Annotated in this window: 92 protein-coding genes and 2 tRNA genes (2 of these 94 only partly in view); 23 read left to right on the top strand and 71 right to left on the bottom strand. The window is 59.4% G+C overall.

The window, feature by feature from the left end; genetic code table 11:
- Positions 1-283: the 3' portion of a Fe-S cluster assembly sulfur transfer protein SufU gene (gene sufU / locus E5334_RS02805; protein ID WP_136012068.1), read on the top strand. It extends 233 nt beyond the left edge of the window; only the last 283 of its 516 coding nucleotides appear in the window; its start codon lies beyond the left edge, outside the window; it ends in the stop codon at positions 281-283.
- 1 nt (position 284) lies between these two features.
- The gene (locus E5334_RS02800) at positions 285-734 is read left to right on the top strand and encodes an RrF2 family transcriptional regulator (protein WP_136012067.1); all 450 of its coding nucleotides are present in this window, start codon (positions 285-287) and stop codon (positions 732-734) included.
- A gap of 322 nt (positions 735-1,056) precedes the next feature.
- Here E5334_RS02800 and E5334_RS02795 read toward each other — a convergent pair whose 3' ends face one another.
- The 18 genes from E5334_RS02795 to E5334_RS02710 form a co-directional block, all read right to left on the bottom strand.
- Positions 1,057-2,319, bottom strand: coding sequence for a C40 family peptidase (locus E5334_RS02795; RefSeq protein ID WP_136012066.1), 1,263 nt, complete (start codon positions 2,317-2,319; stop codon positions 1,057-1,059).
- A gap of 437 nt (positions 2,320-2,756) precedes the next feature.
- Positions 2,757-3,629 (bottom strand): class II fructose-1,6-bisphosphate aldolase, encoded by an 873-nt coding sequence (gene fba, locus E5334_RS02790; RefSeq protein ID WP_136012065.1) that lies wholly within the window; start codon positions 3,627-3,629, stop codon positions 2,757-2,759.
- Positions 3,630-3,961: 332 nt separating this feature from the next.
- Positions 3,962-10,453, bottom strand: coding sequence for an isopeptide-forming domain-containing fimbrial protein (locus E5334_RS02785; protein ID WP_136012064.1), 6,492 nt, complete (start codon positions 10,451-10,453; stop codon positions 3,962-3,964).
- A gap of 412 nt (positions 10,454-10,865) precedes the next feature.
- On the bottom strand, positions 10,866-13,121 hold the full coding sequence (locus E5334_RS02780) for an isopeptide-forming domain-containing fimbrial protein (protein ID WP_136012063.1): 2,256 nt from the start codon (positions 13,119-13,121) through the stop codon (positions 10,866-10,868).
- Positions 13,122-13,187: 66 nt separating this feature from the next.
- Positions 13,188-16,772, bottom strand: coding sequence for a hypothetical protein (locus E5334_RS02775; RefSeq protein ID WP_136012062.1), 3,585 nt, complete (start codon positions 16,770-16,772; stop codon positions 13,188-13,190).
- An 886-nt stretch (positions 16,773-17,658) separates the two neighbouring features.
- Positions 17,659-19,188, bottom strand: coding sequence for a glutamate synthase subunit beta (locus tag E5334_RS02770; protein WP_136012061.1), 1,530 nt, complete (start codon positions 19,186-19,188; stop codon positions 17,659-17,661).
- A gap of 3 nt (positions 19,189-19,191) precedes the next feature.
- The gene (gene gltB, locus E5334_RS02765; RefSeq protein WP_136012060.1) at positions 19,192-23,838 is read right to left on the bottom strand and encodes a glutamate synthase large subunit; all 4,647 of its coding nucleotides are present in this window, start codon (positions 23,836-23,838) and stop codon (positions 19,192-19,194) included.
- A 573-nt stretch (positions 23,839-24,411) separates the two neighbouring features.
- On the bottom strand, positions 24,412-24,825 hold the full coding sequence (locus tag E5334_RS02760; protein ID WP_265591480.1) for a SemiSWEET family transporter: 414 nt from the start codon (positions 24,823-24,825) through the stop codon (positions 24,412-24,414).
- A 54-nt stretch (positions 24,826-24,879) separates the two neighbouring features.
- On the bottom strand, positions 24,880-25,170 hold the full coding sequence (locus E5334_RS02755) for a SemiSWEET family transporter (protein ID WP_136012059.1): 291 nt from the start codon (positions 25,168-25,170) through the stop codon (positions 24,880-24,882).
- 2 nt (positions 25,171-25,172) lie between these two features.
- Positions 25,173-27,299, bottom strand: a complete 2,127-nt coding sequence (gene ligA, locus E5334_RS02750; RefSeq protein ID WP_136012058.1) for an NAD-dependent DNA ligase LigA — start codon at positions 27,297-27,299, stop codon at positions 25,173-25,175.
- A gap of 75 nt (positions 27,300-27,374) precedes the next feature.
- Positions 27,375-29,729 (bottom strand): heavy metal translocating P-type ATPase, encoded by a 2,355-nt coding sequence (locus E5334_RS02745; RefSeq protein ID WP_136012057.1) that lies wholly within the window; start codon positions 29,727-29,729, stop codon positions 27,375-27,377.
- Between the two features lie 308 nt (positions 29,730-30,037).
- On the bottom strand, positions 30,038-31,714 hold the full coding sequence (locus E5334_RS02740) for a S1C family serine protease (protein WP_275438888.1): 1,677 nt from the start codon (positions 31,712-31,714) through the stop codon (positions 30,038-30,040).
- Positions 31,715-31,961: 247 nt separating this feature from the next.
- Positions 31,962-32,582, bottom strand: coding sequence for a winged helix-turn-helix domain-containing protein (locus E5334_RS02735; RefSeq protein ID WP_136012153.1), 621 nt, complete (start codon positions 32,580-32,582; stop codon positions 31,962-31,964).
- A 297-nt stretch (positions 32,583-32,879) separates the two neighbouring features.
- Positions 32,880-33,740, bottom strand: coding sequence for an amino acid ABC transporter ATP-binding protein (locus E5334_RS02730; protein ID WP_275438887.1), 861 nt, complete (start codon positions 33,738-33,740; stop codon positions 32,880-32,882).
- Positions 33,730-35,259: an amino acid ABC transporter permease gene (locus tag E5334_RS02725; RefSeq protein WP_265591485.1), complete on the bottom strand. Its 1,530-nt coding sequence runs from the start codon at positions 35,257-35,259 to the stop codon at positions 33,730-33,732. The genes E5334_RS02730 and E5334_RS02725 overlap by 11 nt, the downstream gene beginning before the upstream one ends.
- Before the next feature lie 382 nt (positions 35,260-35,641).
- The gene (locus E5334_RS02720) at positions 35,642-36,430 is read right to left on the bottom strand and encodes an ABC transporter substrate-binding protein (protein WP_136012055.1); all 789 of its coding nucleotides are present in this window, start codon (positions 36,428-36,430) and stop codon (positions 35,642-35,644) included.
- A 576-nt stretch (positions 36,431-37,006) separates the two neighbouring features.
- Positions 37,007-38,344 (bottom strand): glutamine synthetase family protein, encoded by a 1,338-nt coding sequence (locus E5334_RS02715; RefSeq protein ID WP_136012054.1) that lies wholly within the window; start codon positions 38,342-38,344, stop codon positions 37,007-37,009.
- Between the two features lie 151 nt (positions 38,345-38,495).
- A complete protein-coding gene (locus E5334_RS02710) occupies positions 38,496-38,765 on the bottom strand; it encodes a hypothetical protein (protein ID WP_136012053.1) in 270 nt (89 codons plus the stop codon).
- A 165-nt stretch (positions 38,766-38,930) separates the two neighbouring features.
- Here E5334_RS02710 and gpmA point away from each other — a divergent pair, with 165 nt between their 5' ends.
- Positions 38,931-39,689 carry a 2,3-diphosphoglycerate-dependent phosphoglycerate mutase gene (gpmA, locus tag E5334_RS02705; protein ID WP_136012052.1) on the top strand — a complete coding sequence of 253 codons (759 nt, stop codon included), beginning with the start codon at positions 38,931-38,933 and terminating at the stop codon, positions 39,687-39,689.
- A gap of 120 nt (positions 39,690-39,809) precedes the next feature.
- Here gpmA and E5334_RS02700 read toward each other — a convergent pair whose 3' ends face one another.
- The 3 genes from E5334_RS02700 to E5334_RS02690 all read right to left on the bottom strand — a co-directional run bounded on the left by E5334_RS02700 (position 39,810) and on the right by E5334_RS02690 (position 42,453).
- The gene (locus E5334_RS02700) at positions 39,810-41,261 is read right to left on the bottom strand and encodes an alpha-amylase (RefSeq protein WP_136012051.1); all 1,452 of its coding nucleotides are present in this window, start codon (positions 41,259-41,261) and stop codon (positions 39,810-39,812) included.
- Between the two features lie 109 nt (positions 41,262-41,370).
- The gene (locus E5334_RS02695; RefSeq protein ID WP_136012050.1) at positions 41,371-42,111 is read right to left on the bottom strand and encodes a GNAT family N-acetyltransferase; all 741 of its coding nucleotides are present in this window, start codon (positions 42,109-42,111) and stop codon (positions 41,371-41,373) included.
- Between the two features lie 81 nt (positions 42,112-42,192).
- A complete protein-coding gene (locus E5334_RS02690; RefSeq protein WP_136012049.1) occupies positions 42,193-42,453 on the bottom strand; it encodes a hypothetical protein in 261 nt (86 codons plus the stop codon).
- A 194-nt stretch (positions 42,454-42,647) separates the two neighbouring features.
- Here E5334_RS02690 and E5334_RS02685 point away from each other — a divergent pair, with 194 nt between their 5' ends.
- Positions 42,648-42,977, top strand: a complete 330-nt coding sequence (locus tag E5334_RS02685; RefSeq protein ID WP_136012048.1) for a cupin domain-containing protein — start codon at positions 42,648-42,650, stop codon at positions 42,975-42,977.
- Between the two features lie 149 nt (positions 42,978-43,126).
- On the opposite strand, the gene E5334_RS02680 is transcribed toward E5334_RS02685, so the two are convergent.
- Together E5334_RS02680 and E5334_RS02675 are read right to left on the bottom strand one after the other, a co-directional pair.
- Positions 43,127-44,269 (bottom strand): aminotransferase, encoded by a 1,143-nt coding sequence (locus tag E5334_RS02680; RefSeq protein ID WP_136012047.1) that lies wholly within the window; start codon positions 44,267-44,269, stop codon positions 43,127-43,129.
- A 93-nt stretch (positions 44,270-44,362) separates the two neighbouring features.
- Positions 44,363-45,382, bottom strand: coding sequence for an ornithine cyclodeaminase family protein (locus E5334_RS02675; protein WP_136012046.1), 1,020 nt, complete (start codon positions 45,380-45,382; stop codon positions 44,363-44,365).
- A 191-nt stretch (positions 45,383-45,573) separates the two neighbouring features.
- On the opposite strand from E5334_RS02675, the gene E5334_RS02670 reads away from it, so the two are divergent.
- Positions 45,574-46,770 (top strand): PucR family transcriptional regulator, encoded by a 1,197-nt coding sequence (locus tag E5334_RS02670; RefSeq protein WP_136012045.1) that lies wholly within the window; start codon positions 45,574-45,576, stop codon positions 46,768-46,770.
- A gap of 131 nt (positions 46,771-46,901) precedes the next feature.
- Here the strand turns inward: E5334_RS02670 and feoB are convergent, their stop codons facing one another.
- From feoB to E5334_RS02655, 3 genes are all read right to left on the bottom strand, one after another.
- Positions 46,902-49,535, bottom strand: coding sequence for a ferrous iron transporter B (gene feoB / locus E5334_RS02665; RefSeq protein ID WP_136012044.1), 2,634 nt, complete (start codon positions 49,533-49,535; stop codon positions 46,902-46,904).
- A 107-nt stretch (positions 49,536-49,642) separates the two neighbouring features.
- Positions 49,643-49,885: a FeoA family protein gene (locus E5334_RS02660; protein ID WP_136012043.1), complete on the bottom strand. Its 243-nt coding sequence runs from the start codon at positions 49,883-49,885 to the stop codon at positions 49,643-49,645.
- 104 nt (positions 49,886-49,989) lie between these two features.
- Positions 49,990-50,292 carry a FeoA family protein gene (locus E5334_RS02655; protein WP_275438886.1) on the bottom strand — a complete coding sequence of 101 codons (303 nt, stop codon included), beginning with the start codon at positions 50,290-50,292 and terminating at the stop codon, positions 49,990-49,992.
- A 315-nt stretch (positions 50,293-50,607) separates the two neighbouring features.
- Between E5334_RS02655 and E5334_RS02650 the strand changes: the two genes are divergently transcribed.
- On the top strand, positions 50,608-51,378 hold the full coding sequence (locus tag E5334_RS02650) for a GntR family transcriptional regulator (protein ID WP_136012042.1): 771 nt from the start codon (positions 50,608-50,610) through the stop codon (positions 51,376-51,378).
- Between the two features lie 272 nt (positions 51,379-51,650).
- Positions 51,651-51,986 carry a CDP-alcohol phosphatidyltransferase gene (locus tag E5334_RS02645; RefSeq protein ID WP_136012041.1) on the top strand — a complete coding sequence of 112 codons (336 nt, stop codon included), beginning with the start codon at positions 51,651-51,653 and terminating at the stop codon, positions 51,984-51,986.
- Positions 51,987-52,789: 803 nt separating this feature from the next.
- On the opposite strand, the gene E5334_RS02640 is transcribed toward E5334_RS02645, so the two are convergent.
- Positions 52,790-53,440 (bottom strand): HAD family hydrolase, encoded by a 651-nt coding sequence (locus tag E5334_RS02640; protein ID WP_136012040.1) that lies wholly within the window; start codon positions 53,438-53,440, stop codon positions 52,790-52,792.
- Between the two features lie 188 nt (positions 53,441-53,628).
- Between E5334_RS02640 and aspS the strand changes: the two genes are divergently transcribed.
- Complete coding sequence (gene aspS / locus E5334_RS02635; RefSeq protein ID WP_136012150.1) at positions 53,629-55,383, top strand: aspartate--tRNA ligase; 1,755 nt, start codon at positions 53,629-53,631, stop codon at positions 55,381-55,383.
- 391 nt (positions 55,384-55,774) lie between these two features.
- Positions 55,775-56,461, top strand: coding sequence for a type IV toxin-antitoxin system AbiEi family antitoxin domain-containing protein (locus E5334_RS02630; RefSeq protein WP_136012039.1), 687 nt, complete (start codon positions 55,775-55,777; stop codon positions 56,459-56,461).
- A 303-nt stretch (positions 56,462-56,764) separates the two neighbouring features.
- Here E5334_RS02630 and E5334_RS02625 read toward each other — a convergent pair whose 3' ends face one another.
- Positions 56,765-57,433 (bottom strand): XRE family transcriptional regulator, encoded by a 669-nt coding sequence (locus E5334_RS02625; protein WP_136012038.1) that lies wholly within the window; start codon positions 57,431-57,433, stop codon positions 56,765-56,767.
- Between the two features lie 5 nt (positions 57,434-57,438).
- Positions 57,439-58,731 carry an arginine deiminase family protein gene (locus E5334_RS02620; RefSeq protein ID WP_136012037.1) on the bottom strand — a complete coding sequence of 431 codons (1,293 nt, stop codon included), beginning with the start codon at positions 58,729-58,731 and terminating at the stop codon, positions 57,439-57,441.
- A 263-nt stretch (positions 58,732-58,994) separates the two neighbouring features.
- Here E5334_RS02620 and E5334_RS02615 point away from each other — a divergent pair, with 263 nt between their 5' ends.
- The 3 genes from E5334_RS02615 to argF all read left to right on the top strand — a co-directional run bounded on the left by E5334_RS02615 (position 58,995) and on the right by argF (position 62,993).
- The gene (locus E5334_RS02615) at positions 58,995-60,428 is read left to right on the top strand and encodes a YfcC family protein (protein ID WP_136012036.1); all 1,434 of its coding nucleotides are present in this window, start codon (positions 58,995-58,997) and stop codon (positions 60,426-60,428) included.
- 127 nt (positions 60,429-60,555) lie between these two features.
- A complete protein-coding gene (locus tag E5334_RS02610) occupies positions 60,556-61,803 on the top strand; it encodes an arginine deiminase (RefSeq protein WP_136012035.1) in 1,248 nt (415 codons plus the stop codon).
- Positions 61,804-61,985: 182 nt separating this feature from the next.
- Positions 61,986-62,993, top strand: a complete 1,008-nt coding sequence (gene argF, locus E5334_RS02605) for an ornithine carbamoyltransferase (RefSeq protein WP_136012034.1) — start codon at positions 61,986-61,988, stop codon at positions 62,991-62,993.
- Positions 62,994-63,388: 395 nt separating this feature from the next.
- Here the strand turns inward: argF and E5334_RS02600 are convergent, their stop codons facing one another.
- The 8 genes from E5334_RS02600 to hisS form a co-directional block, all read right to left on the bottom strand.
- Positions 63,389-63,574: a hypothetical protein gene (locus E5334_RS02600; RefSeq protein WP_136012033.1), complete on the bottom strand. Its 186-nt coding sequence runs from the start codon at positions 63,572-63,574 to the stop codon at positions 63,389-63,391.
- Between the two features lie 605 nt (positions 63,575-64,179).
- Positions 64,180-65,832: a 4Fe-4S dicluster domain-containing protein gene (locus tag E5334_RS02595; protein ID WP_136012032.1), complete on the bottom strand. Its 1,653-nt coding sequence runs from the start codon at positions 65,830-65,832 to the stop codon at positions 64,180-64,182.
- A gap of 452 nt (positions 65,833-66,284) precedes the next feature.
- Positions 66,285-68,060 (bottom strand): ABC transporter ATP-binding protein, encoded by a 1,776-nt coding sequence (locus E5334_RS02590; protein ID WP_136012031.1) that lies wholly within the window; start codon positions 68,058-68,060, stop codon positions 66,285-66,287.
- A gap of 2 nt (positions 68,061-68,062) precedes the next feature.
- Complete coding sequence (locus E5334_RS02585) at positions 68,063-69,793, bottom strand: ABC transporter ATP-binding protein (RefSeq protein ID WP_136012030.1); 1,731 nt, start codon at positions 69,791-69,793, stop codon at positions 68,063-68,065.
- A gap of 5 nt (positions 69,794-69,798) precedes the next feature.
- Positions 69,799-70,275, bottom strand: coding sequence for a MarR family winged helix-turn-helix transcriptional regulator (locus tag E5334_RS02580; RefSeq protein WP_167604270.1), 477 nt, complete (start codon positions 70,273-70,275; stop codon positions 69,799-69,801).
- 178 nt (positions 70,276-70,453) lie between these two features.
- Positions 70,454-71,398, bottom strand: coding sequence for an RluA family pseudouridine synthase (locus E5334_RS02575; RefSeq protein ID WP_136012028.1), 945 nt, complete (start codon positions 71,396-71,398; stop codon positions 70,454-70,456).
- 8 nt (positions 71,399-71,406) lie between these two features.
- Complete coding sequence (locus E5334_RS02570; RefSeq protein ID WP_136012027.1) at positions 71,407-72,273, bottom strand: alpha/beta hydrolase; 867 nt, start codon at positions 72,271-72,273, stop codon at positions 71,407-71,409.
- Positions 72,270-73,607, bottom strand: coding sequence for a histidine--tRNA ligase (hisS, locus tag E5334_RS02565; protein WP_136012026.1), 1,338 nt, complete (start codon positions 73,605-73,607; stop codon positions 72,270-72,272). The genes E5334_RS02570 and hisS overlap by 4 nt, the downstream gene beginning before the upstream one ends.
- Before the next feature lie 137 nt (positions 73,608-73,744).
- On the opposite strand from hisS, the gene E5334_RS02560 reads away from it, so the two are divergent.
- The 4 genes from E5334_RS02560 to E5334_RS02545 all read left to right on the top strand — a co-directional run bounded on the left by E5334_RS02560 (position 73,745) and on the right by E5334_RS02545 (position 76,925).
- Complete coding sequence (locus E5334_RS02560; protein ID WP_136012025.1) at positions 73,745-74,230, top strand: PTS sugar transporter subunit IIA; 486 nt, start codon at positions 73,745-73,747, stop codon at positions 74,228-74,230.
- A gap of 325 nt (positions 74,231-74,555) precedes the next feature.
- The gene (locus E5334_RS02555) at positions 74,556-75,380 is read left to right on the top strand and encodes a transporter substrate-binding domain-containing protein (RefSeq protein WP_136012024.1); all 825 of its coding nucleotides are present in this window, start codon (positions 74,556-74,558) and stop codon (positions 75,378-75,380) included.
- A gap of 77 nt (positions 75,381-75,457) precedes the next feature.
- Entirely contained in the window at positions 75,458-76,111 is a 654-nt protein-coding gene (locus tag E5334_RS02550) for an amino acid ABC transporter permease (RefSeq protein ID WP_136012023.1), read from the top strand.
- Between the two features lie 7 nt (positions 76,112-76,118).
- Complete coding sequence (locus E5334_RS02545) at positions 76,119-76,925, top strand: amino acid ABC transporter ATP-binding protein (protein WP_136012022.1); 807 nt, start codon at positions 76,119-76,121, stop codon at positions 76,923-76,925.
- Positions 76,926-77,260: 335 nt separating this feature from the next.
- Here E5334_RS02545 and E5334_RS02540 read toward each other — a convergent pair whose 3' ends face one another.
- Together E5334_RS02540 and E5334_RS02535 are read right to left on the bottom strand one after the other, a co-directional pair.
- Positions 77,261-78,271 (bottom strand): hypothetical protein, encoded by a 1,011-nt coding sequence (locus E5334_RS02540; RefSeq protein WP_136012021.1) that lies wholly within the window; start codon positions 78,269-78,271, stop codon positions 77,261-77,263.
- Positions 78,272-78,713: 442 nt separating this feature from the next.
- Positions 78,714-79,805, bottom strand: a complete 1,092-nt coding sequence (locus E5334_RS02535; RefSeq protein ID WP_275438884.1) for a branched-chain amino acid aminotransferase — start codon at positions 79,803-79,805, stop codon at positions 78,714-78,716.
- 214 nt (positions 79,806-80,019) lie between these two features.
- Here E5334_RS02535 and E5334_RS02530 point away from each other — a divergent pair, with 214 nt between their 5' ends.
- From E5334_RS02530 to E5334_RS02510, 5 genes are all read left to right on the top strand, one after another.
- Positions 80,020-81,060 carry a threonine aldolase family protein gene (locus E5334_RS02530; RefSeq protein WP_136012019.1) on the top strand — a complete coding sequence of 347 codons (1,041 nt, stop codon included), beginning with the start codon at positions 80,020-80,022 and terminating at the stop codon, positions 81,058-81,060.
- The gene (locus E5334_RS02525; protein ID WP_136012018.1) at positions 81,053-82,063 is read left to right on the top strand and encodes a DMT family transporter; all 1,011 of its coding nucleotides are present in this window, start codon (positions 81,053-81,055) and stop codon (positions 82,061-82,063) included. Before E5334_RS02530 ends, E5334_RS02525 begins: the two co-directional genes overlap by 8 nt.
- 134 nt (positions 82,064-82,197) lie before the next feature.
- The gene (locus tag E5334_RS02520) at positions 82,198-82,449 is read left to right on the top strand and encodes a zinc ribbon domain-containing protein (protein WP_136012017.1); all 252 of its coding nucleotides are present in this window, start codon (positions 82,198-82,200) and stop codon (positions 82,447-82,449) included.
- Between the two features lie 5 nt (positions 82,450-82,454).
- Positions 82,455-83,165 carry a nucleoside/nucleotide kinase family protein gene (locus E5334_RS02515; protein WP_136012016.1) on the top strand — a complete coding sequence of 237 codons (711 nt, stop codon included), beginning with the start codon at positions 82,455-82,457 and terminating at the stop codon, positions 83,163-83,165.
- A gap of 109 nt (positions 83,166-83,274) precedes the next feature.
- Positions 83,275-83,964: an HAD family hydrolase gene (locus E5334_RS02510; RefSeq protein WP_167604269.1), complete on the top strand. Its 690-nt coding sequence runs from the start codon at positions 83,275-83,277 to the stop codon at positions 83,962-83,964.
- 287 nt (positions 83,965-84,251) lie between these two features.
- Here the strand turns inward: E5334_RS02510 and E5334_RS02505 are convergent, their stop codons facing one another.
- A complete protein-coding gene (locus E5334_RS02505) occupies positions 84,252-85,178 on the bottom strand; it encodes a DMT family transporter (RefSeq protein ID WP_136012014.1) in 927 nt (308 codons plus the stop codon).
- Between the two features lie 372 nt (positions 85,179-85,550).
- Between E5334_RS02505 and mihF the strand changes: the two genes are divergently transcribed.
- Positions 85,551-85,868 carry an integration host factor, actinobacterial type gene (gene mihF, locus E5334_RS02500; protein WP_136012013.1) on the top strand — a complete coding sequence of 106 codons (318 nt, stop codon included), beginning with the start codon at positions 85,551-85,553 and terminating at the stop codon, positions 85,866-85,868.
- A 983-nt stretch (positions 85,869-86,851) separates the two neighbouring features.
- On the opposite strand, the gene E5334_RS08895 is transcribed toward mihF, so the two are convergent.
- The 3 genes from E5334_RS08895 to E5334_RS02485 all read right to left on the bottom strand — a co-directional run bounded on the left by E5334_RS08895 (position 86,852) and on the right by E5334_RS02485 (position 89,547).
- Positions 86,852-88,270 carry a CRISPR-associated endonuclease Cas3'' gene (locus E5334_RS08895; protein WP_420812479.1) on the bottom strand — a complete coding sequence of 473 codons (1,419 nt, stop codon included), beginning with the start codon at positions 88,268-88,270 and terminating at the stop codon, positions 86,852-86,854.
- A gap of 81 nt (positions 88,271-88,351) precedes the next feature.
- The gene (locus E5334_RS02490; protein ID WP_136012012.1) at positions 88,352-89,116 is read right to left on the bottom strand and encodes a copper homeostasis protein CutC; all 765 of its coding nucleotides are present in this window, start codon (positions 89,114-89,116) and stop codon (positions 88,352-88,354) included.
- Positions 89,116-89,547: a type II toxin-antitoxin system HicB family antitoxin gene (locus E5334_RS02485; protein ID WP_136012011.1), complete on the bottom strand. Its 432-nt coding sequence runs from the start codon at positions 89,545-89,547 to the stop codon at positions 89,116-89,118. Before E5334_RS02485 ends, E5334_RS02490 begins: the two co-directional genes overlap by 1 nt.
- 75 nt (positions 89,548-89,622) lie before the next feature.
- Here E5334_RS02485 and E5334_RS02480 point away from each other — a divergent pair, with 75 nt between their 5' ends.
- Entirely contained in the window at positions 89,623-90,024 is a 402-nt protein-coding gene (locus tag E5334_RS02480; protein ID WP_136012010.1) for a hypothetical protein, read from the top strand.
- A gap of 204 nt (positions 90,025-90,228) precedes the next feature.
- Here the strand turns inward: E5334_RS02480 and E5334_RS02475 are convergent.
- From E5334_RS02475 to E5334_RS02345, 28 genes are all read right to left on the bottom strand, one after another.
- Positions 90,229-90,304: transfer RNA gene (locus E5334_RS02475), tRNA-Thr, on the bottom strand.
- A gap of 338 nt (positions 90,305-90,642) precedes the next feature.
- Positions 90,643-91,839, bottom strand: coding sequence for a purine-nucleoside phosphorylase (locus E5334_RS02470; protein WP_136012009.1), 1,197 nt, complete (start codon positions 91,837-91,839; stop codon positions 90,643-90,645).
- Positions 91,840-91,845: 6 nt separating this feature from the next.
- The gene (locus tag E5334_RS02465) at positions 91,846-92,784 is read right to left on the bottom strand and encodes a hypothetical protein (protein WP_136012008.1); all 939 of its coding nucleotides are present in this window, start codon (positions 92,782-92,784) and stop codon (positions 91,846-91,848) included.
- A gap of 339 nt (positions 92,785-93,123) precedes the next feature.
- Positions 93,124-94,230: an isocitrate/isopropylmalate dehydrogenase family protein gene (locus E5334_RS02460; protein WP_136012007.1), complete on the bottom strand. Its 1,107-nt coding sequence runs from the start codon at positions 94,228-94,230 to the stop codon at positions 93,124-93,126.
- Between the two features lie 111 nt (positions 94,231-94,341).
- Positions 94,342-95,148, bottom strand: a complete 807-nt coding sequence (locus E5334_RS02455) for a hypothetical protein (RefSeq protein WP_265591528.1) — start codon at positions 95,146-95,148, stop codon at positions 94,342-94,344.
- Positions 95,149-95,244: 96 nt separating this feature from the next.
- Positions 95,245-95,799: a hypothetical protein gene (locus E5334_RS02450; protein WP_136012006.1), complete on the bottom strand. Its 555-nt coding sequence runs from the start codon at positions 95,797-95,799 to the stop codon at positions 95,245-95,247.
- A 9-nt stretch (positions 95,800-95,808) separates the two neighbouring features.
- Entirely contained in the window at positions 95,809-96,855 is a 1,047-nt protein-coding gene (locus tag E5334_RS02445) for an NAD(P)-dependent oxidoreductase (RefSeq protein WP_136012005.1), read from the bottom strand.
- A 95-nt stretch (positions 96,856-96,950) separates the two neighbouring features.
- Positions 96,951-98,186 (bottom strand): DegV family protein, encoded by a 1,236-nt coding sequence (locus tag E5334_RS02440; protein ID WP_323373074.1) that lies wholly within the window; start codon positions 98,184-98,186, stop codon positions 96,951-96,953.
- 172 nt (positions 98,187-98,358) lie between these two features.
- The gene (gene hpf / locus E5334_RS02435; RefSeq protein WP_136012004.1) at positions 98,359-98,937 is read right to left on the bottom strand and encodes a ribosome hibernation-promoting factor, HPF/YfiA family; all 579 of its coding nucleotides are present in this window, start codon (positions 98,935-98,937) and stop codon (positions 98,359-98,361) included.
- Between the two features lie 253 nt (positions 98,938-99,190).
- Positions 99,191-100,285, bottom strand: a complete 1,095-nt coding sequence (locus E5334_RS02430; RefSeq protein WP_136012003.1) for a substrate-binding periplasmic protein — start codon at positions 100,283-100,285, stop codon at positions 99,191-99,193.
- 417 nt (positions 100,286-100,702) lie between these two features.
- Entirely contained in the window at positions 100,703-101,416 is a 714-nt protein-coding gene (locus E5334_RS02425; protein WP_136012002.1) for a ComF family protein, read from the bottom strand.
- A 39-nt stretch (positions 101,417-101,455) separates the two neighbouring features.
- On the bottom strand, positions 101,456-102,454 hold the full coding sequence (locus E5334_RS02420) for a TatD family hydrolase (RefSeq protein ID WP_136012001.1): 999 nt from the start codon (positions 102,452-102,454) through the stop codon (positions 101,456-101,458).
- Positions 102,455-102,470: 16 nt separating this feature from the next.
- Positions 102,471-103,532, bottom strand: coding sequence for a 16S rRNA (adenine(1518)-N(6)/adenine(1519)-N(6))-dimethyltransferase RsmA (gene rsmA / locus E5334_RS02415; protein WP_136012000.1), 1,062 nt, complete (start codon positions 103,530-103,532; stop codon positions 102,471-102,473).
- Positions 103,532-105,166 carry a methionine--tRNA ligase gene (gene metG, locus E5334_RS02410; protein WP_136011999.1) on the bottom strand — a complete coding sequence of 545 codons (1,635 nt, stop codon included), beginning with the start codon at positions 105,164-105,166 and terminating at the stop codon, positions 103,532-103,534. Before metG ends, rsmA begins: the two co-directional genes overlap by 1 nt.
- Positions 105,167-105,308: 142 nt before the next feature.
- Entirely contained in the window at positions 105,309-106,175 is an 867-nt protein-coding gene (gene rsmI, locus E5334_RS02405; protein WP_136011998.1) for a 16S rRNA (cytidine(1402)-2'-O)-methyltransferase, read from the bottom strand.
- Positions 106,175-107,218 (bottom strand): glycoside hydrolase family 5 protein, encoded by a 1,044-nt coding sequence (locus tag E5334_RS02400; protein ID WP_136011997.1) that lies wholly within the window; start codon positions 107,216-107,218, stop codon positions 106,175-106,177. Before E5334_RS02400 ends, rsmI begins: the two co-directional genes overlap by 1 nt.
- A gap of 190 nt (positions 107,219-107,408) precedes the next feature.
- Complete coding sequence (locus tag E5334_RS02395; RefSeq protein ID WP_136011996.1) at positions 107,409-107,663, bottom strand: hypothetical protein; 255 nt, start codon at positions 107,661-107,663, stop codon at positions 107,409-107,411.
- A gap of 539 nt (positions 107,664-108,202) precedes the next feature.
- Positions 108,203-108,278: transfer RNA gene (locus E5334_RS02390), tRNA-Phe, on the bottom strand.
- A 35-nt stretch (positions 108,279-108,313) separates the two neighbouring features.
- Entirely contained in the window at positions 108,314-109,207 is an 894-nt protein-coding gene (locus tag E5334_RS02385) for an FHA domain-containing protein (RefSeq protein WP_136011995.1), read from the bottom strand.
- Positions 109,204-109,680, bottom strand: a complete 477-nt coding sequence (locus E5334_RS02380) for a DUF192 domain-containing protein (RefSeq protein WP_136011994.1) — start codon at positions 109,678-109,680, stop codon at positions 109,204-109,206. The genes E5334_RS02385 and E5334_RS02380 overlap by 4 nt, the downstream gene beginning before the upstream one ends.
- Before the next feature lie 93 nt (positions 109,681-109,773).
- Positions 109,774-110,247, bottom strand: coding sequence for a TadE/TadG family type IV pilus assembly protein (locus E5334_RS02375; protein ID WP_167604268.1), 474 nt, complete (start codon positions 110,245-110,247; stop codon positions 109,774-109,776).
- 62 nt (positions 110,248-110,309) lie between these two features.
- Complete coding sequence (locus E5334_RS02370) at positions 110,310-112,343, bottom strand: hypothetical protein (protein ID WP_136011992.1); 2,034 nt, start codon at positions 112,341-112,343, stop codon at positions 110,310-110,312.
- A gap of 91 nt (positions 112,344-112,434) precedes the next feature.
- The gene (locus tag E5334_RS02365; protein WP_275438894.1) at positions 112,435-112,950 is read right to left on the bottom strand and encodes a TadE/TadG family type IV pilus assembly protein; all 516 of its coding nucleotides are present in this window, start codon (positions 112,948-112,950) and stop codon (positions 112,435-112,437) included.
- Positions 112,895-113,050, bottom strand: a complete 156-nt coding sequence (locus E5334_RS08740; protein WP_275438897.1) for a hypothetical protein — start codon at positions 113,048-113,050, stop codon at positions 112,895-112,897. The genes E5334_RS02365 and E5334_RS08740 overlap by 56 nt, the downstream gene beginning before the upstream one ends.
- A 129-nt stretch (positions 113,051-113,179) precedes the next feature.
- Positions 113,180-113,722 (bottom strand): hypothetical protein, encoded by a 543-nt coding sequence (locus E5334_RS02360; protein ID WP_136011991.1) that lies wholly within the window; start codon positions 113,720-113,722, stop codon positions 113,180-113,182.
- A 38-nt stretch (positions 113,723-113,760) separates the two neighbouring features.
- Positions 113,761-113,910, bottom strand: coding sequence for a Flp family type IVb pilin (locus E5334_RS02355; RefSeq protein WP_265591544.1), 150 nt, complete (start codon positions 113,908-113,910; stop codon positions 113,761-113,763).
- Positions 113,911-114,014: 104 nt separating this feature from the next.
- Positions 114,015-114,650 (bottom strand): type II secretion system F family protein, encoded by a 636-nt coding sequence (locus tag E5334_RS02350; RefSeq protein WP_136011989.1) that lies wholly within the window; start codon positions 114,648-114,650, stop codon positions 114,015-114,017.
- Positions 114,647-115,343, bottom strand: partial view of a type II secretion system F family protein gene (locus tag E5334_RS02345; RefSeq protein ID WP_136011988.1) — the 3' portion only. 224 nt of this gene lie beyond the right edge of the window; only the last 697 of its 921 coding nucleotides appear in the window; the start codon falls outside the window, past its right edge; the stop codon is at positions 114,647-114,649. The genes E5334_RS02350 and E5334_RS02345 overlap by 4 nt, the downstream gene beginning before the upstream one ends.

Here is a 115,343-nt window from a genome sequence, read left to right as displayed (position 1 = left end):
CATTGGCCGCACCCCTGCCGAAGCCAAACAGCTTTGCAACCTCTTTGGCCGCATGGTGCGCGGCGAGACCCTGAGCGACACCGAGCGCGAGGAGCTGGACGAAGCCATCTGCCTGGAATCCATCTCCCATATGCCCGCCCGCGTCAAATGCGCCGAGCTGGCCTGGCGCACCTTGGACGAGATGCTCTCCGGCGCCACCGAGCCCTCCTCCACCGAGGGCGACGATGCGGCTGCCAACTCCCCCGCCCCGGCAACGGCAGCCAGCCCCCAGGACGGTCGTTAGCATGACCGGAGCCATTTCTACCAAGGGCCGCTATGCCCTGCGCGTCATGCTCGACATTGGCCGCCGAGACGGCTGGGTCTCTCTGGGTGACATTGCCCAGCGCCAAAATATCTCCCGCAAGTACCTGGAGCAGGTCATGTCTCTGCTCATCAAAGCGGGCTATGTGAAGAGCCAGCGCGGCAAGGGCGGCGGCTATCGCTTGGCCGAATCCCCGGAGCACTACACCGTTGGAGCCATTTTACGCGTTGCCGAGAATGGCCCCCTCACACCTGTGAGCTGCCTGGATTGCACCACCGATACGCTCTGTCCCCGCGCCGACGAATGCCCCACCCTGCCCCTCTGGCGCGAGCTGGGAGAGGTGACTGCGCGTTTCTTGGACTCCAAGACGTTGGCAGACCTTTTGGTAGACGCTAACGGCAATCCTGTGGAAGAGATTCCCAGCTGCCGCTAAGCTGGCTACAGGTTTGCTGCTGCAAGCTGTTGTCTGCAAGAACAGGCGCAACAGACACTTCAGGTCAGGCACTTCAGGTCAGGCACTTCAGGTCTCAGATCAACTAGTTACGTCCCTCTAAAAATAAGCTACCTTAGCTACATATATGTAGCTAAGGTAGCTTTTCTTTATCGGTTACACTAAATGCAACTAACGCAGATTGTTTTCTGAGGCAATCCTACCCCATACCCGCCAAGCTGAGGTACTCCTATCCCATACCAACCAGGCACGTTAAACGAGTCGCCAGGCATTCCGGTGAAGCGCAATCACGCCACACACAGCCTTAGGCAGGCCAACCTCCGCGCCACTGGCCAAGGCCACCGTAGAGCGGGCGCAAAGAAACGCCTACGCGCTCGTTGCCGGCATCGATGATCATATTGTTGCCGGCATAGATGCCCACATGGCCGCTGTGCCACACCAAGTCGCCGGGAAGCAGCTGGCTCACGGGCTTCTTGGGAGTGCGGTCTGCCTGGCTCTCGGAGTAGTGGGGCAGGCTGATGCCAGCCTGAGCAAAGCAGTACATGGTAAAGCCAGAGCAGTCAAAGCGGCGGCCTACAGGATCGCAGGCACCATAGGCATAACGGCTACCAATCATGGAATAAGCGGCGTCCAGCACGGCTTGGCGGGCAGAGGAACTACCCTGAGGGCGCGAAGTGGTGCCAGAGGAGGAGCCGCCGCCGGAAACGCCGGAGTTTCCACTGCTCGTGCCTCCGCCGTTGCTAGAAGCACCGCCACCGTTGTTGGAGCCTCCAGCATTGTTGGAAGCGCCGCCGTTGCCGCCGTTGCCGCCGTTGTTGGAGGCATTGTTCAGGGCGTTGTTCACCGTGGCGGCCACCTCGTTGCGGGCAGTGACAGCCTCTTGCTCGGCTTGGGTTCTGGCCGCTTCTTGTTCCTCTGCGAGCTTGGCCTTGACGTCTGCATCCAAGCCGTTCACATAGGCCTCGGCGTCAGCGACGGCAGAGTTCAGAGAAGCTTGCTGGCTTTCCTGATCGGCCAATAGCTGGGTTTGCTCGGTCTTCTGGTTCTCCAGCTGGGTCTTGGTGGCTTCCAGCGCCACCTTTTGGTTCTCCAGCGACGTCTGCAAGTCCTTGGTCTGCTGAATGGTGTCTGCCTGCTGTTGCGAGACCTTGTCGGCGTAATAGACGCGAGAAATAAAGTCATCAAAGCTGTTGGCGTTGAGAATGATGGAGAGGAAGTCAAGGCCGCCAGCTTTGTAGTCCAGGGCGACGGTGCGGCCAAGGTTGGAGCGGCGCTCGGCCAGCTCGGCGGTTTTGGCCTCGATGTCTGCCTGGGTATCGCTGATCTTTTGGTTGGACTCGTCGATTTGGGCTTGGGTCTCTGCCAGCTTGACCTTGGTGCCGTTGAGCTGCTCGCTTACCGAGCCGGCTTGATCGTAGAGGTCGTCCAAGCGAGCGTTGGCCGCATCGAGCTTGGCCTGCAAATCAGAAGCGGTGTCTGCATAGACAGGAGCGGGAGCCACAGCTCCCAAAGACAGTGCCAGCAACGTGGCTCCAGCGAGACCACAGAGTTTGGTTTTTAGCGTCATGGCGCCTCTCTTGGTTGCATATATAGTGTTCCGGCTAGACGCGAGGCTCAGAAGTAGAGAATCGCCGCCGGGGAATGGGGCTTGCGTGTTCCCAAGAGATGGGTGTCATCCCATGGGATTCTCTATTCTAGAGGGCCTATCTGCTCATAAGCGTAACTGAGCAGCACCTCCATAGACCCTAAATGCGGCCAGCGGCGCAAAATCAGTTCCAAACTGCATCGCAAATGGGACCTGCCGATAAAAACAACCCCCTTGAGCTGGGTAAACAAAAAGCCCCCTGAAAAAAGAAAAGACCCCACCGGAGCGGGGCCTTTTCTCGGCATTGAAGGAAGGGGATTTGAGATTGCACCTTCCTGATATGTCAGTGAAAGGCGATACGATGCCTTTTGGGCCTCGCCAGCAGCGCAAAAGCAGCAAGCAAAGCCGTGAGCGAGAGGTTAGTTCCAGCCCTTGTTGGCAGAGCCAAACTCCTGGATCTTCTCGGCGGTCTTGGCCTTGATGGCCTCGGCGCCGGGCTTCAGGAGCTTGCGGGGGTCGAAGCCCTTCTCCTTCTTGAGGCCGCCGTCGGCGATGTAGGCCTCGGTGGCGTCGGCAAAGACTACCTGGAGCTCAGTATTGACGTTGATCTTGGCAACGCCCAGGTCGATGGCCTTGGCGATCTGGTCGGCGGGGATGCCGGTGCCACCGTGAAGTACCAGAGGCAGATCGCCCACCTCGGCCTTGATGGCCTTGAGCACGTCGAACTGCAGGCCGGTCCAGTTGGCAGGATAGAGGCCGTGGATATTGCCGATGCCGGCGGCCAGCATATCGACGCCCAGCTCTGCGATGGCCTTGCACTCGGCAGGATCGGCGCACTCGCCAGTGCCGGTGATGCCGTCCTCGGTGCCGCCGATGGAGCCCACCTCAGCCTCGATGGAGATGCCCTTGGAGTGGCAGATCTTCACCAGCTCAGCGGTGTTCTTCATGTTGACGTCGAAGTTCTCCTCGTGGGAGCCGTCATACATGACGGAGGTGAAGCCGGCGTCGATGCACTCCAGGCAGGCGTCGTAAGAGCCGTGATCCAGGTGCAGGGCCACGGGCACAGTGAGGTCGAGAGCGTCATACATGGCGTGGACCAAGGCAGACACGGTCTTGTAGCCGGTCTGGTACTTGCCGGCGCTCATGGAGCACTGAATGATGAGGGGGGACTGGGTCTCCTCGGCAGCCGTCATGATGGCACGGCACCACTCAAGGTCGTTGGTGTTGAAAGCGCCTACGGCATAGTGACCGGCCACGGCATTGTCGAGCATTTGCTTTGCGTTGACGAGCATGTCTAACCTCCATTGGTCAAGGTGTCGTCAAGGGTCCCCTTCCTGTGGCGACCCACACATCTATGGTCATTATGACGGGCCGCAGCCGCGGGCTACCCCCTCGATCCTTGATTTGCTCCAAATTTCCGATGAAATGCCCAAAGTCCCTCTCTTCGCTCGCAAATATGTCCTTTTATCAGCGGTCATTTATCTTTGTACTAATAACAATGCCCCCTCTTCCCTGCCCAAGAGGCGAGAAGAAGGGGCATTGAGAAAGGGTCTTGCGCCCAGGCAGTCAAGAAGGCTTTTAGGGCCTCCCTTGCCGAGAAACCCTTGCCGCCTCAACCTAGAACCTAGGCCTCGTGGCGACGTTTGCGCCACACCGCCGCCGTGGCAGCCGCTGCGGCGGCAGCCAGGGCGCCCAGCCATCCAGCGGCAGAGGCGACATCGCCGGTCTTGGGAAGGATGTGCCTTAGGATCGCCGGCGCTGGTTTCAACGTATTGGCCGCATCCACTGGAGCCTCTGCAGGAAGCACCGGGCCGGTGGCGTCGTTGGGATAGGCAGCCGGCGTGGGATCGGTAGACAGCGAGTTGGCGAAATCGCTGGTCTTGGCAGGCTCTCCAGGCTCAGGGCGAGGCTCGGTGCCAAAGATGGTGGCCGTGGTGGAGTCGGAGGGGTTCACATAGGAAGCCACCGCATGGTTGCCGATGTCTTTGCCCTCGGCCTCCTGAGCGACCTGCACGTCGAAACGAAGCTTGACAGTCTCGCCGCCCTTGAGGTAGCCGCCGTAGACCGATAGCGAGTGGGTGAGCGGGTCGTAAACCGAATCCGGCACTTCCTTCTCGGCGCCGCCCGGCAGGATCATCTTGAGAGAACCGGAGACCACCTCGAGGCCCTCAGGAAGCTCGTCGGAGATGACCAAGTCATAGCAGCAGGTGGAGGGCTCATCCTCATTGGACACAGTGATTACGTAGGACAAAAGGTCGCCCACGTGCACTTGGCCGTCCTCATGGGGCGTGGTGTTGGCAGACTCTTTGGAGACCTGCACCTTGGCAGGATCGGGATCCGAGGGCGCTATCGGGCCAGAGGTGCCGGGGCCGCTCTCGCTCTGGGGGCCGGACTTGAAGAGCCCGTAGGTGAGCGACAGGGGGCCTGCCATAGCGCGCACGCCGTCCGAGGCCTCGCGCTCATAGTTGGCCTCGAACTTGTAAGTGCCCACCTGGGACAGGTCGATGGGCTCGTCGGCGCCCACCTCCACCCACTGGCCGTCGGCGCTCTGGCGCATGAGCTTGAAGTTTTGACGCTTCATGCCCACAGGGATGTTGAGGCCGCCCTTGGACTGGGCCAGATTGAGCGCACGCTCGAAGAGCTGCTCTTGGGTGATGGTGCCCTTGCTGATGTTCTCAGAAACCTGGGTGTCGGCGCTGAAGGCATCCGGCTTGTCCTCAGGCTCGCCGCCCTCCTCGTCCCACACGATGTGGTGGAGCACCGCGGTGACCTTGGCGCCGCTGGGCCGCACGAAGGTAGTGCTCAGCGTGGATTCGCCGGTTGCAGTGAGCGCGGTGGATTCGTCGCCTGTGACCTCGCCTGCCAGGTCGCTCGCGTCGGCGGCAGCCTGCTTGAGCTCAGACTCCTTGGCATGGAAGTGCAGGGTATCGGGCTTAGCGGACAGGTCATGGCCATCAGCCTTGGCCAAATCCCTCAAGGTGCCCAGAAGCTCGTCGCGGGAGACCGCGGTCTTCTCGGCATCGTCGGCCACCTTTTTCACCTTGACGGTGTATTCCAGGTTGATTTGGGCGGGTTTCTCGGGATCGCGGTCCTTGTCTGCCGGGTCCTCGGCAGGCGGGTTCTCGTCGCCAAAGGGACCAGGGGTGCCGTCGGGAATCTTGATCTCTTTGGGAAGTTCGGGGGTATGGTCTGGGTCGTCCGGATCGGGCTCGGGGTCTTTGACAGTGTCGGTGGGCTTGGTGCCAAAGGCGCGCGCCACGTTGGGCAACGTCTGAGGCTCGTTGTAGTTGAGGCGCTCGGAAGTGACTTTCACCTTGAAAGTGGCGATGGCAGACTCGCCGCCATAGATGTGGCCTACGGCGATATAGAGCTTGCGGCTGGCGGCATTGTAGTCTGCGGTGAAGTCATCCTGGGTCAGCTTGGCGCCCAGGTTGGTGGTGACCTCGATGGAGCCGGGGATGTATTCCATGCCGGCGGGCAGCTCGTCTGCCACCTTGGCGCCGTAATAGGCCGAGCCCACCTTGGTGTTGGCGAGCGTGATGGTGTAGAGCAGCTGGTCGCCCACCTGCACGATCTCTTGGTTGGCGCGCTTATCGGCGCCCGGGGTGGCATTGGACCAGGTCTTGGTGATGGAGATATCGCCTTGGTCGGGATCGGGATCGGTGGGAACTACCACGAGATCGTGGTCGTCGCGGTCGTCGGGATCTTTGGCGGGGTCTTCCGAAGGGTCGTCCTTGGGGATGGGCACCGTGACGATGACCGTGATTTGCTCTGGATCGCCATCGGGATTGTCAGGATCGTCGCGCTCGATGACCACGGGGATGTCCACATGGTCTGCCTCAGGGTCCTCTTCGCGCTTCTTCTTGATCTGCTCCTCGACCTCTTTGGCGATGTCCTCTGGGGTCTTGGGATCGTCTGTGTCGCCGATCTTCACGATGCGGTCGCCCGGCTTGATAGGGCTGGGGTTGTCAGGGTCAGGCTTGGGATCCGCATCAGGGTTGGAAGGGTCTGAGGGCAGCGGCTTTCTGGCATCGTCCAGCGGAGAGTCAGGCGTGACCTTGTCCACCGGCACGCCGGGCTTCACTGGGTCTGTGGGCGGGTTGGGTGTGGGATCCACCAGATCGCCGCCGAGAATATCCTCCACCTCTTTGACCGGGTCTTTAGGATCTGCAGGATTGGGATCGGAAGTGGTGGGATCTGCGGCGGCGGTGACCTTATCTACCGGGTTGCCGTCTTTGTCGAGGCGGTTGTCCCAGTCGAACTGGTCCTTGTTCACGCCGTAGATGCCCTTGGCAGAAGACTCGCTGGTAAGCTGCGGCGTGCGGTCGGGGTTGGCAGAGTCGACGACGCTGGTCTTTACCTCCACATCCATCTTGAGCGTGTAAGTTTCCTCACCAAAGATGGTGGTGAGCGAGTCTACGGTGACCACACCGTCTTTGATCTTGTCTTTCACCTGGTCGGTGAGGTCCACTTCGTTGCCCAGAGGATCGACGGCCACCAGGCGCTTGAAGGTGGTGTCAGCAGGCACCGAGATGGTGACCACCGGGTCGATGCAGGCAGAATCCTTTGTGGTGTTGGTAACCTTGACCACCGTGCGCAGCACATCGCCGGGGCGGATGGTGCCGTCTTCTCGGGTGGTGTCATAGGTGGTTTGCGTAATGGAAAGCTCGGGCTTCTTTGCGAGGTCGGGGAATACATAGACATCGAAGGATTTGGTGGCACCCGAGAACGCACCAGTACCCTTGAGCGTGGCAGTGATGGTGGTTTTGCCTGCCGAGAGAACCTTGGCCTTGGCCGCCACACCGTAGTCTGTCTTGTTCTCCACATAGGTGCGGTCGGTGGTGTAGCCGTTGGGCTCAATGGAGATCACCGTGGGATTGGAGCTGGTGAACTCGATGTCGCCGATGGAGTTTGTTTGCACATAGAGCGGGAACCAATTCTCGTGGGTTTTGGTGACATTGCCGTCATCGTCCACCTCGTCGCGGAAGCTCTTGACCTCGATGTCGTCGCGAATGTTGCGCTTTGACTCGTCCTCCCCTTCCTTGAGCGTCAGATCGCGTTCGTGGGTCTCGTCGAGCTTGAGCTTGGCATCATTGGCTGTTTGCTGGCTGTCTTCCAAGCCCTCGCCATTGGGCACGTAGCCGGTGCCAATCTCGTTGAAGAGCTTGAAGTCAGGGACCGCAAGGTCGATTTGGACCACAGACTCGCCGGTGTCGGATTCGTAGTAGTTCACATAGGCTGAATCGTTGTGAGCAGGCGTAAAGGGCTCGCCTGGGCCGTCTTTCTTGAGGTCGCTTGGGCCTGCAGGCTCGTCTTCCTGGGTGTCGCGTGGCGCGGCGCCCTCCTTGGCGCTGGTATACTCCACCAACACGGTATGCTCGTTGCCTTGGCCGCTTTTATCGGCAAGGCCAAAAGCCTCTAGCTGCGAGCGGGTGAGGTTGAAGTACGCCATGGAATGCTCGCGGCCCGCGTCGTCCTTCTCGATCCACTGGTTGGCGGTCTTGGCGTCTTCCATGTCTTGGCGGGTGAGCTCTATGACGCCGCCGTGGGCTTCGCTTACCTTGCGCCCATCGATATAAAGCTGCAGGCGGCCGGTGGGAGCCTTGCACTTGGCAGAGCTCATGGCGCCGGAGCCATCTGGCAGCAGTCCGCTGGTAATATCCACCGGCACTACCAAGTGATTGTTGGTAGCGGCGTTGAAATTGCCCGCATTGTCGTCCTGCGCCCAGGTGGGGGCGGTGTAAGTCTTGCTCTGCTGATTGCCGTCTTGGTCGGTGTAGGTGAGTGTGACGCCTTGCTTTACCTCAGCAGTAGTAGCCGAGCATACGGGGTAGATTACGGCTTGTCCTGTGGCGCTATGCCCCCAATAGGTTTGAGCGAATGTCGTGTTGTTGTGATATTGATCAGAGCGCACCTCGATCTCGTAGAGGCCGGCGTCGGACGGGGTATGGCTGCCGGTTACCGCAGCACTCAAAGCCTCGCCATCCTCGTTCACCTGTTGGAAGTTGTACTTGATGGCCCCGTTGTCGTTGAGGCTTCCGCCGGCAGGATTCTCCACCCTGATAGGATTGGCTTGCACGTCCACAGGGGCCAGCGCTTCGCCGTCGTAGTACTTGCTCCAATTTTGCTTGATGAACGTCTCGTCCAGTGTGAAGTGCTCCCATTCTTTGGCCACAGTGTCGCCGGAGCCTGAAGAACCGGAAGGCAACGTAGTGTTAGAGGAAAGGAGCTTGTCGCCCACGTAATAGTGGAAATTGGCATCGATCTGATGATCTTGGTTTGTGCCGACCGGTAGCCATAGATAGAGCTTGCCCTGAAGGAAAGATGCCGGGGCTCCATAAGGCGGGGTAGTGGGGAACTTGTCAAGCAAGAGCTCCCAAGACTCAAGATGGGCATTGAGATTGGGGGTCACTCCAGCCTCGCTGGCCATCGACTCGATCTTAGGCGCCACGTTAACCGTCATCATGGACACCTTGGTCTTGCGCTCGAGGTCGCCGTAAGCCAAGCCGTCGTTGTCGTTGCCCTGAAAATATCCGGGGGTGCATTTCACCGAACCGCCGGTGATGACCACATAGCCCCGGTCTCCGCCAATTTCCAAAAATGAAGGATTGCCGCCAAAACCAGGCTCCAGAGTACCGCCTGTAATAAGGATGGTATGGCCTGTATTGGTACCGCCGCATCCTTGACCAAAGGCGTTGGAGTGATAGTAGCCTTGAGCCTTGATATAGCCGCCGTTGATGGTGATGTCGCCCGCAATGGTTTTATTTGCAGTGCGAGAGATGAGGGCATCACGCAAAGGATAGGTGGTAGTGCTGCGTGACATGCCACCGGTATAGGTGCAGCCGCCGCCGATGGCAGCGCCGTGGTAGGAGGCGCTGGCATCCACAGTGCCGCCGTTGAACGTCATGGTGGTGCCACCGCCTGCGTGACCACCGCCGATGCCGCACCCAGAGCCGTTGCCGCCGGGATTGCCGCCGATGGCGCCGGGATCTTGGGCATAGGCTCGGATGTTCCCGCCATTGAAGGTCATGTCGCCAGAATTCTCGATGGGACCGCCGCCAATGGCAGCAGAGCGGACGCCGCTGTAGACCGCCAGAGAACCAGGGTTGGCGCTCTCGAGGTTAGAAAGGCTGGAAGCGAGGTCGGAGCCCTTCCCCGTCGAGGTCTTCACTGTGCCTTCTTTGGAGACATAGCTGACTCCCGCAGGAATCATGCCCTGCTCGGGAGTGATGGGGTTTCCAGAGGTGTCCACATTGGTCACTGCGTCGTCGATCACCAGGACCGAGCCCTCGCCGCAGCGAAGACCGGGGAACTGTGCAGCCGAGGTATCGTTGCTTCCCGTGTCTTTCGTGGCGAAGTTGCTGTTGTAAAGAGTGTTGGCAGTACCATCCGCAAGAGTGATATGCACAGTGGTCTTATTGGCCACATCTGCCTCTGACACCTCAGAGGTGCCATTGCCGGAAGCATGGGAGTTGGTCGCGATGTCCATGGGAAACTTGCCGTTGATATTCACGCCAGCGAAGGTGATGTTGGCATGGACGCCGGGAGCCACTCGGATGCCCGTGGCTACCGCAGTGCCGGCGCCGGCGGTGTTACGAATGGTGTAGGTACCGCTCTGCTTGATCACCAGCATCGAGATGTTTTGGGTGTTGGAACCCCCTGCAGGAAAGCTGCGGCCGTCTTGGTATTGCGTGCTCTCGTTGCTGCCGCGGCCGATTCGCGTGTAAGCAACGGTCTCCAACGCATAGTCGGTGCCAGCCGTGCCACCAGAGATGGTGAGCCCACCGTAGTCGGTTTCCACACCCGCAGCTGCAGCGGCCTTCTTGAGCACTACATCGGCAGTGTCGTTCACAGAAGGTGTCACTAGCTCCACGCTCACCGCAGCAACAGGAGCTGCCTCTTGCGAGGAAGGTGCGTCCTTCTCGGTAGGAAGGGCGTCTGGGGCCTCTGGTTGGCTCTCCTCTGGAGCGGCTTCCTCAGAAGGTGCGGGGTCTGCCGATGCCTCTGGGGCCAAGGGAGCTGCCTCAGACTCCGAGGTGGCCAAAGCGACAGGACCCGAAGAGGGCGCCCCTAGCTCATCGGCCAGCACCTGCATTGCGGCACCCGGAGCGAACATCTGAGTAGCCAGCAGGAATGTGAGCGCGAAGGCAAAAAATGCGTTTCTTGATCATTGATGCGTTCATGCTTCTGCCTCTCATAAGAAACGTAGGGCTCAGAGGGCGACGACAGGTCTTGCACCCTGATCGCCTAGGGGGCCCAAAAGTAGAGTTATCTCTGAATATACTCTGATAACTCATATTTTCAAGTCAAAGAATCCACTAATTTATGCCACTGGTTGCCGAGGTTAATTGCTATAGTTTTATATTTTTGTATATCTATATTTTATGTTTATATATAGTGCATGCATAAAGGGTTATTGGGCAACCTCGTTCACGTTTCCAAAAAAGTCCAGCACCCCTGATGAGGGATGCTGGACTTTGCGAGACTATCGGTCGCGTTTGCGGCCTTGGCGCTTTACTTACTGAATGCTAGAAGCGCTTGCGGCGCACAGCTGCGGTAAGGGTGACAGAGACGGCCCCCAAGAGCGACATCAGCGGCGCCAGTGTCGCGACATCGCCGGTCTTGGGCATGATGCGGCTCCCGCGCGCGGGCAGCACCGTCACCTTGGTACGGTTGGCCACTCCCGCCTCAGGCGACGGATAGACAGGCTCGCCGCTGGAGACGGAGAGGAGGCCGTCCTGTTGAGCCAGGAACGAGTCCCAGCCCTGGGGCGGGTCATAGCGCGTGCCAGGCGTCAGAGGGGTATGCCCCTCGTCAGGAAGCTGCGAAGGCTTGGTGCCGAAAGCGAGGGCCACGTTGCCCACGTCGCCGGAGAGCGCCTGCTCGTTGACCGTCGCCTCGAAGGTAAGCACGGCAGAGGCGCCGCCGGCGATGTCGCCGGCTGCCACAGAGAGGCGGCGGCTTGCCGCGTCATAGACATTGCTGCAGCTCACTATGCGTCCGGCGGCAGTCTTCAAGGAGACGGTGGACTCGTCGAGGGTAAGCCCTGCGGGCAGTGTGTCCTCGATGATGGCGTCGAAGACCATGGAGCCGGCAGTGCCATTGGCAAGCGTGAGCGTGTAGAGGATCCTGTCGCCCACATAGGTCTCCCCCGAGGAAGTAGTGAGGTTTTGCGCAGTCTTCACCAGCTGGACCTCGCCGTCTTCAGGATCGACGATCTCGCTCACAGGGATCTCGTGGCGCGCCGGGAGGGTAGCCAGGCCTTCGCTGGCCAGGAAGGCCTCCAGGCCACCCGCAGGCGCGAAGCTCTTGCCGATGGTGGGCTGCTCGCCGTCCACGTCGTAGGCGCTGGGCTTGTAGCCATGGCCCCAAGCATGGTCGACGATGGTCTTGCCGGCCGCCTTGGGGCCAACCGTAGCGTCGTAGACCAGGCGCACCGAGGTCCCCGCGGGCATATGGCCTGAATGCACGCCGATGGTGCGGCTCGTGGCGTTATATGCCTCATCGGCCACAGGGAAGGTGAGGTAGTCATCCTGCGAGGGCTGGGGATTCTCGGCATCTTGGACGTCCAGAGAGGCAGCCTCATCTTCTGCAGCCAGAGCCAAAGGAGCCTGGCGCAATGCCTGGACTTGGTCTTCCTCTGCTGCCGAGAAGGTCTCGACACCGCTCATGGGAGCTGCCAGGCGCAGACGGAAGGTTGAGGGCGTCTGGATATTGGGAACCTCTACATGGATGGAGCCGGGAACCACCTCGAGCCCTTCGGGCACCAGGTTGCGCAGCACCGTGTCATAGAGCTGTGTGTGATCCTGGGTATTGGTGAAGGTGGCGGTGTAGCGGATGGTGTCGCCCACCATGGTATGGGAGATATCGCGAGTGAGGTTCTCTCCGGTAAGGTCCATGGCGAGACCTTCATCGGCAGGGTCGGCAGGAATGATGCCCGACTCAGTGCCCGTAGGCGCGGGGTCCGAAGGCTTGGGCGCGGGAGTGCCGCCATCAGGGAAGTTGTCCCAATCGGTGTCCTTCCAAGGATCGTAATCAGGATCTGTGGGGTCGTCGCCGGGCTTGGGGTCTGGCACGAAGGGGTCGCCGGGCTTAGGCCTAGGCTTGGGATTGTCGGGATTGTCCGGGTTGTCTGGGTTATCCGGATTGTCAGGGTTATCCGGGTTGTCAGGGTTATCCGGGTTGTCGGGATCCGGATCTGGATGCTCCTCTTTCCAACGGTCGCTGGGGGTTTGGCCGGTGCTATAGGCCACATTGGTGCCCTGGGTGCCTTGGGCGTCAGGGGTTACCCGGCACTTGAAGGTCAAGGTCACCTGCTCGCCGCCGTAAAGGTCGTCCACGTAGAGGGCGATGACGCGCGACTTCTCGCTGTAGACGCTGTCGCTCACCTCTTGGGTGGCGCCGTCGACGCCCGTGAGCTTGAGGGTGCCGGGAATGAGCTCCAAGCCTTGAGGCAGAGGGTCGCAGATGGCCGGCGAATACCAGGCGGTGTCTTTGCCCCGGTTGCTCAGGGTGATGGCGTAGGCGATCTCGTCCCCCACCATGGCATGCTTGGCCTCAGGATGGGTGAGGTTCTCAGCAGTCTTTTCCACCGTGACGTCAGGCTTGGCATCGGGATCGTCAGGATCGGGGTCCATCACAGGATCCTTGGGGATGATGGGCAGCGGCGGGACGACGCCGGGATCTGTGGGATTGGGATCATAGCTGGGGTTATCGGGATTGTTGGGGTCATCGGGATCGTCTGGGTTGTCAGGGTCTCCCTCTGCGCCGTCGCCTATGACCAAGATGTCTTTGGGATCCTTGGGGTCGAGAGGTGTGGGATCTTTGGGAGTCTCACCAGGGGCTGGATTCTATTTGACGCCGTAGGTGCCCTCGCCACCAGGACCAGGTTCGATATCCTTGGGTTCGTCGGGGTTTTGCGGACGGTTGGCGGTGCCGGACGCCAGCTTGGCTTTGAAGCGCATGGTTACCGACTGGCCACCGTACACGGTGCCCACGGAACTGGTGACCTTGGAGGCTGCCTTGTCGAAGATGTACTGGCCGTCTCCTGAGCCTTCCTCTGCCGCCAGCGCATCCCAATCGAAATCGCTCCATTTGAAGCCCGCATTGGCAGCAGCTGCATAGAACTCATCGGTGCCCAGACGAGTGGAGACGTCGGGAGTAGCGTAATTGTCGGTAATGCTCACGCTGTCTTCGATCAGCTCCAAGCGAGGATCCATGGTGTCCAAGAGCTTGGCGGTTTGCCAGGCAGAACCTTTGACCAGGTTGAGACCGGTGACCAGATACTCGATCTCGTCGCCGGGACGCGCAGGCTCGCCAGGATGGGTGAGGTTGTTGGTGACCAGGCGAATTTGCACCTGGGGCTTTAAGGACTCGTCAGGGATGACACGGACGTCCAAGATGACCTTGGTGCCGGTGTAGAGCGCATTGGGCGCCTGCTCCATAACGATGCGGGTGGTGCCGCAGCTGTTGACCTTGATGTTCACTTTGCCTGATGCGTCGAGCACATTGCCTTCGCTGTCTGCCACAAGCTCGGCCACTGCGCCATTGGCGGTGCTGCAGGTCATAGGCATGGATGAGGTGGACTCGAACGTGAGGCCCAGGGTCTTAGACGAGTACTCGCTGTAGCGCAAGGTCACCGATTTGTGGACCACCTTGGTGCCCTTGTCATCGGGATTGTCCGGGTTGTCGGGGTTGTCAGGATCGTCGGGATCAGGATCGACGTCTTCGATGTCGACGTTGGGGTCCTTGTCGGGATCAGGCTTGACGTCGGTGGTGGGAGGCACCGGCACGATGAAGGTGTCGTCTTCCTTGGCGTTGTCGGGGTTTTTGTCGACGCCCTGGATGTAGTTCTTGTCGGCCTTGTACTCGATGTTCACCTTGTGCTCGCCGCCCTTGGAGGCGTCTTCGAGAGCCTTGAGCAGAGCGTCGTTGTTGGTGGGATCGAAGTAGTAGGTCACCTGTGTGGCGTGACGGGTCTCGGTGCCGCCGGTGGTGGAGGTCACGGAGAGGTCGGGGTTGGCGATAGTCGAGCCTTTGGAGGCCTCCACCGCTTCTTTGGTGAGCGCAATAGGCTTACCCACCTCTTTTCCGTCAATAGAGACCTGGAAGGAGCCGGTGGGTGCAGCGCAAGTGAGAGCCGTGGTATTGGCGCTGCGAATGTTGAACTGGAGCTTCAGGCGGTTGCCGGCCATACCGGCGTCGGCGTTCTCCTGGGTGATGGGGGTCCAGGTGCCGTCGTCGGCCAGATTACCCCACTCAGGGGCGGCTTCCATGGTAAGGACGGCGGGCACGGCGTTGATGGTCGCCACACCCTTGGCCTGATGGCCCCAGTAGCTGGCAGCGTAGCTGGGGTCTTTGGCGTACTGGTAGGAAGTCATGGTCACTTGGAAGCGGCCAGTATCGGCAGGCAGCGTGGCACTGCCCTCTTCGGACTCACTGCCGGTGGGCACCCATTCACCCGCCTCATTTTGAGCGAGCATCTGATACTTGAACTTGACTTCTTCTGGCTGGTTGAGCGTCTCTTTGACAACGCTGTTACCTACAGTGCGCTCGATATTGATGGGATGCGTGGCATCCACGGTGAGGGCTGGGAAGGGCAGTCCATCATAGTCCTTCTCCAACGTCTTGGCGTAGTCTGAAGGGAAGTCGAACTCGATGTAGCGCTTCACTGTCTGAGTAGCATCGGAAGCCGAGGGCTTGGCTATGAAGAGGGGGTCGATTTTCTTCACAGTGCCGTCGGCCTGCCGCACAGACATCTCGATACGTACTTCTTTTTCTGCATTGGGCTTGGCTACCCATTCGGGAAGCCAGAGATAGAGCTTACCGTTTTCAAACTCGGTGGGAGCTCCGTAATGGGCATCCTCGCCGCCGATGAACAGCTTGAAGTCTTCTAGCTTCTCGTTGCTGAGCTTCTCTGAGGAGGTGGAAAGATCCACCGTGAGCATAAAGACTTTGTCGGTGGCAGGCAAAGAGCCGCCAAGAGCGGTGACATCGCTCCACGAGGCCACGTCCTGGGTGTTGAAGGCTGTATCTCCCACGCCAGTAAATTTGCTCTTATTGCTCACATAGACCGAGCCGCCAGTGACGATGGTGTAGCCACCGGATCCGCCGATATCGAACTTGTCGGTATAGGAGGAGGGATGCAAGGTGCCACCGGTGATGCGTATGATGCACTGGTTTGCGTTGGTGCCGCAAGCGCCACCAAAAGCGTTGCCGTGGGCATAACCCTGGGAGGTAAGATAGCCAGCGTTGATGTAGATGTTGCCGCACTTCGAGTTTCCGCTGCCAGCCACAGCGCCAGTCTGAGCCGAACCTCCAGAGCCGCTGGACCAACCTGCACCCACTCCCGCGCCGTGGTAAGAGCCATAAGCGGCCACACGCGCTCCGTTGAACCACATATTGGTGGCGCCACCTGCCGCACCGGCGCCGATGCCCGTGCCGGAGCTCCAACTCTGGTTGGCATTGGTGCCGCCATTGTTGGCATGGCCGCCTGCGGAATAGGCGGTGATGGTGCCGCCGTCAAAGATCATGTTACCGGCGTTCTCGTTACTGCCAGAACCAATGGCGCCGCTCCCATAGCCGCCTTTGACGACCAAAGAGCCGGGGTTGGAGCTGGCGAGACGGGTGACCGGATCGCCTTTGGTCACCGAGGTGCCATTGTCCAAGGTTGCAGTGGTGTCTACCACGCCATTGAGAACCTCCACGTGGGTGGAGCCGCTCCAGTTGGCTACCGAGTCGTCGATGTAGAGGGTCGATCCCGCGCCGCAGTGGATGCCAGCACAATATTGACCAAGGTTCGCTGTGAGGTTGTTCGCGGTGCCGTCGGCCAAAAAGAGCTTGAGAGTGGTGCCGCTGCCCATGAGATTGATGGGCGAGCTGTTGGTGTTGGACGTGATGGTGACGCCGGCAAGGGTGATGTTGGCCGATGCGCCCTGCTTGATCTGCACAGTACCGTTGGTCAGGGTGCCCTTGAACGTCAACGGCGTTGAGGTGTTGACCACAACGGTGGCGCCGCTGACGGTATAGTCGGTACCGGCCACGCCGCCGGAAATAACCATGCTCCCCACTGTGGTGTCGGCTGCTCGAGCCGCTGCCTTCGCAGGCTGTGAGGCAGCTTCAACACCCGGTTGAGGAGCCTCTTGCTTGAGATCTCCCTCAGCTTGAGAAGGCGCCTCCTTCGACACCTCGAGATCAGCAGCTGGGGATTCGGGCTTCTCGGCAGCCGAACCGTCAAGTTGCGCCGCTTGATCGTCTGAGACCTGTTGGTCGAGAGCAGACTCATCCTGAACCGCGATTAGCTCAGAATCTATGCCCTCCCCCACGACGGATTGCGCAATGGCTTCCAGGCAACCTGCTGGCAGCGTCATCTGCACTGTCAGTAAGAGCGAAAGCAGGAAGGCGAAGGCGCGTTTCTTAGATATGTGGCCTTTCATGACTCCCACCTCTCGAACAGATGCGCCACGCCGAGTCGAGTGAGCGTTGGCGCACTTTATCACGTATTAGTGAATATACGCCCCTATATTCTATTTTCAATGTACTTTTAGGTATGTAAAAGGGTGCCTATTTTTCAGAAATCAATAGGCTGTTATGCAACCTATTACCAGGTTGTTTGCGATAGCAGTAGATATGAAGTCTAGAAATGACTATTGATATTCATATCTGTTTATTTATTACTTGCGTTGATGCTTAGTATGTATTTTTATTCCTGAAACTCGCAGGCGATCCTTGGGGGATGCCTGCTTCGGTAACGGCTGGCAATCTGTGCTAGTTGGCAGTGGAGGCTGCCAGTCTGTGCAGGATGGCAGCAACAATTTGATGTCCTTCTGCCACAAACACCAATTTGGCGCTGGGGTTTTACAAACCCCAGCGCCAATTTACCTAGATTGGAAGGCTGTAAGACTCCATGGTCTTCCATTCTATGCTGGTTGGCAGAGATACCTGCCAACCTGTACTACTTGGCAGAGCCCCTGAGCTCCAAGAACAGTTACCGCTTTCCCGCAGCAAATAAGTTCGCAGATCTGGCTTCCCCTGGGAAGCCAGATCTGCGGGCGGAGTAACAGTGCTTGAGAGGGTATCCGGCAAGACCCTTCTGTGCTGTTGGGCTTTTGCGAGATTTGCGGGTTTTGCCCAATAACATCGGGGGGATGAAGTCGGATTTTCCGCAACACCCCCATTGTTGCCAGGGTAGCTAGTACGCAATACGAACGGCCACCCAGACAATACGGGGCAGCCAGTAGGCCGTGGACTCGCAAGCAGCGGCCGCCCCAGATGGCGCGAGGCAGCCAGCCAGCAGCGAGGTACCCGGTAAGCTACCCCAGATTAACGGTCCAGCCCAGCGGCTACCTCTCTGGCGCACAGGAGGCCGTCGGCGATGGCGCTCACCACCAGCGAGGCGCCAGAGCGGGTGTTGCCCGCCACATACACGGGAGTCGAGAAGCCCGGTGCGTCAGGGGTGCGCAGGGCGCGATGGTTTTGAGGCGCCGTGGCGGGTAGCGTGCGCTGCTCCTGCACGGCCACGCCAAAGGCTTCCAAGAGCTCCGGAGCAGGGCCGGTGAAACCCATGGCGATAAGCACTAGCTGGGCAGGGATTTCTTCTTCAGAACCCTCGATGCGCACCGGGGTGCCGCCAGACCAGTCCAGATGGGCGAAGCGCAAGGATTGCACCGCCCCGGTTTCGTCACCCAGAAGCTCCAGGGTATCGGCGCCAAAGGTGCGCGGATCTTCGCCCTCCACCTGAATGGCTTCCTGCTGGCCGTAGTCCACCTTGAGCTCGATGGGCCACTCGGGCCAAGGGTTGGAGGGCAGACGATGCTCAGGCGGCTGGGGCATGAATTCTAGCTGCCTCACCGAGCGCGCGCCTTGGCGCAACGCGGTAGCCACGCAGTCGGTGCCGGTGTCTCCGCCGCCTATGACCACCACGTCCTTGCCCTCGGCGCTGATGGCTGGGTCATAGGCCGCACGATCCCCTCCGGCTCCCTCCACTGCCTTGGTGGACGCAGTGAGGTAGTCCACGGCCAATACCACGCCATCCAACTGGGCGCCGGGCACCCTCAAGCGCCGAGGCTCCCCTGCCCCTGCTGCAAGCACCACGGCGTCGAAATCGCCGCACAGCCGAGAAACGCTCTCCTCTGCGGCTGCGTCATAGTCGAGCTCGAACGCTATCCCCTGGTCGCGCATCCACTGGATGCGGCGCTCCACCACATCCTTGGGCAGCTTCATGGCAGGGATGCCGTAGCGCAGAAGGCCGCCGGCTGCGTCGGACTTCTCGAAGACACGCACCGCAAAGCCCCGACGGCGAAGCTCCCAGGCAACGGCCAAGCCAGAAGGCCCAGAGCCCACCACCGCCACAGAAGTCGGAGCCTCCCCAGAGGTGGCGGCCCCAGAGGCTGCGGGTTTATCGGCAGCCGAGAAGAGCGGAGCCGGGCCGCCTGAAGCCCATTCGTGGTCGGAGATGGCGCGCTCGTCGTCTTTGATGATGGTGGCTCCGCGATCGCGGCCCAGGTTGCAGGCCGCCTCGCAGAGGGCCGGGCACACCCGTCCGGTAAACTCCGGGAAGGGGTTGGTGATGCGCATGCGGGCAGCCGCCTGGTCCCAGAGGCCGCGCCAGACAAGATCGTTCCACTCGGGGATGAGGTTGTACAGCGGACAGCCACTCGTCCTGGCGCCTCCAAAGGAGGCGCCGGTCTGGCAAAAGGCCACGCCGCAGTTCATGCAGCGGCAGGCTTGAAAGCGCTGTTCCTCGTCGGGAAGCGGAAGCGCGATGTCGCCAAAGTCTTTCAGGCGCTCCGCCACTGGCCGCTCGCTGTGGGTGGTGCGGTCGAACTCTAAGAAGCCGCCAACTTTTCCCATGGTCTACCTCCCCATGCGCATGGCGTCGAAGGCCATGGTCTCGGCCTCGGAGCGGGTTGCGCCCTCGGCCATCGCCGAATCCATCAGTGCCGTCACTCGCGCATAGTCGCGAGGGAGCACCTTTTTGAACTTGGGCCCTAGCACCTCGAAGCGATAGAGCAGCTTGATGCCCAAGGGGCTCAGGGTATGCCCCACGTGCTCCTGAATAAGCTCGCGAATGATGGCCAGGTCCTTCTCGTCTGCCGGAAGCACGTCTACCAGCTCGTGGTTCACCCGGCCGTCCAAGGTGTTCAACTCGTCGAACACATAGGCCACGCCTCCGCTCATGCCCGCGGCGAAGTTCACGCCCACCTCGCCCAGGATAAGGGCGACGCCGCCGGTCATATATTCGCAGCCGTGGTTTCCCACTCCCTCGCACACCAGCGTGGCTCCAGAGTTTCTCACGCCAAAGCGCTGGCCAGCCAACCCGTTGATGAAGCCTTTGCCCGCCGTGGCGCCGTAGAAGGCCACGTTGCCGATGGACAGGTTCTCGTTGAACTTGTAGGTGGCCTTGGAGCTGGGATGCACCGCCAAAATGCCTCCCGACAAACCCTTGCCAAAGTAGTCGTTGGCGTCGCCGGTGATAGTGAGGCTTACGCCTGCAGGCAAGAACGCGCCAAAAGACTGGCCGCCGGAGCCGGTGCACTGGATCTTGATGGTGTCGTCTGGCAGCCCCTCGGGATGCTGGGCGGTCACTGCCGCGCCCAGCATGGTGCCCACGCAGCGGTTGACGTTGGCCAGGTCTGCGTGGAAGGCGATGGGCTCCAAGTGCTGGCGGGCCGCCGCGGTATAGGGGATGAAGAGCGTGGCATCCAGCGTCTTTTCCAGCGCCAGGTCAAAGGCCATCTCATCCAGGAAGCGGCGGCCGGCGGCCCCCGGGATATCCAGGCCGTAGGCGTTGGCGCCGTTGGCAAGCACTGCAGAGAGATCCAGCGTGGAGGCCTTCCAGCCGCCGGCTTCTTCCAGCTGCACCAGGCACTCGGGATGGCCCACCATCTCGTCCACTGTCCTAAAGCCCAGGTCTGCCATGAGGTGGCGCAGCTCCTGAGCCACAAACATCATGAAGTTCACCACGTGGTCTGGGCTTGCGGCAAACTGGCAGCGCAGGCTCTTGTTTTGGGTGGCGATGCCCGCCGGACAGGTGTCCTTTTGGCAGTCGCGCTGCATGAGGCAGCCCATGGCGATGAGGGGCATGGTGGCAAAGCCAAACTCCTCGGCCCCCAGAAGGGCAGCGATAGCCACGTCGCGGCCGCACATGAGCTTGCCGTCGGCCTCCATGACCACGCGGGAGCGCAGGCCGTTTTGCAGCAGCGTTTGCTGGGCCTCTGCCAGTCCCAACTCCAGAGGTAAGCCGGCATGGTAGATGGAATCGCGAGGTGCGGCGCCGGTGCCGCCGTTGGATCCGGAGATGAGAATCTTGTCGGCACCGCCCTTGGCCACACCGGTGGCAATGGTGCCTACGCCGGCTTCTGCCACCAGCTTCACCGAGACGCGCGCGCCCGGATTGGCGTTCTTGAGATCGAAGATGAGCTCGGCCAGGTCCTCGATAGAGTAGATGTCGTGGTGGGGCGGCGGGCTGATGAGGCCCACGCCCGGGGTGGAGCGGCGCACCTCGGCGATCCAGGGATAGACCTTCTTGCCGGGCAGGTGGCCGCCCTCGCCGGGCTTGGCGCCTTGGGCCATCTTGATTTGGATCTCCGTGGCGCTGCCCAGATAGCGGCTGGTGACGCCGAAGCGTCCCGAGGCCACCTGCTTGATGGCGCTCTTGGCGGTGTCGCCGGGCTTCCACCAGGGGGCGCTGCCGGGAGCCAACGGCGTCTCGCGGGCAGGGTCCTCGCCGCCCTCGCCGGTGTTAGACCGGCCGCCCAGGCGATTCATGGCGATGGCCAGGCACTCGTGAGCCTCTTTGGAGATGGAGCCGTAGCTCATGGCGCCGGTGTTGAAGCGGCGGCAAATGCTCGCGGCGCTCTCCACCTCTTCCAGCGGCACAGGACCAGAGGGCAACGGCTTGAAGCCCAAAAGGTCGCGCAGCATCATGGGGCGGCCGGCCCTGTGCACATGGGCCACGTACTCGTCCCAGAGCTCCCGGCTGTTCTCGCGGCAGGCCCGCTGCAACAGATAGATGGTCTGGGGGTCGATGAGGTGCTCTTCTCCCGCAAAGACGCCGTTGAAAGGGCGCCACTTGGTCATGCCTGAGCTAGGCAGCTGCTCAGGCGAAGGACTTTGGGCGATGAGCTTGACTTCGCGGAAGCGTTCGGAAAGCTCGCGCTGGATGTCGTCGAAGGTGAGGCCACCCACGCGCGAGGGGGTATCGGTGAAGCAGCGGTCCACCACTTCGGGCGCCAGGCCCACTGCTTCGAAAATCTGCGCGGCATGGTAGCCCTGCATGGTGGAGATGCCCATCTTGGACATGATGGACACGATGCCCGCCGTGACCGCCTTGTCGAAGTTCTGGATGCCCAGCTCCGCCGAGACCGCCAGCTCCCCGGTAGCCGCCAGGTGCCGGATGGCGTCATGGGCGCCCCAGGGGTGGATCCCCGATGCCGAGAAGCCCACCAGCGCCGCAAAGTCATGGGCGCACAGGGCATCCCCGGTGTCCACCACGATGTCGGCCTTCATGCGCAGGCCGCGCCGCATGAGGTGGTGGTGCACTGCGCCCAGCGCCAACAGCGAAGGCACCGGGATCTCGTCCGCGCCTGCCCGATCGCTCAAAATAATGATGTTGACGTCCTGGGCTATGGCCTCCTCCGCCTCTTGGCAGAGACGGTCCAAGGCCGCCTCTAAAGCCCCCGCAGGAGCGCCTGCGGCTATGGTGCACGCAAACGTACGTGCCGAGAAACCCGTGCGATCCAAGCTGGAGAGCTTTGCGAAGTCCTCTTCGCTCAAGATGGGCCCATCCAGTGCGATGAGGCGGCAGTTATCGCGGGCGTCCTCCAGGAAGTTGCCGTGGTTTCCCAGGTAGAGCGAAGTGGAAGTCACCAGACTCTCGCGCAGCGCATCGATGGGGGGATTGGTGACCTGGGCAAAGAGCTGGTAGAAGTAGTCGTAGAAAGGCCGGGGCTTGTCAGAGAGGCAGGCGAGAGGAATATCGAAGCCCATGGAAGCCAGCGGCACCTTGGCCTGTTCTGCCATAGGACGCAGCGCCTCATCCACATCATCGTAGCTATGGCCCAGCTGAGCCATAGCAAAGGCAAAGGGTGCGCCATCGAAGGGTGCGGGTTTCTCGGCAGCTTGAGAATCTTCTGGCACTGCCAGGTCTTCCAGGGTGAGGGTCTCGTCTCCAATCCAGCGGCGGAAGGGCTTTTGAGCCGCCAGATCGTTGCGGATCTCGTCGTTCCAGAGGACGCGGCCTTCGTCGGGCTGCACCAGCAGCATCTCGCCAGGACCCAAGCAGCCGGCCTCCAGGATGTCTGCGGGGTCGATGTCTAAGGTGCCTACCTCGCTGGAAAGCAGCAGGCGCTGGTCGTGGGTGATGTAGTAGCGGGCTGGGCGAAGGCCGTTGCGGTCCAGCGAGGCGCCCAGGGTGCGGCCGTCTGAGTAGGCGATGGCGGCCGGGCCGTCCCAGGGCTCCATAAGCATGGACTGATACTGGTCGAAGGCGCGGCGCTCAGAGGTGAGGTGCTTGTTCTTGTCCCAGGGCTCGGGGATGAGCAGGGAGGCGGCGCGGCTCATAGAACGGCCGTTCATCACCAAGAACTCCAGCACGTTGTCCAAAATGGCCGAGTCCGAGCCCTCTCGGTTGATCACCGGCAACACGTCTTCGAGCCTGTCGCCCAGCACCGGCGAATAGAGCTCGGGCTCACGGGCGCGCAGGGCGTTGACGTTGCCCTTGAGGGTGTTGATCTCGCCGTTGTGGATGATGTAGCGGTTGGGGTGCGCCCGCTCCCAGCTGGGGGTGGTGTTGGTGGAATAGCGGGAGTGCACCAGGCAGAGGGCGCTTTCTACTGCGGCATCGTTGAGGTCGGTGAAGAAGCGGCGCATCTGGGTGGCCAGCAGCATGCCCTTGTACACGATGGTCCTGGCGCTCATGGAGCACACATAAAAGATGCGGCCTTTGAGGGCGTGGGTCTTCTCGGCGGTCTTCTCGATGGTGCGACGACACACGTAGAGGGCGCGCTCGAAATCGTCGCCCGCAAGCACAGACTCAGGGCGCCCAATGAAGGCCTGGTAGATGGTGGGCATGGTGTCGCGCGCCGAAGCCCCCAGGTCATGGGCGTCCACCGGCACCTTGCGCCAAAAGAGCAGCGGCAGACCGTGAGCCGCGCAACCCTCCTCGAAAATGCGGATGGCCGCTTGAACCCCAAAATCGTCCTGGGGGAAGAAGAGCATGGCCACGCCATAGTCGCCCTCGTCGGGCAGCAGACAGCCCTCTTTTTGAGCCTCTTTGCGGAAGAACCTATGCGGCACCTGCATGAGGATGCCCGCGCCGTCGCCGCAGGAGCGCTCCAAGCCCACGCCGCCACGATGCTCCAGATTTACCAGTACCGATAAGGCATCGTCTACCATCTGGTGGCTCTTCTTGCCCTTGAGATGCGCCAGGGCGCCGATGCCGCAGGCATCGTGCTCGAACTGCGGCGACCAGAGGGTGCGTGGCTGCTCAGCTTGTGTCATAAGAACTCCCTCGACTGCTCCATCTATGGAAGGGGCAGAGCGCCCAAGCGATACAGCTCAATAGCCGTCGGTTGCGCCTGGACACACGTGTCCCATGGGCTCTTAAGGGCAAGCCTAGAAGGCTAATTTAGCGGTCTTGTTTCGAGCTGCAGGCTGTTACCAAGTGGTGATGTAACTGTGAGAAGCCCAAAATGTGTGCGGAGGGTCTGGTGCGGCTGCCATTTGCCGTCTGGTGGAGCGCCCCTCGCAGTCCCACGCCGATTGCTGCATTACAGTCGTGTGCCGCTTGCCATGCTTGCTGCGGTTGCTGCGCTTACAGTCTTGGTGCGCTTGCTGCACCCACAGTCTCGAGGCGCTTGCTACTAAGTACTTTTTGGCCCCAAAATGACCCGATTGCCACCCGAAAGTACTTACTTAAAAGGAAAACCCCAGGTCATAGAAGATCGCTACTAAGTAGAAGTACTTAGTAGCGCGCGGCCAGTAGCGCGAGTACGCCCATACGCAAGAGTGCTAAGTGGCGCACACACCCAGATGGCAGGTAATTCCGCTCACAAGACAGCCAGCCAGCAACGCCTAGTGCAGCGCCGTCAAAAAGGTGACCAGGCCAAAGAAGATGCCTGGGCTGTTGGCCGCCACCAGCGCCCAGTCGCGGTCCCGCTTGCAGTAGCCGTAGACCGCCCAAATGGTGCAGGCCACAAAGGCCACAAAGGGTTGCACCGGCGAGCCATAATCGCCCGCCAGGTTGTTGGTGATCTGCGGGATGTAGGAGACATACATCATCACGGCCAGCACCGTGGCGATGGCAGCCAGCACACGGATCCAAGGCTTCTCGGGCAGCTGGGCGCAGATCTCAGGCTCTGTCGCCAAACCATTAGCTTCCGCAGGCCCTGTCGCAGCCGCGCGAGACTGGCTTGCCTCATCCTGCCGGCTCGCCACTCCCTGCAACGCCACATCCTGCATTTTTTTCTTCTGCGTATCCTGCGCCATGGGGAGCGCCCCTTCTCATTGACTGGGCCCACCCCAAAGCGCACGTCGCCCGCGCTAGTGCAGCGCCGTCAAAAAGGCGATGCAGCCCAAGATGATGCCCGGAACATTGGCCACAATGATAGGGGTATCCCGCGGCGTTTCCAAAAACCCGTAGGCGGTCCAAAAGATGCAGTTCACCATGGCCACAAAGGGCTGAATGGGCGAGCCGTAGTTTCCCGCCAGATTATTGGAGATCTGAGCGATATAAGACACATACATAAGTACCGATAAACCCGAGGCAATGCGACCTAGGATTTTCACGGCGCGGGCACGGCGTTGGGTAGCGGACGAATTGGAACTCTCCATTATCAGACCTCCGGTTTCTCTCCAGTTTGAATAATATGCAGCAGCGCTTCCTCGTCGAGCACCGGCACTCCCAGCGACTGGGCTTTGGTGAGCTTGGAACCCGCTTTGGCGCCTGCCACCAGGTAGCTGGTCTTTTTGGAGACGCTGCCAGACACCTTGGCGCCCCAGGCCTTCAAGGCCTCTCCGGCTTCTTCGCGGGTAAGGGAGTCCAGCGATCCGGTGAGCACAAAGGTGAGGCCTGCCAGAGTTTGAGGTAGCTTGGGAGTGGCGGGGGCTTCGTCGGTTAGGCGCAGGCCTGCAGCCTCTAGGCGGTGCAGCACCTCCAAGTTCTCGGGGATGGAGAAGAACTCCGCGATGGTAGAGGCCACCACTGGCCCTACGCCGTCCACTGCGGCCAGCTGTTCCTCTGTGGCGCTCGCCAGCACCTGCAAGCTGGGGAAGGCGGCAGTAAGCGCATCGGCTACCGAGGAACCCACGTGTTGGATTCCCAGACCAAAGATCACGCGCGAGAAGGGACGGTCTTTGGACTTCTCGATCTGGTCCATAAGCTTTTTTGCCGTCTTCACACCCACCAAGATGGGGTCGCCCGCCTGATGGGTCTTGGTGGTGGTTTGGTAGGTGCGACCGGTAGGCAAGGCGGCGATCTTCTCGGCATCGAGATTGTCGTAGATGTCTGCCACGTCGCGCAGATAACCGGCGGCCACCAGGCGTCCGATCATCTCGGGACCCATGCCGTCGATGTCCATGGCCTTGCGGCTCTGCCAGTGCTCCAAGCGCTCCAAGGACTGGGCGGGACAGTCGATGGAGATGCAGCGGTAGGCCACTTCGCCCTCCTCGTGCACTACAGGGCTTCCGCAAGAGGGGCAGAGAGCAGGCATGTGGAAGGGCGCCGAGTCTGAGGGGCGCTTGGCAAGGACAGGACCCACGACCTCGGGGATTACGTCGCCAGCCTTGTGCACGATGATGGTGTCGCCCACGCGCACGTTGCGTCGCTCTATCTCGTCCATGTTGTGGAGCGTGGCGCGGGCGATGGTGGATCCAGCCACCACTACGGGGTCAAACTCGGCTACCGGTGTGAGCACGCCGGTGCGCCCCACCTGGATGCGGATGTCGCGCAGCACCGTCTCTTTTTCCTCTGGCGGGAACTTGAAGGCGATGGCCCACCGGGGCGCGCGGCTGGTGAAGCCCAGGGCCTCTTGGCTGGCAAAGGAGTCCACCTTGACCACCACGCCGTCGATGTCGTAGTTGAGGTCGTTGCGCTGGGCTAACGCCTGGGCGCAAAACTCGTGGACCTCGGCGGCGCTGTCGCAGCGGCGGAAGTGGTCGTTCACCACAAAACCGCAGCTGGCGAGCCATTCCAAGAATTGCTGCTGAGTGGTGACGTGCACCATGGAGGGGTCGGCCACCGCATAGATGAAGGTGGCCAGCTTGCGCCCGCGGGTGATGCGGGGGTCTTTTTGGCGAAGCGACCCTGCCGCCGCGTTGCGAGGGTTGGCAAAGACCGGCAGTCCTGCCAGATCGCGCTCGCTGTTGAGGCGCACGAACTCGCTCTTGGGCATGTAGACCTCACCACGCACTTCCAGAAGCGACTGGCCCTGCGGTCCCGAAGCGTCACTTAGCGCATCCAGACCTTTGGCATCGAGCTCCACCGGCACGTCTTTGATGGTGCGCACGTTGAGGGTCACGTCCTCGCCCACCGTGCCGTTGCCGCGGGTGGCCGCCCGCACGAACTCGCCGTTGCGGTAGGTGACCGCCACGCCCAGCCCGTCGATCTTGAGCTCGCAGGTATAGGCCACCGGATGCTCCGGCGTCGACCCCAGCGCTTCGTCGGTCTTGGCCAACCAGGCGTCCAGCTCCTCCAGATTCATGGCGTCATCGATGGAGTACATGGGCCTTGCATGGGTGACCTCGGCAAACTGCGGGCTTACGTAGCCGCCCACCCGCTGGGTATAGCTCTCGGGCACCACCAAATCCGGGTATTGGGCCTCGATGTCCTGGAGCTCCATCAGCCACTGGTCGAACTGGGCGTCTGTGACTTCTGGATCATCCAGCGCATAGTAGCGATAAGCGTTGTAATCAAGTAGCTCGCGAAGCTCCTGTGCCCGTGCGCGCGCCGAATCTTTATCCATAGTCACTCCCCTGCTCGTGTGTCCTAGCCCTACTGTACCCGGACTCTCCCGGCTGCCGACTCGAGGCGGGCCGCCCTAGGCGCGCCAGCGCTTGAGCAACAGCGAGTTGGTGACCACCGACACCGAGGAGAGCGCCATGCAGGCGCCGGAGACCTCAGGGGCCAGGATGCCAGCGCAGGCGAGCGGGATGAGCAGGCAGTTGTAGCCCAGCGCCCAGGCAAAGTTCTGATGGATCTTGCGCATGGTGGCACGGGAGAGCGATATGGCTCGAGAGACGTCGCGTACGTCGTCGTGCATGAGCACTACCTGACCCACCTCGAGAGCAGCGTCAGAGCCGGCTCCCATGGCGATGCCCACATCTGCGGTGGCCAGCGCCGGAGTGTCGTTGATGCCGTCGCCTACCATGGCCACCTTGCGGCCCTCATCCTTGAGGCGCTGGATCTCGCCGGCCTTGTCCCGGGGCAAGACCTCGGCGATGACATCCTCGGGCTTGATGCCCACCTCGACGGCTACCGCTTGAGCCGCGCTGTGGTTGTCGCCAGAGAGCATGGACACACGCACACCCAAAGCCTGAAGTGCCGCCACGCCGTCGCGGGCGGTGGGCTTTGGCGTGTCGCGGGCATCCACCACCGCGACAAGGCGGCCGTTTGCCACCAGATACATGCGCGTAGTGCCTGCATGGCTTTCATCCTGAACGGCCCACTGGGGCATAGGCGCAGCCAGCGACTCCAGCAGCCGCTGGTTGCCAAAGGCCACCTCCACCTGCCTGCCGGAGAGAGGATCGGGACCTTGAGCCGCAATGCCTTGCCCCGCAAGGGCCTCAAAAGAGGTCACTGCCACTGGGGCCACATCCCTCTCGGCAGCCCAAAGCAGCACGGCTTTGGCCAAGGGGTGCTCGCTGTCCTTCTCCAAGCCGGCAGCCAAGGCCATGGCCTTGTCCTGAGAGACCTCAGGGTCGCAGACTACCGAGACCACCTCAGGCATTCCCTGGGTAAGAGTGCCGGTCTTGTCAAAGACCACGTCGGTGACGGAGCCTGCCCCTTCCAGCGCCTCGCCGTCCTTGATGAGCAGGCCTTCCTCGGCGCCGCGGCCGGTGCCTACCATGATGGCAGTGGGCACTGCCAGACCCAGGGCGCAGGGGCACGCCACCACGATCACCGAGACCCCCACCATGAGGGCGCGCTCGACCGCAGCGCCGTTGAGAGGGCCTTGGGAGGCCAGCACGCAGATCCACACCACAAAGGTGACCGCTGAGATGGATAGGACGGCTGGCACAAAGACGGCGCTGATCTTATCGGCCAGACGCTGCACGGGAGGCTTGGAACCTTGGGCAGCCTCCACCATGCGCACGATGCCTGCCAGCGTGGTGTCAGAGCCTGCCGCGGTGACGCGGAAGTCCAGCACGCCGGTGCCGTTGACCGTGCCGCCGGTGACTGTGTCGCCCTGGGCTTTCTCCTGATAGAGGGGCTCGCCGGTAAGCATGGACTCATCTACCGAGGAGGAACCCGAGACCACCTGGCCGTCTGCCGGGATGCGCTCGCCGGGGCGCACCACCACGACGTCGCCCACCACCAGAGACTCCACGGGGACGTCGATGACATCTGCACCTCGGCGGATATGGGCCTCGCGCGGCGTGAGGCCCATGAGCTCCTCCACCGCCTGGCCCGCACGGCCCTTGGCGCGATGCTCCAGCATCTTGCCCAGCAGCATGAAGGTGATGAGCATGGCGCTGGTCTCGAAGGGGGCCATCTGGCCCGAGAGCGCACGCGGCCCAAAGGTGAGGTAGGTCGCATAGGCAAAGGCTACCGTGGTGCCCACCGCCACCAGCGTGTCCATGTTGCCGGCGCGGGCTTTGAGGGCTCCCCACATGCCACGGTAGTAGCGCGCGCCGCATATAAACTGCACCGGGATGCAAAGGATGAAGTCGATGACGTTCATGACCAACATGGCCTGGGCATGGTCATGGGCGCCAAAGAGGCCCATGGAGATCCCCATGGCCAGATCCATGCCCAGAGGCGTCATGGAAATGATCACGATAATGATGGTGAGAACCAGCGCCGCCACAAAGGTCATGAGGTCGCGCTGCTCGGAGGCACGCTCTTTGGCGCGGCGCTCCTCGTCGAACTTCGCACGATTCTCCTCGGGGATGACATTGGCCACAAAGCCCAGGTCATCGATGGTGGTGCAGATCTTTTCCAGGTCTTCTTGGGCCGGGTCGAAGGCTACTGTGGCCGTGTTGGCCGCCAGATTCACTGCGATGTTGTCGACACCGGGCATGCGCCCCACCATCTTCTCGATGATGGAAGAGCAGCTGGCGCAGGTCATGCCCTCCACCGCCAGCCGAGCCACCGTGCGCTCGGCAGGCTTTTGCGCGCCAGACTGAGCCTCTGGCGCCACAGGCACTTGAGCAGAAGTGTGCTTGCTATCCATAACGCCTCCTAAAGCGTGTCGCGTTCTTTAGGCCTCTCCCGTGCATTCACTAGGCTTCCCAACGCGAACCATTATATTCCCACTCTTTAGTAGGTATTTTGAGAAGTAAGCTTTGGCTTCCTTTCATGGAGGCATTTCTGGACACGAAGCCAAGGCGCCACATCCCCCTGGCGGCAATGACCAGGGTTTCTCGGCAGGAAAAACCACCCGACCCTCCCTGGGCCTGCAAGGGCCAAGGAAGCATCGGGCGGCAAAAGGGGGAGCAAAGGAGAAGAGTGCAGCCGAGAAACCCGCCCTCCTTCATGGAGTTAACGAGTGCGGTTGGGAAGCGCCTGGGTGTCTTCGTCGCTGTCGCCCTGCTCATAGGCAGACTGGCGGCGCTGGGCCTGGGAGGCCTGAGCCTCGGCATCGGAGCCCAAGGTGACGTCGACGGTGGACTCGGTGGAGCCGCGATAGTAGGTAAGGGTGACTTTGTCGCCCACCTCCTTGCTGCGGACGGCCAGGATAAGGTTGTCGCCCGAGGTCACGGCCTCGCCATCGATAGCAGTGATGATGTCGCCCTCCTGGAGGCCTGCCTGAGCGGCGGGCATGCCCTGCACCACGGAGTCAACGTAAGCGCCCTGCTTTACTGCCAGGTGCGCCTGAGCGGCCACCTGCGGAGTGACGGTGCGCACGTTGGCGCCCAGGTAGGCGTGCTCGACGGGCTTGCCGGCAATAATGGCGTCTGCTGCCTTCTTGACGTAGTTGGAGGGGATGGCGAATCCTACGCCCGAGCTGGAGCCAGAAGCGCTCTGAATGATGGAGTTGATGCCGATGAGCTGGCCTTGAGCGTTCACCAGGGCGCCGCCGGAGTTGCCGGGGTTGATGGCGGCATCGGTCTGCACCAGGTTGGTGTAGATGGTGTTGCCGGCAGAGCCTTCCATGATGGTGGAGCGGTAGAGCGAGCTCACAATGCCGGTGGACACCGACTGGTCAAGGCCAAAGGGGCTGCCCAGGCTCATGACCCACTGGCCCACCACCAGCTTGGAGGAGTCGGCGATCTCCATGGGGGTGACAGGGTCGCCATTGAGGTCCACATGCACCACGGCCAAGTCGCTGGAAGGGTCAGAACCCACCACGGTGCCCTCATAGCTCTTGCCATTGAGGTTTACCACCAGCGACTGGGCGTCTTCTACTACGTGGTAGTTGGTGAGGATGTTGCCCTGGGTGTCATAGACCACGCCGCTGCCCACACCTTCGCCCTGGGAAGTAGTCACATTGATGGAAGCGACCGAGGGCAGGCACTTGGCTGCCACCACCTCGGCGGTAGAGGCGTTCTCTTGGTTGGCGGAGATGTTTACCGTAGGACCAGCCTGGGAAGGAGAGGTGGTCTGAGAGGCGGCGGGCACCAAGCGGGTCACGCCAAACCAAAGGCCGGCGACGAGCAAAGCGCCCAACAGGCCGCCCAAAAGACCAGGCAGAAAGCCCGAGCGCTTTTTGGGAGCCGGCTGAGGCGCAGGCTCGCCCGCAAAGTCTTGGGGGCTGCCAGGATTCTGTGGCGGCTCCACCGGAGGCACCGGCGGCACTGGAGCCTGAGGCTGGCGCTGCGTAAGGCTGGGGCTTATGGGCGGCAGCTGCGTAGTGGAAACCTGCGGCTGGCGCTGGGTGCCCGCCAGGCCCGCAGGGGGTTGCGGCCTCTCGTGGCGAGGGGTGGGCTCAAGCAGCGAATCGGTCTCTGCCCCGTGACCCAAATGGAGCGCAGGCTCAGGAGATGCCGGGTGCGAAGGCCGCGCCTCAGTAGGCTGTGCGGCTACGGGCTGCGGCGCGTAGGGGTCCTGCACAGGGGGCACAGGCGCCTCTGGCGCTTCTGGCTGAGATGCGGAAGGCTCTGGCACAGGCATAGCAAACTGGACGGCTGCATACTCAGCATCCGAGACCTCAGACTCGGACGTGGGATTTTGAGAAGGATCTTCTGGGTGCAGGGAATTTTGATCTTCAGGGGCCATGGGCAAACCTTTCCTCTGCGTTGACGGGTGTAAGGAATGTACCCCATTTACCGTCGGCTTTCAGCTAAGCCATTTCTTCGTAAGAATTGGTAAGAATTGCAAATGACTGAGGGATTCCTGCAGGCACCAAGCCATAAAGAAGGGGTTTCTCGGCCAGGTAGAGGCCAAGAAACCCTTGATGATCCTGAGCTTATACGTCGAGACGGGGCGTTACTTGCCGAGAAACCCGCCCTTCCTACCTGGGCTCTTAGAGCTTGAAGAGATAGCCCACGCCGCGCACGGTGACGATATGGGAGGCTACCTGGGGGCCCACTTTGGAGCGCACGCGACGGATGTGCACGTCCACCGTACGGGTGCCGCCGCAGTACTCGAAGCCCCAGACGCGGTGGAGCAGCGCCTCGCGGGAGTAGGCGCGTGAAGGGTGCGTGGCCAAGAAGGACAGCAGCGAGTACTCCATGAGAGTGAGGTCGACGGGGTTGCCATCGATGGTCACCTGATAGGTGGCCAGGTTGATGGTCATGTTGTCGATGGTCACAAAGTCTGAGGGCACCGTCTCTTCGCCCGGCCAGAGGAGCTGGGACATACGCACCTCGAACTCCACCTCGGACGCGCCAGGCAGGATGAAGTCGCTGCGGCCCTGCACGGGCATGCGAAGGTTGAGTAGCATATCCTCGTCTACCACCAGCAGACGGGGAATGCCGGAGTTACCCACTACATAGGCGTTGACGCGGGTTTGCACTTCTGGAGTGACGCCCGAGAGATCGAAGACTACCAGGTCGAACTCATGACCCGAAGTCACTGCCTGATCAAAGGTGTCAGGAGTGGACAGCAGGATAGAGATGTCTAAAGAATGAGAAAGTTCGCGCATGCGCTCATGCAGACGGGTGGTTCTGGACACGAGCAAGACGTTTTTGTGGTGCTGCAAGCCGGCCTCCTTCAAGAGCCGGCAAAGCAGGCTCTGGGCACTTGAGGTCTATGGGCCGCGTTGGGTAAGCCGGCATGACCGCTTACCGATTAGTGCAGCCCTTTGTTGGCACAATATGTCAGCTAGTTTACCACAGGATTTCCTCAGGAATCCCACAGCTTGGGAGAAGCTGAAAAGATAATGACGCTATCCCAGGTCACACGCCTAAATTGACACCTTTGTGAGTATAGTCCCTGTTTTTTAGACCTCAGTGATATTTCCTAGGAACGCCGCAGTACGTTCATTTTTGGGATGGTCAAAGACCTCGTTTGGCAAGCCCTCCTCAACCACCACGCCGTCCTCCATGAAGACCACGCGGTCGGCCACATCGCGGGCAAAACCCATCTCGTGGGTCACCACGATCATGGTCATGCCCGAGTTCTCAGCCAGATCGCGCATGACGTCCAGCACGCCGCGCACCAGCTCGGGATCGAGAGCGCTGGTGGGCTCGTCAAAGAGCAGCACCTCTGGATGCATGGCCACCGCACGGGCAATGGCCACACGCTGCTGCTGGCCGCCGGAGAGCTGCGCCGGCATGTAGTCTGCGCGATCGGCCAGCCCTACCGCGGCCAGCTGCGCGAGAGCTTCCTTCTCGGCTTCTTCTTTAGCGCGCCCCAGCACCTTGGTCTGGCCGATCATGACGTTCTCCTTGGCCGACAGATGGGGGAACAGGTTGAAGTTCTGAAACACCATCCCCAGGTGCCTGCGCAGGTCGCACAAGTCCTTCTTGTGGGCAGCCGTGATGGCCTGGTCCTTGAAGAGGATGTGTCCGGCGGTAGGCGTTTCCAGGCGATTGATGCAGCGCAGCATGGTGGACTTTCCCGATCCGGAGGGGCCGAGAACCACCACCACCTCACCCGGCCAGACGTTGAGGTTCACGTCTCTTAGCACCACATTGTCGTCGAAGGCTTTGTTGAGGTGCTCGATGCGCACCATGGGATGCTCGCCCTCCACAAAGTGGTGAGTGGTGAGGTTCTTGTCGTGCTCATAGGCCAGCTTGGCGGCCACATCGCCATCGAGGGCTGGGGCGACCTCGGGTACGGCGGTCTTTTTAGACTTCATGGCTCTCCCCCTTCGAAGAAGCAGCGCCAAAGGGAACGGTTCCAAAGACGGATGAGGCCAGAAGGCGCCAGGCAGGGACCTCCTCTGCCGCAGGGGCGGCGACGGCTACTTGGCAGGCGTCCTCCACCATTGGCATCCCCGCGAGCACCAACGCCTTGTCTTGGGGCGTAGCGGCGCATTGGGCAGTGCCAGGCACTACCTCGGCATCGCGGTCTTCTACGCCGGTTGCCTTAGGGGCGCCGGCCTTGGGGCGCGGGCCGCCGCCAGACTCGGAGCGGGCCAAGCGAGCCTCCACCTTGGACACGATGCGAATGAGGGGCAGTGTGACAATGAGGTAGTAAATGGCCGCGGCGATGTAAGGAGTGATGTTGCCCGTCACCGTGGTGAGGTTCTTGGAGAACATCATGAGCTCCATGACGCCTACCGAGGAAAGCAGCGAGGTGTCTTTGTAGCCAGTGATAAAGTCGCTGGTCACGGTAGGCAGCACGCGACGGACGGTTTGGGGCAGGATGACACAGGTCATGGTTTGCATGTAGTTCATGCCCAAAGACTCTGCTGCCTCATATTGGCCGCGGGGGATGGACTCTATGCCGGCGCGGAAAATCTCTGCCAGGTAGGCCGAGGAGTTCACCGCCATCACAATGACGCCCAACACATTGTTGTCGATGTTGATGCCCAGCATGGGCAGGCCAAAGAACATGATGTAGATCTGCAAGAACAGCGGGGTGCCACGCAAGATGTTGATGTAGGTCACCGCGATGGCGCGCACTCCGCGATGCTTGGCCATCTTCATGAAGGCGAAGACGAGGCCCAGCAAGATGGCAAAGGGATACGCGATGACCACGATGGCCAAGCACACCAGCCAGCCCGGGAAGAGTGAGGCAAAAGAAGTGAGCAACAGCTGAGGTTTAAAGAACATGCCCAAGAACTGATTGGAGTTCCAGGCAGCCACCCAAGGCTGCTCGTCCAGCCACATCACCGCTGCCTGAAGCGGAGTGTTGGCGATGATGGCGATGGCCGGAGAAGGGGTGAGATCTTCCTCTTGGCCGTTGACGGTGGCCGTACCGGTCACCTGCACATCGCCGCCCTCAGGAGGAAACTTCATATTGGTGACCTCGATGCGCAGCAGGTCGCCGCCTACGGCATCCTCAGAGAAGGCCACTTGCAAGGCAGTGCCTTGGACCGCCACTTGGGCATCCACGGGTTTGCGCTTGAGCCCGTCAAGCACGGTCACGCGGGTGCTGGATCCGTCGAAGGAGCCGTCTTGGGGCAGCTTGAGGGTCACACCCGAGATGGTCTCGCCCTCGTCCACCGTGGCTTCCCAGGTGAGACGGGTATCGATGCCGCCAATGACCCCTGATCCGCCGTCCTCATTAGGCGAGGCAGTGGCCTTGTTCACAGTGAGGGCCTGAGCGCTGGTAGGGACAAGAATGCCCAGCGTGCCCAGAGCGACCATCAGGGCTACTACCAGACACATCAGCCGGCTTTGGAACCCCAAGCCGCTCCTTGTGTGGTTCATGATGTTCCCTTCTATCAACCACAAAAGGGTGCCTTGCGTGCGGCACCCTTTTGACGTGCGCATAAAGTAGGGCGTCGTCAGAATATGGGGATGATACTAACACCCCTGCACCCATTTGCTTCAAAAAAGTGCCTTCCCCACGGGCCTGAAACCAAATATTTATGCATCTTCTGAGTGTTATTCAGGTTTGTTTTGCATATTTTTCCAGCTCCGACGCACAAAGGGATACCGAGGAGCCTGGCATAAGGTGGCTGCTCTTATCGGCAAACGGTAGGTAAGAAAACCCTTGCAAGATCGCCAGAATGTATCAAACGCAAAAGCCGAGCTGCCTTAAAAGAGCAGCTCGGCTATGGGATAGGGAGCGAGATAGAGGCGGCAGAGGCTAGTCGAGGACCGACCCGAACCACTTGGTTTCGAGAGAATCGATATAGCCCTCGCTCTCCAGGTCTTGCATCACCTGGTCGATGTCGTCGCGCAAGGTGGCGGAGCCCTCGGGATAGACAAAGCAGTATTGGCCGGCGTTGTGCACATGGTTGGCAACCATGAGGTTGGAGTAGGTGCCGCTCAACAGGTACGAGGCGGTGACGTCGTCGTAGACAGCGGCGGAATAGGTGCCCTCGGTGACGCCCACCAGGCCCTCATCGGCGGTTTTTACCTGGGCGATCTGGGCCTTGGGCAGGCGGTTGCGCACCCAGTTTTCGCTGGCAGACTCAGCATCTACCGCGATGGTGACCGAAGGGTCGTTGTAATCGTCCAGGTCTGTGCGCTCAGCATCGCGCGCAATGATAAGGTCGCGGCCCACCGCCATGTAGGGGCGGCCGATGATGACGCCGTCGGAGACCGTGCCCACATCTGATACCACAATGGCCGAGGCGCCCATGTCCGCCTTGTGCTCATTGAGCGCCGCTGGGATGTCTTTAACCGAGGTGTCTTCGATGTACTTCACCTTGAGTCCCAAGCGATCGGCCACCGTCTGCAAAAGCTCGTACTCAAAGCCGCGAGGGGCTCCCGAGTTGTCGTAGAAATTCATAGGCGGAGAGGCGAAGTCGCAGGCCACAGTCAGCGTTCCAGGATTCACTAGCCCGTAGACCGTTTGGGCCTCCCTCATGCTGCGAGGCTTGCAGCCCGCAATAGCCGCACCGCACATAAGGGCTACAGCCACACCAATCACAATCAGATTTCTGAACGTGCGTTGGGACGTTCTGGTGGACAATCTAGCACTCCCCCTTGGAGCAAAAGCTGACCTAACAAGCCTATGAAGTTGTGAGGTGATCGTCGCTGCCAGCGCATGGTGACTTCTATATTCCTAGATATATAGTGGGAGTTTGTTTCTAATTTCTTTATCTTGTTTGGTCTATTGTACTCCCCAAATTAGAAATATCCTGTTGCATATTCTTCAGGCTTTTTTGGGCAATTATTCAGGTTGTTTTTATATTGTGTTTCAGCCTGCTGAGTTTCCCAGTCAAAGCGCGCCATAGGCTACTGGGTACCTATCAACATCTAGACCAACTGGCCTATTACTTTTTCTTGTTTCCTTTGCCGAGAAACCCTGCCGTCGCTTCAAGTGGCATATTTCACGCCTGAAGTCTCCTGCACCTACGCGCACGCAGGGCCGCAGACCTTTCCTTGCCGGCCTAGAGCAGATTTGTACCTAAAGGTCTTCAAGAGCGTCAAAAAGCCCTCGTGCAGCGACACTGCGCGAGGGCTTTACCAGGCAATCTATAAAGCGCTTGCGAGGCGCTGCCGCTTAATAGCCGCCGTAATACTTCTTGATCTCCCAATCGGTGACAGAAGCGTTGTAGGAATCCCACTCGCGGCTCTTCTCGGCCACCAAGAAGTCGAAGGTGCGGTCGCCCAGCATCTCGCGCATGAGCGTGGAGTGGCGGAAGCTCTCGATGGCCTCTCCCAGGTTGCGGGGCAGGCGCTCGAAGCCGGCAGCTGCCAGCTCTGCCGGCGAGGAGCCCAGGTCTGCCGTGTACTCAGGCGGAAGCTCCAGCCCTTCCTCGATACCCTTGAGGCCTGCCAGCACGCTGGCGGCGATGGCATGGTAAGGGTTGGCCGAAGGATCGGGCACGCGCAGCTCCAGGCGGGTGGACTGATGCTTGCCCGGCTTGTGCATGGGCACGCGCACCAAGGCGTTGCGATTGCGACGGCCCCAGGTGGCAAAGGTGGGCGCTTCTCCGCCAGGCACCAGGCGCTTGTAGGAGTTCACCGTGGGGTTGGTGAGCAGCATGTACTCAGGGGCGTACTTTATGAGGCCCGCGATGTAGCAGTGGGCGATGTCGCTCAGGTGATAGAGGGTGTCGGTGGCGCCCCAGAAGACGTTCTCGCCATCGGAGTCGAAGAGCGACTCCTGCAAGAACATGCCGGATCCGGGACGGCCCTGCAGAGGCTTGGGCATGAAGGAGGCATAGAAGCCGTAGTTTTGAGCCACCTGCTTGATGGCGAAGCGGGCAGTCATGATGTTGTCTGCGGCGGTGACGGCCTCGGAATAGCGCAAGGACAGCCCGTTTTGGGAGGGCCCCATGGCGTGATAGGAGTACTCCACCGGGATAGAGAGGCGCTCCAGCGACAGCACCGTGTCGCGACGCAGCTCGCGGGAGGAGTTGGTGGGGGCATAGTCAAAGTAGCCGGCATTGTCCAACGGCACGGGCACCGCGCCGGTCTCCGAGTAGATAAACTCCAGCTCAGGCCCAATATTGGGAACAAAGCCGCGGTCGTTTGCCAGGCGGAAGACCCGCATGAGGCAGGCGCGCGGATCGCCCTCGAACGACTGGCGGTCCGGAGTCAGAATGTCGCAGAAGATGCGCGCCACCGCATTGGTGGAGGGGCGCCAGGGCAAGAACTGGAACGTGGAGGCATCTGGGAAAGCCAGCATGTCGGACTCAAGGATGCTGGAAAAGCCATCTACCGAAGACCCGTCGAATCCAATGCCCTCCTCGAAGGCCTCCTCCAGATCCTCTGGCGAGATAGCGAAAGCCTTGATGTTACCCAGCACGTCGGTAAACCATAGGCGCACAAAACGCACGTCGCGCTCTTCTACCGTTCGAAGTACGTAATCGATATCCTTGCTGCTATTACTCATGTCCACCTCGTTTGTGCGAAGGGAATACGTCCATAGTTAGCTCAACCTTCGCACAGACGTGTTTCGCCGCTGTTTCGCCTCTGGCTTCCGATGGCCAGGCGGTAGCCAAAAATATAGGAGCAAGCCAGAGCTCTCCTGTGCCGAGAAACCCTTACCCCTCGTGCTTGGAGCAGCAGGAGGGCACGTCGGATTTTTGTGGGGCGCACGCCGCGGCCTTCGCCACCGACTCATCGATGGAACGGAGGGTTTTCTCGGTAGCGATGCAGCAGGCAGGCGCGCCGTCACCCGAACAAGAAAGCGTGGCGCAGCCTTTTGACGAGGGGCATCCGGAGCACTGGCCGGAAAGCGTGGCGCGCAGATGGGCGCGGATCACGAAGACGACGGCCACGACAACTAAAGAAATTATGATGGCGTCAATCATAGGGGGACTCCTTGGGTAGATAGGGAGTCAATGGAGCTTAACGCGATGCGGCTTCATTGACGGAGATCGGGTAGGATGTGGGCAGCAATTAAGTTACCCATGGTTTACTTATTTCCATACTAGAGAGACCCATACCTCTCCGCAAGCCCCAAGAAAGGAATCTCCATGACCCCAGAAACCATGCAGTTGGTGCTCATCAGGCACGGCGAGAGCCAGTGGAACAAGGCCAATCTGTTTACCGGCTGGTCTGACGTCGACCTTACCGAGAAGGGCCGCAACGAAGCCTACAACGGCGGCGTAGCCCTGAAAGACGCCGGCTACGACTTTGATATTTGCTACACCAGCTACCTCAAGCGCGCCATTCACACCCTCAACCTGGTGCTGGATGCCTTGGATCGCGACTGGCTGCCGGTGGAAAAGACCTGGAAGCTCAACGAGCGCCACTACGGCGCGCTTCAGGGCCTCAACAAGGCCGATACCGCCGCCAAGTATGGCGAGGAGCAGGTAAGGATCTGGCGCCGCTCCTTTGACGTGCGTCCCCCTGCGCTGGAGCCGGGCGATCCGCGCGACGCCCACAGCCAGCCGGCCTACCGCAACATCCCGGCCAACGAGATCCCCTACGCCGAGTGCCTCGAAGACACCATCGCTCGCGTATGGCCCTGGTTCCAGCAGGTGGTAGAGCCGCAAATGCGCGATGGTCAGCGTGTGCTCATCGCCGCCCACGGCAACTCGCTGCGCTCTCTGGTCATGGAGTTTGACAAGCTCACTCCCGACGAAATTTTGGAAGTCAACATTCCCACCGGCGTGCCCCTGGTGTACACCTTTGATAAAGACTTCAACGTGCTTTCCAAGGAGTACATCGGCGATCCCGAGACCATCGCCGCCAAGATCAACGCCGTCGCCAACCAGGGCAAAGCCAAGTAGCAGCGCCCATTTCGCAGCCTGATCCTGCCGAGAAGCCCATCCCCCGCTACCAGTACGATGTTGGGGAATGGGCTTTTCTTATGCGGGGCGAAAAAGCATCGTCTCTCTACAGGGATGTCGTTAGTAAAGCTCCTGCTTCAGGGTCTCGTAGTCTTCGCAGGTGATGTAGATGCCCAGGCCGTTGGGGCTGCAGGTGAAGCTGGCAGTGCCGTTTTCTGACACAGGCACCAGATGCGAAGGGTCACACACATCCACAAAGGTCTTGCCGGCCAACGTGGGCTCCACGATGTCCTTTTGCTTCCAGTCAGCGCCGGTCCAAATCACAAACACCGGATGATCGCCGCGCACCAACCAGCACATCTTTTGGTGGTCGTAATCGTTCATGTCCACCAGCTCGTCGCCCAGCAGATGAGAGCGGATCCAGATCATCTCGCGCAGGTAAGGCACCGGGTTCTTGCCATCGTGAGGGATGCCCCAAAGATCGCCATAGAACACGAAGGGAGCTTGGGCGTCTCTCAACAAAATGGTGGCATAAGCGCGAGACTTAAAGCCATCCTCCACCCAGCTTTGGAGTGATTGCCCGGGCTGCGTATCGTGGTTGTCCACAAAGGGACAGGAAAGATCGGGATCGTCTTTAGTGATAGTGTTGTCAAAAAGCTGATGCATGTCGTAGTTGGCTGGCTGCTGAGAAGCCTGCTGCAGCTTGAAGTGGAGCGGCACGTCAAAGAGCCTCATGCAGCGACCGCTGTCTGCCAGATACCCTTTAAGATCGTTGCTGTCGCCGCTCCAAAACTCCCCTACCGCAAAGATGGGATGATTGCCCACCTCCGACATCTCTTGAAGCCACGGCCCAAAGAATTTGGAATCGATGCTTTTGACGGCGTCCACGCGAAAGCCGTCAAGCCCGGCCTTCTTGGTATACCAAAGGCCCCAGGTAGTAAGCTGAGCCACCACTTCATCCATGGAAAAGTCCACGTCATCACCCATGATGAAGTCAAAGTTGCCGTCTTCTTTGCTTACGTTGTCGTTCCAGCTTTTACCTTCAAAGGAAAGGATCTCGTTTTTGCCGGTGCGATCGTCGTGATCGGTGCCGGTAAAGTCTGAGGCATCCCAGGTAAAGTCATCGTGGGCCCCATTGCGCCCGGGAAAGGTGTACTTGGTCCAGACGTCTGCCTCAAACTCGCCGCTGGTATCTTGAAGGCGATTTTGAGGGTTGCAGGCGTTTACCTGCACAGTCTCTTTTTCGTCTGCCCCCATGCGGTGGTTGAGCACGATGTCGCCGACGACCTTTAGCCCCTGATCGTGAAGCGTTTTGATAGCTGTTAAATACTGGTCCAAGGTGCCGTACTTGGTAGCCGTCGTGCCCTTTTGGTCAAACTCTCCCAAATCAAAAAGATCGTAGACGCCATAGCCCACATCGCTGGCGCCGGCTTGCCCTTTGTACGCCGGTGGCAGCCACACAAAGGTGAAACCTAGGCGCTTGAGGTCTTCTGCTTGCTCCCCCACGATATTCCAAAAATTTGCGTCATTGGGCAGGTACCACTCAAAATCTTGAAGCAACGTCTCTTTCATGGTTGTAGATCCTTAACCAACACGATGTGGGCAGATTCAGCCCCCTCTTACCCGCGTAACCTTAGGTATTTCATCTATGACCCATTAAGTTTATGTTTCGATGTTCATATCATTTAATGCACTGCACAAACCCTTGGACCATGTGTCCAAAACGCAACCCCAATACCTTTTGCAGGTGGATGGAGGCCGTGTTGTCAGGAAAGATCTGCGCCCAAGGGATCAATCCCCTCTCTAGCTGCGCGCCGATTTTCGCCGCCTCGAGCTGGCGGCCAAAGCCCCTGCCGCGATACTGCGGGAATACCTCCAGCATGCCCATGGACCCCTCATCATGAAGGCCGATAAACCCTACAAGCTCATCCCCCAGAAAGCCGCCGTCGACGGTGCCTGCCGCCAGCCTGCGAACGATCTCTTCCAACGTGAAAAACTCCGGATGCGAATAGTGGGAAAGCACCGTCTGAGCATAGTCTGGCGTGAGAGGCCGCACGCAGAGCGGCGACTTCACATGAGGGGCATGGGGCTCAAGATAGGCGCAGATAAGGTGCTCTATAAACGTGCAGCGGCCAGGGTACACCTGCTGCGCGGCCTGTTGCGCCTCTCTTCCTGTGATCGCCAAGAGTGCCGGCGGTACATATTCAGCCAGCACTTGGGCTGCCAACCTGGGGTCGGCAGCCCACAAAAAACCGCCGTCGGCACCAATGCCTCGCAGGTAGATGCAATCAGGAGCCAGGTAGACAGGCTCCCCCAGCCCACGAGCCAGCAGCTGCTGGAGAGGCACAAAGTCTACCTGCCCATCTTGAACGCGCCCGGTGAGCTCTGCGAGGGTAGAAGCAAGGTCCTGCTCTGATCGCATGGATTCTCCTATATGACTTTCAAGCCCCAACTCCCATCTCTTAAGGAGGAGCGATCGGCCACAAGGCTTAGCGAAAAGCTCCTAAAGAGGCCAGGGCATAAGGATGAGGACCGAGATGACGGCAAAGGCAATGGCCATGCCCTTTTGGCCGGCCATGGCCAAAAGCACTACAAACACGGTATCGACGATAGCGTTGCCGATAAACCAGATGCCCCAATAATCTGCCAAAGGAATGATCCCTGCATAGCTCATGATGGTGAGCGCTATCTCAGCCACCAGCCATACCCAAAAGACGATGTTGATCCACTTAGAAGCCTCGTAACGCTCCTGCCAGCTTGCCATAGCCGCTCCTTCATAGCCGTGTATTGCCGGGAGGTTTGTTCCCTCTCTGCCAACCTGCATTCCACCTCTTAATTCCTACTAAGTTGTGGGTATTTTCTCGGCAGGAGTATAAGGGCCGTAATGAGAGGTAGGAACAAGGCTGTGAACACGCGAGTCTGCGAGAGCTCGCATGAGGACATATGGAAGGATTTCTGATGGCTGGTTATAAGAATATCGAGAAGAGCACCCCGCTCAACCTGGCGCAATTGGTTGATTATCAGGACGGCCAGGTAGTCTCCAAGACGTTGGTGCAAAACGATGCGGTGTCTATGACACTGTTTGCCTTTGACAAGGGCGAGGAGATCAGCACCCATTCCAGCGGCGGCGATGCCTTGGTAACAGTGCTGGACGGCCTAGGCCGCCTTACCATCGATGGGGTTGATTACGACATTCCCGCAGGTGAATCAATTATCATGCCCGCCAATGTGCCTCATGCGGTCTATGCGCCGGAGCGCTTCAAGATGTTTTTGCAGGTGGCTTTTTAAGCGCACAGCCAGGGCGGCGTGAGTGGGGAGACTGCGCGACTTGAAGGTCGCGTCGGCCGACGCTTGGCTGCCCAAGACACCGCAGTCAAAAAAGCGGCAGCATCTTGAGGATGAGCCCTCGAGATGCTGCCGCTCCGCAGGTCTTAGAGCTACTCTTGCTCCCGCTCGACGATGCGGCAGAATTCGCTGATAGCACCAAGGCCTTCGCGAAGAGCCTCGGGATTGTCGGAATAGGCGTAACCCAAACGCATGGATCGGGGCTCTTCGAAGCAGTCGCCAGGGGTGACCAGGGCGCCTGTCTCCTGCACCATGCGGGTGCAGAACTCGTGGGAGTCCACAGGATAGTCGTAGTAGACCAGCACGGTGGTGCCTCCCTCGGGTTCCACCACCGAGAGGTGAGGCTCGGAGGCCACCCAATCCATAAGCACTTGATGGTTGGCAGTCACAATGCGGCGGCTGCGTGCCAGAATGGCGTCCTTGTGCGCCAGGGCGAAGGCGCCCAGAGCGTCGTCGATCATGCCGCACGAGATCAAATCATAGTCGCGGTGGGACAGCAGCTGCCGGCGCAGCTCGGCGTCCTTGCAGGCCACCCAACCCAAACGCAGGCCGGCCAGACTCCAGGCCTTGGACATGGACGAGGTGGCGATGGCCTTGTCGTAGAGGTCGGACACCGACTCCTGCCAGGTTCCCTGGAAGTTGAGCGGGCGATAGACCTCGTCGCACAAAAGCCACGCATCCTGAGCTCGCGCCACTTCCACAATATCCAGCAGCTCCTGGGTGGTGAGCAGCGCGCCTGTGGGATTGTTGGGGTTGTTGATGCAGATGAGCTTGGTGTTGGGGCGGCACAGCGACTGCAACTCTTCCAGGTCGACGTGGTAGCGCTTTTCTCGGTCAAGATGCAAGGCAGAGACCTCGGCTCCGCACATGGCCGGGATGGAGTAAAGCTGCTGGTAGGTGGGCATGACGGCCACCACATGATCTCCGGGGCCGCAGAGGGTCGAGAGTGCCAGCATGTTGGCGCCGGCGGCTCCATGGGTGGGCACGATGTGCTCGGGTTCTACCGTGCGGTAAAGGCTTGCGACGCCGGCGAGGAACTCCGGCGAGCCCTCGATGGCGCCGTAGGTGAGGCGACGGCCGGAGCGGCTGGCCACAAACTCCTCCAGAGACTCGTCGGCCAGTTCGAAAAGTTCTTCCAAGCTCAAGCTGTAGCAGCAGGTCTCTGCCACGTTATAGCGACATTTGGTCTCCCAGGCATTCATCCACTGCTCGACTGCGAAGTCCTTGATATGCATGGCGTTCCTCTCCCTGATTCATATTTTTACGCGCCGGTGCTGCAACGCAACGCCTGCGAGCCTCAGCCAACATGAACTGCGGCACAACGCTGCTTAGAATTCCACCCAGGTGCCCATATTGGCTTCCACCGCGCGGTCGTAGGCCACTTTGGAGGCTGCCAAATCCTGGATGGCGATGCCAGAAGTATCAAAGACAGTGATGTCCTTATCGCTCGAACGACCAGGGGCAGCGCCGGCGAGCACTTCGCCCAGCTCTGCCACGATGGCACCTGGTTTGATGGCGCCCTGTTTCACCGGCACCTCGAACTCGCCCGAAGCCACCGACTGCGCCCTGTCGTCGGCAAACAGCCGCGCTTGGGCTACCAGGTCACAGGGCAGCTCCTGCTTGCCTTCCATATCGGCGCCCACCGCAGAGATGTGCGTGCCTGGACGCACCCACTCGGCCTTGAGCACCGGAGTGGTGGCCGGGGTCACGCAGATCACCGCGTCGGCCTGTCGCACGGCGTCCTTTACGCTTGTTGCCTCCATCACAACGTCGCGCTCGATTCCCGCCTTGCCGAGAAGAGCTGCCACCTGAGCCTCGATCTCCTCAGCCCTATGGGTGCGCGGGCCATCTGCGCGGGGATCCGACAAAAGCACCGTCTTGAGCTGGGGCATCGCGGCCAATGCAGCAGCTACCTGATAGGGGCACTGATGGCCCATGCCCACCAGCGACAGCGTGGTGGAGTCCGGACGGGCCAGAGTACGGACGCCCAGAGCCCCCGCAGCTCCAGTGCGCAGGCCGGTAATGGCTGAAGCATTGAGCAGTGCCAAAGGCTCGCCAGTGCGATCGCTGGCCAAAAGCGTGGTGCCATAAATCTCAGGCAAGCTGCGCTCGGGATTGCGGGAGAACCAGGCGGTGAGCTTGAGGCCAAAGAGTCCTGCAGCCGCCAGGTCGCCGGAGCGAATGTCCATGTCGGCCTCACCGGGCTCGAAAGCCGCATAGACCATAGGCCAGGCCGCAGCAGAGCCCTGAGCTTTCTGGACGTAGGCCTCCTCGACTGCCGTGAGAGCGTCTGAGATGGTGAATACCTGGGAGATGTCTTGGGCAGAGAGCACGAGCATCTTGGCCATGAGAGATCCTTCCTTGTACAGGGTTGCAGTAGAGCGCGCCTTGGGGCGCCGCTTGCCAGGGCGCCTGAACCGTTGGCCTCATAGTGCCGACAACGCCGCTCTCCTGTCGAGAGCGTTTTTATGGCGTGAACTACAATTTGCATTGGTTGTTTTTATCGGCAAGTCTAATAATTTGGCAAAGGGATGCAGCTATGCGCTATACCGTCTCGGATTTTTTGGCTTCCCATAAGGGTCAAGTGAAGCTGGTGGCAGGCTCGGGAGGACTGGCGCGCCCCATCCATGACGTGGGCATCTTGGACTATGAGTTCATGGCAGGCCTCAAAGAGCGCTACGAGCGGGACAACTTCCATAGTGAGCAGCTGGTATTGAGCACGTTTCTCTACGCCAAAGACGATCCCTACCTCATAGTCGAGGCCATCAAGCGTTTGGTAGCCAAAGATGCCAGCGGGCTGGTGTTTAAAAACGTCTTGCATCTGCCCCTGCCAGAACAGGCTGTGCGCTATGCCAATACTCGTGACTTTCCATTGTTTGTTACCACAAGTGATCAGGCGTATTTTGACTGCATAGTCTATGAAGTGGCTTCCGCTGCGGCCGCCATGGAAGAAGCGGGATTCTCTCGCCGTGCCGTAGATGCATTGTTGATGGCTACAGACCCTTCAGAGCGCCGTCGGTTGGCCCTGACTCTTTGCCCCTCCTTTGGAGAAAGCTGCAGCGTGGTGTGGGTGGGCTGCGATGGGCCGCTGGATCCGCAAGCGCTTGCGTCCATCCAGCGCTGGTGGCATAAAGGACCAGGTGGAGGCCCTAGTTCTACCGTGATTCCCTACGATCAGGGAGCGCTGCTCGTGGCCACAGATCAAGACAGCGCGCCGGATCCCCATCGTCTGTTGGATTACTGTGCATCGATGCCAGAGCTGCCGGAGGAGCTGGCGGTGCTGGCATTGGGAGCCAGTACTATGCATAAGCATTTGAATGAGTTAGGAGAAGCCGTCCGCGAGGCCTGGGACAGCGCAGGAGCCGCCATGCTTCAAGATTCCCGCGAGACCTGCTATGAGGACCTGGGGATACTGCGAGCGCTTCTCCCGGTGGCCCAAGACGAGGCCATGGAGCAGTTCGAGCATCAAATCTTGGATCCGTTGCGCGACCACGACGCCGAGCACGGCACCTCTTTGGCCCCCACCCTTTTGAGCTGGTGGGAGCATGGCCAACACATCGCGGCCTGCGCCGTCGCCCTAGGCCAGCATCCCAACACCCTGCGCTACAGGCTCAATGCCGCCGCCCGGCTCACAGGGCTTTCCTGGCAAAACCCCTCCGATGCCCAACAGCTGGCCCTGGCCTGCGCCCTCTCTCGTTGCCGAGAACTACGCTCGCTGCGACCAGGCGCTTTTTAGTGACCCCTTATGCAAAAGGCGCTCCCAGCGGAGAGGAAGCCAGGAGCGCCTGCGCAGAGAGAACGCCAGTTTGTATATATGGCAATAAGTGACGTGACTGGGATCGCAAGGCCCGCAAGCCTCGCAGCCGTCTAGGCAGCTTCTTTGACCTCCCTCGAGGCTTCCTGCCCATACTTGGGCGTGGGGCGGAAGAGCTGGAAGAGGATAGCTGCCAAAGCTGCCAGCGCCACCACCGTCCAAACCCCAAAATGACCCAGGGCAAAGAGCTCCCAGAGCTGGTTGATGATGAGGCCTACCATCCAGCCGAAGCCACACTGATAGCCAATGGCAGCCCAGAACCATTTGGGGTCAGCCATCTGGCGCCTAATGGTGCCTATGGCGGCGAAGCAGGGGGCGTCCAGCATGTTAAAGGCCACAAAGGCCAGCATGGCGCCCAGCGAGAAGGTGCCGGCCACAGTGAACATCTGCTGGAAGGCAGCCCACAGCAGCGTGGACCCCTCGCCCACCTCCCCCAGGCCAAAGAGCACGCCAAAGGTGGACACCAGGTTCTCTTTGGCGATCAAGGCAGACAGAGAGCAGGCCGCCGCCTGCCAAGTGCCAAAGCCAAGCGGGGCAAAGATCCAGGCAATGGCCGAGCCCACGCCCGCCAACACCGAGAAGTCCATGTAGTTCTCGGGCGCATCGGCCATGGAGGGCAAGAATCCAAAGGCGCCCGAACCGCCTTCCCAGCCGGCCAGCCCAAAGTTGGACAAGAACCAAATGCCCACGCTGGCAGCGAAGATGATGGTGCCAGCCTTCTTGATGAATGCCGAGACACGCTCCCACACATGGAGGAAGTAGGCTTTGGCGGCCGGCAGGTGATAGGCCGGAAGCTCCATCACAAAGGGGGCGGGCTCTCCGGCGAAGGGCTTGGTCTTCTTGAGCATGATGGCGCTCACAATCACCGCGGTCAGGCCCAAAAAGTAGAAGAAGGGGGCGATCCACCAACCCTCAGTGCCGCCGATAAGCACGCCCATCAATAGCGCGATGATTGGGGTCTTGGCGCCGCAGGGGATCATGGTGGTGAGCATGACGGTCATGCGGCGGTCGCGGTCGTTCTCGATGGTTTTGGTGGCCAGCACGCCAGGCACGCCGCAGCCAGAGGACACCAAAAGCGGGATGAAGCTCTTGCCAGAGAGCCCAAAGCGCCTGAAGGCACGGTCCATCACAAAGGCCACGCGGCTCATGTAGCCGCAGTCTTCCAAGAAGCACAGCAGCAAGAAGAGCACGATCATCTGAGGCAAGAAGCCCAAGATGGAGCCCACGCCGCCCACGACGCCGTCAAGCACCAAAGACTTCACCAGGTCGGAAGCTCCCAAGCTGTCGAGCCACTCCCCCACCACTGTCGGGATGCCCGGCACATACCAGCCGTACTCGCCGGGGATGGGCTCTTGGGCATTGGCTGCCTCCAAAAATGCCGCCGAATCCACCGGCTCATGATAGGCCAGCGCCTGCCCGGCTTTGAGCTGGGGCTCATCGGCAGCATTGGCCAACACCACGTCGCCCTCGGTGGACAAGAAGTTGCCGTCCTCGTCATGCAGGGGCACGTCGTGAGCCACCACGCCAGCCGCCGCTGCCCGTGAGGCGAAGTCTTCCACCGCAGCGCTGCCGCCCTGCTCGATGGCTTCAGCCACACTGGCAGTGTCCACTCCGGCCTCCTCGGCGGCAGCCAGATACCCCTCGACGGCAGCGCCGTAGTCCTTCTCGGCATAGGCCTTTTGAGCCCTCTCATAGGCTGCAGCCTGGGCAGGGTTAACAAACCAACCGTCGCCAAAGAGGCCGTCGTTGGCCCAGTCGGTGCCCCAGGTGCCCACCGTGGAGACCGCCAAGAAGTACACCAGAACCATCACAGCCACAAAGATGGGCAGTCCCAGCCAGCGGTTGGTGACCACGCGGTCGATCTTTTCCGAGGTGGTGAGCGCCTGCGGCGCCTTGGTGACGCACTGGTCCATCAGGCGCTCGATCCAGGCGTAGCGGTCGTTGGTCACCAGAGACTCGGCGTCGTCGTCCAGCTGGGCCTCGACGCCTGCGCGCGCCGCATCCACCGCAGCCACAGAGGCCGCAGGCAATCCCAACGCCTCCAGCGCCTGCCGCTCTCCCTCGAAGGCCTTCACCGCATACCAGGCAAGCTGGGACTTGCGAGGCACAAAGCCAGCGATCACCTGGGAGATCTCCTGCACCGCACCAGCCACCGGCGCCGAGAAGAGATCTGCCACCGGAGGCTGGCCCTTCTCGGCAGCAGCATGCTTAGCGGCGGCCACAAGCTCGTCCAAATTGCGCCGACGCAGCGCGCTGATGGGCACCACCGGGCAGCCCAAGCGAACCGAAAGCTCCTGGACGTCTATCTTGTCGCCGGCCTTTTCCACCAGATCCACCATGTTCAGGGCCACCACGCAGGGAAGGCCGCACTCCAGGATCTGGGTGGTGAGGTAGAGGTTGCGCTCCAGGTTGGTGGCATCTACCACGTCGATGACCACCGCAGGCTCCCCGCTCAACAGATAGTCGCGGCTCACCACCTCCTCCGGGGAGTAGGGGGAGAGCGAGTAGATGCCAGGCAGGTCGCAGAGCACCACGTGCCTGTCTTCGCGCAGCGGCGCCTCCAGCTTCTCCACCGTGACGCCGGGCCAGTTGCCCACGTAACCGTTGGAGCCGGTGAGCTCGTTAAACAGGGTAGTCTTGCCGCAGTTGGGGTTTCCCGCCAGGGCAATGTTCAAAGTTGTGTCCAAGGTGTTCCCTTTCGTAGCGCTGAGGGCGGGCGACCCTCTGCCTTAAAGGCCTTTAGATGCAGGAGCCAGGGTCTGCTGCCGACAAACCCTTGCCAATACAAAGCTTGCTAGCAGACGGTGGGCTCCACCTGCACCAGTGCCGCCTCGTCTTTTCTAATGGACAGCTGGTAGCCACGCACCGTGAGCTCTAAAGGGTCGCCCAAAGGCGCCACCTTTTTGACGTCCACCCGGGTTCCTTTGGTGATGCCCATGTCCATGATGCGGCGCTTGAGCTGGCCGCTGCCCGTGAGCTTGAGCACTTTGCAGGACTGCCCCACAGGGATCTGGGCCAACGTGAGAGGATGGGCCATGAGGGCTCCTTTCTTCTTTGCAGGTTGATTTGTTATGGCAGGCAGCTGCGATATCTTTTGGGCGCATCCATCACCCAGGCAGCCGCGCTGACTGACGCGCCTTTCTAGCAGCACATCACCTGGCGGGCAGTGTCGCGATCCAGGCCTAGCTGCGATCCCTTGATGCTCACAATGGTGCCCGCGGAGGTTTGGTTGACCACCCGCACCTGCGCCCCCTCTACAAACCCTAGGTTCGCCAAGTGCTGGGCAGCCGCGCCTCTGCGCACCTTGCGCACCGTGAGCACAGATCCCGGATTGGCCAGTGAAAGAGGCAGAGCAGGACCGCCCCCAGAGCTCGCGACAGGCGCCTCAGCCATGCGGCGCCTGCCTGCCTCTCGCAACGCAAAGGATAGAGTTGCGGTATTCATAGCTGGTCATCTCCAAAGTTATACATCGCTAACTCTATTTGTATGATACAGTTAACTTTTGAGAAGTAAACCCTTATTTACTTTTAGGCCGGCATGTTTTAAGGGAGACGTCCCTTCTTTCGACGCAGGGGGCCTGGCATTGAGGGTAGAGGCGTTTCTCGGCAGGTAACTCGCCATCCCCGCGCCCAGTCGCTCTCCCAAAATGAGGAGTCGCTCATCAGCAGCTCTCCACAGCTCGCCGATGGCAGGGGCATCTCTTCAGGAAAACTGATATTCTAGGGTTTCATAGAGAGCCGTAGTCCTTAGGAGAGTGGCATGCCAGAGCCTCGCACTAAACTTGTTGGCCGCGCAGGAGTAAGCGCGGCAGACTGCATGCGGATCTTTCCTCGCAAAGACAAAGAATCCGGCTCGGCCTATGCCTACCGGGTGCTTTCCTACAACATCCTCATGCTCTATATGCCTCCGGGAGCTTGGATCCGCGAGTCTTCCGTGGCAGAGATCCTAGAGGTCTCCCGCACCCCCGTCCATGAGGCCATGGGCCTTCTGCGCGACCGCTCTCTGGTAGAGGTGGCCCCCCAAAGCGCCACCCATGTCTCGCGCATCTCGGTAAGCCAGCTGCGCCAATCCTTCTACATGCGCGTAGCCGTGGAGCCTCTGGTGGTCACCCAGCTGGCTCGCGTGATCACCCAGCCTACGCTGGATGAGCTGCACCGCTTGGTAGACGCCATGGACGAGTCGCTGGCCATCCCCTACAACGAGGCCAAATACATCGAGCTCAACGAGGAGTTCCACCGCACCGCCTACGAGGCCGCAGCCAAAGGCTACGTCTGGGAGTCCCTGCAAAAAACCGGCTGCTCCTTTAGGCGCTGCTGCAATATGGGTGTGCTTTTTGGCTACACCAAGCCCTCCACCGAGCCCTTCCGCAAAGTGCTGGGCTTTTTGGAGAACGGCGGCGAGAACCGCGTCGAGGTGGCCACTGCCATCCACGAATACCTCTCCAACTACGCCACCTACATCGAGCAGCTCATCTCCGACTTCCCCGACTGCTTCGTCAACGTCAACACCACCGCGAGCACCCGACGCTAATCCCTGCGCGCATGTGGGCCCTGCCCCTTCGCCCTCTGACCGAGAAGCCCTGCCATCCTATCAAGTGCGCAACCAGTAGCCCATAGCACAAAACGCGCGCGAAAAAGCTCCAAAACCGCTTCCAGCCAATGGCGCATCGTTCACGGATTGGTTTTTGCAAGCTTTCAAGAATCTGCCACTGATACACCAGAGGTAGGCTAGCATCGAATCTACGCACGACCCCTGCACGTTTGGCAACGCGTTTTTTATCCCCTTCGAGGAAAGGACCAGCCATGGGTGTAAGAGCAGAAGAAGCGCTCGATTTGAACTACGACGGGCTCGCCAACTACCTGAGCCACAACCACTCGGTCTACATGGGCCTAGATGACGCCATGTACTACCTCACCGATGTCAACGCTCACTACTGGCGCGCCCAGGACACCTCAGTCCTCAATCACAAGGGCCACTACACTGACTGCTCTGAGCTCGTCCCCACCATCGGCGAGTTTTTGAGCCTCCCCTGGCTTGACGGCAAGACTGTCGAAGATGTTGCAGACCAAGTCACCTTCTACGCCAGCACCAAGCCTCGCTCCGAGGTAGAGGCAGAGATGGCTGCATCAGAGGAGTAAGCCCAGCCTTCGACTCGCCGGCCACATAGCCAGAGTCCTGGTTTGACTGATTGTTTTATCTGTATTCAAAGGCGGTGGGCCACCTGGGCCTGCCGCCTTTCGGGCTTACAGGACAAAAAGCATGCTGTGAATTGGGACGTTGACGCAGGTCAACGTCCTTTTTTGGGTGTTTAAATCCGGAAGGCAAATTTGAACACGGGGACTCGGGCAGCGGGTGTGCTATCAAATGCAGTGGTGCCCCAGCTAAAGGCTGCAAAATCGAGCCGCTATATCCTGAAGGTAGGAGAGCTTGATGAAAGAAGGCGATCTGTGGGGTCTGCGGGACCAAGATGCAGAGGAGCGACAGCGCTGGCGCCTACTAAGTACATCTCCTCCAGCACGCGCCTACTAAGTACAATTTAATATGAAACCAACTCTGTGAGCTTGGGTAATGTAATACTTAAATAAAAAGTGGTGCAGATTTTGGGCAAAATCGGCCTACTAAGTACTTAGTAGGCGCAAAGTGATGCTTAGTAGGCATGAAGTGACACTCAGTCCAAACTTCATCTGCCCTGGGTCCTCATCTCACAGGTAGGTCTACTTTTGACCCTCCATGATTTAGCCGGGGTTTTGCAGTGTGAAAGCAGTACTACTTTCACACTGCCCCCTTTTGAGCGCAAAGAGTACTTATAAATAATGAAGGTAGATTTGGTCTACAGGTTTTTGGCCTACAGGATAAGGGGTGTTGGCGCAGATCTGACGTAGGTCTGACGCAGGTCAACACCCCCTTATCAAAGCACGCTTTTTGTTCTATAAGCCCTGTTCTATCCCTGACAGATGGCCTCCTCAAGCTGAGGCACCGTATCTACCAGGAGGGCGGCGCCCTTCTCGGCAAGGAAGCCAGGATCCCTGAAGCCCCAGGTCACAGAGATACAGGGGATCTGGGAGTTTTTCGCGGTGAGGATGTCCACCTCGGAGTCGCCCACGTAGCAAGCCGTGTCGCGAGAGACTCCCATGGAGTCGAGGGCCAGGTAGACCATGGCGGCGTCGGGCTTTCTGGGGATGTCGTCTCGCTGGCCCAGCACAAAGTCGAAGGCGCCGGGAAAATGGAGCTCCATGAGCTCGCGCACGGCGAAGTCGCCCTTGTTGGACACGGCGGCGCACTTCACGCCGGCGGCGCGCAGATGCTCGATCATCTGAGGAATGCCCGGGTAGGGATGGGTGTGGTCATTGCAGTGGATGGCATAGTAGGCGCAAAAGTCGTCGAAGACGCTGTCCACCTCTGGCTGCGGGGTGCCGGCCGGGCAGGCGTCCAGCATGAGCTTGCGCAGGCCGTTTCCTACCATGGCGCGCACCTGGGCCAACGTATAGAGCGGGAACCCATGGGCGTCCAGGGTGTGGTTGAGCGCCAGCTGGAGGTCGTCCAGCGTATCCAGGATGGTTCCGTCCAAATCGAATACCGCAGCGTTGTACATGGGTTTCCGCTTCCTTTCCAACTGTTGGCGAATCTGGGCAGCAGCCCCAAGAGCGCGGCCTCGTTGCTATGATAGATAACCGCGTGCGCTCAGGTGCCGTCTACGCCTGAAGCGCCCCGTCTATCATTCACCGCCCGACCCTGCAGGGGGCGGCAAGACGAAGGGATTTCACCGTGTCTTCTTACTCCATGGCAACCCATACCTGCGGCCAGCTCCGCGCCCAAGACATTGGCCAGGACGTCACGCTTTGTGGCTGGGTATGGCGCCGCCGCGACCATGGTGGCCTCATCTTTGTGGACCTGCGCGACAACACCGGCCTCACCCAGCTCACCTTTGACCCCGACAACTCCGGCGGCCAGGCCTTCCATACGGCCGAGGACATTCGCCCCGAGTGGCCCATCATGGTGAGCGGCACCGTGCGTCATCGCCCGGAGGATACCGCCAACCCCAATCTGCCCACCGGCGAGATCGAGGTGCTAGTACACGAGATCGTGGTGCTCAACACCTCCAAGACGCCGCCTTTCCAGATTGAGGACAACATCGACACTGCCGAGGACACCCGTCTTCGCTACCGCTACCTGGATTTGCGCCGTCCCCAGATGCAGCACAACCTCAAGGTGCGCAACGATTTCACCTTCGCCGTCCGCGAGGCGTTGCACAACAATGACTTCCTTGAGGTAGAGACCCCTATGTTGGCCAAGTCTACCCCCGAGGGCGCCCGCGACTTCATCGTGCCTTCCCGTACCCAGCCGGGCAACTTCTACGCTCTGCCCCAGTCACCCCAGCTGCTGAAGCAGCTGCTTATGGTGAGCGGCGTGGACCGCTACTACCAGGTGGTCAAGTGCTTCCGCGACGAGGACCTGCGCGCCGACCGCCAGCCGGAGTTCACCCAGGTAGACCTCGAGATGGCCTTTGTGGACCAAGACAACGTCATGTCCATGGTGGAGCACGTGCTCAAGCGCGCCTTTGCCGCCGTGGGCGTCGATATGCCCAGCCCCCTGCGCCGCATGCCCTACTGGGAGGCCATGGACACCTACGGTTCCGATAAGCCCGACACCCGCTACGGCATGACCTTGGTGGACGTGAGCGACATCTTCACCGCCTCCCAGTTCAAGGTCTTTGCCAGCGCCGCCACCACTCCCGGCCAGGTAGTCAAGTGCATCAACGCCAAGGGCGCTGGCGCATGGCCCCGCGCGCAGATCGACAAGCTGGAGAAAGTGGCAAAGGACTTGGGCGCCAAGGGCCTGGCTTGGATCGCCTTCCGCGAGGACGGCTCGGTGAACTCCCCCATCGTCAAGTTCTTCTCCGACGACGAGATGGCAGCCCTTCGCGAGCGCGCTCAGGTAGAGCCTGGCGACCTGGTGATGTTTGCCGCCACCGAGCGCCTGGAGGCAGACACCATCCTGGGCGGCATGCGCACCCACATGGCCAACGCGCTGGATATCCCCCGCGAGGGCCACGACTTCCTCTGGGTAGTGGACTTCCCCATGTTCGCCTACGACAAGAAGGCGAACCGCTACTCCGCGGAGCACCATCCCTTCACCCTGCCGGTTGAGGCCGACATCCCCCTCATCGACACCGACCCTCTGGCCGTAGGCTCCTACACCTATGACTTTGTCATGGACGGCTTCGAGGCTGGCGGCGGCGGCCTGCGTATCCACAACGCCGACCTGCAGATGAAGGTCCTCGAGCGCCTGGGCTTCACCCCCGAGCGCGCCCAGGAGCAATTTGGCTTCCTGCTTGAGGCCCTCTCCTTTGGCGCGCCTCCCATGGGCGGCTTTGCCTTGGGCCTCGACCGCGTATGCATGCTTTTGGTAGGCGCCGACTCCATCCGCGACGTCATGGCCTTCCCCAAGACCTCCAGCGGCTCCGATCTCATGCAGGGCGCGCCCTCCGAGGTCTCTGCGGCCCAGCTCAAGGATGTAAGCCTGCGCATCGACTAGACGCATTGCGTCCGGCCCGCTGCGGTTGACCTGCCGAGAAACACTGCCACTGCAAGCAGGGGCTGAGCGCCTAGCACGATCCCTTGACACCAAGCGGTTCATGTCTTTAGGGGCATGGGCCGCTTTTCTGTGGACATATGGGATGGCATGGGATGCGCTTCTCGGTTGAGAGCCGCTGCACGAACGCGAACAACTGCAAATGAGAACGGGTTACTGAATGAAAGTGGATTCCCGGATTAGAACATGCGTTTTGATGCCCTCAAAAAACTATCTACTTTTGCTACCTAATGTGTTGCAGTTGTAGTAAGATGCACTTATTGATGCAAGAAGGCCTAGTATACCTGGGCCTTCCTATCTTGATGCCGATGGCTCGCACCGAGGAAGGATCACTATGAAGGCACTGGATGCTCTCAATAAGCTCAGCGACCTATGTGCTCGCCAAAAGGGGTTGTTTACTTCGGCACAAGCCCAGGAAGTCGGTGTTAACCGCACCACTCTTACTCGCCTTGCCGCCCACCAGCAAATCGTTCCCATTGCACGCGGCGTCTACCGAGCCGCTACGGCGCCAGCGCTGCGAGAGGAACCTGTCTATGCCGCATGGCTTTCTTTGGATCCCAAAACTCCTGCTTGGAAGCGCAAGCTAGATAACACCGATTACGTGGTCTCTCGTGAAACTGCTGCCTGGCTCTACGGATTCGACGAGTTTGATCCCAAACCCTATGCCTTTGCCAGCATCGAACGCAAGCAGACTCGCAACAAAGGCATCCACTTGTTCAAGCATGCAATCAAGCCTGAAGATGTGAGGGTAGTCGACGGCCTCCCCGTACTTTCGCGCCAACGCACTGCCACCGAGATTCTCAAGTATTGCCCCAATACTCGAGCGATCATCGATTTTTTAAGCACACTTACACCCGAAGAACGACCTTTGAGCATGATGCGGCTCCTTGGAAATCGGGAGACAAAGTTCTCCTCTCTGGATGCCCATCAAATTAGATCTGTTTGCAACCTCTGGAGAAAAGAGGACCGCTCCCTAAGGAATGACTGGGGCACAGATCACACAGGTAGAACCCATAGTTAGTACTTCTTAGGAAGAGGGAGCACATGGACAGCTTTAGAGATCATCTGAAAAACCCTTAGCAGCCAGAGTTCATATCGCAGCCCCTCAAAAAACTTACTTCACTTGTATCAATCTAAGACATGGCTAATGTGCGCTTTTTTCACATTAGCCATGTTCATTTGTAGCTAACGTAGATAGTTTTCTGAGGGTCTGTCACCCCTCTTTTCTTGGCCCATTGATCGTTGGCCTTGGCCCTTCTTGGTTCTTCACAGCTATCTCGCCCCTCACCTTCCTAACTTCGCCGGGAGCTCTCCTGGCTCTTTCTCAGGCTCCTTCCACGTCGCGTGCGGCCTGGTACCACACCACCACGCCACACAGGCGCAAAGAGCGCTGCTCCACTATGAGATCGGGAGTGCCCCTTTCGTGAGACCAGGTAGAGAGCATGGCTACGCTGCCGTTGGCCATATGGCGGCGTATCACTACGTTGGCATCGTCTACAAACACCACCACAGAGCAGCCGTTATAGGGTGCCACTTGAGGATCCACCAGCAGCAGCGAGCCTGCGGGGTACACCTTGTTCATGGCGCCAGAATCCATCACTACAAAGAGGGCGTTGGGGTGGCGCTGGGCGATATCGGGAGGCGCATAGGCGCTGCCTTTGCGTACCAACGTGGTGCCGTTGCCAGAGCGGATATTGCGATAGCAGGGGTATTGGTAGGCAGCCAGCAACGTAGCTTTGGTCTTCTCGGCAGAAGCGCAAGTTGCCTCATCGGCATCTAGCGCTTGAGAGATTGCGCGAGGTCCTCCAAGGATCTCTTCGACGGTAACTCCGCACGCCGCAGCGATGCGAGCCAGGGAGTCTTTGCGCAAGAAGATGGCGTCGCGCTCCCACCGGGAGACGGTTTCTTGAGTTGTCCCCACCAATTGGGCAAAGGCCGTTTGCGAGAGGCCCTTTTGCCGGCGCAGGTGGCGTATGTTCTCGCCCACAGACATGGAGGTCACTCCACAGTCTCGCGCCAGAGCGGCAATGCAAGGCTGCCGGGGCCGCCAAAGCCGTCGGTGAGCTCGATGGTGGGGACAGCGATGATGTCGAGGCCCGCTTTCTCCAGCAAGTCGTTGACGCGCAGGTTGCCCTGGCTTACACAGAGCACCCCGGGAGCAAGGCACAAAACGCCGATGGCCTCGCCTGCCAGCTCGGCGGCCAAGGAGCTGTCGGTACCGTCTACCTCGATGAACTTTAGAGGTCCCTGGTGAAGGGCGCGCTTGAGCATAGCCTTGAGACCGCCGCGCTCCTCCTCGATGCGCACCTCGCCTTTTTTGCGTCCGCGATGGAGGCGCAGGAGGGGGCCTTGCTCGGCCAGGCTGCGATCCATCAGGAAGGTGTCGCAGTCCACACGGGCCAGATAGGTATCCAGGTGAAGACGGTTCCCGGTACCGGGGACAGGGATCACGTAGATGTCCTTGATATCTGAGGCGGGCATAGGAGCTGCGTCGCCGGATGGCGCACCATCCCTAGAGCCCCAAAGCAAATGGCGGGCAAGCACGTCGATGGCGGGGCCCTCGGTGCGGCTGGAAAGCCCTATGGCCAGGCTTTTGTCGGTAAGGTTGATAAGGTCGCCGCCCTCGATATGAAACGAGCAGCTGTGGTCGAGCCATTGGGGCGTGGAGCTAAACGCCGGCAGATGGCGCAGGAGGATCTGGTAGAGATCCACCTCGCGGGTACGGTCGCGCCAGTACATGGAGTTGCAGGTGAGTCCGCGGCCTATGGCCGTGGCGGGGTCGCGCACAAAAAAGCTGGTGTTCATGGGGCGCGAGAGGAAAAGTTCGGGGTCGAAGGCGGTGTCGGTGCGCTGCGCCAAGGGAAAGGACGCAGGGCTCGCCAAGTTGGTCTGGCCATAGCGCACGCCGTCATAGAGGGCTTGCACCAGTTGTGCGGGGCTGCCTTGGGACAAGAAATAGTCGCGCAGGGCGCCGGTGAGCTCGGCGCCCTCTACGGGGCTGTCGGCTACAAAGGCATCCACGAGCTCCTGGCGGGCCTCAGGCGAAGCCTCCAGAGTCTGTTGCAGCGCGTCGCAGACCTCGATCACCTCTACATCATGAGCCTTGAGCACGCCCACCAACGCATCGTGTTCCCGCTGGGCCTGCTCAAGGTCAAAGCTGCTGCGGCCTGGGCGCAAAGGAAACGCCTGGAAAAAGTCTCCGTGGGCCGTCTGCTGGGTTTCTCGCCCTGGGCGATGAACGATCGCCCGTCTGAGCGCGCCTATCTCGTTGGTTACCTGTACATAGCTCATGATCTCTCCCTTGCTTCAGCCTCACCCTAGCGCATTGGAAACAGCTCTCCCAGCTATAGGAGGCCTATATGATATTGCGCGTCATATTTTTTGAGATCTATGACAGTCTACGTCATATTCTACGCCATTTAAGGGACAGATCCTCTCTCTGACGCCCCTCGCTCCCTCGCTTCGCGGCACTGGGCCCCAAGATGGCCTCATTGGTAAAGGCCAAGGTGAAGCCCCCACAAGAGCCTCGCCTGAGCGTGCAAGAGAGGAGTCTCATGAGTCAGAAAACAAAGAAGGCCTTCGCGGTACCCCACACCTACACCATCATCTTTGCCCTGATGGTTCTGGTGGCAGCGCTCACGTGGGTGGTGCCCTCAGGCGTGTTTGACACCGCCGAGGTCAACGGCCGCGAAGTGACCGTCGCAGGCACCTATCATGAGGTGGACAAAGTGAGCGTGGATCCCGAGACCGGCGATGAGGTGGATCTTCGCCAGGGCGTCAACGCAGTGCTCGAAGCACCTACTCTGGGCATCCAGGAAGCCATCGAAGTGGTTGCCTTTGTGTTTGTGGTGGGCGGCTCGTTCCAAATCATCACCGCCACAGGAGCCATCGACGCCGGCATGCGCCGAGTGGTCAGGCGCTTCAAGTCTAAAGACATCGTGGTGATCCCCGTCGCCATGCTGCTCTTCGCCCTGGGTGGCTCGACCTTTGGCATGGCCGAGGAGACCTTGCCCTTCTTCGCCATCTTCCTGCCCATCATGATCACCATGGGCTTCGATTCCATCACAGCTTTCATGATCGTCTTTTTAGGCGCCAAGGCTGGCTATGTGGCTTCCACCATCAACCCCTTCAGCGTCCTCATCTCCCAGGGCATCTTAGGGATCACCGGCAACCCTCAGCTGTGGCTACGAGCCATCATGTTCGTGGTCATCGTGGGCCTCACCATTGCCTTCGTGATGCTCTATGCCACCCGCATCCGCAAGAACCCCGAGAAGTCCCTCACCTACCATGAGGATCAAGTCCTGCGCCAAGACATCAAGACCGTGGATGAGGAGACCCCCTTCACCGGTCAGCAAAAAGCCGTGTTGGCAGTCTTCATAGGCGGCATCGCCCTCATCGTCTGGGGCCTGGTGAGCCAGGGTTGGTACATGAACGAGCTCTCCGCCATCTTCTTGGCCATGGGCATCATCTCGGGCATCATCGCCGGCTTCGGCCAGAAGCGCATCGCCGAGGAGTTCGTGGCCGGCCTTAAGGACTTCGCCTTCTCCGCCATCGTCATCGGCCTTGCCCGCGGCGTCCTGGTCATCGCCAACAACGGCATGATCATCGACACCATCTTGAACGGCATGGCCGAGGGCCTCGCAGGAGTCCCCAGCGCCATCTTCACCTCCATCCTCTACCTGCTGGAAAACCTGCTCACCATCCTGGTGCCCAGCTCATCCAGCCTGGCCGCCCTCACCATGCCCATCTTTGGGCCCCTCACCGAGCTCATGGGCCTGAACCCCGAAGGCGCCGTCACCGCCCTCTGCCTGGCCGAGCCTATGATGACTATCATGGCCCCCACCTCCGCCATCCTGGTGGCCGGCCTGGCCGTCTGCAAGATCAGCCTGGAGAAGTGGTGGAAGGTCTCCTGGAAGTACTTTTTGGCCATGTCCCTTGTCTGCATGGTCTTCACCGCCATCTCGGCCATGCTCCCCGTGGTGGCCTAGCCCGCTACCCATATTCCCTGGCAGGGAGGGCGTTTTTATCGGCACATGCCGAGAAACCCATGGCCTCCCTGCCGGCGGCATCGCCCTTTTCGCATCAATCCCTTCGACATCGAAGAAAGGTTTTGCCATGTCCCCTAAGCCAATCCATGTGACCAGCGAGATTGGGTCTTTGCAGCGCGTGGTGCTCCACCGTCCCGGCAAAGAGCTGGCCAACATGAAAGCCGACGAGTTTGAGAAGTGCTGGATCCACGACGCCTTCTATCTGGACTACGCCCAGAAGGAGCACGACGAGTTTGCCCGCCTCCTGCGCGAACACGGCGCCGAGGTGCTCTATATGGAAGACCTGCTGGCCGAGGCCATGGACCAACACCCCGAGGCCCGCACCGCCTTCCTCGACGAGTACATGAGCCAGGCCCCTGTGCCCGACCCTGAGCTGGCACCGCTGGTGCGCCAGAAGCTAGACGCCATCCGCGACAACCGCGCGCTGGTGGATGCGGCGCTGGCGGGGATGCGCCTCAAGGACCTGGAGCTTGCCTCTGGCCCTACCACCCTCTCGCGTCTGGAGGGTGACGGCGTGGCCCTGGACGACTTTGTGGTCTTTTCCATGCCCTCCAGCTACTTCTCCCGCGACCCCATCGCCTCCATCTCCAACGGCGTCGCGCTCCATCGCATGTATTACAACCAGCGCAATCGCGAGGTGCCCTTCTACAAGACCTTCCTCACCTACCACGACGACTTCGCCGGCACGCCCTTCTGGTACGACAACCACTCTGCAGCCCACATCGAGGGCGGCGACGTGCTCAACATCAACGCCGCCACGCTGGCAGTGGGCATCTCCCAGCGCACCGAGGCTGCGGCCATTGACCAGCTGGCCCAGAACCTCTTCTGGGGTCCTGTGCCTTCCACCATCGAGCAGATCTTCGCCATCAAGGTGCCCTACGGCTACGAGACCATGCACTTGGACACCGTGTGCACCCAGATCGACTACGACAAGTTCACCGTCTACCCCGGCATGTACGACGAGTTGCGCGCTTACCGTCTGCACAAGGGCGACACCCCAGGCGAGGTGGGCATCGACGAGCTTACCGGATCGCTCAAGGAGATCTTGGAGATTGCCACCGGCGAGCCCGAGATCACCCTCTTCGAGTGCGGCGGCGGCGACCCGGTAGAGGCCTCCCGCGAGCAATGGAACGACGGTTCCAACACCCTCGCCCTCGCCCCCGGCAAAGTCTGCGTCTACGAGCGCAACACCGTCACCAACGACCTGCTCTACAAGGCCGGCATCGAGCTTTGCGTTGTCCCCTCCGAGGAGCTCTCCCGCGGCCGCGGCGGCCCCCGCTGCATGTCCATGCCGTTCGCGCGTGCCGACATCTAGCACTCCCCCATCGCGCGGTTGCGCCCATTGAGGCTGCCCGCGGCTCCACACTTGCTTCTCCCAGCAGGGGCCCTGTACCTCCTGGCGCCCCTGCTGCCGAGAAGCCCCACCGCCTAAGCATCTCGTTTCCCTCCTTGCCCCTCCTCACCTTCCCTATCACACCTCACATGAAAGGACCTGCCATGCCCCTGAGTCTTTCTGGCAAAAGCTTCCTCACCCTGTTGGACTTCACTCCCGAAGAGATCAACTACCTGCTTGACCTTGCCCACCAGTTCAAAGCCATGAAGCGCAACGGGGTGCCTCATCGCTACCTGGAGGGCAAGAATATCGTCCTGCTTTTTGAGAAGACTTCCACCCGCACCCGCTGCGCCTTTGAAGTAGGCGCCATGGACCTGGGCATGGGCGTCACCTACCTGGCTCCCGACAGCTCCCAGATGGGCGCCAAGGAGTCCATCGAAGATACCGCCCGCGTACTGGGCCGCATGTATGACGGCATCGAGTACCGTGGCTTTGACCAGAGCATCGTGGAGGAGCTGGCTGCCAATGCTGGCGTGCCTGTATGGAACGGCCTCACCACCCAGCTTCACCCCACCCAAGCCCTAGCCGACATCATGACTATGCAAGAGGAGTTTGGCCATGACCTGCGCGGCAAGACCCTAGCTTTCTTTGGCCAGGTAGGAAATACTGCCGGCTCACTTTTGGTCATCTGTGCCCAACTGGGCATCAACTTCGTGCAAGTGGGCCCCCAGTCTCAGGTAGAAGGCAACCGCACCTACGATCCCCAGATGCTGGCCCGCTGCCAAGCCCTGGCTGCCGAGCACGGCTCCACCATCAAGATCACCGACAGCATTGAGAACGGCATCCAAGGAGTCGATGCCGTGTACACCGACGTGTGGGTAGGCATGGGACAGCCCTCCGAGCTTTGGAAGAGCCGCATCGCACTGCTGGAGCCCTACCGCGTCACCGCCGACGTGATGGCCGCCGCAAACCCCGGCGCCATCTTCATGCACTGCTTGCCTTCCTTCCACGACACCAACACCACCGTGGGCGCCCAGATCGCCCAGGAGTTTGGCGTAACCGAGATGGAAGTTACCGACGAGGTCTTTGAGTCTGCACAGTCTCGCGTGTTCCAAGAAGCCGAGAACCGCATGCATACCATCAAGGCTGTGATGTACGCCACGTTGAAGTAACGAGCTGCAAGAGAGTCCGAAGGAACTCTAAGCCGCCCCTGAAGAGCTGTAGGGGTCCAGCAGCACCATTGGATCCCCTCTAGAAACCTGCTCCAGAGACACAAAAGTACCCTCAGTATCCCTCTAAAAATGTACTTCATATGCAACATATAATCGTAGCTAATGCAGATATTTGCTGCATTAGCTACGCTTTAATGTAACTAATGCAGAAGGTTTTCAGAGGGCCTAATACCCCTTATTGCCCCCAGCCTGCTCTTCTGCCTCGAGCAGCTCTAACACTCTTGACCAGCGAATCCCCTACTAGGAGCTCTCACGCCGGGACACCCGTAGCTACATCCTATCCCTGCCAATGCGGCGCCCGCAGCAAAGCCCCGCTCGCAGCACATTCCTCAACCCTATTTCTTGGACTCTTCCATGGCCTTGCGTATGCAGTCTTTGAAAAACCCATTCACGTTATCAATACTTTCCATAAAGCACACGAGGTCCTCGTCGGTATTCTTATTAAGCTGAACCACGTAACGCTTTACATTGTGCTTTATATATTTTGCAGTGGCACGCTTTTGAGCCTCGCTAACCGCCATTGGAACCTCCTTCATCTCTGCGATGATCTATATGATATTAAACATAGTTAAATAATGGCAATCTAAACTAAGCCTTATTCGATTCAAATTTCCGATTCACATCAATCGGGCACATGTCTAACAATTGCAAATTAATCATTTGACATTGACACCATCTTGAATGTCAATATTTCTACCTGGACTTTATCGTCGTCAACGTGGCCAATAACCCTTCTGGCACTCATTAACAAAGCGCAACCGGTTTCTTCGAATACTGCACGTTATTAGGTTATAGTCCAGCGCCATATGTTCGCTACGGTTGCCAAATTCTCGCCTTAGATATCAGTAATACTGTATAGTTTTATCTATTACTTCTACATAATTCAATGTCGATGCACAGTATGGGCAATAGGATGCCTAACTGCGCAGGACCGCGATAGGCATCGGCTCCTAAGTGTTTTCCTGAAAGCAAGGCACTCAGGAAACTGAGTGACCGCTATTGAAACATCGCCACTAGCGTGCGTCCTCAAGCTTGCGTCCTCAAAAAAGAAGGTGCCAGCAATCCGGCACCTTCTAGTGAGCTTTATGGTTGTACACCGTCTTCACTCTTGTTGCAAAAACCGCCTTCACTGATCGTGAGGCTCGTCCACTGTCTCGATGGAACGGGTCTCTACCAGCTCCTCCGGAGCGGGAACGCGCTCGGTGTTTTGAGGAATGCGAGGGGCATCGTCGGGCTCGTCTCGGCCCATGGCCAGAAGCTCGGGGATCTGCATGCGATAGGCGTTCTCGGTGGCATTCTTGCGGGGAGAGCGCTTCATATAGGCTTTTACCTGGGCTTGGGACTTCTTGATTGACTGCAACGTGCCAGGGCCTGCCACGCAGCCGCCGGGGCATGCCATGCCCTCGATAAGATAGCCGGGGTATTTGCCCTTGATGGCGTCACGCATCATCTTGCGGCAGTCATCCAGGCCCTCGGCGGCAGTGATGTTGACCTCCCTGTCCGGGTGCATGCGGTGCACGGCGTTGACCACTGCATTGGCAACGCCGCCGGATACTGCAAATCCACGGCCGTCGGCGCTCGCAGCCTCAAAATCGTTATCCTTGGGCTTGTCGAGCTTGGTGTAGTCGACACCCAGAGCCTCCATCATGCCGGCCACCTCTTCGAAGGTGAGCACAAAGTCCACCTCGGAGCGTACGGAGGTGCGCATGGCCTCCAGCTTCTTCGCCGAGCAGGGCCCCACAAAGACGATCTTCGCGTCGGGATGCTGCTCGCGCAGCCAGCGAGCGGTAAGGGTCATGGGCGTGAGGGCCATGGAGATGCACTCGGCGTTGTCCGGGAATTCCTTCTTGGCCATAGAGGCCCAAGCAGGGCAACACGAGGTGCCCATGAAGGGGAGCTTCTCGGGGACCTCTTCGAGGAAGTCTTGAGCCTCTTGGATGGTGCAGAGGTCTGCGCCGATGGCCACCTCCTCAACACCGGAGAATCCCAGGATCTTGAAGGTCTCGCGCAGCTTGCCCACATCGCCGCGGCCGCCATACTGGCCAACAAAGGCGGGGGCCACAGCTGCGATGACCTCTGCCCCGCTCTTGATGGCGCTGATGACCTGGAAGATTTGGCTCTTATCGGCAATGGCGCCAAAGGGGCAGTTCACCAGGCATTGGCCGCAGGAAACGCAGCGATCATAATCGATGTCTGCACGACCTTGCTCGTCGGAGCCGATGCAGTGCATGCCACAGGCGGCGGCGCAGGGGCGGTCGCGGTGAATGATGGCAGAGTAAGGGCACACCTCGGCGCAACGGCCGCACTTGATGCACTTCTCCTGATCGATGAAGGCGCGGTGGTTCACGAAGCTAATGGCGCCCTTGGGGCAGATCTCACGGCAGGGGTGAGCCAAACAACCCTGGCATTGATTGGAGACCACGTAGGAGTTCTCGGGGCAGGCATGGCAGGCGAACTTGATGATGTTGATCAGAGGGGGCTCATAGTATTTCTCAGGGCGCTCGGCCTCTTTGATGCCGTCAGAGATGGAGCTGGGCTGATCTACCGGCAGAAGGTTGAGGCCCATGGCCAGCCTGATGCGGGCGCCCACGATAGCGCGCTCCAAGAAGATGGACTCGCGGTAGGTGGCCTGCTCGCCAGGGATGATGGTATAGGGCAGCTGGTCTGCCCAGTCGGCAGTGGCATCGCCTTGCATGTAGGCCACACGGGCTACCTCACAAAACACCTTGCGGCGAATCTCAGTGAGGTTGGTGTAGACCCCTCGCATGGTATCAGGCATGGGTGCTCCTCTCGACCCGTCCTGGCGGGCGTCACAGTCTCTTGGCACAGTATCCTTTATGATACGCGTAACCTTGGACACCCACGACTCTTGCAACTATGTACTCGCCGTACGGGAAAAGGTATGCAACCTTGAGGCCATAATCAAAGGCCAAGGGGTCGCTCGAAGAGATTATAAAAATACAATTACGCACAGTCGTGAGCGTCGATGATCCAGCAGGACTTGAGGCAGTCAAAATGATTGCGGTCTGAATGACTCGCGGCTTTAGTGAGTAGACTCACAGCCTTCAGTGAGTGGATGAGCACTCACTGAAGGCTCAGTGAGTGAAATTACGCTCACTGAAGCACTTTTGACCACTCACTGAAGGTCTCAGCTTTTCAAGCGTTCAAGCGTCTCAAGCCTGCCGTCCCGGGCCTGGCCAAGCAAGCATCCTGGGCCTGCGCTAAGGCTCCCTAGGCAAACTGAGAGTTATAGAGCGCGGCATAGGCTCCTCCGGCTTCGAGCAGTGAGTCATGGGTGCCTTGCTCGATGATGTTGCCGTGGTCCATATAGAGGATGAGGTCGGCATCGCGAATGGTGGAGAGGCGGTGGGCGATCACAAAGCTGGTGCGGCCATGCATGAGGCGGTCCATGGCGCGGCCGATCTCCACCTCAGTGCGAGTGTCCACACTGGAGGTCGCCTCATCCAGAATGATCACCGGCGGGTTGCGCAAAAAGATGCGAGCGATGGTGATGAGCTGGCGCTGGCCTTGGGAGAGGTTGGAGCCCTCGTTGTCCACCAGAGTGTCGTAGCCCTGAGGCATGGTGCGAATGAAGTAGTCGACACGGGCCGCCTTGGCCGCCTCGACTATCTCTTCACGGGTGGCTCCCGGCTTGGCATAGGCGATATTCTCGGCAATGGAGCCGCCAAAGAGCCAGGTATCCTGGAGCACCATGCCAAAGTTGTCGCGCAGGCCGTCTCGGGTGAGGTTCTTGGTAGAGACGCCATCCAAGGTGATGAGGCCGCCGTCGATCTCGTAGAAGCGCATCAATAGGTTGATGAGCGTGGTCTTGCCGGCGCCAGTGGGGCCCACCACGGCCACCTTTTGGCCCGGAAGCACGCCAAAGGAGACGTCGTGCATGAGAGGCGCCTGGGGATCATAGCCAAAGCGCACGTGCTCGAAGGTGACGGCGCCGGTGGCTCCGTGGACCTCCATGGGGTGGGCCACATCGGATTCCTCTTCGGGAGCGTCCAGAAGCTCGAAGGTACGACGCGCAGAGGCCAGGGCGCTCTGGAGGGAGTTCACCATATAGGCCGCCTGGGTAAAGGGCTCGGCTGCCATGTTGATGTACTGGAAGAAGGCTTGGGCCACACCCACCGACATGACGCCGGCGAGCATGAGGCCACCGCAGGCCACGGCGATGACCGCCAGCGAGACGCGCTGGATGGTACGCATGACCGGGTTCATGGCGTACATGGCAAAGTCGGCCTTCTCGGTGGCTTTGCGGTTGGCGTCTGCCAACTTGCGCACCGCCTCGCAGCTAGTCTGCTCCTGGTTGCAGGCGCGGATGACGTTGCGGCCGGTGTAGTACTCCTCCACCTGGCCGGTAAGGGCGCCCAGCGTCTCCTGACGCTCGCTGGCAGCAGAGAGGGTGCGTTTGGAGATGAGCCCGCAGATGATGCTGGAGAGTGCCATAAAGGCCAGGTAGACCAGGGTAAGGCCTGCCGAGTAGTAAAACATGATGGCCAGCACGCCCACGATGGTGCCCACTGCGGTGATGAGCTGGAGCAGGCCGGTCTGCATGGTTTCGGAGATCTTGTCCAGGTCGCCGGTGACACGGGTGAGGATCTCGCCGGGCTGATGGCCGTCGAAGAAGCGCAGGGGTAGACGGTTGAGCTTGGTGGCGATGGATTCGCGCAGCTGCAGGTTCAAGGTCTCTGCCACCGAAGCCATGATCTGCACCGATGCCCAATAGAACACCACCTGCAGCACGTAGAGCACGGTAAGGAAGGTGAGCGAAGCGCCCAGAGGATCCCAGGCGATCACAAAGGGGCCTTCACCGGCAAGGGCCGGCTGCACTGCATGCCAAAGGTCGTTGATGACCAGAGCGCTCTGGAAGGGCCCCCAGATGTAGGTCACCAGGAACAGCACGCGCAAGATGAAGACCACCATGAGGCGAGTGCGCTGGGGTCCCAGCTGGCTAAAGAGGCGCAGAGCCACGCCCATACGAGAGTCTTGACGTTTCATTCCTACACCTCCTGCTTGGTTTGAGAGGCCACAATCTCTTGGTAGACCTCGCAGGTTTCCATGAGCTGCTCGTGGGTACCAAGACCCACGGGATGCCCTTCGTCGATGACGAGGATCTGATCGGCATGGCGAATGGTGGAGACGCGCTGGGCAATGATGAGCACCGCGGCTCCAGCGGTCTCAGCCTCCAGAGCGCGGCGCAGAGCGGCATCGGTCTTGAAGTCCAAGGCCGAGAAGGAGTCGTCAAAGACGTAGAGCTCGGGCTTTGCCACCAAGGCGCGGGCGATGGCCAAGCGCTGGCGCTGGCCGCCGGAGAAGTTGGAGCCGCCTTGGGCTACCGGGGCGTCCAGACCTTCAGGCAGGCTGCGTACGAAGTCTGCCGCCTGAGCCACCTTAAGGGCATGCCAAAGCTCTTCGTCGGTGGCCTGCTCGTTTTCCCAGCGCAGGTTCTGGGCGATGGTGCCCGAGACCAGCCAGGCCTTCTGCTGCACATAGCCAATGCGGCCGCGCAGCGTATGCTGGGTCATTTGGCGCACGTCCTGCCCGTCGATCTCCAGCGAGCCCTGAGTCACCTCGTTGAAGCGCATGATGAGGCTGGCGATGGTGGACTTGCCAGAACCCGTGCCGCCGATGATGGCGGTGGTGGTGTTGGGCCAGCACTCCAGGTTGAGGTTGGTAAGGGCGTCTTCCTGGGCGTCCTTATAGCGGAAGCGCACCTTGGAGAAGCGCAGGGTGGGCACCTCGGGATTTGGCTCCAGGTGGGTGAGCGCGCCGGGCAGGTCGTCGATCTCAGGCGAGTAATCCAGCACCTCCTGGATGCGGTTGGCGCATTCCAAGGCGCGGGGCACCATGATGAAGACGAACTGGGCCATCAAGATGTACATGAGCACCATGATGGCGTATTCCACCAGCGCGGTGATGTCGCCAATGCCCAGCTCGCCCACGGCGATGCGAGCGCCGGAGGTCCAATAGACCGCGATCACAAAGACGTTCATCACCACATACTGGAAACCGTCCACATTGGTAAAAAGCTTGTTCGCCTTAATGGCGGTCTGAGCGTAGTTGGCAAAGGAGGTGTCCAGTCGCTGGTTCTCATGCCTCTGCTGGTTGAAGGCACGCACCACGCGCACGCCCGAAAGATTTTCCAGCAGCACTTGAGTCATGGTGTCCAGCTGCTTTTGCAGGCGGGTGAAGAGCGGCGATACCGAGCGCAAGATGAATGCCACCACTACGATGAGCACGATAATGGAGGCCACCAAGAACCATCCGGCCAGAGTGTCCACCGAGAAGGTCATCACCAGCGCCGCCACCGCCATGAGAGGCACGGGCACGATCATGAGGATAGCCTGGGTCATAAGGGTTTGCACCGTCGTCACATCGGAAGACGTGCGGGTAGTGATGGAGGCCACGCCAAAATGGCGGAAGTCAAAGATCGAGAGCTTCATCGACTTGGCATAGAGCGCACAGCGAATGTCGCGGCCCATGGAGGTGCAGAGCTGAGCGCAGAGAGCGGTGGCGACGGTAGTGGCGACGCCTGTGAGCAGCGCTGCTCCGGCCATCTCCATGCCCGCAGCCACCAGCAGGTTGAAAGAAGCCTGCTCGGTGCCCAGGTTCAAGATCCTGGCGGCGATGGTGGGGATGGCCAGCGTGCCCACCACGTCAACGGCCAAAAGCAGGCAGATGACCAACAGTTTGAGCCAATAGGGCTTGAGGAAGTGGAAGATCAGCTTCACGAGGGCTACTCCTTTCTTGAGGCCGGGGCTTGGGATTGGGTGAGGGCGCCTATGGCAGGAGCGAAGGCCACCCTAAACTGATCGAGCACGCGGTTCACCGTGATGCGATCTTGCTCGGGGATGGCGTTCCACACGGTTTCTTCTGCCTCGTCCAGCGTATGCAGATGGGCTTCTACAAACGCCTCTCCTGCTGCCGTGAGGCGCGCTTGCTTCACCCGACCGTTTTGCGGATGAGGCGCAAGCTCGATAAGGCCTTGGCGCACCAGCGCCTTGAAGGCCGAGTTCACCGTCTGCCTGCTGGCAGCCAGCTCCTCTGCTATCTCGGCTTGGCTTGAGCGGCCGCCGGCGATGCAGGCCACGCACCAAAACTCGGTGGGCGACAGGCCGCACGAGCGCGCATAGAGGTCGTAGATGCGGTCCACGGCGTTGTAGATCTCTCTAAAACGCTCGATGGATGCATCGGATACGACAAGGGACGACACAGGCACTCCTTCAATAGATGAACTTGGTTACAGGACAACAGTCCGAAATCGTACTGTACGTTTTCGGATAATATGCAGCCAAAGGATATCTTCACAGAGCCTTCATCACTGCCGTCCCAAACACAGAGCCGCCACTGTCCCAGGAGCCCTCCGCACAGCCGCGCCCGCTGCGCTCTATCTACTTTTTTGCACTCTCTGCCAGCCGGCGCGCTTCTTCTGGGAACCGAGAAGGAACCGCCGCCTCCACCTGGAAGCGCTGGCCGCTCACAGGATGCACCAGGGTCTCCTGCCAGCTATGGAGCATCAGGCCGCCGGAGACCGGCGCCGCTCCATACAAAAGATCGCCCACCACAGGATGGCCCAGGGCAGCTGCGTGCACACGGATTTGGTGGCGCCGGCCGGTGGTGATGGTCACGCTCACGGCGGTGGCGCAAGCGCCGCTGGCAAGGGTCAGCGTGCCCAGCGGCTCAAAGAGGCTGCGGGCCTCTTTGCCTGCGCCAGCGTACATGCGCCGGGCATTATGGCGGTCGCGGCCGATGGGCACATCCACCGCCTCAGGCCGGGCCATCGTGCCCTCAACCAGGGCAAAGTAACGTTTGGAGAGACGCGACGGGTCATGAGAGGCCACCAGCCCGTCAAAAGCCGGCTGAAACTCCGGGTGCAGAGAGAAGAGCACCACCCCAGAGGTGTCTTTATCCAGCCGTTGGAGTGCCTGGGGAGCCCCTGCGATCCCCCGTTGCACCATAGCTGCAGCCACCTGTTGGCTAAGGGTGATCTGCCCTGTGCCGTCGCCGTGCACCAAGAGGTTGGCGGGCTTATCGGCAGCCAAAGCCAGGCCCAAGGGGTCTACCCACAAAAGCGTGGCAGCAGGGATGGAGGCATCCAGCGACGCGGGCGCCACAGGCTCGAAGGCCAGCTCCAGCACGTCGCCGGGAGTGAGTGAAGTAGCGCTCGCAAGGACGATGCCTTCTCGGGTCAGACGGCCAGAAGACAACACGGCGGCGGCTCCTGCGCGCGAAAGTCCCAGGGAGCTTAGAGCCTCTGCGGAGATAGCCTCAGTGCGCCAGGCGATCCTTAGGCCATGAGGGCTTGCGTCCAAAATGCGGTAGGGTGCGCGAGCCATGGCAGCTCCTAGGGGCGTGACGGTTGGGCCAAAAGACCTGCGATGGACTCCATGGCGCGGGCCGGAAAGCGCAGGCAGAGCTCGTTTCGCGACAAGTCGTGGCAGGCCAGGGCCTGGGCGCCGCCGATGGCGCGGGCCAGCGCCTGGCCGCTGGTGCGATAAGGAGCAGAAGTAAGGGTGCAGGTAGCCACCACGGCAGGCGCGCTGATGCAGCCGATGTCCTGGGGGATCCGCCACTCCTCCACCGCCCTTGACATGGCCGCCACATTATCGCGCGAGGTAGTGGCCACAGTGCGGGCAAAGGAGTCGATGTAGCCGCGAGGAATGCCAAAGCCGTCCATGGAACTCGCCAAGTAGCGGCGGCGCTTGCGGATGGTGGCCAGCAGCTTGGCCCCCTGGCCGCTGTTGGACTCTACCTGGCCGATAAGCCCGCGGCCCACCTGCTTGGGGCCGCCCATAAGGCCCCAGCTCCAGCCGTTGAGCCTGGCCGAAGCGGCGGCTCCCGGCACCGGCTCGCACAGCACGTCGGCCACAAAGAGGCGCCGGGCGCACCCTCGGCTCTCGCAGAGCGCCTCGATGGCCACCTGGCCTCCCAAGCCGCAGCCCACCAAGGCTGCCAAGCCAGAAGGCACGTGTTTCTCGGTCCAAGCTACCACTGCCTTCGCTTCGTCCACCACTGCCGAGAAGGTCTTGTCGCCGCACTCCCCTAGCCCATCCCAGGTCGCCAGCACGGCCACATGGCCTTGGGGCAGCTGGGCGGCCAGAGGCGCCATGGCCCACCAGTCGCAAAACTCCGGGGCCAGAAACATCACTGCCGGAGCTTGCGCAGGGTCGGCGGCAGCTCCGGTAGCGGGGTCGATGGCATGGAAGATCATAGGGTCTCGCCTGGGGCGACGCGGGCCAGGAGATAGCTTGCCAGGTCGCCTGTGGCCACCGGCTCCTGCTCGTGGGTCTTCATGTCGCGCACGGTGACCGTGCCCTGCGCCAGCTCGTCAGGGCCAATGACCACGCAGGTGGAGGCGGAGTGTTTGTCGGCCTGTTTGAACTGGCTCTTCAGGGAGCGGCCCTGGTAGTCTGCTTCTGTGCGCAGGCCTGCTCGGCGAAGCTCGAGGCAGGTGGCAAAGACGGCATCGCGGCAGGAGGGGTCTGCGCAGGCCACATAGATGCAGGAAGGAGCCGGGCCTGCCAGATCGATGCCCTGGTCTTCCAGCACCAGCATGATGCGCTCGAAGCCCACGGCAAAGCCGATGCCGGGGGTGGGCTTTCCGCCCTCCAGCTCCATGAGGCCGTCGTAGCGGCCGCCGCCGCCGATGGCCGACTGGCTTCCCACCCCGCCTAGGGCCTCTACCTCGAAGACCGTGCGAGTGTAATAATCCAGGCCGCGCACCAGGGTGGGGTCTTCCTCGTAGGCCACGCCGGCCTCGTCCAGATACTGCTTGACCTTGGCGTAGTGGGCCGCGCACTCGTCGCACAGGGCGTCGACGATCTTGGGCGCGTCCTCCATCACGACGCGGCAGGCTTCGTTCTTGCAGTCGAAGGCGCGCAAAGGGTTGATGTCTGCCCTGGTGAGGCACTCGTCGCACATCTGGTCTGCGTGATCCAGGATAAACTGGCGCACCTGCTCGCGATAGGCCGGGCGGCAGGCGGGGTCGCCCATGGAGTTGATGCGCAGGCGCACACGGGTCATGTCGAGGCCCAACGCGGCATAGAAATCCATAAGCATGATGATGACCTCGGCATCCAACGCAGGGTCCGAGGCCCCCAGCACCTCCGCACCGATCTGGTGGAACTGGCGCAGACGCCCCTTTTGCACGCGCTCGCCGCGAAACATGGGCGCCGCGTACCACATCTTCACCGGGGCGCCGCCCTGGGGCACAAAGGTATTCTCCACGGCCGCACGCACAAAGCCAGCGGTACCCTCGGGACGCAGGGCGAGCCGCTTGGAAGGTTTGAGGCCTTTCTCGGTACCACTCTCAAGCACGTTGGCAAAGTTCGCACCCGAGAAAACCCTGAACATCTCTTTGCGCACCACGTCGGTGGATTGGCCGATACCGTGCACGAACACATCCACCTGTTCCATGGTGGGCGTCTCGATGGCGTCGAAGCCATAGCGGGAGAAGATGCGGCGAGCGATAGCCTGCATGGCCTCCCAGGCGCGCATACGGGCGCCAAAGAGATCCTCGGTTCCTTCTGGCTTTTTGGCTTGCATGAACCCTCCTGGAGGCAAAATGTGAGCGTCGCGGTCAAATCTTCATTTTTGCACCTTGGCCCCAGAGGGGCAAGGAAGCCGCTGAAGGCGAGTAGACTATTCACACTAGTTGCCTGCCTCGACATCCCGGGGGTCTCATGGTCTATTCTGCGCCCGCTTCCTCTCACTCGCCTCTTGTGCTGATCGCCCCAGCCGCAGGACAGCTGATAGACCTCGCCCAAGTTCCCGACCCCGTCTTTGCCCAAGGCCTTCTGGGACCCGGTTGCGGACTTTACCCCTCCCAAGACACCCTGGCAGCTCCCTGCAACGGCGTGATCCTCAAAGCCATGGACCACGCCCTATTGATCGCTGCCGAGAATGGCGTCCAACTCCTCATGCACGCAGGCATCGACACCGTGGCCCTGGGCGGCAAGGGATGCAGGGCCCTCGTGGACAGCGGCGCACCAGTCAAAGCCGGCCAACCGATGCTCGCCATGGACCGAGCCTTCCTGGCATCCCAAAATATATGCGACTGCCTCATACTTACCGCAAGCGATGCGCCCGACCCTCTCGCCCTCGAGTTCCTTTGTGCGCCTGACAGCTTAGTCCAGGCAGGCCAGCCCCTTCTTACACTCCAAATCTGACCGCAGCGCAATCGTTATAACCTCAGCTAGATCGCGCTGTAGCCAGCGTCGCGCTGTAGCCAGCGGTCTCAATCACCGACTCTATCCCCGCCGCCAGCCCTGGGCTCGATAGCGCCACGGGCCTTGACGCTATTGCACGATCCTTTAGGCAGCATTATTTCCGATGCGTCTCATTCGCTCCTCATTTTGGAGAGGGTCCTTCTCGGAGCACTTTATTGTGGTAAAGTGTCCCCACGAAATAGCCCGCGGCCAGTTGCCAGATCATGCAGTTTCCTGCAGGCAAAGTCGGAGCCGCATCACATCCGCACCCCTTGAGGAGGACCCCATGACCACCACTTTCAAGCGCGTATTCGCGATGTTGGCTTGCTGCTTCGCCCTTCTCGGCTTGGCTGCCTGCGCGCAGTCCAACAGCGCCGCTCCCGAGGCGCAGGCCTCAGACAAGCCCAAGCTCATCGTGGGCTACGACAACTCCTATCCGCCCTACGGCTTCATCGGCGACGACGGCCAGGCTACCGGCCTCGACCTGGATCTGGCCCAGGCCGTCTGCGACAAGCTGGGCTGGGAGCTTGAGTGCGACGCCATCGACTGGGACGCCAAGGACGCCCTGATGAATCAGGGTTCCATCAATTGCATTTGGAATGGCTTCACCATGGAGGGCCGCGAGGACAAGTACACCTTCTCCGAGCCCTACATGCTCAACGAGCAGGTGGTCGCAGTGAAGAAGGACTCTGGCATCAACAGCCTGTCTGATCTCGCCGGCAAGACCGTCGCCACCCAGGTAGACTCCGCCGCGCTGGAGGTGCTCGAGGGCGATCAGGCCGATCTCGCCGCCACCTTTGGCTCCCTCGACCAGCTCTCCGACTACAACAACGCCTTCGCCCAGCTTGAGAGCGGCCTGGTAGACGCCGTGGCCTGCGACCTGTCCATCGCCGCCTACCAGCTCTCCGCCAACCCCGACGCCTTCGTCCAGTTGGCCGTCCCCCTCTCCACCGAGCACTACGCCGTGGGCTTCAAGCTTGGCGACACCGATCGTGCCGAGAAGGTCACCCAGGCTTTGCGCGACCTCACCGCCGATGGCACCGCCAAAGAGATCTGCGACAAGTACGCCGACTACGGCGTGGACTACGAGGGCAACTGGACCCTGAAGTAAGCCTTCGCTCACAGCTATGGCCTCATGGGCTCCGGACGCTCGTGCCGGGGCCCGTTTTCCGTTAAGAAAGGCGCCCTATGGAATTCGCCGTCATGATGAGCATCCTTTTGGAGGGGCTCGTCTTAACTGTCGAGATTTTTGTGGTGACCCTGGTAGGCGCCCTGCCTCTGGGCATTTTGGTGGCCCTGGGGCGCATGAGCCGCTGCAAACCTTTGGCTCTGGTAGTGCGCCTCTACATCTCGCTTATGCGAGGCACCCCGCTGATGCTGCAGCTTATGGCCATCATGTTTTGCCCCTACTACCTCTTTGGGCTCAACATGGGACCCGACTGGAAGTTTTTCGCCTGCGCCATCGGCTTCATCTTGAACTACGCCGCCTACTTCGCAGAGATCTACCGCTCGGGCATCCAGTCGATTCCCCGCGGGCAGTATGAGGCGGCGGAAGTGTTGGGCTATTCTCGGTCGCAGACCTTCATGCACATCGTGCTGTCCCAGGTGATCAAGCGCATCTTGCCGGCCATGGGAAACGAGATCATCACCCTGGTCAAAGACACTTCTCTGGCCTTCGTGCTGGGCATCATGGAGATGTTCAACTCGGCCAAGGCGCTGGCAGCCCGCGAGGTGTCCATGACCCCCTACATCATTGCGGGTCTTATCTATTGGTGCATCAATCTATTCATCGAGCTCATCTTGACTCGCGTCGAGAAGCGCATGAACTATTACCACGATTAGGAGCCTTATGAGCGCGGTAGTTTCTCAAGATACCCAGGCCTCTAAGACTGCTGGGATCGCGTTGCCAGTAGTGAGCCTGGAGCATGGCAAGAAGTCCTTTGGCAATACGCGGGTGCTGCGAGATATATCCCTGTCTATAGACAAGGGCGACGTACTGGCGATCATCGGGCCTTCTGGCGGCGGCAAGTCCACGCTGCTGCGCTGCCTCACCTTGCTGGAGCGCCTGGACGGAGGCACACTGGCCTATGGCTCGCTGGTAGTGGCTAAGAATGAGGATGGCGCGGCCCATTATGGTGGCCCCGCTGTGGAGCACGAAGCGCGTAACCGCTTTGGCTTGGTGTTTCAGAACTTCAACTTGTTTCCCCACTACACGGTGCTGGAGAACCTCTGTGACCCGCAGATCCGCGTGCTCAAGCGCTCGCAGAAAGAAGCCGAGGCTCGCGCCCGCAAGCTGCTAGACCGCATGGATCTGGGCGGCAAAGAGTCCATGGTGCCCTGCGAGCTTTCCGGCGGCCAGCAGCAGCGCGTGGCCATAGCCCGCGCCCTGGCCATGGACCCTGAGGTGCTCTTCTTTGACGAGCCCACCAGCGCACTGGACCCCGAGCTCACCCAAGGCGTGCTACGCGTCATCCGCGACCTGGCCAACGAGTCCATGACCATGGCCATTGTCACCCACGAGATGGCCTTTGCCCGCGACGTGGCCGACCGCGTGATGTTTATGGATGGTGGCACCATCATCGAGCAAGGCAATGCTTCCCAGGTGATCGACCATCCCACCCAGCAGCGCACTCGCGACTTTTTGGCCTCCTACTAGAGGGATTCTTGGATCATCTGGCAGTCTACGCTCCATGGGCAGCCCGCTCCCAGGCAATTGTTGGGCCTGGGGGTGGGCTTTGCTGTGAGGTGTGGGGAGAGCGATCCTGTGGCCTGGAGGCGGCTGCTGATTTGCTTTGGGGGCGGCTGTGCATTTGCTACGTGATTTTTTGAGCTATTTCGTCCAATTCACTACGTGAATTCACGTAGTAAATTCAGAACCCCGAGGTCACAAGAATCATTACCTACGTGAATTCACGTAGGTAATATTCGATCCTGGCAATATACAGCGCTCATGGCCATCAATTAGGAGTGCAATTACCTACTTGCTCGCTTTTACCAAAAAGTACACGGCCCCAAGACAGTCTCTCGAAGCTCATCCTGCACGCTTGGCAGAGGCTCCCGAAGGCGCAACCCTAGTTTCATAGCTATGGTCTTAGCTACGCTATATAAGGCAGCAGGGTTATAGAGCATTTGTTTTGTGACTGGCAGAACATCAATACCCATAGACATAAGAGCTGCCATTCTCTGACGCTCATAATTACTAATTTTATCATTGTGATATTCAGTGCTTTCATACTCGACATCGAGCTTCACGCTGGACCAGAATAAATCTGGCTTCACTATCACTTGGCCTGGAAGTAGCTGATTTGCCGAAGCATCCAACGGCAAGCACGGGTTTGCTTCTGGTTTGGGAAGTCCATAACCCCCTAAATGTGTTGGTGCGGTCAATAGCAGAAAGAGCGCTGCTTCTGCAGGAGAGGCTAAACCGCTAATCAGACATGCTGATGCTTCTTTTGCCTTTGTCCGGTATCTCCGTGACGGATGAATCGATAGATGATTTTGTATTTCATAACTGCTGCAAAGAGGCTGTCCTGCCAAAAAGCCAGAGGACAAATCGGGCCTGGGTCGATACGTCCCACATAGCCAACAGCCCAGGAGAAGTAGTTGGCTTGTGGTAAGCCTCGATGCAGCCCTTCTAAAATGCTCGCTGGGCGAAGTGACATAGATTGCCTGATTGTCGACTTGAGACCTATGAGCTGGCCAAATACGCATCAGTGAGTCTGTAGGTATCGCCGTAAAGCTAGTAGATACAATGCAATTTTTTATTTTGTATGCCTTGGCATGTTTGTCTACCAAAAGAGACATACGTGAATCAGCTGGTTCTAGATAGGACCATATGTCTTTCGTTTCTGCATGAAATTTGGAATTAAGCAATCGACCTACTGCAAGTTTATCGCCTTGGCTATGAGCCATTGCCGCTTTTTGCTCCTCAACTGAGCATGAGTAAAGCTCCATACCAGAAACCAGCGCTAAATGCGCCGAGATATCGCAAAGCACCAACATCGCAATCCCCCTTACTCAGAGAATTAAGCTCACATGATCTTGAGCTTCTTATTCATCTGAATCTCCAGGGCATCTCATACGTTTTTTAAAACTCGGTTATTAGATCACTCTTCTAAGTGCTTCCTCATACACTCGATCTAAAGCCCAAGAGACCGTGTCCGAGGAATACAGCCTGCAACTACACATAGACTCACTAGAAGAAACCAGCAATCCTCGGCCCTCACCTCTCTAGCCACAAACTTGGCTAGAGAGCATCTCGAACCTACTCCATCTCAATGGGATATTTGAGATAGTTCGTAAAGTCCACTATTATTCAACAGCCGGATCGTCATTCATATTCGCCAAAAAGAGCCACAGGCCCACTCACTCGGGACCTGCGGCTCCTACCAGCAGCTAAAGGAACGCACGCCGGCGCCCCAACTCGCACATCGCCATACAGCACTTACACCAGATTGCCCTCGGCGTCGCAAACTTTCACGATCCAGCCCTCGGGAGCGCGTATGGTGCCCGCCTGAATGCCGGTGAGCGTCTCGCGCAGCTTGCCCATCACAGGCCCGATCTCGTCCTTGCCGTCCTCGAAGACCACCTCGTGGTCGCTAGCCACGATCTTTCCCACCGGAGAGATCACCGCAGCGGTGCCGCAAAGGCCGCACTCCACAAAGTCGTCCACCTCGTCAAAGCGCACCGGGCGTTCCACGACCTCCAGACCCAGAATGTCTTTGGCCACCGCCACCAGCGAACGACGAGTGATGGAAGGCAGGATGGAGTCAGTGGCAGAGATGGGCACCACCAAGCGCCCGTCCTTGTCCACAAACATCACGTTAGCGCCACCGGTCTCCTCCACGTACGTGCGGGTGCCGGCATCCAAATACAGATTCTCCGAGAACCCTGCCTCGTGAGCCTTCTCGTAAGGATAGAGGCTCATGGCGTAATTGAGACCGGCTTTGATGTTGCCGGTGCCATGAGGCGCGGCACGATCATAATCAGAGACGCAAATGGTGATAGGCTTGGCGCCGCCCTTGAAATAGGGGCCTACCGGCGTCACCAGGATCCTAAACTGATACTTGTCCGCCGGCTTCACGCCAATGACCTCGCCGGTGGCAAACATCATGGGGCGCACGTAAAGGGTCGCTCCGCCGCCAAAGGGCGGCACCCAGGCAGCGTTGGCGGCCACCACCTGCTTGACGGCGTCGATAAACTTGTCCTCCGGGAAGGGAGGCATGACCAGGCGCTCTGCGGAGTCCGCCATGCGCTTGGCGTTCAGATCAGGCCTGAAGCACACGATAGAGCCGTCCTCGCAGGTGTAGGCCTTAAGCCCCTCGAAGCACTCCTGGCAATAGTGCAAAATGCCGGCGCACTCCGAAAGCGTCACCGTATGGTCCGGCGTCAGCCCGCCCTCGTCCCAGGCGCCGTCCGCATAGTTGCACACGTAGCTGGCGTCGGTGGGCTGATAGCTAAAAGTGAGATTGGCCCAATCCAGGTCTTTTTTCTCCATGGGATCCTCCTGCGCGGTCCGCGAATGCCCGGCAAGCACCGCAGCTTCTCGCCTTTACCCTTGCCGAGAAACCCCGCCGCCGCCTGCGCATCCACATTGCTGGTGGGGCAATTTTACGACCCGCAGACTGACTCCCTGGAATCTGTCACGGTTTAGCAATAGAGCGCGCTCTCACACCGCCACCCTCCCTTCCTCCCTCTATAGTAGTGAGCAGACTGTGTGCCAAACCTGCACAAAATCGCAAGGAGGCGGTATGAGAAGTTTCAAGAACGATTACTCAGAGGGAGCCGCTCCCCAAATCCTCGACGCCCTGGTAGCCACCAACAGCGAGCAGACCGTGGGCTATACCGAGGGAGATTTCTACTGCGAGGAGGCCCGCCAGCTCATCCGCGACGTCTGCGGCCAACCCGATGCCATGGTGGAGTTTTGCATTGGAGGCACCTCGGCAAACCTCATCTGCGTGGCCGGCATGCTCCGCGACTATGAAGGCGTCATCTGCACCCCCGACGCCCACATCGCCACCCATGAGACGGGCGCCATCGGCGCCTGCAGCCGCACAGTGCTCCCCACCCACGACACCAACGGCTTCCTCTCGGCAGAAGAGGCAAACCGCGTCTGGAACTTCCAGATGTCCTGCGACCGCCACATGACCCTTCCCCGCCTGGTCTACACCACCAACTCCACGGAGTTCGGCGGCGTCTGGACCCGCGACGGCTTCGACGAGATTTGCGACTGGGCCGCTGCCCACGACTGCAAGGTCTACGTGGACGGCGCCCGCCTAGGCTGCGCCCTGGAGTCCCCAGGCAATGACCTCTCCCTGCGCCACATCGCCAGCCGCGCCTCCGCCATGACCATCGGCGGCACCAAGAACGGCCTACTCTTTGGCGAGGCCGTCATCATCCGCGACCCCGAGCTTCGCCGCGACTTCCCCTATCTCCAAAAGATGCGCGGCGGCCTCATGGCCAAGGGTCGCCTGCTAGGCGTGCAGTTCGCCGCAGCTCTCAAAGACGGTCTCTACTGGCAGATGGCCCACCATGCCGATAAGTGCGGTCTCACCCTACGGGATGGCCTTGTGGCCGCTGGATTTGAGCCCTACCTGCCCAGCACCACCAACCAGCAGTTCTTTGTGTGCACCCCAGCTCAGCGCGACGCCTTCGAGGCCGCCTGCGGAGCCGAAACCTTCCTCGACCTCCCCGACGGCCGCGTGGTAGTGCGCTTCGTCACCTCCTGGGCCACCCAAGAGCACGACGTAGAAGAACTCATAGCCTTCGCCCAGGACGTCTACCGTGGCTAATCCTGCAGTCGCACAATCGCCTAAAGCCCCAGGCAGCCACCCGCAACCGCCCAGCACTCCATACCCCTCCCGGCCCTCAGGCTTCTGGGCTACCAAAGCGGGCCTTATCGTCGGGGCACTGCTCTGCAACTTCCTCTGGGGCAGTGCCATCCCTGCAGTCACCCAGGGCTACCAGCTGCTTTCCATCGAGGACTCCCTAGGCGGCCAGATGCTCTTCGCCGGAGTGCGCTTCACCGCCTCCGGCATTGCCATCCTCGTCTTCTGGGCCCTCCTGCACCGCAAAACGCCTCAGCTTACCCCGACCACCCTCAAAGACAGCTTCTTCCTCTGCCTCTTGTGGACCGTGGGCCAGTACGCCTGCTACTACGTGGGCATGGCCCATGCCACAGGGGTCTCGGCCTCCATCATCCAAGGGTTCGAGGTCTTTGTGACCCTCCTTCTGGGCGCCCTCTGCTTTCACAGCGAATCCCTTACCCCGCGCAAAGTGGCTGGATCACTCATTGGCGTGGCGGGCATCGCGCTCTTTTCTGGCGGAGGCACGATAGGATTTAGCTGGATGGGCGAGGGGCTTCTCGCCGCCGGCACCGTCTTCGCCTCGGTGGCCTCCCAGCTGTTGGCCAAGTATTCCAAGCGTGCCGACCCCATCGTCCTGGCAGGCGCCCAGTTTGTCCTGGGCGGCCTCATCTTGGCAGCCCTTGGCATCGCCCTAGGCGGCCAGCTGGCCCTCGCCGCACCCCCAGCCTGGGGTATCCTCGCCTGGCTCATCCTGGTGAGCTCGGTGGCCTATGGTCTCTGGTCCTACCTCATCGCCACTCACCCGGTAAGTTCGGTGGTGGTCTGGAGCTTCACGCTGCCGGTCTTTGGTGTCTTGCTCTCCCTAGTGCTTTTAGGCGATCAAGGCAACCCCTTTGGCCTCACTTCCGCTGTCGCGGTGGCGCTTTTGTGCCTGGGAATTTGGCTAGTTGATACAGATTTGCCTAAAAAGCCAGCTAAATCTTACTAATTCGCAATTGCCGCCCGAAATGAACCCGTAACGGTGTATGGTGGATTTGTACACACCCTCTACACAATTGTTCTGCTGGCGCGTGCCGCTCGTCCACATCTCGAGTGCGCCCACTCCTACCGAAGGGTTTTATCATGCGGTGCTCCAACTGCGGCCACGAAGTATCCGAAGACTCCCTCCACTGCCCCAACTGCGGCAAAGAGCTCACCTTCGACTTCTCCCTGCCTCGCATCCCCGCTTCAGACACCCCCGCCGTCGCCGTCCACGAGCCCAAAAAGCACAGCGTCTCCGACCGCGCCGCCTACTTCAAGGGCTTCCAGATGGCCAACACCCTTCTGGGCCTAGTGGTGCTCATCGCCGTGGCCTGCTTCCTCATCTTCGCCTAGCCGCCATGGCCCCCGCAGATTCGCCCCAGCCCGCACGCCCCGCCGCGACACATCCTGCTGTCTCGGACTTCACAATCAACCTCACCGTCAATGGGCTGCCCGTCGCAGCCCATTTTCCTGCCGAGATACTCACCTGCTCCATCCTGCCCCTGGTCCAAAAGATCGTGGCCACCCAGCCCAAGCTGGTGCTTCTGGCGGGCCCTCCGGGCTCCGGCAAGTCCACGTTGTCCCTGGTCATCGAGGCTCTTGCCCAACAGGCCGGCTACCGCCTCCAAGCCCTGGGAATGGACGGGTTCCACCACACCAACGCCTGGCTCGTCGACCATCACCTCTCCCAGGTCAAAGGGGCCCCCGAGACCTTCGATTTCGACGCACTCGCCGCCGCCCTCGTCACCCGAGACCAATGGCCCGTCTACTCCCGCCAGCTCCACGACGTCTCACCCCGCACCATCCCCGTCACCGGCGACACCCTTCTGGTGGAAGGCAACTACCTCCTCTACGACGCCCATCCCTGGAACACACTGGCTCCCCTGGCAGACCTCACCGTCTTCCTCGATGCCGAAAAACCCCTCCTCCGCCGCCGCCTCATCCAGCGCAAAATGGCCGGCGGCCTCTCCCGCGAAGAGGCTCAGCGGTTCTACGAGCGCTCCGATGCGCGCAATGTCGACCTGGTGCTCGACTGCCACCTGCCCGCAGACGTCACTCTGCACCTCTAGCAACACCCTCAGCGCACCCCACCCTCGGTGCACCCTGCCCCTAAAACCTGATAGTCTGGACCAAGAGTCCATCGACCCCTCTTACGGCCCCAGACCTCGCGGAGACCCCATGAGCCCAGCCAGCCCAGCCCAACAATTCACACAGCGCCCAGACCAGCGCCCCGCTCAGCTTCAATGCGTCCTGTTCGACTTCGACGGCACTCTCGCCGAGACCGAGACCTTTGGCCTCGACCTCGACTACGAGGTCTACCGCCACTTTGGCCTCGACGTCGCCCCTCAAGACGCCCAGCGCATCATCGGTTCCGAGGGTATCTCTGTAGTAAACGATCTCTTTGCCTCCTACGGCCGCCCCGATCTCACCTTCGATGACTACCTGGCCGCCCGCAAGGACGCCTCGGTCATCTACCGATCCATGGACCTCCAGCTCATGGACGGCGCCCGCCAGCTCCTCGAAGACCTCCACCGCCGTGGCATCACCCTCGGTGTGGTCTCCACCACCGTTGCCGCCAACCTCCTCTTCGCCTTGGAGCGCCTCGACCTTCTAAGCCTTCTTGACGTCGTCGTGGCAGGCGACATGGTGGACGGCCACTACAAGCCTTCCCCCGTCCCCTACCAAACCGCTCTGCGCCTGGCTCACACCGACGCCGCCCATACCATTGTGGTCGAAGACTCCCCCACCGGCATCGCCGCAGCTCAAGCCGCTGGCATCTACACCATCGCCATGAAGGCCTCCGAGCTAGTCCAAGACACCTCCGCCGCCCAAAAAGAGGTCTCCTCCTTCGCCCAACTCCAGCTCTAATAGAAAAACGGCCCCGGACACCAAAGCATCCAGGGCCATCCATACTCTAAATTTTTACTACGTTAGCAACCTTTTTTTGTAACTAACGTAGTAGTTTTCCAGAGGGCGCCAACACCCTATCTTCCGAGGGCTCGTCCCTATCTTCCGAGGGCTCGTCCCTATCTTCTGGATGCCCCATCCCCACCTTCCGGGCGCCCCGTCCCCATCAGCGCCGCAACACCCTCGTCAGCGCTGTAGCACCCTTATTTTTCAGGACTTTCACCGCAGCCGCCCGGCCTGCGGCCTTATCATTCCGCCTCTCGCGCCGCGCGCGCAGCCCGCACTTTGTCGCGCAGCCACACCCAGCCGTTGCTCACCAGCACGGCCATAAAAATCAGCACAAAGCCGCTCACTACGCGACCGTTCAACACTTCACGACCCGCCAATACCGAGAAGAACACCCCAGCAGGCGACTCCAGCGAGGCTAGCAGCGACCCCTCAGCCGGTGGAACGCGCGTAAACGCGTAATTCATCATCGTCAGGCACACAAACGAGCACATCACGCCAAAGTACGCCAGAGAGCCAAACAGCTCGAGAGTCCACACATTGGCGGCAGGTACCGGCTCAAACAGCGCGATCGCTCCAGAAGCCACGGTCATGAACACAAACTGCCAGGCTGTAAGTGCCCACACGTCCAGCTCTGCGCCGCGGCGCGACACCTCTACCAGCTGCAGCGCATACAGAAGCGCGCAAAACACCGTCAGCAGGTCGCCGGGGTTGATGGGCAGTCCCTGGTCCAATGCCACCAGCGCAAGCCCACCAGAGCACATCACTGCGGCCACCAGATCGTAACGATGGGGCTTTCCCATGCCCAGCACCCAGGCGATGAAGGGCACCATCACGCAGTAGCTGCCGGTGATAAAGGAAGCCTTGCCCGGCGTCGTCATGGTGAGCCCCACCGTCTGCACGGCGTAGCCGCCCCATTCCAGCACGCCCAGCCATAGGCCAACGCCCACCGTGCGCCTATCCAAATGCGCCCGCACCTGCTTCCAAAACGCTGTCATCGTCAGCACCGCCGCAATGCCAAATCGAAGCATGAGCAGCCAAAACACCGGCAGCGACTCGGTGGCGTCCTTCATCATGAACATGGAAGATCCCCAGATAAGCGCGCAGGCCACCAGCATAAGCTTGGCCGCCCCAGGAGTCCGCAATGTCTTTTTCAGCCTTGCGAGCACAAAATCACCTCTAGCAATGTATAAGAACTATGGTATAAGAACTATGGTTTTCAAAGCGAATAGCCGCTCCGATTTATCGTGTCTTCGTTCACAGCAATCCCGAGTATATCGAGAGACTTAATATACTCAGACCGTCAACCACCGACCCTTAATAAGCATGGAACCTAGACTCCACGTCGGTATTGTTCACTAAACATCTTGCACGGTTTATGCAATAATCGCGTTATAGAAAACCTACTATCACGTGGCCTTTTCATTTCATTTTCGCAACGTTGGGCGTTTATTTGCGAAATAGCCCCCATTTTTTGCATCAAAGGCGCTAGGATGAGGTGCATGCAGGTGATTGCAGGTCCTATAGACCAAGGAGAACATATGGCTGACACTAACCCTCAACTCAATCTCATTCCGGAGCAAAGACAGGCAGCCCTCGCAAAAGCTGCCGAAGTTCGCCGTGCTCGCAAGGAAATGCTCGATGCCGTAGCCGCCGGCACGCTCTCCCTCGCCCAAGTCTTCGACCGCGACGACGACGTTGCCAAGCGCACCAAGGTCAAGCGCCTCCTCATGGCACTCCCCGGCGTGGGCAAGGTTCGCTGCCAGTCCCTCATGGAAGTCGCCGGCATTCCCGAGAACCGCCGCGTCGGCGGCCTCGGCAAAAACCAGAAGGCCCAGCTTCTGGATCTCACCGCCTAACTTCCACCCCTCATCACACGCCCCACATGCACGCCCAGGCTCCCGATGCACCTTCTGCCTCGGGAGCCTTTTCATCTCTTGCCGAGAAACCCCACCATCTCAACTCGGCGCCAATCCCTCATCTAAATCCCTACCTCAGTAGGGAACACCATCATCAGTACTACAAGATGGGATCATCCCCGCGTTTCAGGGAACACCGATTCGCTCTTGAGGATTCTCATGTATTCATTAGTATAAATCGCCACCAAGACCAACTCCCCGCAGCAAATTACAGCCTTCAGCGTCACCATTAGCCACGCACTCAAGCATGCAGGCCGGTTCCTCAACCTTCTTAATACTCGTGTCGACCTTAATAAACCCTCTTGGTCTTGTTAGCTTGTGTTTTACTTATCCATCCGCCTTTGCGATATAGTTAGTTCGAAGGTGTTCGCCCCTGGGACAGGCTCCGAGGCAGGCGAACACCTTTTATTTAGGCTTTATTGGGTAGCTCCTCAATGAAGCAGCCATCCTTACAGGCTTCTCCTAGCACAGCATGGAATGTCACTCATAATGACCGCCCTTTCTTTTCTTCTAGGCATTCCAGATCATTATGGACACAAAGAAAGCGGCTACCGAAGTTAAGAAGCGCTCTACAATTTCAATCATGCACTCATTCCTTCCATAATGAAGCGCACCTAATGGAGTCCCTCATTTCCTGGTAATTCTTTATATCCATGGACCATACGATTAGAATATCCTTTCTTAAAGACCGACCTATCCGGTCCTTAAGCAAGGAGTTTGTTCGAACTCATCGCAACATGTATCGCTGAGTTTGAGAAGTGTTTCGCTAAAATAAGAAATAAAAGGGAATAATTGGATATACTTAAGCAGCGGTCTTTGCCCTTGGGATAGGATCCGAGGAGGTAAAGATCGCTTTTCAAGAGCATTCCCACATGTGCGGGGAGCACCGTTCTTCCTGGCTGTATACGTCATAGTAGAGCGGATCATCCCCGCATGTGCGGGGAGCACTCCTCTTTGGCTCGCACCTCGCCGTGGGTTTTGGGATCATCCCCGCATGTGCGGGGAGCACTCAGCGAGACGATCGGTCTCGCGGTTATCCAAGGGATCATCCCCGCATGTGCGGGGAGCACTAAACCGCGTTTGCGCCCGCCAAACCACTGGTGCGCAACGAGCATCTCCTCGGTGGGTTTGTTATTTGATGTTTGATCTCCCATGGTTCCGGGCTTCCATTTGGGAAGCGCGCGGAAGCTTTCATCCAGCGCGGCTTTGCTGTGGAGTAGATGCAGATCCTGGGGTCCTTCGGGACATTGCTCGTGAAGCAAATCGTCTAGCCAGGATTCGACGCGGTCGAACATGGCATTTGAGGTTGCTTGGGTAGGCAAAAGATAGGCAATGCCGCTTTGGCCAAACTTGTGGGCGAGGATCTCGGCTCCTAGGAGTGAGGCTTCTGTCTTACCACAGCCCATGGGTGCCTCAATGATCATGAGGCCAGGTGCATTCATTGCTGTAGCTGCGGTTATAGTAGCGAGCTGTACTGAGTTGAGCTTGGCACCTGCAGGAAGCAATGGGAATCTGCGATGAAAAAGCGTGTTGGGAGCAAGGTCTTCCTCGGCAAACTCAATGGCTTTAGGAAGCCCAAGATATTGCCAGGCCGCTGCTGCACGTTGCTGCAACTCTCCTAAAGAATTCACTGATTGAACCAACGGGAAGAGCTCCGTGTTGGAAGCGACCCAGTCAGCCATGATTTCTATTGCGGTGAGCAGCACCTCTATAGCAGGGGATACAGAAGTCGCAAAGAGCTTTTTTGCCACTTCAGGGCCAAGATATGCTTCAAATGTCGCATTTAACAGCTCTTCTTGAGTAGCGCGCCAAAGCCCTGTGCCCAACACCTCAGACTCAAAGGTATGAATGTCTTTCAAATCCTTTGTGCTGGGATATATGCCGTGATGGCCACCGATGATCGAAGCAATAGTCTGATTGCCATTGGGATATCCCTGTTGACTTTCGAGCCACTCTCCAAATAACACTTGCCCCAAGAAGGCATGAGGCGGCCGATCCACTGGCGTTATCGCGGGGAAACCTGCATTCAAATCTCTTTCCCATAAGTCTCTTAGATACCTATTGTTTTGAAAGGCAGGCGTTGCTTTACCAATATCATGATTTGAAACTATCCACGCTACTACGCACTGAGCATCTTGTTTTGTGAGCCCTAAAGAATTGGCGATGGTAGTTTTGACGCTCTCAGACAAATAATCCCGCCACACTAGCTTGGATACCTCGGCACTATCAAAAAGATGCACGTAGAGAGGCTCCCAAGACAGCCGGTCTTCTCCCGATCCAGTCTTTGCCCACAGCGCTTTAGCCTGATCTGACAATGACTCAATGACGTGATCCCCACCCATGGACTATCACCCTGTGAATGGTATTCCGTTTGATTATTTGCTCAGTTTACCATCCGGATCCATAGATATGAGGGGACTGAGTTATGAAAGGGACTTTAAACACTCCACCAACGCTCTCACAACGGTTGGATCAACACGTGACACTTCATCTGGCTCATAGCCAGGTACCGAGAAGTCCACCCCATGGGCAGCTGTGGCAGCAGCAGGAACAGGGATAACACCAGAGCACGAAGAGTGGAGCTGGGAGACTCCGGTGGTAGCGAGAAGTTGAACGGCGCTGGAGGGACGGACACTAGAGCCGGGGAGAATCTCGATGCGATCGCCCCAGGTAGATTGAAGATGCGCGATGAGAGGGGCTCCCTCGAGAGCTGTGGGGGCCTGACCGCTGGTGAGCAGTCGGTCAACGCCGAGTGACACCAACTGGTTGATGGCCTTATCGGCATTGGGGGTGAGATCGAAGGCACGATGGAAGACTGCGGTGGCGTGAGCTTGGTGGATGAGGTGAACGGCCTCGCGGGTTCGGGCGACATCGACGGCACCGGTGGGCGTGAGACAGCCGAAGGCGATTCCGTGGACGCCGGCGGCTAGAAGGGAAGAGATTTCAGCGAGGAGCTGGGCCCACTGGGCGTCGGTATAGCAAAAGCCGCCAGCGCAGGGTCGGGCCATGGCCACTACCTCGAGGTTTGTATGCTGGCACACGAGCTTGACGGAGGCCTCGGAGGGAGTAAGGCCGCCTAGGGGTAGCGCGGAGTTGAGCTCGATGCGAGAGGCGCCGCCGGCGTGGGCGGCGAGGGCGTCGGCGAAAGAACCGCAGCAAACCTCAAGGGTGATGGGGTGATCAGCCATTAAGATTCCTCAGCTTCGAACATATCCATTAGCACGTTGAGAGACTGACGATCGATGTAGGTTTTACCCTCCACCACATGACCATTGAGAGTTCCTTCTTTCCAGTAATGTTGTATTCGATCTTCGCTCAAAGCCATGATTATCGCAGCCTCAGAGAGTGTCACTTCGTCTGGCTGAGCATCGTTTTCCACAGCCACCGCAACCACTTGCCCACCATGCCTAGGCTTTTGACCCAGTGTTTGCCGAGGCAGCACCCTTCCGTCTTCATGGGCTGCCTCAACTGTCAAGAGCAGCCAATCAGCAGCCATGGCAACAGCATCATCAAAGGAGGCTCCTTCAGTGGCCCCAGGAAGCCCGAAAGGCCACACACCCCACATCTGAGTCGCGTCTTCAGGCGGAGTGATTTCGAATTCGCAGATATATAGACCCATCAGGATTCCTCACGCTTGCTTTAACCATTAGATAGATAGTATGCCGTTGTTCAAGACCTTACTAGGCATAAATCAGTGGCGATCGTCGGCGAGGTTGGCCAGGGAGTCGGGTTTGGCGGCGGCCGTGAGCTTGTCCTGATCGAGTCCCTGAAGAGCGAGTGTACACGATGCGATTCGGTTGCCAAGAATGGCCTCGACGGTTTCGTCCACATGGTCCAGCGAAACAGGTTGGTCCTCCTCGATGGCGGAAAGCCGATGGAGGGTCTGCTGACGGCGGGAATGCAGATTGCGAACTCGCTTGGACTTGCCAAGAAGGCTTATGAGCAAGCATTTGGAGCCAGCAGGAGGGTGATTCTCGTAATAAGGCTGGTGTCGGCAATGGGGTTTTGTGTCGCCCCACTGCTCACTAGCCTTCTGAGCATAGTGCCACTTGCTTTGAGAGCTTGTAAGCAAGCTGGTTGGGGAGGAGCCGCATAGCTCTCGTTCAATTTGGCGCCCCTTTTGGCTCACAGTTAACCCACAACGCAAAAAGGCCACCGACCATATAGCCGATGACCTCGATATCTACACCGCAATAGATTGCAAATTCCGTCTGATATGGTCTGATACGCCAAGCCGTTATTCATTCGATAAATAAATATAGGCCAGAGATACATAGTAGCTCTGGCCTGCGATATTCACTGGAGCCAGTTACCAGACTTGAACTGGTGACCCCCGCTTTACGAGAGCGGTGCTCTACCAACTGAGCTAAACTGGCGCGATCTCATACTATAAGTTCTCACTTGGTCTCATGCAAGTCCATCAAGTCATCCGCACTTTATAGCGCTGCTACCTATATTGAACTGGTAACCCCCGCTTTACGAGAGCGCTGTTCGAGAAGCCCCACCGCATGTCTACTTGAGAGGTTCTCGTTATAAGTGGGTTTAGGTGCACTGGGGTTTTGTAAAACCCCAGTGCAGCTACCCCTTCTAATAACGAATCTGGTGTCCCAATAGCGAACCTGACGCCCCAACTCATGCCACAAAGGCGCTAATAACGAGCCAGTAGCCCCTGGCAGCAGGAAACGCCGGAGAGCGCCGGGACCCGACAAGCAGCCTAGAGCTTGGCAAGGACGCCGCGGATAAGGGCCTCGAAGTCTGCAGCATGGGTGGCGGCGTAAGAAAGCACGGTCTCATGAGTGACTCCGGGAGCGCCGGCTTGGTTAGCCGAGAGGGTGAGTCCCAGCACGTTCATGCCCAAGCCATGAGCCAGCACCACCTCGTTGACCACAGACATGGCAGTGTAAGAAGCGCCGCAGGCAGCCATGGCGCGGGCCTCGGCGGGGCTTTCGAAGCTGGGACCACAGATGCCTGCCAAGACGCCCTCAGAGAGCTGGATGGAGAGGTCGGCCGCCACGCCCTTGCAGATCTCGCGCAGGTAGGGAGTATAGGCGTCGCTCATGTCCACAAAGGGGGTGTCCAAGCCGCGGAGGTTGTCCTCGCCTACCAGCGGGTTCTGCCCAGTGAGGTTGAGTTGATCGGTAATTAAACCAAGTCCCAAAGGCGCCTGGCCTTCGATGGCGCCGGTGGCACAGGCAAAGATAATGTCTTTGCAGCCCAGGTGATGGGCATGGCGCACCAGCGAGGTGACCTGGGAGACCGAGTAGCCCTGGTACAGATGGACTCGGCCGGGATAGACCACCACGGGGACGCCCTCGAGCGTACCAACGGTGACCTCGAAGGAGTGGCCGCTTACCGGGCGGGCGCCCAAGGGGAAGCCGGGGATGTCTTCGTAGGCGATTCGGCGGACAGGGGTGACTGCTTGGGCCAAAGAGCCCAAACCCGTGCCCAGACACAGGGCGACGGGATGCTCCATAGTGGGGTGGCAAGACTCGACAGTGTGCTCATCAACCACGCTAAATCCCTCCTTAGCCAGCAGGTGGGCCGCAATGCCCGCGCCGGCGCGAAGCGTTCCTGTGAAGCTTCCATCATAAACGTGCGAAGTGCCGCAGCTGGGACTTTTGGACTTGAGCACGCACAATGTCGCTCCAGAGCTGCGAGCGGCATCGAGCGCTGCCTGGGCCCCGGCCTCAAAAGCGTCGGTGACGTCGTCGCCGGTGGCCAACACCACCCTATCGCCTCGGATCTCCGCCGGAGGTCTGGGGCTGGCAAGCCCGCCCAGGGTCTCCGGACAGACGGGGCACACCTCCACACCCGGCGCCTCACACAAGTGTTGCACCGCCCAAGAAGGCTTGGCGCCCCCGTCGTAGCGACAAGGAGCGCCAAGCATGCAATCACTTACTACAACACGCATAAGCCGCTAGGAAACCAGCTCGCCAATGGTGAGGTTGGCTTGGGAGAGCAGACCGTTGACGTAGTTGGTCCAGGTGGTGTTGGCGGCGGAGGCTACCTGGGAGTACTGCTGATAGGCTACGTAATAGGCGTTCTGCGCCTGGTTGTAGGTGGCAGAATCTGCCGAGAAGGACTCGTCCTTCAGGGCCGCATAATAGGGGCCATCCTCACGGGCCCAGGTGCCCTTGTCGGCATCCCACTCGTCGCCCAGCAGATTCACGATGTAGGCGCCATAATCGGCGGTGGCGGCGTCGGCGTTGCCGTCGGCAGGCTCGGTGGGAGCGGTAGGCGCGGTGCCGGCATCAGAGCCCACCACCTTGTCGTAGAGCTGCTTAGTGCCCGCAGAGTCACGCACGGTCTCTTTGACCTGGTCCTCGGTCATGCCGTAGTTCTGGGCGATAGTAGCGTAGTCGTCGGTGCCCAGGGTGTCCTTGGCATAGGTAGCCATGTCTTCATCGCTCACTTGGATGCCCTCGGCAGCCACCGCATCCTCCAGGATGGAGTTGCGGGCGCAGGAGAGCACCTCGTCTGCAGAAGGCATGCGGTAGGAGCCGTCATCCTGCTTGGCCTTGTCCACGCCAGAGGACTGGTCCAACGCCTGGCGCGCAGTGATGGTCTTGGTTGCGCCCTTGTAGGTATAAGAGCCCACTGCGCTGTCCAGCTCGCTCTCTTGCAGCGTGGTTTTGCCAGACACCAAACCGGGAGTGCCGCCCAGGGCGAACTTGCCCACCAGCAGGCCCACCACCACTGCGATAGCGGCGATAACCACCGTCTGCACCAGAGTGAACTTGGGCTTTGCAGGGGTCTTGTCAGGCTTGGAGCCTGCAGGCTTGGGAGCCTGGGCCTTATGGGCTGCCTTGGGGGCAGACTCTTGGGTCTCCAGGTTGTCGTTCTTCTCGGTTGCCATAAAACTCTTATCCCTTTCTGTCTAAAATCTTGGCACTTTGGCAGCTTCGTGTTAGAAGCTGCGCCCCTGACGCCCCAGGAAGACGCATGAGGGCTTAAGCCAAAGGCCGCACGCCTTCTTTAGTCACGAAGTACGCTGCAGCCATCCAGTCTATACTTTCATGTTTTCTGTGAATAGCTGCGATCATACTGATAAGTATCAATATACCGTAAGGATTTTGTTGGATTTGCCTCACACTCAAGATTCTGAGGCGCCCGAGCAGAGCCGCATCGCAGATCGCGCAACGGCTCGAATCGTAGGCACCCCAGGCTTTGGGGCCGCGGGCGCCTGCCGGGATACTTAGGCGCTCTGCCAGGGCTTTTGGGCCACGGCCTCTGCCACCGCATCGCCATAGGCTGTGCAGCCGGCGGCTCCTTGAGCGCTGCCAGTAAGGTTGCGGCGGATGTCGGCGGTGACGCAGGCGCCTTGGGCCAACACCGAGCGGACAGCCTGGCGCACATCGTCGCCGGCGGCCTTCTCGCCCAGATGATCCAACATCATGGCTGCCGAAAGAATGAGAGCCGTGGGGTTGGCGATATCCTGGCCAGCGATGTCTGGTGCCGAGCCATGCGTAGCCTCGAAGATGGCGCAGTCGCGGCCGATGTTTGCCCCGGGCGCAAGGCCCAAGCCGCCTACCAGACCAGCGCAGAGATCGCTCACAATGTCGCCGTAGAGGTTGGGCAGCACCAGCACGTCGAAGTCTGCGGGGTTTACCACCAGGCCCATGCAGCAGGCGTCGATGATGCGAGTCTCGAACTCGATCTCTGGATAGTCTTTGGCCACGCGCTGGGCGGTATGCATAAAGAGGCCGTCGGTGGCCTTCATGATGTTGGCCTTATGCACGGCACACACCTTGCGGCGCCCCTGAGCCCTTGCATACTCGAAGGCGTAGCGCACGATGCGCTCGGATCCCGAGACAGAGATGGGCTTGATGGAGATGGCCGAGTCTGGACGAATGGCCCCCGGCTGCGCCTGGTCTATGGCCTCGATGATGTGGCGCGCCCGCGCAGAGCCCTGGTCGAACTCGATGCCGGCGTAGAGGTCCTCGGTGTTCTCGCGCACCACCACCAGGTCGACGTCTGTGTAGCGCGAGCCGGCGCCGGGCATGGACAAGCAGGGACGCACACAGGAGTAGAGATCGAACGCGCGACGCAGGGCCACGTTGATGGAGCGAAAGCCCGATCCCACCGGCGTTGCCGTAGGTCCCTTGATGGCGACGCCTGTGGCCGCCACCGCATCCAGCGTCTCCTGAGGCAGCGGGGTGCCGCACTGCTCATAGGTGCCGGCGCCTGCCTGAGCCTCACGCCAGTCAATCTTCACCCCCGTTGCCGCCACAACGCGCTGCATGGCAGCGCAGATCTCTGGGCCGATGCCGTCTCCGGGGATGAGCGTCACAGTGTGGGTCATGAGGCCTTCTCTCTTGCTGATGGCGATGGTGTGGGCTTCTCGGCAAAATGGTGATGGGGCAAAGCTGGAACTTTGCGCTTTGCCCCTCTCGCTGCCGAGAAAAACGAGCAACTAGTTGCGGGGGGCCTGACAGGCTTCGACGATGTCTTTGGAGAAGGCGCGGATGTAGGGCAGCGTGGACTTCTCGGAGTCAAAGGCGACGCGGCTGGCCAGCGCCTCGCGCACGTCTTGGGGCGCGGGGCCTGCAGCAAACTCGACGAGGGCGGTGAGCATGTTGCGGTACTCGGGGTCGCCGTGGTAGCACTGGATGGCCTCGTCGAGCAGGGGCCATACCTGGCTGGCGAGCTCGGGCGTGGAGAGACCCTCGGCGATGAGCAGGCGGAACCCGGCCAGGCGCACCATGGAGGAGCCCTCGTCAAAGAGAGCGGTCTCTGCGGCGTCGATGGCGCCGGTGCAGGCTGCCGGATCCAGCGTGGCGATGGCGGTGAGGGCGTTCAAAACCTCCCAGCGGGTCTGGGCCTCGGGGCGACCCACCGCATCTACCAGCACGTCTACCTTGTCCAAAAGCATCTGGGGCCGCACCTTGGCGATCTCTGCGATCTCGTGGGCCGTGTTTTGGCGGGTGCGGCGGGAGGCCTCGCTCAGCCCCTCCAGCAAGAGGTCCAAGGTGGGCTCGGGCTGCTTGGGCCCTTCCTCGTCTGCCAGGGCATCCTCCAGCGCTTGGTTGGCCAAGGCCTCAGCCTCTGCCGGATCGCTCGCCATGGCTTGAGCCACCTCAACCACGTTGGCGGGAGTCACAAAGGAAGCCACCACGCCGGCCTCTGCGTCCTTCTCGCGGATGTGGTCGAAGGCAGCTTGGACAAGCTCGTCATCGCTCAGATCAGACATAGGCGTGACCTCAGGGTTTGTGTCGCTCATGTAGTACTCCCTCCTCGCCCCCATAGGCGCATAGGTACCTAGAAATGAGAGTTCCGGGCTCGAAACTCGCTGATAGCGCGGGGTGTGGCAGAGTGCCTAGGAACTTTTGCCCCGGCGGTCTGCCTGGCGACCTGGATCTGCCACCGAGATAAGCTGTGGCTCGTCTGACTCCGGCTCATCTTCTGGCTTGCGCTTGGCCCAGCCAGTACCGGCAGCGGCCACCTTCTTAGGCTTGGGATGGGCCGCTGCCGCAGCACCTTGAGACGCCGATGCCGAGGAGGACGAGCCTCCTGGACGGGAAGGCGTGGGCTTCTCGGCACCCTGGGGTGCAGCCTTGGACTTGCGCCTTTGCAAGAAGCGGTCCAGCGACGCCCAGGGGCCCGTGGATTGCCCGTAGCCCATGCGCAGACCGGCAATGGCGCCGCCTAGGGCTCCGATGGTGCCAAAGGAGAGCACCACCCAGCCAGCGGCCCAGATAAAGGCCGAGACCACGATGCCCAGCACGTAGGCGATGGCGTTGTCCTTCCAAAAGGTTTTGGAATCCGGGATGGTCTCGCCCACGCGGTTGCCCGCCTCAAAGCCCAGCACCACGCCAAAGACGGCGATAAGGAGGCTTGCAACGGTGATGGCAAATCCGTCATCTGCTGCCATGGGTCTCCCCTAGTTGTGATGGCAGCAGCCGCCGCCATGTCCTTGGCCGTGGCCGCCGCAGCAGCCTTCGCCGTGCTCATGGTCGTGATGGTGGCCGCAACCGCAGCCGTCCTCGCCCTCGTCAAAGCCCTGGGCGTCGGGGTCTTGGGCGAGCGCCGGGTTCAAGCCGGCCTCCTGGGCGTCTTGGGCGCTGGCATAGATGAGCTCCAGCGCCTGGGTGCCCATGGTGGCGCCGCCCATGCGGGCCAACATGTCGTAGAGTAGACGAGCGGTCTCGGCGCCGGGCAACGGCAGATCAGAGTCTGCGGCGACATCGTTTGCCAAGGTGAGATCTTTGATGAAGTGCGCTACCTTGAAACCCGGGGCCCAATCGCCTGCGAGCGCCTTGGGGGCCAGCTGGTCCATAGCATAGGAGTTGCCAGTGCCAGAAGCCACAAGCTCCAAGAGCTTGGAAGAGTCCAGATGGGACACCTCTGCCAGGGCCAGGGCCTCAGCCATGCCCAGCATGCAGCCCGCCAGCGAGACCTGGTTGCAAAGCTTCGCGGCCTGACCGGCGCCTGCCGCATCAAAGCAGAGCGTCTTGGCAGAAAAGCAGTCCAGCACCTCCTGGATGGGGGCCAGTTCCTGCTGGGTGGCGCCGGCGATGAGGGTGAGAGAGCCCTTCTCGGCACCCGCCTGGCCTCCGGTGACCGGGCAATCAAACACATGCAGGTCGAAGGTCTCGCCCAGTTCGTGGAGCTGACGAGCCAGCTCAGGAGACTGGGTGGTGAGGTCTATGAGGTAGGTGCCCGGCTCGGCGCTCTTGAGCAGGCCTTCGCGATCCATATAGACGCTCTCCACGTCCTCTGGCAGCGTCACGCAGGTGAAAACCACCTGGGCGCCCTGGCACAGCTGCGGCAGGCTCTCTGCCCAGGCAGCCCCCTTGTCGAGCGCTGCCTGAGCGTGCTCGGGGGTGCGATTGTAGACCGAGACGGTGTAGCCCGCATCCAGCAGGTGGCCCACGATGGGCGTGCCCATGATGCCGGTGCCCACAAAGCCAATATGGGTGATTGTCATAGCGTTCCTTTCTTGGGCCTTGGGTCGCAGATCCCTAAGGCTTGGCTCGCAGCCGCGTGCAAAGAAGCCCTCGCGCAGAGGTTGTGCGCTAGGTACTAGGAGTTGTGGCGCGAGGTGACCTTGGAGGCGATGCGCGACGACAGGCTGGAAGATTCGCGGCGGTCCTTGCCCCAAAAGACCAGGGCCACCATGCCGGGACCTACGTGGCTGCCAATGACCGGCGACACCGAGCTGCGCACGATGGGGATGTCCTCGCAGCCGGGTTCACGGCGGAGAAGGGCTTCCAGCCAGTCGCCGTCTTTCTCGGCGTCGGCGGTGATGATGCCAATGGGCATGGAGCGCTCGCCGTCGCTCATGGTGCGAAAGTCTTCCACGATGGCGCGCAAGGCCTTCTTGCGCCCGCGGCACATGCGTTTGAACCCCAAGGCACCCGAGGGGTCATAGTAGAGCTCGGGCTTGATGTCGAGCTTACCGCCCAGGCTGGCTGCTGAGGCTGGAATGCGTCCGCCGCGAGCCAGCGCATCGAAGTTTTCTAGGGTGAAGTAGCCGTGGACGTAGTGGCGCGCCTCTTCGATCCAGGCCACCAGGTCTTCCACGCTGGCTCCCTGGTTGGCCTGATGCACTGCCTCGATTGCCAAAAGCTGGGCCGCACCCGAGGGGCACAGGTTGTCGATGACGTAAATCTCGAAACCTGGATACTCCTCGCGCACCATCTTGGCAGCCTCGCGAGCGGCATTGACCGAGGAGGACAGAGCCTCGGTAAACGCCAGGTAAATGGTGGGTTTGCCCTTCTCGGCAGCGGCTTTGAAGATCTCGTAGTAGCGGCCAGGGGTCACCGCGCTGGTGGTGGGGTGGGCGCCATGACGCATGGCATCGTAAAACTCGTGGGCCGAGATTTCCTGGAAGAGATCGTCGATATGCTCTTGGCCGTCGATCACATAGGGAAAACCTATTACCTCGACGCCTAGGGCCTCTGCCACGTCGGGGTCAAAGTCGCCGCAGGAGTCGACGATAATGTGGATGTGAGTGCGGCTGGCCCTGAAGGCGCGCACATGCTCGCGACGACGCTCCTCTGCCGCAGCTGCATTGGCGTCCTTCATGTCTTTTGCTGCCTGAGCCGCCTCTTTGGCCTGACGTTTGGCCAGACGAGCAGCCTCTTTTTTGGCGCGGGCCTCAGCTTTGGCTTGCTCCTTTTGGGCACGGGGGTCCAGGGGTGCAGTTTCTGACGACGAAGCCTTGGCAGCCTCTGCCCCCGGAGCTCCGCCCTCTACCTGCGAGGCCTTCTGGGAATCCAAAGACGCCTCGCGCATATCAGGTGTGGACTCTGACACTATCCATCTCCGTTCCTTAAGACATAGATAGTTGATTATAGCCCACCTCGCCCTAAACCCTCATCTTTGCTGCAGCCCGCAGACGCCAAGAGCAGCAGGAACTCCAAAGAATCCCTGCCGCTCTTGATCATTTACACACGTAAGCCGCTCGCCCGAGGGCCATGTATGAGCATTAACGCCGCTCAGTATCGGGCTTCAGGATGCCGTAGCCGCCGTTCTTGCGGTGGTAGATCACATGGACGTTGTCTGTGACCATGTCGCGGAAGACGAAGAAGTCGTGGCCCAGCAGGTCTGCCTGCACCAGCGCGTCTTCCTCTGTAAGCTTGGTGTACTCGATGAACTTCTCGCGCACCAGGGCCTCGTCGTCCTCGTCTGCGAGCACCTGGGCCTCAAGCTGCGTGTTCTCCTGGATGGTCTCGCCGCCCATGGACTTGGAAGCGCGCTGGCGGCGATCCACCACGCGGGTCTTGAACTTGCGCATGCGGCGGGTGAGCATGTGAGCGGCTTCGTCGATAGCGGCATACATGTCATCCTTGGCGCAGGACACGCGGATGACCGAGCCGCGCACGCGCACAGTGACCTCGCAGATATCGCCTTCAGGACTGTTCTTATAATGCTCGACGCGCAGCACCACGTCTGCGGTCATGGGCGAAATGTCAAACACGCGCAGAGCGTCGCCAATCTTTTGCTCGACGTTTTCGCGCAGCGCATCGGTGACCTGGATCTTACGGCCAGTTACGGTGATGTCCATAGTGGTCCCTTCTCGATTACCTCGGCTTGCGACCTTTGCGCCCAAGAGTGGCACGCCCAGAGGCGCAAGCCCTTATCTAGCTCATACCCTATGCATCCATTGAATCGGTTTGAAACAAAAGGTTCAAGAAAGAATCAGCTGCATCCCACCGACGGCATCCTTCAAGCCCTCAGACGCGCCTTGTGCGCCCTCAGGCTTTGGACCGCCATTTCATCGACACTTATGAATCTCTCCTTGCCGAGAAGCCCGCGCCCTAGATAAGTGCAGTGACGGCGTTGGCCCCAGCCTTGAGGTTGTAGGAACCGTTAAGATCTCCCCGCACCATGGACGCGCTGCTCTCGGAGCGACCCTGATCTTCTTGAGGCCCCTCTACCTCAGGAGCTGCCGCTTGGCCCTTACCCGACGCCAGATCGCCAGTCTCCACAGGAGCGCCGTCCTGGACCTCGGAACCCTCTGGGCCAGCCTCTGCAGCCGCCTCGTCTGCCGACTCTTGAGAATCCAGCGCCACACCTTCTACCAGAGTGGCGTCTGAAAGATGCGGCAAATCGCCCATCCAACGGGAGCGCAGGATGGCAAGCACGCCGTTGCTGCTTATGGAGTCCAGCGCTTTTTGCACAGCCTCGACAAGCTTGGCGTTAGAGGAGAGCACTCCAGCCCCCACAGTGACCGGCATGGTCAGAGTACCTGCAAACTCAGTACCTGCGTATTCAAAGGTGAGGTAGGCACCCTCCGTGGCAGGGCAGGCCACATAATCTATGGCACCCTCTGCCAGCGCCTCAAAAGCGGCATCAATATCTGGATAGGAGGTGATAGTGGCCCCAAGCCCAGCTCCTGCCACTAGACCTTCTGCCTCGGTGCCCGACACCACGCCAATGGTAGTGCCCGTCAGCTCATTCATGCCGGCGATATGACCCTCCTGCGTGCGCCCAAACAGGCCGCAAGCCTCCTCCATATAGGCGGACACCACGGTAAGCGTATCTGCATCTGACGAGGTCACGCCTAATATCACATCGGCATCGGTGGTGAGCGCCGCCTTCACGGAGTCCGCAGGCACCAGCTCCACAGCAAGCCCCAGTTGCTGAGCCAGTGCCGAGGCCACGTCCACATCCAAACCCCAGTAAGTCCCCTGCGCGTCCTGCATCACCTCGGGAGTTCCCGCATTGGTGAGAATGGCGACTTTAAGCACCCCGTCTTGATGAATGGTGGGTGCCTCCACCACAGGAGCCACCTGCCCCTGCCGAGAAGAGCGTGCCTCCTCGACCGAACCAGTTGAGGAGCAGCCAGCGAGCATTACAAGACATGCGAGCGCGCTCACGCAAAGCATTGAGAGTCGAGCCCAGAGCTTCATAGGGGAGCCTTCCCAGAGAATTGTCACTAGTACCTGCACCGGCTGACCTGGTCTTCGCCCCCACACTCGCGTACTGGAGATTTCGCTTGGGTGCCGCAGCACTTACACTACTCACCCTCTCCCCCGAGGAGGCTTTGGCCTCCAAAGTTGGTTGACGGAGGGTACGGCTTACTTCTAGGACGAGCCGTGATCGTCGCGACGCGTACGCCGCGGCTTACGTGGATCCTTTGGGCCTCGTCTGCCATGGACTAAGAGCGCCGGAAGACGCTCCGCAACCACAGACCCGGCACAGGCATTTGACATAGTACCAGCTTCATAGCTGTTTTCAGATTATTTAGATTGAATGTCCTAAATACGATATGGGGACTCAAGGGACTTACCCATGGAACTCTCCTTTCCCAAACATCAAACTTGCACCTACCAAGTCCTCGCCACCGAAGCCACCCATACCTTGTCTGCCCCTCGGCAAAGAAGCGCCCTGGTGGCCTCCCGCACTGAAGCACCTGTAGTAATCACATCATCTACCAGCAGTAACGTCGCACCCTCCACAGAAGCTGCCGTTGAAAAACTAAAGGCGACATTGGCGGCACGATCTTCTCGGCCTAAGGTGCGTTGATCTTGAGTGGGCCCATGAAAGAGCGTGTCTACCCAAGGCACGTCAACGATGGTGGCTAGGGAGCGCGACACCTCTTCTATGGGGTCAAAGCCGCGTCGCCGATAGGCTTCTGCGGTCGACGGTATGAAAGTGACGCCGTCAAAGTCTGCCAGCGACGGGAGTGGATGGCCAGGGCAAAGCGATGCCTCATCCAGCGCACAAGCCAAAGCCGAGGCCAACACGGGCGCCAGCCGCCTCTCATGCCCATCCTTATAACCTGTGACCAGAGCTGCTGCAGGACCTTTATAGGAAAAGGCGCTCACGCACCCGGCAGACTCCCAGGACCTGTCACACTCTGTGCATGCCAACCACCCATAGGGCGCGCCACATACCGGACACGCCCATCGCTGAGTCACCCAGGCCAGCTGCTGTTGACACTGATCGCACAGCAACGTGCCCGGCTGATCGCAGGCTATGCATCCTGTGGGCCACAGCAACTCCTCTGCAGCCTGGGCCACCTGACGCCAGAGGCCCATAGAATCGCCTCCCCAAACGAGGCGAGGAAGAAGACGCTCTTAGTGTAGCAAGCTCAAAGGCGCAAAGAGTTCACAGGCGTTGGCCCACAGCTGCTCATAGGTTTCTTGAGGCACAGCCAAGCCGCATTCGGCACGCAAATCAGCCAGGGCACGAGCGGTAAGGGCCACCATAGCGGGCTCGCACTCGCACCCGCGCAGCGGCACCGGCGCCATATAGGGCGAATCTGTCTCTGAAAGCAGCCTATTTGCAGGACAGGCCATTGCAGCATCGCGGATATCCTGGGTGTTCTTAAAGGTAAGCGCACCGCCAAAAGCCACATAGCATCCGCGCTCCACGAAGGGCTCCATTACTGAGACGTTACTGGTAAAGCAGTGCAAATCCACCCCTGCCGAAGGCATCCCCACCTCGTCTAGCACCCTCAGCGCATCTTGATGGGCCAGAGCCGCCTCATCGTCTTTTGCATCACGAATGTGTAGCTCACAGGGAAGATCGCGCTCGCAAGCCATAGCCAGCTGCCGACGAAAGACCTCTTGCTGAAACACGGGATCCACCTTACAGGTGTAATCCAAGCCAATCTCACCAACGCCTGTGCATCGAGGATCGGCAAGCATCACCTCCATTTGTTCCTCTACCTGGGAAGAGTAAAGAGCGGCCCCGTAGGGATGCACGCCTGCGACCACCTGGACATTGTCCACCAACGCCGGAAGATCCGAATAACCCTTAAACTGCGGCGTCTCAATACCCGTAGCCGCTGCTTCATCCAACCTCAGGCGAGCTTCTTGGATCCACTGTTCCATCTGGCCGAGAAACGCTGCCGCCTGAGGCGCATCCTCGGTGGGATCTGCCGGCACTACTAAAAGACGCAGGCCTGCAAGAGCTGCGCGCGCAATGGCGCAGGCGGGGTTTTGCTCGCGGAACACTGTAAGGTGCCCATGGGTGTCTGCCAAAGGAGCTAGAGCGCGAGGGCACGGTTGCGGTTTTCCCTTTTTGGTATGAAAGAGCACGCCGTCTTCCAGTAGCGCTTCCTGACGTTTCATGGAGTACCTCCTTGGGCTAGAGCGCCCCAAGATCGAAAAGCTTTGAAGTAAGCGTCACAAATTCCTGGGTAGTGAGGGTTTCTGCACGGGCACTGGAAGAGATACCGGCAGCCTCAAAGGCCTGGTCAAGCAACGACTTGTCAAAGCCCAAGGAGCCCATGGAATTACGGATGGTTTTACGGCGCTGTGCAAAGGCTGCATCGATAGTACGTACACAGCCGGCGATAAAGGTTGCATCTAGCGGCTCGCCCTGATCGTTGGTGCGCATCAAGCGGTCGAGGCGCACCACTGCGGAATCGACGCGTGGAGGAGGCAGAAAGTTTTGCGGACCTACTTCGAAGCGACCTGTGACTTGGGCAAACAGACCTAATTTCGCCGTGTAAGCCCCATAGGTTTTGGATCCTGGGCTGGCTGCGATGCGATCTGCCACTTCTTTCTGTACCATGCATACAGCACGGTTGATGCCAGGAAGCTCCTGGAAGAACTGCAAAATGAGAGTTGCTGCCACTTGATAGGGCAGGTTTGCCACGAACTTATTTGGTGTATGCGCAAGACCTTCTACCGACAGCTCTCCAATAGCGGCAGAGATGGCATCAGGGGTGACCTTAAGCGCATCGCCCATAAGCAACGCAAAGGGAGTTTCGCCTTGGCCCAGCGTTCCTCGGAGCACTGGCCCTAGCTCACGGTCAGCCTCAATGGCCACCACCACCCCAGCCTGAGAAGCCAGAGCCCTGGTAAGCGTTCCGATACCAGGACCCACCTCCAGCACCACATCTAGCTCGCTCAACTGAGCCAATTGTAGGATGCGGCCTATGACCCCATCGTTTATCAAGAAGTTCTGACCCAGCCGATGCTTGGTATTGAGCCCCCATTCCTCCAGCACTTTGCGAGTGGCCGACGGAGTGGCAAGAGGAGAGAACCTCTGAGGCAGAGAAGGCCTGTTCTTCTCGGCTTGAGACAAGTCGCTGGAAGCACTCTGAGCGGCGCCCGAGGACACAGCCGGAGTTACAAGGGAACCCTCCGACTGTGTGAGGCTTTCTGTTCCATGATCCTTAGCGGGACCCTGGTGGCGCTCCATTACTTCTGAGCTTTCTTGCGATCGCCTTTTTGCTGAGCGCCCTCTACGACCAGGCGAGGGAACAGCGCATCGCCCTTGGTGACAGGGGCGCCCTGCACAAATTGGCCCCACTCACATAGGGTCTCGAGATCGGAAGCACCGATCTCATCGCCGCAAGAGATACGGCGAAGCACCTCTACGCTGGTGTTTGGCATAAGAGGCATGAGCAGATGAGCGCTTAGGCGAATGGCCTCAATAAGGGAGCCAATCACAAAAGCAAGCTTGGGTGCGTTGGCGGGATCTTTGGCCAAAGCCCAGGGCTCATTGTCTTCGATGAAGTGGTTGGCACGATGGATGAGCTCCATCACCTCTGCAGCGCCTTCGTCGTAGGCAAAGGTAAACATCTTGTCTACGTAGCGAGTAAGAATGCCGTTGGCCTGCTCCGAGAGGGGCGTTTCTACCTTTTCCCAGCCCTGTTCCATCACAGGCGTCTTGCCATCAAAGTACTTGGCGCTCATGTTGAGCGTGCGCGACACCAAATTGCCCCAAGAATTGGCAAGGTCAGTGTTATAGACCTGCTCCATGCGAGACCACGAGATACCGCCGTCAGTGCCTGGCTTTACGTCAGTCATGAAGTAGTAGCGATAGCCGTCGACACCCAGCATATCCACTACTGCTTGAGGAGAAACCACATTGCCGCGGCTTTTGGACATCTTCTCTGTAGCACCGGTATCCTCATTGCGCACTGTAAGGAAACCATGGGCGAAGATCTCCTGAGGCACAGGCAGATTGGCAGCCATAAGCATGGCTGGCCAGATGACACAATGAAAACGGATAATGTCTTTACCTACAAGCTGAGCGTTTGCAGGCCAACGATAGGCGAACTCCTCAGGGTCGTTTCCATAGCCAACGGCGGTAAGGTAATTGATAAGCGCGTCAAACCACACATAGGTCACATGCTTGTCGTCAAAGGGTAAAGGAATGCCCCAGTCAAAGCTCGTGCGGCTGATGGAAAGGTCTTTAAGACCACCCTCCACAAACGAAACCACTTCATTGCGGCGGATCTCGGGCTCAACGAAAGAGGGATTGGTGCGATAGAGCTCCAACAGGCGATCCTGGAATGCGCTGAGCTTGAAAAACCAGCTCTCCTCCTCTACACGCTCTAAGGGGCGACCGCAGTCTGGGCACAGATGCTGGCCCTCGGTATGGTGCTCTTCATCTGCATGACGTACCTGGGTGTCAGTGAAGTAGGTCTCCTCTGGCACACAGTACCAACCGTCATAGCTTCCCTTGTAGATATAGCCGTTGTCTTTGATAACGTCCATAAGGCGTTGCACGGTCTCGATGTGGCGGTCATCAGTGGTGCGAATGAAGTCGTCATTGGTGATATCCAGAAGTTCCAAAAGCTCTTTGAACGCAGGCACCAGAGAATCACACCACTCTTTAGGAGTCATGTCATGCTCTGCTGCAGCCTGTGCCACTTTCTCGCCATGCTCATCAGTACCCGTTAAGAACATGACGTCATAGCCCATGGACCTGCGAAGGCGCGCCTGCACGTCTGCAATCACCGAGGTATAAGAAGTACCCAGGTGAGGAGCGGCGTTGACATAATAAATGGGAGTTGTGATGTAATACGACGGCTTGGTGTGGTCCATGATCGTCCGTTCAGGTCAGGGGCGCCGGGTATGGGCACCCGTTGTTTTCGCTGTTCATTGTACAAACAACTGAGCTCGTTGGTTGAGAGTGCAAAGTCTCCAAGCGCCTCTCGTCCAAAAGTACCAAGCAGCACTGTGATGATTAGGAGCGCGAAGTCAGCACAAGGTCATAAGCCGCAGAACGCTTGAGGCCGCATAGACGCACGAGTTCTTTTGCCGCAGCGGAAGGGGACAGGCCTCGGGCGAGGAGATCTGCGGCAACCCTTTGAGGATCGAGCTTCTCATCTATCCCCGGCTGCGCCTCCTCGTCTATCTCCCCCACTACAATGACGCACTCTCCTTTGAGCGGGGATCCTTGCTCTTCTTGAGAACGCACAGACTCGCAAAGCTGAGAGGCACTACCACGGCGGCACTCTTCATGCACCTTGGTAAGCTCACGCACCAGAGCACAGGGGCGCTCCCCAAAGACCGCTGCACAGGCATCCAAGGTGGAGACCACTCTATGAGGAGACTCGTAGATCACCAAAGCGCCAGGTATGGCTGAGAGCTGCTGCAATCTGCGCAGACGAGCTCCGGATTTGCGAGGCAAAAACCCCTCAAAGAAGAAGTGCGATGCCGAAAGGCCAGAAAGCGCAATGGCACAGGTCACCGCCGAAGGCCCCGGTATCACCTCTACCTTGAGTCCTGCATCGAGAGCTGCATCCACCAACTGCTGTCCGGGATCAGAGATTGCCGGCATGCCTGCGTCTGAGACAAAGGCAACCCTCTCACCGACTCCCAGTCGCTCTATCACCGCCTGCACTTTTCGCGCAATGACGTTTTCATCACAGCGCTCCAGAGGCTTTTTAATCCCCAAGTAGTTGAGAAGCTTGGCAGTCACCCGCGTGTCTTCACAGAGAATCGCATTGGCATTTGCCAAAGTATCCCTCACACGAGGTGATAGGTCAGCCAGATTTCCTATAGGAGTGCCCACCACAGATAGCAGGCCAAAAGTCGTAGATTCGCCCATCAGTCAAACATTCCGCGCTCGAAGGTGGAAAATGCGACACGTGCATCCCATGCGGTAAGTCGAGTCTCTGTTTTCCAGGTTTGGAAGAACCAGCCCTCAGTTTGGCGGAATGCTTGGATTTGCGCGGAGGCGTACACGCGCTCCATAGCCAGGCGCCCCTCTGGGGTAGGGGTTGCCGAGCTCACTGGAAGTGCGGCCGACCACTCTCCTACCACTACCGGCAAGCCGGATCGACCGACCTTCTCGATGGCAGCCACTGAGCTGTCCACGAGCTGGCGGATGCCTGCAGGCCCCGCTGCATCCACAAGATCGTTGTAGTGGTAAGGATGTACGTCAAGCCATACGTTCTTATAACGGCCTTGGGCCATAAAGAGCGACCAACCGTCAGTGCGTCCTGCAGTCGATAGAATGACCGTAGGCCCTTCTCCCGCCTGACCGCGAATAGCCTCATAGCAATCGCGATAGAAGTTGCGCAGAATGTGCAGCGGGACCCCCGGACTCATAGTGAACCCCTGGCGCTTTTGGGCTACCGGCTCATCTAAAGGCTCAACTCCCAAGAAGCAACTACGATCCGCATAGCGGGCAGCCAAACGAGCACACACCTCAATAACCGGCTTGCGCAAACGACTACCCATGCCAATGACGCTACCCAGAGCCTCTGGTATCTCGTTGCCGCCGGGAATGTCGCCCAGCACCAACATGATTTTGAGGTTTGCCGCCTCTGACCACGTGACCGCACTGTCCACATAGTCTATGCACTGCTCGCTCACTCCAGGCATAGGACCCTCTTTGCCAAAGACAGTCCAAGGCACAGGGAGGCGCACTGCATTGTAGCCTCGATCAGCAATTTGCCTAAAATCCTGCTCTGTAATAAAAGTCTCACGATGGAGGTCCACCACCTTGTGATAGCGCTCTGCCCCCAAGGCATCCAACAAGCCACGGTCATCAAAGGCGCCGGTGGTTGCAAACAGAGATGGTGTGACCCAAGGCTCCGGCACAAGCCAACCGGCTAGGTTTACTCCATACAACATCTTATGTTCCACGGGGATCGCCCTCCCACGCACGTAAGGTCCTTAGTGTAAAGCTCGCTCCAGCTGTTCTTTCAACCTATCATTCCCAACATGCTGTCAAGCCCACAAACCAAGAACCTCTCTGTGAAACACCGTAGGCGGATAGGGTTTCTAGAGTTTTTTTAGACAGCCTTGTCCTCTAAACTTGCAACAAGTCCTTGTCCTATGCCATAGCCTCGACAAACCACAGAGGGTTCTCGAAAAAGAGGTAGGTATTGCGGCCTCCTACCGATATGGCATAGCGAATACCAGCTCCACCACATTTAAAGGAATGAGCCTGCCTGCGATCCAACACCTTGTCTATGGGAAAGCGACGGCCATCAGGCCATTGCACCTCTAAAGGCACTACATGACCCTCCGTGTCCATCTTAGCAACCACATCTACGTACTGCTTGCGATAGGCACACGACTCATTCATTTAAGCCTCCTTCCTGTTCGCTTACAAACCTCACTGCCAAGTCAACCAAAATCGTGGCTCTTAGTATAGAACGGATGTTCCTATTGAAAAGGACCTCTCGTAAGAAATGCGAATCTTTTTAACCAATTGCGTTAGCGGATTCGTCGCTTTGCTCGGTTCAACTACCTTACGACACAGAACAAAAGTTCTGTGTCCTGTCTATAGGACACTTATAGCGCCATGAATATTTGGTGGCGTCCTGTCACAACCCAAAATGCATTGCTGGCGTTTTTCGCGATGAACTCAAACTTCCATTTTTTGCAACAGGTGCAGTGTGCCGGCACCCCTTCCCTCTTTCAGAAGAAGGCATTAGGTCTTCGCACATAACCATATATAGTGGCCCTTAGATATCGTAAGGGCGATCTCGGCACCACTCTGCCGGGCTCCTCCTGATAGCCGCAAGTGCTTGATCAGATAGAAGAAAACGTTGTCTCGACTCACCCGTGAGTCGCATGAAAAAGAGAAGGCCACCGACTTGACATCGGTGGCCTTGAAAGTTCTGGTGGCGGGGAAGGGAATCGAACCCCTGACACGAGGATTTTCAGTCCTCTGCTCTACCAACTGAGCTACCCAGCCAGACTGCGCTCAAAGCGCTCAATCACTATAACACGTCACTCTCGTGGGTCAAGCACAATCAACGAGAATCGGGCTCCACACAGGTTGAGCACGCTTCCGGGCAACCAAGGCTCACAAACCTCAACGGGCTTATCGTCTAAAAGCGCCTGGTTAACCGAGCCAAGATCGGCCACGAGCACCATTCCATCTTCCACCACTATCTGCACATGTCGGCGAGATATGGCAGCGCTTCGCAAGACCACATCGCAAGAAGAAGCTCGTCCCAGGGTGAGACCCTGAGCCGGTATAGGGATTGTCACTTCCAGACCGCGCCAATTAAGATGCAGCCCATAAGAAATCGACTCGCTTATGGCGGTAAGGTCACAAGTTTCATCTGCCTCGTCAACCTCGGCATCTTCCGGCGAAAATGGCCATTTCCCGCCATACTCACAAGGCAGACCCACGTCATCTTCTGCCGGACCAACCCCAAAAAAAGACAAGCTCTTGACATGCGGGCTTTCAGTCCTCGGCTCCTCGCAAGCTAAATAAGAACCATTTGGCCAACTCGACCCAGATTCCCCACATCCAGAGGGATCGCTGCAATCGTACACAGAGTCAAGCCAAGACGACATATCCTCTTCCCAAGGCGGGGAGGAAGGCGCGGGTTTCTCGGCAGCAAAAGGATCCTCGTAATGTGGCAGATCATCCAAAGGCACGGAAGCTAAATGCCTACTGCTCTCCCGTGCATCGAAAAATGGGTCATCCCATAAGCCCTCAGAGGCAAAAGTATCAGCCTGTGGGGGTGCAGGAGTGTCAAAGCGGTGGAAGCATCGGTAGCAGGCATCCATATCTGAAAAGAGCAGAGATCCGCAATGAGGGCAGGTTTTTGCAGAAAGGGATGTCTCTGGAGGCACAGAAGAGACAGGACTTGGCAACAGCGCGGTGCTCATGAGGGCTCCTTTCTAGGTTGAGGAACGCTTAAAGGGACAGGAGTCTGAGGCGGCCCCGTAAGGAGAGCTGCAGTTTTGACTACCGTGCGCTGAAAGATACCGGGAAATGCGATCACCGTCTCCTCTGCTTGAATATGGTCGCCGCTGTCGAGCCATGGCTCATCAGATCGCGCGCGTTCAAAGGTCCAGAAGGCATTGGGGCACACCAGCAATCTTCGAGGAGGCACGCTGACTTCAGAGCGCAGTACGCGGCCGGCCTCTGAGACAAAGGCGATATCAATGGGTTCTCTGAGGCCAAAGGTGTGTACCGAGCAGCAATGTGGAAACGCCACGAGGCGTCCAGCCCATTCACAAGTGTGCCCCTTAAGGCCTTGAAGACGCTCTTCGTAGTTTTCGAGTACCACTCCGAGAAGCGTATTTCCCAGGTCATCTTTAAAGCTTGAAGAGGTGAGTTTGAAACGTCGATAACGCATGAACATCTCCTTTAACTTATTTGATTCACAACTGGCCTACTGGCTGCAGCGCTGCCGATAGCTCGCCTTGAAACCGCGCTTCTGCAGTGCGCTCTAAACGCCAAATCCCACGGTTCCTGCATCCACCACAGCAATGCAGCGATGCTCCAGAGCCCAAGGGGCCACAAAAGAGGAACCCGCTATCGAGAATGCGCTGGGAATGGGACGGTAGCTCAGCGTGCATACAAACTTGATGCGCCCTGGAGCCAGCGAAGCTATTAAGCCAGATTGCGTCCAATCGATGGGTTCCGCACTCACTTGAACCTCTACTTGAGGAAGATCCAGCGCGTGCTCAATGGCTTCTTTGATTTGCCCCGTCGCTGAGGCTGCATCTTGTTCCCCTGTAGGAGCGCTGCCATAGGCAAGCGCCATGTCAGGTGCAATCCGGTCAAAAGCTGCACAGGCATAAAGGAAAAAGCCTAGGTTAATGACGATAAGAGCCACCACAAGCACTACGGGTATCACCACTGCGAGCTCGACCGCTGCCTGCCCCAAATCTTCTCGTAAAAGGTGCCCAACCTCCCGCACCCATAATCTCTTTACTTGTAGCCAGAGACCTCTCTTTAGCCAGAGGCCTCTCTTCTCCCTCCTCATGGGCTGCTCAAAAGCTCGCCCAGCCGCACCTTGATAGGTATTGAGAGAGGCAGTCCCGGAATCTCAAGTGTTCCCAAAGTGATCTCTTGCTCCCCTATCCAATCTTGGGCTATGTGGCCAAAAGCTCGTATAAGATCGGCAGCAGAACCTTCTGCAGGCAATTGCTGGAGCACTGAACGCACCCTCGCCCCATCTCCAGATCCGTCTTTGTCAAATACGTCCTGAGTAGCGTACAGCACCGGTTTTCTTAGGCGTAAATCTGCAGGTTCAAAGCCTAGGGTCGCCACCATCTCAGACATCTTGGACTTGAGCCAGCTGGCAGCCCCACCAGCGCCCACCGCATCTAACCCATCAAATAGTTTGTTGGCCGTATCGCCTACCGTTCCATAGGCATCCCCGTAGCCGCAAAGCAACTCACCCCAGAGTGAGGTAACTCCTTGAATCACTCCCGCCACTCCTCCTTCCTCGCCTTGCGTAAGGCTGTCGAAAAAGCGGGAGAGCACGTTGTTTTGGGCCGTTTGAGGGTCGGGCGCTAAAGTGGCGCCCGCTATGGCACATCCAGCCGGAAGCTCCCCTTCACCTGCAAAACCGCTGGTAAGTCCCACAGGAATTTGTGTGCTTCCAGAAATAGCAACTCCCACACAACCCCAGGCTCCAGGAGGACATAGCTTTGGGCGAGGCACCGCCAACTGTTGAAGCACCTGCTCATAGAGACTGCTCTGAGATTGAGCCAGCTCTTTGAGCTCTCCCTGGCTTTGTTGGTAGCGCTTATCGGCTTCTTCAAAGTCTTTGGAAGCTTCGACAATTGTGCGCCAGTAATGCTCGAAGCCATTGGAGATGTTGGTGGACGCAGAGGCGGTGCGTCCCAAGGCTTGCGGGCCCATGTTGCAAACGGGACAGCTAATGCATGTGCCACTATCTACCTCGGATACTGCTGCCAAAGATTGGGCGTTGCCCTGCGCCTTGGGGCAAGAAGTATAGCCGTGGATGTAGCGAGTAGAGCCTTCTTGTGTGACAGGCCAGCGCACCTGGGTGTAAAGCGAGGTTTGTTGCATGCTTGCTCTGTCATGAGGCAGCTCAGGCAAGTCGATGGTCTTGGTGCCATCCGGATGCTCTTGATAGGTTCCCTGAGCTGTGGCCTGAGCGGCATATTCAAAAAATGCTAACCGACATGCAGAGTTTACCTGCTCCTCTACAGAGGATGATGCAGGTGATTCCTGTGACAGGCGTGCCCGATAGTAAGCTCGAGCTCGGTTAAGCGCCACTCCAAAGTTCCACCCATCGGGATGTGCGAAGTGCGGGTTTTTATCGACAGGCAAGGAGGCCAATGCATCGGCTCGAGAGTAGAGACAAGAAGGATCATCTAGGCAATCAGCGTGCCAGCCACGCTCAAGAGCCGTATCTCGCGCCTGCTTGTCTTGAGCGGCCTTATTGGATAACTCGGCAGCTTGAGCTACCTGGTCGGCCAGATCATCGGCATCCACATCTTCTGCCAAATCATAGGAAGAACCAGATTCCTGCGGGTACGCAAGAGCTGTCCCTCGGTAGGCGATGCGACCCCTATAGGCATCTGCGGTAGCCCAGGCATTGGTGGCAATCAGGGCTGGAAGGGTACGCTCTAAAGATTGAAGACCGTGAGCTGCGCTTGCAGCAAACTGCCCTCTGCTCTCAAACATTGAGCGACCTCTTTCCACCAGAGAAAGGCCTGCGTTACCCATTCCTGGCACCAGCGCAGTAATGAGACCCGCTCCGCACACCAGCGTGGCGCAGAGCCCCAAAGACAGCACACAGGCATCGCTCACCTGAGCTACCACAGAGAATGCCCTCACCGCCCGAGTCCCCGAGAGAGCGCACGCATCGGCAACCACTTGCACATCGCCTGAGCGTGCCGCCACCCATTGCACCTGCGCCACCGCAAACACTAGGCAGAGACTCACCAGAAGCGCCAAAGCCACCGCTACCGAAGTAAAGCCGCCCTCATCATCAATAAAGGTGGCGATACCCCAGCGGATCTCAGGAGCCCATGACATCGGTCTTTCTGACACACGGGCATCATTGTCAGGACAAGAGCAAAGATTTTCGTTGGGTTTTCCTTGGCATATATACCGTTCATCCTGATTCTTAGGACCATATGGATACCCAGGAGTCATAGGAACCTTCCAACCACGTAGGACGCAGGGTTTCTTGGGCCTGCACTTGAAGGTCGATGCTCTGGCCATCAGAAGCCAAAAGAGCGCTTACAAGTCCCAGCAAGGGCAGCGGCCGAGCAAAGCCCTTTACTGTGACACAGACCCGATGATCTGCCTCGCTTCCTTCGAAGGAAACCTCCCAGCCACCCTCTCCTCCCTCATGAAATATTTCGAGGTTTGGAATTGCACGGAGACGTCTCAGGCAATAGGCGCGTAGAGCATCATTCGAGGTAGATGATTTTTTCGTTGCCAATACGCGGGCAGCCTGCGATGCCGTATGAGCCATTACCATGCGCGTGTAAAACAGACAGAGCGGCTGGAGCAACAAAGCAATGACCAGCAGTGCGCAGGGAAGCACCAGAGCAAGCTCTACGGTAGCTTGACCGGACTCTTCAAAAAAGAAGGATGTCTTGGGCTGCCGCCAAAACCGAGATTGCCGCTGTCCCAGGCGCCGCCAAGGCGGCCCCTTGCACAGCCGTTCCTTCCATAAGCGCTTTTGCCAGGACGCCCAAACCCATAAGCAACGCCAAAAAAGCCGCCAGTGCCATGGCATATTCCACTGTGGCTTGGCCGCTTTGCTCAGAAACAAGAATCCGTGCCCAAACCTTCTCTTTAGATCGCAATGATTTCCTTTGGGTATCAACTGGGATTTTGTACATAACTCTCCCACTCCTTCACTAGGAATCACAAAGCTTCTCCCATCTCTCTCGCTCAAATTGCACATGGGTCACCCGGCAGCGCACCTCATCGCCCACCGAGACATCTTTGATAAATGTGAGCGTCACCTCATCGGCCGTCCAGGTGATGCACGACCACAGGTTTCCTAAAAGATCCAGGTAGCCCCCGCGCATCAACGCCGCGCCCTGGGCTTGCCGCGCTTCCACCACCTGCCGCGCCGCCTCATTCAGCGGCTCAGCCACCTCATAGCAATCAGTACACGCTGCATTGGCAGTCAGGCTGGCCAGCTGGGATACCCGCTCATCTACCCCCGGCGTCCCCTGTGCCACATCCTGCGCATCTGCCACAGCCTCCGTATCATCTGCCCCTGCCGAGAAGCCCTCACCCTCAACAGTTGCGACTTTCTGGTCGCCTGCAGGCGCCTTTTCGGCTGTGACACCTCCCCCTACAATCATCAGCGCCACGATGCCCAAGGTTACAAGCGATCCCAAGATGCCGAGAAACCCGCGCATCCGCGCTGTGGTTCGCGCGGTGGTCCCCATAGGCTTCTTGGCCGAGAAGTCCTGTGGCGCGCACACTCTCACAGCTGATTGATGCCGTCTGCGATGGAGTTCCACAGCTCTTCGATTCTTCCTCGAAACGCCAGGATGGCCGCGATGGCAATAAGCACCAGCACGCCCACCAAGATGGCGTATTCGGTGGTTCCTTGGCCCGAATCCTCCTGGGCCATGTGTGCCCACCACCCACAAATCCGCCTCTCTAGCTTGGCTAACATCGCTTTCATAACCCACCTTTCCTTTCCACGGATCGCTCCCGCTGCGTCCCAGACCGCCGCTAGCCCATCGTCAAAAAGGCCGCGGCCAGAAGCGGCCCCAAAATGGCCAGCAGCAGCGCCGGTACCACCAACGCCCCCATGGGCAGCAACAGCTTTACTGGAACACGCTCGATCTCCTCTTCTACCTGCAGCCGCTGATCCCTCCTCATGGCCGCCGACTGCCGCTCCAACGTGGCCGCCAAAGGCACGCCAAACTCCAAAGACTCAGAGACCGCATCCGCAAAACGGCGCAGAGCCGCCAAATCCAGGTTTTCTGCCAGAGCTTCCAACGCCTCGGCCCTCGAGCAGATTCCCAGCGACCACGCCAGCCTTGCTTGATCTAAGCGCTTGGCCAAAAGCGTATGGCTGCGACTCACGTAGAGGTCCAGCGAGGCATCAAAGGGAAGGCCTGCCCATAGGCCCAGGCTCACAATGTCCAAGAACTCAGGCATGGCTTCCAAACAAATCTGGGCGTCTTGGCGACGTGCCCGCTCGGCTTCCCAGGCGGCCAAAGGCCCCCAGCGCTTGAGCTTTTCCACAAGCTCCGTGCCAGGAAGTCGGTTTTTCTCGGCAAGGATCGTGCCTGCAGGCCGTCTACTCACTGCCCAGCCAGCCATCGCCGCAGCCACCGCAGCCAGGAAGAGCCATCCGCTCATGAGAGCACGCCTTTGAGCAGCGAGCGCATGATAGCTATGGCGCCCAGGTCTAAAAGAGCCGCCACAAAAAGGCTGCCAAGGCCTATGGGAGAGGCCACTCCAGCGCGAAAATCCGGCGAGATAAGCAGGAGGAGTCCCACCAAAAGCAAGGGAAGCACCATCACCACTGCGGCAGAGAACCGCACTTGGGCCGTTTTGGTGCGAAGCAACGTCTCCAGTCCCTCTTTGTCCTCCACCAGCTCGGCTGAGCGTTCCAGCAGCGGGGCCAAGGGCGCCCCTGTGCGCTGCGACACCAGCAGCGCACAGGAAAGCAAACCTACCGAGGGATCGTCGATGGAGCCGCACACCACATCCAGCGCCTCTTCAACCGAAGCCCCACAGGCAAGCTCGAAGCTCCCCTGCTTGAAGGCCTCTCCCACTTTGCCGCGGCTGTGACGTCCCACATAGCCAATGGCCTGACTCAACGTTTGCCCGGCCCCAAGGCTTCCCGCAAGAGACCTGTAGGCATCAGGGATGGCTTTGGCCACTTGCCGTGCCTGCTGACGCCGGAGCGAAGAGGCCGCCAGAAGCACGCCTCCATACCCCCCTAAGAGCCCCACCACAAATAGCGACGCCGAGCTGCCGAGAAACGCCACCGCCATCCCTGCCATGGGGCCGGTGAGCACCAATGCGCCCCGCGACCGGAGCGGCCCT

This window comes from Muricaecibacterium torontonense (assembly GCF_004793925.1).
Lineage (GTDB): Bacteria > Actinomycetota > Coriobacteriia > Coriobacteriales > Atopobiaceae > Leptogranulimonas > Leptogranulimonas caecicola.
Note: the sequence above shows the minus strand (reverse complement) of the source record. Positions and strands in the feature narration are given on the sequence as shown.

Coding starts and splice junctions, on each gene's coding strand:
- E5334_RS02800 (WP_136012067.1), top strand. CDS start 285: ATGACCGGAGCCATTTCTACCAAGGGCCGCTATGCCCTGCGCGTCATG.
- E5334_RS02795 (WP_136012066.1), bottom strand. CDS start 2,319: ATGACGCTAAAAACCAAACTCTGTGGTCTCGCTGGAGCCACGTTGCTG.
- fba (WP_136012065.1), bottom strand. CDS start 3,629: ATGCTCGTCAACGCAAAGCAAATGCTCGACAATGCCGTGGCCGGTCAC.
- E5334_RS02785 (WP_136012064.1), bottom strand. CDS start 10,453: ATGTTCGCTCCGGGTGCCGCAATGCAGGTGCTGGCCGATGAGCTAGGG.
- E5334_RS02775 (WP_136012062.1), bottom strand. CDS start 16,772: ATGAAAGGCCACATATCTAAGAAACGCGCCTTCGCCTTCCTGCTTTCG.
- E5334_RS02770 (WP_136012061.1), bottom strand. CDS start 19,188: ATGGGAAAAGTTGGCGGCTTCTTAGAGTTCGACCGCACCACCCACAGC.
- gltB (WP_136012060.1), bottom strand. CDS start 23,838: ATGACACAAGCTGAGCAGCCACGCACCCTCTGGTCGCCGCAGTTCGAG.
- E5334_RS02760 (WP_265591480.1), bottom strand. CDS start 24,825: ATGGCGCAGGATACGCAGAAGAAAAAAATGCAGGATGTGGCGTTGCAG.
- E5334_RS02755 (WP_136012059.1), bottom strand. CDS start 25,170: ATGGAGAGTTCCAATTCGTCCGCTACCCAACGCCGTGCCCGCGCCGTG.
- ligA (WP_136012058.1), bottom strand. CDS start 27,299: ATGGATAAAGATTCGGCGCGCGCACGGGCACAGGAGCTTCGCGAGCTA.
- E5334_RS02745 (WP_136012057.1), bottom strand. CDS start 29,729: ATGGATAGCAAGCACACTTCTGCTCAAGTGCCTGTGGCGCCAGAGGCT.
- E5334_RS02740 (WP_275438888.1), bottom strand. CDS start 31,714: ATGGCCCCTGAAGATCAAAATTCCCTGCACCCAGAAGATCCTTCTCAA.
- E5334_RS02735 (WP_136012153.1), bottom strand. CDS start 32,582: ATGCGCGAACTTTCTCATTCTTTAGACATCTCTATCCTGCTGTCCACT.
- E5334_RS02730 (WP_275438887.1), bottom strand. CDS start 33,740: ATGAAGTCTAAAAAGACCGCCGTACCCGAGGTCGCCCCAGCCCTCGAT.
- E5334_RS02725 (WP_265591485.1), bottom strand. CDS start 35,259: ATGAACCACACAAGGAGCGGCTTGGGGTTCCAAAGCCGGCTGATGTGT.
- E5334_RS02715 (WP_136012054.1), bottom strand. CDS start 38,344: ATGAGTAATAGCAGCAAGGATATCGATTACGTACTTCGAACGGTAGAA.
- E5334_RS02710 (WP_136012053.1), bottom strand. CDS start 38,765: ATGATTGACGCCATCATAATTTCTTTAGTTGTCGTGGCCGTCGTCTTC.
- gpmA (WP_136012052.1), top strand. CDS start 38,931: ATGACCCCAGAAACCATGCAGTTGGTGCTCATCAGGCACGGCGAGAGC.
- E5334_RS02700 (WP_136012051.1), bottom strand. CDS start 41,261: ATGAAAGAGACGTTGCTTCAAGATTTTGAGTGGTACCTGCCCAATGAC.
- E5334_RS02695 (WP_136012050.1), bottom strand. CDS start 42,111: ATGCGATCAGAGCAGGACCTTGCTTCTACCCTCGCAGAGCTCACCGGG.
- E5334_RS02690 (WP_136012049.1), bottom strand. CDS start 42,453: ATGGCAAGCTGGCAGGAGCGTTACGAGGCTTCTAAGTGGATCAACATC.
- E5334_RS02685 (WP_136012048.1), top strand. CDS start 42,648: ATGGCTGGTTATAAGAATATCGAGAAGAGCACCCCGCTCAACCTGGCG.
- E5334_RS02680 (WP_136012047.1), bottom strand. CDS start 44,269: ATGCATATCAAGGACTTCGCAGTCGAGCAGTGGATGAATGCCTGGGAG.
- E5334_RS02675 (WP_136012046.1), bottom strand. CDS start 45,382: ATGGCCAAGATGCTCGTGCTCTCTGCCCAAGACATCTCCCAGGTATTC.
- E5334_RS02670 (WP_136012045.1), top strand. CDS start 45,574: ATGCGCTATACCGTCTCGGATTTTTTGGCTTCCCATAAGGGTCAAGTG.
- E5334_RS02660 (WP_136012043.1), bottom strand. CDS start 49,885: ATGGCCCATCCTCTCACGTTGGCCCAGATCCCTGTGGGGCAGTCCTGC.
- E5334_RS02655 (WP_275438886.1), bottom strand. CDS start 50,292: ATGAATACCGCAACTCTATCCTTTGCGTTGCGAGAGGCAGGCAGGCGC.
- E5334_RS02650 (WP_136012042.1), top strand. CDS start 50,608: ATGCCAGAGCCTCGCACTAAACTTGTTGGCCGCGCAGGAGTAAGCGCG.
- E5334_RS02645 (WP_136012041.1), top strand. CDS start 51,651: ATGGGTGTAAGAGCAGAAGAAGCGCTCGATTTGAACTACGACGGGCTC.
- E5334_RS02640 (WP_136012040.1), bottom strand. CDS start 53,440: ATGTACAACGCTGCGGTATTCGATTTGGACGGAACCATCCTGGATACG.
- aspS (WP_136012150.1), top strand. CDS start 53,629: ATGGCAACCCATACCTGCGGCCAGCTCCGCGCCCAAGACATTGGCCAG.
- E5334_RS02630 (WP_136012039.1), top strand. CDS start 55,775: ATGAAGGCACTGGATGCTCTCAATAAGCTCAGCGACCTATGTGCTCGC.
- E5334_RS02625 (WP_136012038.1), bottom strand. CDS start 57,433: ATGTCTGTGGGCGAGAACATACGCCACCTGCGCCGGCAAAAGGGCCTC.
- E5334_RS02620 (WP_136012037.1), bottom strand. CDS start 58,731: ATGAGCTATGTACAGGTAACCAACGAGATAGGCGCGCTCAGACGGGCG.
- E5334_RS02615 (WP_136012036.1), top strand. CDS start 58,995: ATGAGTCAGAAAACAAAGAAGGCCTTCGCGGTACCCCACACCTACACC.
- E5334_RS02610 (WP_136012035.1), top strand. CDS start 60,556: ATGTCCCCTAAGCCAATCCATGTGACCAGCGAGATTGGGTCTTTGCAG.
- argF (WP_136012034.1), top strand. CDS start 61,986: ATGCCCCTGAGTCTTTCTGGCAAAAGCTTCCTCACCCTGTTGGACTTC.
- E5334_RS02600 (WP_136012033.1), bottom strand. CDS start 63,574: ATGGCGGTTAGCGAGGCTCAAAAGCGTGCCACTGCAAAATATATAAAG.
- E5334_RS02595 (WP_136012032.1), bottom strand. CDS start 65,832: ATGCCTGATACCATGCGAGGGGTCTACACCAACCTCACTGAGATTCGC.
- E5334_RS02590 (WP_136012031.1), bottom strand. CDS start 68,060: ATGAAACGTCAAGACTCTCGTATGGGCGTGGCTCTGCGCCTCTTTAGC.
- E5334_RS02575 (WP_136012028.1), bottom strand. CDS start 71,398: ATGGCTCGCGCACCCTACCGCATTTTGGACGCAAGCCCTCATGGCCTA.
- E5334_RS02570 (WP_136012027.1), bottom strand. CDS start 72,273: ATGATCTTCCATGCCATCGACCCCGCTACCGGAGCTGCCGCCGACCCT.
- hisS (WP_136012026.1), bottom strand. CDS start 73,607: ATGCAAGCCAAAAAGCCAGAAGGAACCGAGGATCTCTTTGGCGCCCGT.
- E5334_RS02560 (WP_136012025.1), top strand. CDS start 73,745: ATGGTCTATTCTGCGCCCGCTTCCTCTCACTCGCCTCTTGTGCTGATC.
- E5334_RS02555 (WP_136012024.1), top strand. CDS start 74,556: ATGACCACCACTTTCAAGCGCGTATTCGCGATGTTGGCTTGCTGCTTC.
- E5334_RS02550 (WP_136012023.1), top strand. CDS start 75,458: ATGGAATTCGCCGTCATGATGAGCATCCTTTTGGAGGGGCTCGTCTTA.
- E5334_RS02545 (WP_136012022.1), top strand. CDS start 76,119: ATGAGCGCGGTAGTTTCTCAAGATACCCAGGCCTCTAAGACTGCTGGG.
- E5334_RS02540 (WP_136012021.1), bottom strand. CDS start 78,271: ATGTTGGTGCTTTGCGATATCTCGGCGCATTTAGCGCTGGTTTCTGGT.
- E5334_RS02530 (WP_136012019.1), top strand. CDS start 80,020: ATGAGAAGTTTCAAGAACGATTACTCAGAGGGAGCCGCTCCCCAAATC.
- E5334_RS02520 (WP_136012017.1), top strand. CDS start 82,198: ATGCGGTGCTCCAACTGCGGCCACGAAGTATCCGAAGACTCCCTCCAC.
- E5334_RS02515 (WP_136012016.1), top strand. CDS start 82,455: ATGGCCCCCGCAGATTCGCCCCAGCCCGCACGCCCCGCCGCGACACAT.
- E5334_RS02510 (WP_167604269.1), top strand. CDS start 83,275: ATGAGCCCAGCCAGCCCAGCCCAACAATTCACACAGCGCCCAGACCAG.
- mihF (WP_136012013.1), top strand. CDS start 85,551: ATGGCTGACACTAACCCTCAACTCAATCTCATTCCGGAGCAAAGACAG.
- E5334_RS08895 (WP_420812479.1), bottom strand. CDS start 88,270: ATGGGTGGGGATCACGTCATTGAGTCATTGTCAGATCAGGCTAAAGCG.
- E5334_RS02490 (WP_136012012.1), bottom strand. CDS start 89,116: ATGGCTGATCACCCCATCACCCTTGAGGTTTGCTGCGGTTCTTTCGCC.
- E5334_RS02485 (WP_136012011.1), bottom strand. CDS start 89,547: ATGGGTCTATATATCTGCGAATTCGAAATCACTCCGCCTGAAGACGCG.
- E5334_RS02470 (WP_136012009.1), bottom strand. CDS start 91,839: ATGCGTGTTGTAGTAAGTGATTGCATGCTTGGCGCTCCTTGTCGCTAC.
- E5334_RS02465 (WP_136012008.1), bottom strand. CDS start 92,784: ATGGCAACCGAGAAGAACGACAACCTGGAGACCCAAGAGTCTGCCCCC.
- E5334_RS02460 (WP_136012007.1), bottom strand. CDS start 94,230: ATGACCCACACTGTGACGCTCATCCCCGGAGACGGCATCGGCCCAGAG.
- E5334_RS02455 (WP_265591528.1), bottom strand. CDS start 95,148: ATGAGCGACACAAACCCTGAGGTCACGCCTATGTCTGATCTGAGCGAT.
- E5334_RS02450 (WP_136012006.1), bottom strand. CDS start 95,799: ATGGCAGCAGATGACGGATTTGCCATCACCGTTGCAAGCCTCCTTATC.
- E5334_RS02445 (WP_136012005.1), bottom strand. CDS start 96,855: ATGACAATCACCCATATTGGCTTTGTGGGCACCGGCATCATGGGCACG.
- hpf (WP_136012004.1), bottom strand. CDS start 98,937: ATGGACATCACCGTAACTGGCCGTAAGATCCAGGTCACCGATGCGCTG.
- E5334_RS02430 (WP_136012003.1), bottom strand. CDS start 100,285: ATGAAGCTCTGGGCTCGACTCTCAATGCTTTGCGTGAGCGCGCTCGCA.
- E5334_RS02425 (WP_136012002.1), bottom strand. CDS start 101,416: ATGGGCCTCTGGCGTCAGGTGGCCCAGGCTGCAGAGGAGTTGCTGTGG.
- E5334_RS02420 (WP_136012001.1), bottom strand. CDS start 102,454: ATGAAACGTCAGGAAGCGCTACTGGAAGACGGCGTGCTCTTTCATACC.
- rsmA (WP_136012000.1), bottom strand. CDS start 103,532: ATGGAGCGCCACCAGGGTCCCGCTAAGGATCATGGAACAGAAAGCCTC.
- metG (WP_136011999.1), bottom strand. CDS start 105,166: ATGGACCACACCAAGCCGTCGTATTACATCACAACTCCCATTTATTAT.
- rsmI (WP_136011998.1), bottom strand. CDS start 106,175: ATGGGCGAATCTACGACTTTTGGCCTGCTATCTGTGGTGGGCACTCCT.
- E5334_RS02395 (WP_136011996.1), bottom strand. CDS start 107,663: ATGAATGAGTCGTGTGCCTATCGCAAGCAGTACGTAGATGTGGTTGCT.
- E5334_RS02385 (WP_136011995.1), bottom strand. CDS start 109,207: ATGAGCACCGCGCTGTTGCCAAGTCCTGTCTCTTCTGTGCCTCCAGAG.
- E5334_RS02380 (WP_136011994.1), bottom strand. CDS start 109,680: ATGCGTTATCGACGTTTCAAACTCACCTCTTCAAGCTTTAAAGATGAC.
- E5334_RS02370 (WP_136011992.1), bottom strand. CDS start 112,343: ATGTCATGGGCTCCTGAGATCCGCTGGGGTATCGCCACCTTTATTGAT.
- E5334_RS08740 (WP_275438897.1), bottom strand. CDS start 113,050: ATGGCACTGGCGGCTTTTTTGGCGTTGCTTATGGGTTTGGGCGTCCTG.
- E5334_RS02360 (WP_136011991.1), bottom strand. CDS start 113,722: ATGGGGACCACCGCGCGAACCACAGCGCGGATGCGCGGGTTTCTCGGC.
- E5334_RS02355 (WP_265591544.1), bottom strand. CDS start 113,910: ATGGCCCAGGAGGATTCGGGCCAAGGAACCACCGAATACGCCATCTTG.
- E5334_RS02350 (WP_136011989.1), bottom strand. CDS start 114,650: ATGAGCGGATGGCTCTTCCTGGCTGCGGTGGCTGCGGCGATGGCTGGC.